At 70.9% G+C, this 87,632-nt stretch carries 87 protein-coding genes, 1 tRNA gene and 1 pseudogene; 42 read left to right on the top strand and 47 right to left on the bottom strand.

Translation table 11 applies throughout. The annotated features are described in order from the left end of the window. On the top strand, positions 1–402 hold a 402-nt coding region (locus ACFQ6N_RS19060; protein WP_380650266.1), incomplete at its 5' end, for a tetratricopeptide repeat protein. A 285-nt stretch (positions 403–687) separates the two neighbouring features. Here the strand turns inward: ACFQ6N_RS19060 and ACFQ6N_RS19055 are convergent. From ACFQ6N_RS19055 to ACFQ6N_RS18950, 22 genes are all read right to left on the bottom strand, one after another. Beyond that, complete coding sequence (locus ACFQ6N_RS19055) at positions 688–1,272, bottom strand: hypothetical protein (RefSeq protein ID WP_380650265.1); 585 nt, start codon at positions 1,270–1,272, stop codon at positions 688–690. Positions 1,273–1,290: 18 nt separating this feature from the next. Beyond that, positions 1,291–1,710, bottom strand: coding sequence for a hypothetical protein (locus ACFQ6N_RS19050; RefSeq protein WP_380650264.1), 420 nt, complete (start codon positions 1,708–1,710; stop codon positions 1,291–1,293). A gap of 20 nt (positions 1,711–1,730) precedes the next feature. After that, the gene (locus ACFQ6N_RS19045; protein ID WP_380650263.1) at positions 1,731–2,621 is read right to left on the bottom strand and encodes an endonuclease/exonuclease/phosphatase family protein; all 891 of its coding nucleotides are present in this window, start codon (positions 2,619–2,621) and stop codon (positions 1,731–1,733) included. 78 nt (positions 2,622–2,699) lie between these two features. Beyond that, a complete protein-coding gene (locus tag ACFQ6N_RS19040) occupies positions 2,700–3,293 on the bottom strand; it encodes a DUF6262 family protein (RefSeq protein ID WP_380650262.1) in 594 nt (197 codons plus the stop codon). Beyond that, positions 3,290–5,923, bottom strand: a complete 2,634-nt coding sequence (locus ACFQ6N_RS19035) for a tyrosine-type recombinase/integrase (protein ID WP_380650261.1) — start codon at positions 5,921–5,923, stop codon at positions 3,290–3,292. The genes ACFQ6N_RS19040 and ACFQ6N_RS19035 overlap by 4 nt, the downstream gene beginning before the upstream one ends. Beyond that, the gene (locus tag ACFQ6N_RS19030) at positions 5,920–6,972 is read right to left on the bottom strand and encodes a tyrosine-type recombinase/integrase (RefSeq protein WP_380650260.1); all 1,053 of its coding nucleotides are present in this window, start codon (positions 6,970–6,972) and stop codon (positions 5,920–5,922) included. The genes ACFQ6N_RS19035 and ACFQ6N_RS19030 overlap by 4 nt, the downstream gene beginning before the upstream one ends. Before the next feature lie 218 nt (positions 6,973–7,190). Beyond that, on the bottom strand, positions 7,191–7,382 hold the full coding sequence (locus tag ACFQ6N_RS19025; protein ID WP_380650259.1) for a hypothetical protein: 192 nt from the start codon (positions 7,380–7,382) through the stop codon (positions 7,191–7,193). Then, positions 7,379–8,281 carry a protein phosphatase 2C domain-containing protein gene (locus tag ACFQ6N_RS19020; protein ID WP_380650258.1) on the bottom strand — a complete coding sequence of 301 codons (903 nt, stop codon included), beginning with the start codon at positions 8,279–8,281 and terminating at the stop codon, positions 7,379–7,381. Before ACFQ6N_RS19020 ends, ACFQ6N_RS19025 begins: the two co-directional genes overlap by 4 nt. Positions 8,282–8,391: 110 nt before the next feature. Next, positions 8,392–9,021 carry a DUF5753 domain-containing protein gene (locus ACFQ6N_RS19015; protein WP_380650257.1) on the bottom strand — a complete coding sequence of 210 codons (630 nt, stop codon included), beginning with the start codon at positions 9,019–9,021 and terminating at the stop codon, positions 8,392–8,394. 55 nt (positions 9,022–9,076) lie between these two features. Beyond that, positions 9,077–11,062, bottom strand: coding sequence for an ABC transporter ATP-binding protein (locus tag ACFQ6N_RS19010; protein WP_380650256.1), 1,986 nt, complete (start codon positions 11,060–11,062; stop codon positions 9,077–9,079). A gap of 129 nt (positions 11,063–11,191) precedes the next feature. Continuing rightward, positions 11,192–11,680, bottom strand: a complete 489-nt coding sequence (locus ACFQ6N_RS19005; RefSeq protein WP_380650255.1) for an NUDIX domain-containing protein — start codon at positions 11,678–11,680, stop codon at positions 11,192–11,194. Positions 11,681–11,745: 65 nt separating this feature from the next. Further along, on the bottom strand, positions 11,746–12,330 hold the full coding sequence (locus ACFQ6N_RS19000) for an AAA family ATPase (protein WP_380650254.1): 585 nt from the start codon (positions 12,328–12,330) through the stop codon (positions 11,746–11,748). Next, positions 12,327–12,767: an NUDIX domain-containing protein gene (locus tag ACFQ6N_RS18995; protein ID WP_380650253.1), complete on the bottom strand. Its 441-nt coding sequence runs from the start codon at positions 12,765–12,767 to the stop codon at positions 12,327–12,329. Before ACFQ6N_RS18995 ends, ACFQ6N_RS19000 begins: the two co-directional genes overlap by 4 nt. Before the next feature lie 286 nt (positions 12,768–13,053). Beyond that, entirely contained in the window at positions 13,054–15,147 is a 2,094-nt protein-coding gene (locus tag ACFQ6N_RS18990) for a hypothetical protein (protein WP_380650252.1), read from the bottom strand. Continuing rightward, complete coding sequence (locus ACFQ6N_RS18985) at positions 15,147–17,042, bottom strand: glycoside hydrolase family 15 protein (RefSeq protein ID WP_380650251.1); 1,896 nt, start codon at positions 17,040–17,042, stop codon at positions 15,147–15,149. The genes ACFQ6N_RS18990 and ACFQ6N_RS18985 overlap by 1 nt, the downstream gene beginning before the upstream one ends. Positions 17,043–17,073: 31 nt before the next feature. Further along, positions 17,074–17,553 (bottom strand): hypothetical protein, encoded by a 480-nt coding sequence (locus ACFQ6N_RS18980; protein ID WP_380650250.1) that lies wholly within the window; start codon positions 17,551–17,553, stop codon positions 17,074–17,076. 109 nt (positions 17,554–17,662) lie between these two features. Next, the gene (locus ACFQ6N_RS18975) at positions 17,663–17,908 is read right to left on the bottom strand and encodes a hypothetical protein (protein ID WP_380650249.1); all 246 of its coding nucleotides are present in this window, start codon (positions 17,906–17,908) and stop codon (positions 17,663–17,665) included. Continuing rightward, positions 17,905–18,423, bottom strand: coding sequence for a LuxR C-terminal-related transcriptional regulator (locus ACFQ6N_RS18970; RefSeq protein WP_380650248.1), 519 nt, complete (start codon positions 18,421–18,423; stop codon positions 17,905–17,907). Before ACFQ6N_RS18970 ends, ACFQ6N_RS18975 begins: the two co-directional genes overlap by 4 nt. Positions 18,424–18,455: 32 nt before the next feature. Beyond that, positions 18,456–19,961: a glutamate ligase domain-containing protein gene (locus ACFQ6N_RS18965; protein WP_380650247.1), complete on the bottom strand. Its 1,506-nt coding sequence runs from the start codon at positions 19,959–19,961 to the stop codon at positions 18,456–18,458. Positions 19,962–20,059: 98 nt separating this feature from the next. Beyond that, complete coding sequence (locus tag ACFQ6N_RS18960; RefSeq protein ID WP_380650246.1) at positions 20,060–21,496, bottom strand: glutamine synthetase family protein; 1,437 nt, start codon at positions 21,494–21,496, stop codon at positions 20,060–20,062. After that, positions 21,493–22,992, bottom strand: coding sequence for an amino acid permease (locus tag ACFQ6N_RS18955; protein WP_380650245.1), 1,500 nt, complete (start codon positions 22,990–22,992; stop codon positions 21,493–21,495). The genes ACFQ6N_RS18960 and ACFQ6N_RS18955 overlap by 4 nt, the downstream gene beginning before the upstream one ends. 51 nt (positions 22,993–23,043) lie before the next feature. Continuing rightward, entirely contained in the window at positions 23,044–24,030 is a 987-nt protein-coding gene (locus ACFQ6N_RS18950) for a hypothetical protein (protein ID WP_380650244.1), read from the bottom strand. Between the two features lie 373 nt (positions 24,031–24,403). Between ACFQ6N_RS18950 and ACFQ6N_RS18945 the strand changes: the two genes are divergently transcribed. Continuing rightward, positions 24,404–25,729 carry a DNA-binding protein gene (locus tag ACFQ6N_RS18945; RefSeq protein ID WP_380650243.1) on the top strand — a complete coding sequence of 442 codons (1,326 nt, stop codon included), beginning with the start codon at positions 24,404–24,406 and terminating at the stop codon, positions 25,727–25,729. 64 nt (positions 25,730–25,793) lie between these two features. On the opposite strand, the gene ACFQ6N_RS18940 is transcribed toward ACFQ6N_RS18945, so the two are convergent. Beyond that, positions 25,794–26,831, bottom strand: a complete 1,038-nt coding sequence (locus tag ACFQ6N_RS18940) for an NAD-dependent epimerase/dehydratase family protein (RefSeq protein WP_380650242.1) — start codon at positions 26,829–26,831, stop codon at positions 25,794–25,796. 253 nt (positions 26,832–27,084) lie between these two features. Here ACFQ6N_RS18940 and ACFQ6N_RS18935 point away from each other — a divergent pair, with 253 nt between their 5' ends. From ACFQ6N_RS18935 to ACFQ6N_RS18910, 6 genes are read left to right on the top strand one after another with little or no spacing between them, the layout of a single operon-like run. After that, a complete protein-coding gene (locus ACFQ6N_RS18935; protein WP_380650241.1) occupies positions 27,085–27,225 on the top strand; it encodes a hypothetical protein in 141 nt (46 codons plus the stop codon). Between the two features lie 13 nt (positions 27,226–27,238). Beyond that, a complete protein-coding gene (locus tag ACFQ6N_RS18930; protein ID WP_380650240.1) occupies positions 27,239–28,429 on the top strand; it encodes a cupin domain-containing protein in 1,191 nt (396 codons plus the stop codon). Beyond that, entirely contained in the window at positions 28,426–29,271 is an 846-nt protein-coding gene (locus ACFQ6N_RS18925) for an aldo/keto reductase (RefSeq protein ID WP_380650239.1), read from the top strand. The genes ACFQ6N_RS18930 and ACFQ6N_RS18925 overlap by 4 nt, the downstream gene beginning before the upstream one ends. After that, positions 29,252–30,100 (top strand): hypothetical protein, encoded by an 849-nt coding sequence (locus ACFQ6N_RS18920; RefSeq protein WP_380650238.1) that lies wholly within the window; start codon positions 29,252–29,254, stop codon positions 30,098–30,100. The genes ACFQ6N_RS18925 and ACFQ6N_RS18920 overlap by 20 nt, the downstream gene beginning before the upstream one ends. 3 nt (positions 30,101–30,103) lie before the next feature. Next, a complete protein-coding gene (locus tag ACFQ6N_RS18915) occupies positions 30,104–30,934 on the top strand; it encodes a hypothetical protein (RefSeq protein WP_380650237.1) in 831 nt (276 codons plus the stop codon). A gap of 41 nt (positions 30,935–30,975) precedes the next feature. Further along, on the top strand, positions 30,976–31,695 hold the full coding sequence (locus ACFQ6N_RS18910; RefSeq protein WP_380650236.1) for a class I SAM-dependent methyltransferase: 720 nt from the start codon (positions 30,976–30,978) through the stop codon (positions 31,693–31,695). 139 nt (positions 31,696–31,834) lie between these two features. Here ACFQ6N_RS18910 and argS read toward each other — a convergent pair whose 3' ends face one another. Beyond that, a complete protein-coding gene (gene argS, locus ACFQ6N_RS18905) occupies positions 31,835–33,595 on the bottom strand; it encodes an arginine--tRNA ligase (RefSeq protein WP_380650235.1) in 1,761 nt (586 codons plus the stop codon). Positions 33,596–33,936: 341 nt separating this feature from the next. Between argS and ACFQ6N_RS18900 the strand changes: the two genes are divergently transcribed. Genes ACFQ6N_RS18900 through ACFQ6N_RS18865 form a run of 8 tightly spaced genes read left to right on the top strand, consistent with a single transcriptional unit; the run spans position 33,937 to position 43,752 of the window. Next, complete coding sequence (locus tag ACFQ6N_RS18900) at positions 33,937–35,736, top strand: hypothetical protein (RefSeq protein WP_380650234.1); 1,800 nt, start codon at positions 33,937–33,939, stop codon at positions 35,734–35,736. 47 nt (positions 35,737–35,783) lie between these two features. After that, positions 35,784–37,799, top strand: coding sequence for a radical SAM protein (locus ACFQ6N_RS18895; RefSeq protein ID WP_380650233.1), 2,016 nt, complete (start codon positions 35,784–35,786; stop codon positions 37,797–37,799). An 11-nt stretch (positions 37,800–37,810) separates the two neighbouring features. Continuing rightward, a complete protein-coding gene (locus ACFQ6N_RS18890) occupies positions 37,811–39,010 on the top strand; it encodes a glycosyltransferase (protein WP_380650232.1) in 1,200 nt (399 codons plus the stop codon). Next, complete coding sequence (locus ACFQ6N_RS18885) at positions 39,007–40,050, top strand: SPASM domain-containing protein (protein WP_380650231.1); 1,044 nt, start codon at positions 39,007–39,009, stop codon at positions 40,048–40,050. The genes ACFQ6N_RS18890 and ACFQ6N_RS18885 overlap by 4 nt, the downstream gene beginning before the upstream one ends. Then, positions 40,043–41,695, top strand: a complete 1,653-nt coding sequence (locus tag ACFQ6N_RS18880) for a pyridoxal phosphate-dependent decarboxylase family protein (protein ID WP_380650230.1) — start codon at positions 40,043–40,045, stop codon at positions 41,693–41,695. Before ACFQ6N_RS18885 ends, ACFQ6N_RS18880 begins: the two co-directional genes overlap by 8 nt. Next, on the top strand, positions 41,689–42,498 hold the full coding sequence (locus ACFQ6N_RS18875) for a hypothetical protein (protein ID WP_380650229.1): 810 nt from the start codon (positions 41,689–41,691) through the stop codon (positions 42,496–42,498). The genes ACFQ6N_RS18880 and ACFQ6N_RS18875 overlap by 7 nt, the downstream gene beginning before the upstream one ends. Continuing rightward, positions 42,491–43,225 carry a sulfotransferase family protein gene (locus ACFQ6N_RS18870; RefSeq protein ID WP_380650228.1) on the top strand — a complete coding sequence of 245 codons (735 nt, stop codon included), beginning with the start codon at positions 42,491–42,493 and terminating at the stop codon, positions 43,223–43,225. The genes ACFQ6N_RS18875 and ACFQ6N_RS18870 overlap by 8 nt, the downstream gene beginning before the upstream one ends. Then, positions 43,222–43,752: an adenylyl-sulfate kinase gene (locus tag ACFQ6N_RS18865; protein ID WP_380650227.1), complete on the top strand. Its 531-nt coding sequence runs from the start codon at positions 43,222–43,224 to the stop codon at positions 43,750–43,752. Before ACFQ6N_RS18870 ends, ACFQ6N_RS18865 begins: the two co-directional genes overlap by 4 nt. A 7-nt stretch (positions 43,753–43,759) precedes the next feature. Here ACFQ6N_RS18865 and ACFQ6N_RS18860 read toward each other — a convergent pair whose 3' ends face one another. Next, positions 43,760–44,617 carry a methyltransferase domain-containing protein gene (locus ACFQ6N_RS18860; RefSeq protein ID WP_380650226.1) on the bottom strand — a complete coding sequence of 286 codons (858 nt, stop codon included), beginning with the start codon at positions 44,615–44,617 and terminating at the stop codon, positions 43,760–43,762. Between the two features lie 451 nt (positions 44,618–45,068). On the opposite strand from ACFQ6N_RS18860, the gene ACFQ6N_RS18855 reads away from it, so the two are divergent. The 3 genes from ACFQ6N_RS18855 to ACFQ6N_RS18845 all read left to right on the top strand — a co-directional run bounded on the left by ACFQ6N_RS18855 (position 45,069) and on the right by ACFQ6N_RS18845 (position 46,416). Beyond that, positions 45,069–45,587, top strand: coding sequence for a GNAT family N-acetyltransferase (locus ACFQ6N_RS18855; protein WP_380650225.1), 519 nt, complete (start codon positions 45,069–45,071; stop codon positions 45,585–45,587). A gap of 18 nt (positions 45,588–45,605) precedes the next feature. Further along, entirely contained in the window at positions 45,606–45,797 is a 192-nt protein-coding gene (locus ACFQ6N_RS18850; RefSeq protein WP_380650224.1) for a hypothetical protein, read from the top strand. Positions 45,798–46,050: 253 nt separating this feature from the next. Then, the gene (locus tag ACFQ6N_RS18845) at positions 46,051–46,416 is read left to right on the top strand and encodes an HIT domain-containing protein (RefSeq protein WP_380650223.1); all 366 of its coding nucleotides are present in this window, start codon (positions 46,051–46,053) and stop codon (positions 46,414–46,416) included. Between the two features lie 17 nt (positions 46,417–46,433). On the opposite strand, the gene ACFQ6N_RS18840 is transcribed toward ACFQ6N_RS18845, so the two are convergent. The 11 genes from ACFQ6N_RS18840 to ACFQ6N_RS18790 form a co-directional block, all read right to left on the bottom strand. Beyond that, positions 46,434–47,528, bottom strand: a complete 1,095-nt coding sequence (locus ACFQ6N_RS18840; protein ID WP_380650222.1) for a glycosyltransferase — start codon at positions 47,526–47,528, stop codon at positions 46,434–46,436. A 217-nt stretch (positions 47,529–47,745) separates the two neighbouring features. After that, positions 47,746–47,820, bottom strand: a tRNA-Thr gene (locus ACFQ6N_RS18835). 144 nt (positions 47,821–47,964) lie between these two features. Continuing rightward, positions 47,965–49,629 carry a proline--tRNA ligase gene (locus ACFQ6N_RS18830; protein WP_380650221.1) on the bottom strand — a complete coding sequence of 555 codons (1,665 nt, stop codon included), beginning with the start codon at positions 49,627–49,629 and terminating at the stop codon, positions 47,965–47,967. Next, on the bottom strand, positions 49,626–50,738 hold the full coding sequence (locus ACFQ6N_RS18825; RefSeq protein WP_380650220.1) for a glycosyltransferase family 4 protein: 1,113 nt from the start codon (positions 50,736–50,738) through the stop codon (positions 49,626–49,628). The genes ACFQ6N_RS18830 and ACFQ6N_RS18825 overlap by 4 nt, the downstream gene beginning before the upstream one ends. Continuing rightward, positions 50,735–51,481 carry a WbqC family protein gene (locus ACFQ6N_RS18820; protein ID WP_380650219.1) on the bottom strand — a complete coding sequence of 249 codons (747 nt, stop codon included), beginning with the start codon at positions 51,479–51,481 and terminating at the stop codon, positions 50,735–50,737. The genes ACFQ6N_RS18825 and ACFQ6N_RS18820 overlap by 4 nt, the downstream gene beginning before the upstream one ends. Further along, positions 51,478–52,176 carry a PIG-L deacetylase family protein gene (locus tag ACFQ6N_RS18815; protein WP_380650218.1) on the bottom strand — a complete coding sequence of 233 codons (699 nt, stop codon included), beginning with the start codon at positions 52,174–52,176 and terminating at the stop codon, positions 51,478–51,480. Before ACFQ6N_RS18815 ends, ACFQ6N_RS18820 begins: the two co-directional genes overlap by 4 nt. Continuing rightward, entirely contained in the window at positions 52,160–52,720 is a 561-nt protein-coding gene (locus ACFQ6N_RS18810) for a dCTP deaminase (protein ID WP_380650217.1), read from the bottom strand. Before ACFQ6N_RS18810 ends, ACFQ6N_RS18815 begins: the two co-directional genes overlap by 17 nt. After that, a complete protein-coding gene (locus ACFQ6N_RS18805; RefSeq protein WP_380650216.1) occupies positions 52,717–53,274 on the bottom strand; it encodes a deoxycytidine deaminase in 558 nt (185 codons plus the stop codon). The genes ACFQ6N_RS18810 and ACFQ6N_RS18805 overlap by 4 nt, the downstream gene beginning before the upstream one ends. Further along, positions 53,271–54,074, bottom strand: a complete 804-nt coding sequence (locus ACFQ6N_RS18800; RefSeq protein WP_380650215.1) for a TauD/TfdA family dioxygenase — start codon at positions 54,072–54,074, stop codon at positions 53,271–53,273. Before ACFQ6N_RS18800 ends, ACFQ6N_RS18805 begins: the two co-directional genes overlap by 4 nt. Then, entirely contained in the window at positions 54,071–55,273 is a 1,203-nt protein-coding gene (locus ACFQ6N_RS18795; protein ID WP_380650214.1) for a metallophosphoesterase, read from the bottom strand. The genes ACFQ6N_RS18800 and ACFQ6N_RS18795 overlap by 4 nt, the downstream gene beginning before the upstream one ends. Before the next feature lie 2 nt (positions 55,274–55,275). Continuing rightward, on the bottom strand, positions 55,276–55,923 hold the full coding sequence (locus ACFQ6N_RS18790) for an rRNA adenine N-6-methyltransferase family protein (protein ID WP_380650213.1): 648 nt from the start codon (positions 55,921–55,923) through the stop codon (positions 55,276–55,278). Between the two features lie 351 nt (positions 55,924–56,274). On the opposite strand from ACFQ6N_RS18790, the gene ACFQ6N_RS18785 reads away from it, so the two are divergent. Further along, a complete protein-coding gene (locus tag ACFQ6N_RS18785) occupies positions 56,275–57,711 on the top strand; it encodes a hypothetical protein (protein WP_380650286.1) in 1,437 nt (478 codons plus the stop codon). Beyond that, positions 57,708–58,208: a GNAT family N-acetyltransferase gene (locus ACFQ6N_RS18780; protein WP_380650212.1), complete on the top strand. Its 501-nt coding sequence runs from the start codon at positions 57,708–57,710 to the stop codon at positions 58,206–58,208. The genes ACFQ6N_RS18785 and ACFQ6N_RS18780 overlap by 4 nt, the downstream gene beginning before the upstream one ends. A 16-nt stretch (positions 58,209–58,224) precedes the next feature. Here the strand turns inward: ACFQ6N_RS18780 and ACFQ6N_RS18775 are convergent, their stop codons facing one another. Both ACFQ6N_RS18775 and ACFQ6N_RS18770 read right to left on the bottom strand, forming a co-directional pair. After that, a complete protein-coding gene (locus tag ACFQ6N_RS18775) occupies positions 58,225–58,809 on the bottom strand; it encodes an HD family hydrolase (RefSeq protein WP_380650211.1) in 585 nt (194 codons plus the stop codon). Between the two features lie 20 nt (positions 58,810–58,829). Then, on the bottom strand, positions 58,830–59,912 hold the full coding sequence (locus tag ACFQ6N_RS18770) for a helix-turn-helix domain-containing protein (RefSeq protein WP_380650210.1): 1,083 nt from the start codon (positions 59,910–59,912) through the stop codon (positions 58,830–58,832). Positions 59,913–60,214: 302 nt separating this feature from the next. Here ACFQ6N_RS18770 and rfbB point away from each other — a divergent pair, with 302 nt between their 5' ends. The 4 genes from rfbB to ACFQ6N_RS18750 are packed head-to-tail and all read left to right on the top strand — an operon-like array spanning position 60,215 to position 63,808. Next, positions 60,215–61,201, top strand: a complete 987-nt coding sequence (gene rfbB / locus ACFQ6N_RS18765) for a dTDP-glucose 4,6-dehydratase (protein ID WP_380650209.1) — start codon at positions 60,215–60,217, stop codon at positions 61,199–61,201. 5 nt (positions 61,202–61,206) lie between these two features. Further along, positions 61,207–62,232, top strand: a complete 1,026-nt coding sequence (locus ACFQ6N_RS18760) for an ATP-grasp domain-containing protein (RefSeq protein ID WP_380650285.1) — start codon at positions 61,207–61,209, stop codon at positions 62,230–62,232. Then, entirely contained in the window at positions 62,229–63,377 is a 1,149-nt protein-coding gene (locus ACFQ6N_RS18755) for a DegT/DnrJ/EryC1/StrS family aminotransferase (protein WP_380650208.1), read from the top strand. The genes ACFQ6N_RS18760 and ACFQ6N_RS18755 overlap by 4 nt, the downstream gene beginning before the upstream one ends. Then, positions 63,374–63,808 carry a low molecular weight phosphotyrosine protein phosphatase gene (locus tag ACFQ6N_RS18750; RefSeq protein ID WP_380650207.1) on the top strand — a complete coding sequence of 145 codons (435 nt, stop codon included), beginning with the start codon at positions 63,374–63,376 and terminating at the stop codon, positions 63,806–63,808. The genes ACFQ6N_RS18755 and ACFQ6N_RS18750 overlap by 4 nt, the downstream gene beginning before the upstream one ends. Before the next feature lie 63 nt (positions 63,809–63,871). Here ACFQ6N_RS18750 and ACFQ6N_RS18745 read toward each other — a convergent pair whose 3' ends face one another. After that, positions 63,872–65,047 carry a glycosyltransferase gene (locus ACFQ6N_RS18745; protein WP_380650206.1) on the bottom strand — a complete coding sequence of 392 codons (1,176 nt, stop codon included), beginning with the start codon at positions 65,045–65,047 and terminating at the stop codon, positions 63,872–63,874. Positions 65,048–65,402: 355 nt separating this feature from the next. Between ACFQ6N_RS18745 and ACFQ6N_RS18740 the strand changes: the two genes are divergently transcribed. Continuing rightward, entirely contained in the window at positions 65,403–66,317 is a 915-nt protein-coding gene (locus ACFQ6N_RS18740) for a hypothetical protein (RefSeq protein ID WP_380650205.1), read from the top strand. A 131-nt stretch (positions 66,318–66,448) separates the two neighbouring features. Here the strand turns inward: ACFQ6N_RS18740 and ACFQ6N_RS18735 are convergent, their stop codons facing one another. The 4 genes from ACFQ6N_RS18735 to ACFQ6N_RS18720 all read right to left on the bottom strand — a co-directional run bounded on the left by ACFQ6N_RS18735 (position 66,449) and on the right by ACFQ6N_RS18720 (position 70,284). Beyond that, positions 66,449–67,633 carry a cytochrome P450 gene (locus ACFQ6N_RS18735; RefSeq protein ID WP_380650204.1) on the bottom strand — a complete coding sequence of 395 codons (1,185 nt, stop codon included), beginning with the start codon at positions 67,631–67,633 and terminating at the stop codon, positions 66,449–66,451. An 8-nt stretch (positions 67,634–67,641) separates the two neighbouring features. Beyond that, on the bottom strand, positions 67,642–68,895 hold the full coding sequence (locus ACFQ6N_RS18730; protein WP_380650203.1) for an MAB_1171c family putative transporter: 1,254 nt from the start codon (positions 68,893–68,895) through the stop codon (positions 67,642–67,644). Positions 68,896–68,920: 25 nt separating this feature from the next. Continuing rightward, a complete protein-coding gene (locus tag ACFQ6N_RS18725; protein WP_380650202.1) occupies positions 68,921–69,409 on the bottom strand; it encodes an ImmA/IrrE family metallo-endopeptidase in 489 nt (162 codons plus the stop codon). A 452-nt stretch (positions 69,410–69,861) separates the two neighbouring features. After that, positions 69,862–70,284: a helix-turn-helix domain-containing protein gene (locus ACFQ6N_RS18720; RefSeq protein WP_380650201.1), complete on the bottom strand. Its 423-nt coding sequence runs from the start codon at positions 70,282–70,284 to the stop codon at positions 69,862–69,864. A 367-nt stretch (positions 70,285–70,651) separates the two neighbouring features. Here ACFQ6N_RS18720 and ACFQ6N_RS18715 point away from each other — a divergent pair, with 367 nt between their 5' ends. The 8 genes from ACFQ6N_RS18715 to ACFQ6N_RS18680 all read left to right on the top strand — a co-directional run bounded on the left by ACFQ6N_RS18715 (position 70,652) and on the right by ACFQ6N_RS18680 (position 77,697). Further along, entirely contained in the window at positions 70,652–70,993 is a 342-nt protein-coding gene (locus tag ACFQ6N_RS18715; protein WP_380650200.1) for a hypothetical protein, read from the top strand. 238 nt (positions 70,994–71,231) lie between these two features. Next, positions 71,232–72,602 carry a transcriptional regulator gene (locus ACFQ6N_RS18710; RefSeq protein WP_380650199.1) on the top strand — a complete coding sequence of 457 codons (1,371 nt, stop codon included), beginning with the start codon at positions 71,232–71,234 and terminating at the stop codon, positions 72,600–72,602. Then, complete coding sequence (locus tag ACFQ6N_RS18705) at positions 72,599–73,267, top strand: DciA family protein (RefSeq protein ID WP_380650198.1); 669 nt, start codon at positions 72,599–72,601, stop codon at positions 73,265–73,267. Before ACFQ6N_RS18710 ends, ACFQ6N_RS18705 begins: the two co-directional genes overlap by 4 nt. Before the next feature lie 93 nt (positions 73,268–73,360). Continuing rightward, positions 73,361–73,891, top strand: a complete 531-nt coding sequence (locus tag ACFQ6N_RS18700) for a WhiB family transcriptional regulator (protein WP_380650197.1) — start codon at positions 73,361–73,363, stop codon at positions 73,889–73,891. Positions 73,892–73,947: 56 nt separating this feature from the next. Then, on the top strand, positions 73,948–75,057 hold the full coding sequence (locus ACFQ6N_RS18695; RefSeq protein ID WP_380650196.1) for a DUF2637 domain-containing protein: 1,110 nt from the start codon (positions 73,948–73,950) through the stop codon (positions 75,055–75,057). Continuing rightward, the gene (locus tag ACFQ6N_RS18690; protein WP_380650195.1) at positions 75,054–75,278 is read left to right on the top strand and encodes a hypothetical protein; all 225 of its coding nucleotides are present in this window, start codon (positions 75,054–75,056) and stop codon (positions 75,276–75,278) included. The genes ACFQ6N_RS18695 and ACFQ6N_RS18690 overlap by 4 nt, the downstream gene beginning before the upstream one ends. Positions 75,279–75,383: 105 nt before the next feature. Then, the gene (locus tag ACFQ6N_RS18685) at positions 75,384–75,974 is read left to right on the top strand and encodes a plasmid mobilization protein (RefSeq protein WP_380650194.1); all 591 of its coding nucleotides are present in this window, start codon (positions 75,384–75,386) and stop codon (positions 75,972–75,974) included. Next, entirely contained in the window at positions 75,955–77,697 is a 1,743-nt protein-coding gene (locus tag ACFQ6N_RS18680) for a relaxase/mobilization nuclease domain-containing protein (protein ID WP_380650193.1), read from the top strand. Before ACFQ6N_RS18685 ends, ACFQ6N_RS18680 begins: the two co-directional genes overlap by 20 nt. A 63-nt stretch (positions 77,698–77,760) precedes the next feature. Here the strand turns inward: ACFQ6N_RS18680 and ACFQ6N_RS18675 are convergent, their stop codons facing one another. Together ACFQ6N_RS18675 and ACFQ6N_RS18670 are read right to left on the bottom strand one after the other, a co-directional pair. Next, on the bottom strand, positions 77,761–78,027 hold the full coding sequence (locus ACFQ6N_RS18675) for a hypothetical protein (protein WP_380650192.1): 267 nt from the start codon (positions 78,025–78,027) through the stop codon (positions 77,761–77,763). Positions 78,028–78,219: 192 nt separating this feature from the next. Beyond that, on the bottom strand, positions 78,220–78,687 hold the full coding sequence (locus ACFQ6N_RS18670; protein ID WP_380650191.1) for a hypothetical protein: 468 nt from the start codon (positions 78,685–78,687) through the stop codon (positions 78,220–78,222). 178 nt (positions 78,688–78,865) lie between these two features. Here ACFQ6N_RS18670 and ACFQ6N_RS18665 point away from each other — a divergent pair, with 178 nt between their 5' ends. The 4 genes from ACFQ6N_RS18665 (at position 78,866) to ACFQ6N_RS18650 (ending at position 83,865) form a co-directional block, all read left to right on the top strand. Beyond that, entirely contained in the window at positions 78,866–80,296 is a 1,431-nt protein-coding gene (locus ACFQ6N_RS18665; RefSeq protein WP_380650190.1) for an MFS transporter, read from the top strand. A 32-nt stretch (positions 80,297–80,328) separates the two neighbouring features. Continuing rightward, a complete protein-coding gene (locus ACFQ6N_RS18660) occupies positions 80,329–81,444 on the top strand; it encodes a GNAT family N-acetyltransferase (RefSeq protein ID WP_380650189.1) in 1,116 nt (371 codons plus the stop codon). 44 nt (positions 81,445–81,488) lie between these two features. Continuing rightward, positions 81,489–82,757 (top strand): ATP-grasp domain-containing protein, encoded by a 1,269-nt coding sequence (locus ACFQ6N_RS18655; RefSeq protein WP_380650188.1) that lies wholly within the window; start codon positions 81,489–81,491, stop codon positions 82,755–82,757. A 118-nt stretch (positions 82,758–82,875) separates the two neighbouring features. Next, on the top strand, positions 82,876–83,865 hold the full coding sequence (locus tag ACFQ6N_RS18650) for a hypothetical protein (RefSeq protein WP_380650187.1): 990 nt from the start codon (positions 82,876–82,878) through the stop codon (positions 83,863–83,865). A 142-nt stretch (positions 83,866–84,007) separates the two neighbouring features. Here ACFQ6N_RS18650 and ACFQ6N_RS18645 read toward each other — a convergent pair whose 3' ends face one another. After that, complete coding sequence (locus tag ACFQ6N_RS18645; protein ID WP_380650186.1) at positions 84,008–84,325, bottom strand: hypothetical protein; 318 nt, start codon at positions 84,323–84,325, stop codon at positions 84,008–84,010. 907 nt (positions 84,326–85,232) lie between these two features. Here ACFQ6N_RS18645 and ACFQ6N_RS18640 point away from each other — a divergent pair. After that, on the top strand, positions 85,233–85,406 hold the full coding sequence (locus ACFQ6N_RS18640; RefSeq protein ID WP_380650185.1) for a hypothetical protein: 174 nt from the start codon (positions 85,233–85,235) through the stop codon (positions 85,404–85,406). Positions 85,407–85,577: 171 nt separating this feature from the next. Further along, positions 85,578–86,009, top strand: coding sequence for a VOC family protein (locus ACFQ6N_RS18635; protein ID WP_363368474.1), 432 nt, complete (start codon positions 85,578–85,580; stop codon positions 86,007–86,009). A gap of 69 nt (positions 86,010–86,078) precedes the next feature. Here the strand turns inward: ACFQ6N_RS18635 and ACFQ6N_RS18630 are convergent. Next, positions 86,079–86,234: pseudogene (locus ACFQ6N_RS18630) on the bottom strand (transposase); the annotation flags it as partial. On the opposite strand from ACFQ6N_RS18630, the gene ACFQ6N_RS18625 reads away from it, so the two are divergent. Together ACFQ6N_RS18625 and ACFQ6N_RS18620 are read left to right on the top strand one after the other, a co-directional pair. Then, positions 86,196–86,771, top strand: coding sequence for a transposase (locus tag ACFQ6N_RS18625; protein ID WP_380650284.1), 576 nt, complete (start codon positions 86,196–86,198; stop codon positions 86,769–86,771). The pseudogene ACFQ6N_RS18630 and the gene ACFQ6N_RS18625 sit on opposite strands and share 39 nt — an antisense overlap. Positions 86,772–87,130: 359 nt before the next feature. Further along, a complete protein-coding gene (locus ACFQ6N_RS18620; RefSeq protein WP_380650184.1) occupies positions 87,131–87,529 on the top strand; it encodes a hypothetical protein in 399 nt (132 codons plus the stop codon). The last annotated feature ends 103 nt before the right edge of the window (positions 87,530–87,632 follow it).

Below are 87,632 nucleotides of genomic sequence, written 5' to 3'. Positions count from 1 at the left end.
CGGGGTGAGGCGGGGGATGCGGTTGGCGCCGCGGCAGCGCTCGAGGAGCTGCTGGCCGACCGGACGCGTGTGCTGGGCCCGGACCACCCCGACACCTTCACGACCCGGCATGATCTCGCCCGGTTCCGGGGTGAGGCGGGGGATGCGGTTGGCGCCGCGGCAGCGCTCGAGGAGCTGCTGGCCGACCGGACGCGTGTGCTGGGCCCGGACCACCCCGACACCCTCACCACCCGGGCTTGGCTCGCCCACTTGCGGGGTGAGGCGGGGGATGCGGTTGGCGCCGCGGCAGCGTACGAGGAGCTGCTGGCCGACCGGACGCGTGTGCTGGGCCCGGACCACCCCGACACCCTCACCACCCGGGCTTGGCTCGCCGAGTGGCGGGACAGAGAGCGCGGCTGTTGATCTATCGACCGATTGATGAGCAAGATCGGTAAGCGCTAGTGTGCGGCCGGATCAACGCCGGATTATGCCCATAAAACAGTGTCAGAAGATTGATGTGCTCAAGAACTTGAGGAGCACCCTTTTCTGTGCGATCTGGCGGGCGCAGCCACTCGAGGACGACGACACGGCCGATCTCCTCGCCCCCGTTCCGGCCGTAGGGATCGGTGGCTTCGACCGCGTAGCTGGCCCGGCAGCCGGTCAACCTATCCGCCTCGAACCACCCAAAGATCGGTTACGGGACAGCCCTTAGCGTCGCTTGCCACCGATCCAGAACAGGGCAATGTCGATGTCTCGTGCTGTCCAGCTCGGCCCGAAGGAACCCTTGTGTGTGAGGAGCTCGTCGAGAAGGTCCATGTAGCGGCCGTATCGTCCTGAGGTGTCGGTGAGTGTCAGCCCAAGCGATTCCAGTCCTCGCTGAGCTCGGCTGTCGTAGACGGCCATGCGATGTGGTGCTGCGGCAGTGAGGACCGCAGATGCCAGTGCGTCACCCTTGCAGAAGCCCGGCAGGGTGATCAGCGCGGCGCGGCCGGCCTGGGCGGCCTTCCCGCGGGACCTGGATGTGTCCCGAACGACTTCCATCGCTTGGCCGGTCGCCGCGCGAACTTGTGTGTCCGGTAGTCCCATCAAGGCAGAGGCCCAGCGGGTGCGGGCGGACAGTCGTTTCCAGACGACGAGTGCGCCTATGTCGAGCTTGCCGAGGCTGCCCGACTCCTCGGCTCGCTGCGCGACTTCCCACAGCACTTCGTCGTAGGTGGTCGACGTCGCAGCGTAGTAGGTCTCATGTGCGGAAATCAGGAGATTCCAGATGCGTTCGGTTTCGGATGTAGGCACTGTCCTTGACTCCTAGGTCTATTCTCGCTCGTTGTTAGCGATAGGTACGCGAGCCAGCGGGTTGATGACGTCGGTGTTGACGCGGTCTGAGTCAGACGTCCGAGCTGGGTGCTTCAGCAGGACCGCGCAGGCGAGCAGACGGTTCAGAGCGTCGGAGGCGGCCCGCATCGCCGACGGCATCCAGGCGCTCCCGGGCAGCGGCACCGTGGTGTGGTCCACGTACCAGTCCGCTCCATCAATGGCGAGATGTGCGTCGACCGTGAGCACCCCGGCCGAGACTCCGAACAGCTGCTGATAACGCTCCTGTTCATCGCCCGGTTTCCCACGCAGCACCACCTGCTGGCCTTGGGCCGCGAGGTGGGCGCTCAGCAGCCGGAACGCCGACTCCTCCTGCGGGCTGGCGGAGAACATATGCCACGGGCTCAGGTCTTGGGCCATGTCGCTCCTTCCGGAATCCTTCAGCGGTAGGCCCAGGGCCTGGTCACGTCGATGGCGTCGGTGTCGATGCGGAACACGAGACCATGGTGATCGCTCGCCTCGGCGGGAGTTGCGAGGACGTGGTAGTTCGAGACGGCGCCGGCCAGCGGGCCGGAGACCCATGCCTGGTCGATCCGGTCATCCGTTCCGGTCGGCGCGAGCAGGACCTCATCCTTCGTCTGCTCGAACAGGTGCCAGGCCACGTCGATGAAACCGTTGTGGGCGAGCTTGCGAGTGACCCGCCGGTCCGGTTCCAGCGCGTCGCCGGGGACGAAGTCGCCACTCGGAAGGAGGGTCCGGGAGCCAACGTTGTAGGGCCTCATCTCACTGAAGTCCGGCTGCGGGCTCCGGACCGAGGCGGGGGCGTAGTTCACGTCGCCGGCCAGGACGGCGAAGGGGCCGTACTTGTAGCCCCGGGTCGCGGCGTAGTTCGCCTCGATCAGGGCCTGCTCGGCGGAGAACGGGGTGAAGTGGACGGGCAGGAAGCTCAGCGGCGCGGGCAGCCCCGGGATTTCGAAGCTGGTGACGGCGAGTCCGTGCAGGGCCTCCTTGCCGAAGTCCGGGTTGTGGCGGGCCCAGGCCCCGAGGGACTCGGGCCGGAACAGCAGGCCGGTCCCGTAGCCGCTGCGCGAGGGCGCCAAAGGTGCGGCATCAAGGCCCAAGTCCTTCTTCGCTCGGGCGAGTTGCTTGTGCCCGTAGAGGTGCCAGCCGACGACCTCGCACAACATCACGACATCGACGTGATCGGCCCCGGCCACCTCGGCGGCGCCCTCAATGCGTTCGGCTAGCTTCGGCCACCTGTCTTCGGGGTTCCCGTCCCCGTCCTTCAGGCCGCCGTGTCCAAGGTTTTGGACGACCACTGTCAGATCCATCTCGTTCCCCTCCCGATTCGGATGTACTGCTGTGCCGCCCGTGCGGCGGTGGGTGGGGCCGGGCCCCACCCACCGGGCCTATCGCTGACGCACTACGCCTTTCGCTTCGATCAGCTCCGCCTCCAGTTCCGAGATCCGTCGATCCGCGAACCTAGAGTTGTCCCGGGCCGCGGCGAGCCGTTCCTGCAGCGAGCGCATCTCGCCGCTCAGTTCCTGGACCTTGCGGGTCAGTCCCGCGTGTTCGGTCATGATGCGGATCACGTCCTGATCCTGCCAGGGCGTGCTCAGGTCACGGACCTGGCCGAGCAGTTCACCGATCTGTCGACGCTGGGCCAGGATCTCGGCTTGGGCGGCTTTGAGGCCCTCTTCGGCGTTGAGCGCGCGTTCCTTCCAGGCCGCGTCGGCCGCTGCCTGCGAGGCCCTGTGGTCCTCGGCACGGCGACCGCTGGCTTTGAGCGCGGCCTGTTCGACCAGCGAGCGGGCTTCCGCCTGCTCGTAGAGGAAGGTGCGCGACACCCCGGCCTCGCGGGCGACCGCGGCCACCGTGATGGCGGTGCGGGACTTCAGCATGCGGACCAGGGCACCCCGGATGTCCTTGATCTTCTCCTGACTGCGCTCCTGGCGGGCCTTGAGGGCCTGGGCGGTGCGGGGAGCCGGCTGCGGGGCGGTCATGCCGGCACCCCCGCGGCCGGCTCCGCGAGAGATGGCTCCTCGCCCGGGGAGTTGAGCGAGGCCAGGTCCGAGGCGCGGAAGGCGGTGGACCACACCCGCTGGAAGTAGTCCTGTGGGCGGCGCAGGTCCAGGGCGAGTGCCTCCTGCAGTAGTCCCAGGCCGGCCAGTGCCCGTTCCAGGCCGTCGATCGCCCGTGCTGTGGGTTCGAAGACCTGGTGCAGGTAGTCGGCGGTCGCGCTGTCGGGTGCGCGCTCGGCAACGGAACGCCACTGGTCCCGCTTGCGGCGCCAGTAGAGCAGGTCGGCGCCGGACATGACGAACCGGTCGCAGCCCTCGCAGTTCAGTTTCCAGGGGCAGGCGCCGCCGTCGATGACCGGCTGGAAGGTGCAGAAGCCGCCCTCGGTCGGTGTACTGCGCCGCGACAGGTCCAGCGCCATGGCCTGGGCCTCAGCCCGGCTGAGCGGCTCGGCCGTGGAGGGCGAGGACAGGGGCCGTCCGGGAACGGCTGAGCCGGGGCCGCCGACCCAGACCGCCTGGAGCACGTCCTCGATCTCGGAGGTGGCGGCCTTCGCGTAGTGCTCGGCCATCCGCATGGAGATCTGTCCCATGTACTGCTTGATGTGGTGCATGCTGGCGCCGCTGCGAAGGAGCTTGGTGGCCAGGGTGTGACGGGCCTGGTGGGGGACGCACTGCCCTTGGATCTCCAGGCCCTGGACCCAGGAGCGGAAGCTGCTCTGGAACCAGCCGTAGGAGATCGAGCGCCGCAGGGCGGCGTTGCGGTTGCCGGACGGGAACAGGGCGATCTCGCGTCGCTCGGCGGTGCTCGGCATCCGGCCGTGCCGGTCCCGGAAGACCTGCAGGGTGAGCCGTTGGCGGTGCTGGATCACCTCGAAGATCCGCTCCGGGATGCGGATGGCCTCGTCCAGGTTGCCGACCTTGGTCTGGTCGTGCCAGAGCAGGGGCAGTCCGCCGTAGCGGCCGATGCAGTCCAGGCGCAGTTCGACGACCTCGTTGGCGCGGCGGCCGGTGAAGACGAGGGTCTCCCAGATGTCCCGCACCCCGCGGTCGTTGGGGTCGTACTCGGTGCGCAGGCGCTGGAGGTTGGTCTCGTCGGCCAGGGCCCGGGCGACGTCGTCGGTGAAGGGTGCGCGGGAGCGTTCGACGGGGCCGCCGCCGGTGGGCATGGCGCAGATGAACTCCCTGGACAGTCCGATCTGGTCCGCGGCCCCCGACTCCAGGGCCGCGCGGAGCATGTAGCGGCTGTAGTTGAAGACCTCGCGGCGTGAGTGTTCCGAGCAGATGCAGGGCTTCTTTTCGCGGTAGCGGTGCAGGCCCAGGGACGGGAGGCGGTCCCGGGCTCTGCGGCGCTGGTCGACAACGAAGGCGTCCATGTGGCCGGCCGTCAGCAGTCGGGGATCGTGACCTGCTTCCGGGGCGGCGATGGCCAGGAATGCGCTGAGTTCGACGGCCGCGCGCCGTGAGGCATCGAAGGGGCTGCCGCTGCGGGCGCCCCTGGGATCGCTCAGGCGTCCGGCGAGGCTGTCCCAGAGCAGATCGCGCAGCCACTTCTGCTTGACTCCGGTCAGGTCCAGGTGGCTGCGACGGTCCCCCTTCAGCCGGATGCCGAAGTGGTCGGTCTCGATGAACCCCGCCTCGCGGGAGTCCTCGCGCGTGAAGTAGACCAGGCGCAGATCGGCGCGGAACTCCTGCACGATCATGCGGGAGGTGTGGTTGCAGGAGTCGATGTCGATGTCGGCAACCGACTTCCATCCCTGCATGCGGCACTGGTGGACCAGGTCCTGCAGCCAGTGCATGGACCAGTAGCCGTAGTCGCGGCGCTGCGAGCGGGCGAACAGGCACCACTGGAACTCGGCTCGCAGCAGGGGCGACAGGCCGGGCAGGTTCAGCTGGCCAGGGCGGTAGGCCGCTCTGGCGTTCTCGCACCAGGCCCGGAACGCCGCTTCGTCGTCGTAGGCGAGCGGTACTGTCTCGCCTCGGTCCGATCGGACCTGCCATCGCTTGATGGCGGGCCGGGCACCGCCGGGCCTGCCCGCCGATGTGTAGCGCAGGTCGTGACTGAGGCACAGGCCCAGCGGACTGTGGGCCCACAGGTGGCAGACGGACACGACGCACCGGCCGAAGCTGGGGAACGGATTCTCCAGCGCGCACCACACCTCGAAGTCCGGGCTCTCTGCCGGTTCCTGTCGGGCGCGCATCCAGCGCCGGTAGTGGCGCTCGCACAGTTCTACCCAGTCGAGCTTGGACGGCCGGTGCCCGCAGACGCGGCAGTCGGGAGGGTCAACGTTCTTGGTCGCCTTCCTGGGTACGGCCGTCTGCTGATAGTCGTAGCGGGTCAGCTCGGGTTCGTTCTTCGCCCGCTTGCGGTACTCGTGCAGGTGCGCGGTGCACATGTCCTTCGCCCCACCGGCGCTGGCGGTCGCCCCCTCACAGCCGGGCACCGAACACCTCCAGCCGTAGACGGGGTGGTCCGGCGGGAACTTCACCAGGTCCTCGGTGAAGTAGCCGTCCACGGTGGGGCCGGCCAGCAGCGCGTTGAGGATCTCCAGCTGGTCGCGCAGCTGCCTGCGGTCCACCGGCTGAACGACGGGCAGCAGCGTCCGCGCGCTCATGCCTCACCCCAGACGCTGTGCAGGGCGGCCTCGAAGACAGGATCGTGGAGGTCGACGTGAGCGTAGATCTCGTCGACGACCTCGATCGAGGCCCAGCCGCCGGCGTCCCGGGCGACCACCAGGTTGCCGTTCGAAGCGTCCAGGACCGCGGTCGCGAAGGAATGCCGGAACATGTGGGGCCGAATCTTGCCGAGTCTCGCCCGGTTCCCGGCCCGGCCGAGCATCTTGCGGGCGCCCTCGGGCGCCAAGGGCATGCCGCGCTGCGGACCATGCAACTGGATCATGAGCATGCCGTGGTCGACGTCGCGTGGGTACTCGCCCGTCATGTAGTCGAAGTACGTGTGGATCATGGCCGGGCTCACCCGCTTGATCAGCCCGCCACGGACCACCCCGTCCTCCAGCACCCACGCGTACTTGGTCTTCGCTCGTGAGCGGTTGGCCAGCCCGTCCCGGTGGCAGACGTGGACGTGCGGGCCGCGGCACTCCCCGCAGGCCGCGTTCGCCCGCAGGTGCAGGTCGCTCAGATGTAGCCCGCACAGCTCGCCGACGCGGAAGCCCCCGTCGCCGAGCCAGTCCACCACCAGCCTGTCCCGGATCGCGTTGACGACCCGAAGCAGACGCTCGCGGGCCCCCTCCGGCAGCATCTTCGGGTGGCGCCGCCGGGTCCGCGGCGGCGCCAGCGGATTCGCGGCCAGGCTGCGGCTCACGTGTCCGAGGAACGCCCGGTTGCGGTCCGCCTTGGTCGGCAGCCGCCGCAGATCCAGGTGTCGCCCCAACTCACGGTTGCAGCCCAGGGCGGCCTGGTGCAGGTAGAAGCCCTTCAAGCACGACGCCGCGCCGACCAGAGCGCTGTTGCCGTACGGGGCCTTGCCGACCCGCCACGGCGACCCGAAGGGCATCGGCACCTCGGCACCCACCGCGCCCATGTACCTTTCAAGATCGCGGAACTGCACCTTTTCGACGGACAGCCCCTCGCTCTCCAGCCACCGCAGGTGGTCCACGAGGTAGTAGGCGTAGGTGCGGTCCGTCCCCTTCCCCTCAAACCTCACCAGGTACCGCTCCGCCACCGTGTGAACAGCCCCGCCTGGCTGGACGATCGTGTGCGACAGCCGCCCATCGCGATGATGGATCTCCTGAACCCGCAGGCGTCCCAGACACAACTTGCGTGCCACATGCCCTCCATACCGACCAACAGCGACATGGCGAACACCACGACGCCGGTCGGCAAACGAGAGCGGGGTGCCCGCGGTCACCGTCACCGCGAACGTCACGGACAGGTCGGCCTACGGCCGGAAAACTGCAGACACAGGACATCCGGGCCGACCTCGCGGATCGCGGTGACCCGGGCACTGAACCCCTTGGTGCCGACGTCGCGGGGGTGCAGCTTGTAGGCGTTGAGGTTCGCGACGGTGACGTGATCGTCGGCGTCCGGCGCGCCAGCGGCCTGCTGCTCGCTCACTTGCTCGCCCGCTCGGCGCCGGGCGTCTCGCTGCTGGTGAGGGGCCACCAGACCAGGGCCTTGTCGTCGCTGACCTTGTAGCGGGGCCAGCGCTGTCCGGCGGGATCCTCGTGCTCAGCGCTGGTGATGGCGTCGGCGACCGCCTGCGGCCCGTCCTCCCGGCACGCCTGGGCGAGTTCCTTCCAGGAGTACAGCCCGTACTCCTCGACGCCGGCCGAGATGCCGTCGGTGGCGATCAGGATCTCTGCCAGGTCGCTGGCTGGCCATGAGGCGGTGACCGCGCTGAGGCCAGCTTCGGGGTCGGCCTCGGCGATCCAATACCCGTCCGGGCTGCGGTTGACCACCGTGCCCTGGAAGTCGCGCAGCTCCTGGAGGATCTGGCGGTGCCGGTCGCCGAAGCCGTGCCCGGCTCGCAGGAGCTCGCGGTACTCCCGTGCCGCAGGCTGGGCGTCGACCAGCCGGGCGAGCCGGTCGTCGCGCACCGCGTGCAGCGTGCCGTCGCGGTCGATGGCGACGACGGGGCTGTCGCCGAGGACGGCCGCCTCAATCCGATCCGCCCGCCATCGCACGACCGCCACGGTGGAGGCCGGCGATGAACCGGGGACGAGCCCGTGGTTGGTGGCCACGGCCTGGATCGCGGCGGCGAGGACCCGGCGCAGGTCCATGTCCGTTTCCCGGGTGATGAGTTCGGCGATGGCCGTGCCGAGGGTGTCGGCGTACCAGCCGCCGCGGGGCTGGTCGTCGGTGACGGTGGAGACGCCGTCCAGGACGATCACGGCCTGGTCGGTGGTGACCACCTGGTCTTCGGTGGGGCGTCCGTGGCCGGCGAGTTCGCCGATACGGACAGTGGAGCCGCCCACCAGGGCCGTACGAGAACCGGCACTGGGATTGGTCTGCATGAAGAACTCCGGTGTGATCTGGACAGGTTCGGACGAATGTCAGTGCTGCGGCACGGTTGGGCCAGCGGGCCGACAGCCCGGGGCCCTCAACGGCCAAGGCCAGGTGGGGATTACCAGCCGTGCAGAGCGTCGGTGATCAGGGCGCGGGCGTCCTGCCCGTAGACGGCGGACTCCTGGAGCAGCCTGAACGCCCGGTGGAAGAGGCCGACGCGCTTGGGGTCGGTGATGGTCTCGCAGCCGCGGTAGCCCTCCACCTCCACGCGAGTGCCGTCGTGGATGCCGAAGCCGTTGCCGGGGTAGACATGCAGGCGGGCTCGGGCCGGGATGATTCCCAGCCGCAGGCCCGGCACGTCGAGGACGCCCAGCAGGTGCTGCAGTTGGGCGCGCATCACCTCGGCGCCGCCGATGCCGGTCAGCAGGGCCTGTTCTCCGAGCAGGACGTGGTCGGTCCGGCCGTCCTGCCCGAGGTAGCGGGCGCGGGCGGTGCGCTCGGCCGCGCCGGCCTGAGAGTCGTCGGGAAGCTGGTGCAGACGGGCGACCATGCACAGGACCTCCTGAGCGTACGCGGGAGTCTGCAGGTTGCCCCAGATCAGGTCGGGGCTGTGCCCGGCGTAGTCGCTGGTGGCGGCGGTGAGTTCGCGGAAGGCGCGCTGGATGTGCTCGGTGCCGCGGGCCAGCAGGTCGTCCCACGAGGCGGCGTCGGACGGCTGCGGCGTTTCAGGTGAGTTCGGTGCGCTCACTGGCTTCTCCCTGCTGGTCGGATCGGCTCGGATCGGGGACTACCGAGTGAGCGTGTCAGGCACTGGCGGTGGTCTGCTGGGGCAGGCGGTCGCCGAGGTCGTACTGGGCGGCTTGGAGGAGATAGCTCTCGCGGTAGCGCGTGGCCGGTTCCTGGGCCATGAGCTCGGAGTGGCTTCCCTGTTCTACGAGGCGGCCGTGGTCGAGGACGAAGATGCGGTCGGCCTTGGCGGTGGCGCCGAGGCGGTGGGTGATGAGGACGACGGTGACGCCGAGGGCCGTGAGCTGGCGGATCTGCTCGAACGCCTCGACCTCGGTTTCCGGGTCCATCGCCGACGTCGGCTCGTCGACCACCACGAGGGCGGGAAGCCGGCCGTGGGCATCCGGCGTGGTCAGACGCAGGCGAGTTCGGGCGAGGGCGACCTTCTGCCACTGGCCGCCCGAGAGGCCGACACCGCCCTCGAAGCCCTTGGCGACGAGGGTGTCCCAGCCGCGCGGCAGCTCCTCAACCACCGGGTGAAGGTCGGCGTAGTCGGCGGCGGCCTCCAGCTGCCGCTGCTCGCACGGGACTTCGGGGCGGCCGAGGAGCAGGTTGGCGCGCAGGGTGAAGGACCAGCGCTGGAAACTCTGGGCGAGCAGGGCGACGCTGCTGAAGAGCTGGTCGCGGTCGGCGGTCGCGGTGTCGATGCCGTCCCACCGGACGCGGCCGTGGTGTGGCTGGTAGACCCCGCAGAGGATGTTGGCCAGGGTGGACTTTCCCGAACCGTTGGCTCCCACCAGGGCGATGACCTTGCCCCGGGGGATGGTGAGGGTGACCTTGTCGAGCGCGGGGGTGTCGCGGCCGTCGTAGGTGAAGGAGACGTCCTCGACGGTGATCGTCTCGGGGCGCTCGGGCAGCGGCGTGCCGCCGGTGGGGATGGCCCGGCGGTGGCCCTCGCGGCGCAGCTGGTCGAGGTCGCGGACGAACAGCGACTCCTCGTACAGCTGGTTGATCTGGGAGACGAGGCCGCCGATGCTGGCCGAGCCGGTGCGGATGGCCACCACGGCGGTCCCGGCGGCGGCCAGCGGGATCGCTCCGTTCATGACGAGCGAGCCCAGCAAGGCGAAGGCGCAGACAGTGGCGGCGCCGGCAAGCGCCGCGGAAAGCAGGTCGGTACGGGCCCGTGCTCCGGCGAGGCGGCCCTGCTCCTGCTCGGCCGCGCGGGCCATCTGCTCGTAGTGGTGGAGGATGAACGGCCCGCAGGCGTGCACCCGAAGCTCGGCCGCGGAGTACGGGCGGATCAGCATGTCCGCCAGAGCGCTGCTGGCCCGGGAGTGCTGGAGCCAGGCCCGCCTGGAAGCGTAGTGGCGGCGGGCGGTGCGGACAGCTCCCCAGCCGCGCGGGGCGGTGATCAGCAGCAGCATGGGCAGCAGGGCGGGGTGGAGGACGGACAGGACACCGGCGGCGGAGACGAGGCCGAAGGTAGCGGTGAGGACGGAGGTGGCCTGGCCGATGATGCGCTGCAGCGACATCGCACCCCAGCGGGCGCTGTCCACCTCGGCGAGGAACTCGGAGTCTTCGATCGCCTCCAGCTCGGAGCGGCCGACGATGCCCAGGAACTCCATCGTGGCCTGGCGGAAGACCGCTGGTTCGAGCCTGCCTCCGGCCCAGCCGGAGGCGGCGGACAGCACCGAGGACAGGCCCGCTACCAATCCGACCATCACGATCGCCGGCGAGGCGGCTCGCAGCACGTCGGCGACATGGCCGGGGGCGAGCAGTGCGGCCAGGGCGTGGTTGGTGGCGATCAGCGCGAAAGCGGCGGCCAGGCCGCGCATCATCTCGGCGCTCACCAGGGTCAGCAGCGCCGCGCGGTCGGCCTGCCACGCCATACCTCCGGCTAGGCGCAGGAAGCGCGGCATCTGCCGGGCGACCGCCCAGAACGTCACCTCGCCGCTGGCCATCTCGTGCTTGGCCCAGCCGTAGTCGTAGCGCATCGGCCCGCCGAACAGCAGCTGCTCGCTGTCCGGCACGGAGTCCGTCGAGGTCTTGGGCGTGCTGGTCACATACTCCCTTTCGCAGAGGGGAACGCAGTGGTCGGGCGCCAGTGCCGTCAGGGTCCGGCGTAGCCGTGGGGCGACCGGTACGGATCGGGCAGGGTTGGACCGGTCTGCACCGTGCCGGGCGGGCGCCGGTCACGCCTCGACGAGCTCCCGCTGTCCGGAGGCGGGGTCGAATCCGTGGGTGGAGAATGCGGGCCCGCCGGCCAGGTACGCCTCCACCGCGGCCTTGGAGGTCGGGAACATCGGGCTGGGCAGGACGGCGGCGGCGGGGTGCCAGCGCACCTCCAGGTGCTTGTCCGGCTCGACGTTGACCAGCTCGCCCGTGAACTCGCTGGTGGCGAAGACGAACAGCACGAACCCGCCGCGCCCGTCCCAGCCCTCCTTGGCCTGGATGGTGTGGACCAGGCGCAGGTCGGACGGCCTGGCGATGAGCCCGGCTTCCTCACGCAGTTCCCGGGCGGCGGCGTCGGGGATCTCCTCCCCGGGGTCGACCTTTCCACCCGGGATCGTCCACGCGGGGCCGGGGGTCCAACTGCGCTGCGCGTAGTGGACGGTGGCGATCCGGTCGGTGCTCAGGTCGTGGGCGATGACGCCGACCGACAGCCTGCTCGTCTCGTGCATCAGGGGCTCCTGGTTAAAGGTTGAGGGGGCGATGGAGGGGAGGCGACGGTCGAGTAACTGCGCTTCTACGTGTCGCGCGGGGGCAACTCCGAGAGCGCGGTCTCGCGCATGATGCGGTCGACCGTGTCGTGGAGCGTGCTGTCGCTGCCGACGACGGTCTCGATGCCGCCGGGCAGAAGGTCACGGTCGCGGTACCAGTCGCGCAGTTCCCGCTCGGTGACGGCCGCCAAGTACTCGCGATCGGCCTTCGAGGCGTGCCGGACCAGCGTCTCGTCGAACGGGACGTCGAGGTAGTAGCAGCGGGTGACGCCGCAGTGGTCGCCCACCAGGCGTTGGAGCATCTCACCGTAGTGATCGGCGTACAGGATGCCTTCGATGACGACGTGGTAGCCGGCGCCCAGCGCGTACCGTGCCACGGTGTCGATCAGGCCGATGTTCGCGCCGCCGGGACGGTCCCGCTCGCGCAGCACGATGCGGCGGAGGTTGTCCTGCGCGACCACGGCCAGGCCCCGACCGAACCGGTCCCGAATCCCCGCCGCCACCGACGACTTGCCCGACGCCGAGTTTCCCCGAACGACCACGAGCCGGGTCTCCGCGCTCCCCGCAGGCGTCCCGGCCGCCGGGAGCCCCGGGCGGCTCGTGGTGCTCATGCCGGCCATCCGACGACGGACAGCGGGCGGCCGGCGGTGATCTGGGCGAGCGCGTCGGCGGTGTAGCCGACGATCGGATCCGGAAGCCCGTCCAGCGGCCAGAAGCGGAGGGCGGCGCACTTGTCCGGTTCGCGGTTGGTGATCTTGCCGGTGTACGCGCGCGGGGTGAAGAAAAGTTGGAGGCGTCCGGCGCCGTCGTCGGCGTCGAGGTGGTGGAGGGTGTGCACCAGGTCGAGGTCCTCCTCCCGGATGGTGATGCCGAGTTCCTCGTCGGCCTCGCGGGCCATGCCGGCCAGGACGGACTCTCCCGCTTCTAGGTGGCCGGCCGGAGTGTGCCAGTGCCCTTCGGCGTAGGTGGTGTTGGCGCGCTGTCCGAGCAGCACCCGGCCGTTCTCGATCAGGACCAGGTGCACTCCGACACCCAGGGTGTGCGGCACTCGACGTCTCCTTCCCAGGGGGTGAGGGAACCGGCGCAGGGAGCGCGGCCGGTTCAGGGCATGGCAAAGCTGCGATCAAACTGGTGATCGTTCGTCGTACGTGAGTGCGTTGGTAGGTGTCCCACCGTAGGCGGCCCGGCGGGGCCGCGTCGGCGTGTCGTGGCATAAGCCACACGATCCGGTGAACGGCCCCAACTCGTCATACTGGTAGGGCGGTTGCGGGTCGGACAGGGCAGTGTGCCACGGGGTACTGACAATCGCGCCGTGCTCGGCGGGGGGCGGGCGTTCACGTCTCCGCCAGGGCGGTGATCCGGCTCCGGAGGCGCTCGGTGTCGCGGGTGCTTCCGAGGATTTCGTACTGCCGGAGGCTCGCGGTGTACCAGTCGCGGGCGGTGTCCGGGAGGCCGGAGCGTTCGGCGGCCTGTCCGAGGAACTCGGTGGCGTAGGCCGTCCAGTGGTCGTGGCCGAGGTCCGTGAACTCCCGGCGGGCCTCGCTGATGGTGGCGACGGCCAAGTCGTACTCGCCTGCCAGGGACTGCGCCTCGCCGAGGAAGACCTTCGCCCGGGCCATGTTCAGTGGGTCGGGCGGGGTGAGGGAGCCGAGGTCGGCGATGGCCTGCCGCAGCAGCGGTATGCCGAAGTCGGTGTTGCCCTGGCGGGCAGTGGCGGAGCCGAGGAGGGTCTTGGCGAGGCCAGCACCGCGCCGGTCGTCGAGGTCGGTGTAGAGCTCGATGGCGCGGGTGAGTTCGGGTTCGGCGGCGGCGTACTGCTCGGCGTCGTAGAGCGTGGCGCCGATTCCGGCGGTGCACTGGGCGATGCCGCGGGGGTCGTGGTCATCGGTGGCGAGTGCGAGGGCCTCTCGGTAGAACCGGCGGGCTTCCTCGGGGTCGCCGGCGCGTTTGTGCGAGATGGCCAGGGTGGTGGTCATCTCCCGGATGGCCATGTGGTGGCCCCAGATCCGGGCGGAGGCCAGGCCCAGCTCGTGGAAGGCGATGCCGAGGTCGGTGCGCCGCAGGCGGTGGAACAAGGGCCACAGGTCATGGGTCAAGACGACCAGGGCCTGGTGCTCGCCGAGTTCACGGGCAGCGGCGAGGGCCGATGGGATGGCGGGGGCGATGGCCTCCAGCCAGTCGAGCGCGGTGCGGTCGTCGGCGATGTGCACCGGTTCGGCGGGGTGGTGGCGGTGTTGGCGCGGCAGGACGAGGTGGTGCGGGGTGAGGCGCCGGACGGTCTCCTGGGCGGTGGCGATCAGGTAGTCGAGGCAGCGCTGCACGATGAGCAGGCGTGTGTCGTCCGAGCTCCGGAACAGCTCCGGGACGCCGGGGCGGATGCGGTAGACGTCACCGCGCACGGGCTGGCGGCCGGCGTGCTCCAAGAGGTGCCGGGCTGCGAGTTCTTCGAGCAGCTGCCGGGTATGGGTCGCGGGGGTGGCGGTGGCGGCGGCCACCGTGAGGGGGTCGAGGTCAGGCGCGGGGATCAACGCGGCGAGCCGGAGAAGGCGTGCTTCGCTTTCGGGCAGCGCTGCGCAGGCGACGGCGATGGCCATCGGAACACCGTCCAGTTCGGGCGCGGCGGTCAGCACGGGGTGGGAGGCGAGCGGGCGAGCGGGGGTGAGGACGGCTTCGCCGGCTGCCAGACCCAGGGCCAGCGGCATACCGTCGCAGGCCCGTGCGAGGGCTTCGGCAGCGGCCGGCTCCGCCCGCATCCGGTCCTCGCCGAGGATGCGGCCGAGCAGTTGGACGGCGTGGGCGGGCGCGAGCGGGCCGAGGTGGTGGTGGTGCGCGCCGCGGGCGGCAAGCGCGGGGATCGGCGAGCGACTGGTGACGACCACCAGGCAGTCGGGCTCCGCCGGCACGAGCGGCATCACCTGGTCGGCGGATGCCGCGTCCTCCAGGAGCACGAGCATCCGCCGCCCGGCGGTCTCGCTGCGCCACATCCCGAGCAGGTCCTGCTCGGCCCAGGGAAGGGGGACGTGTTCGCCCAGCCCGAGCGAGCGCAGCAACGACCGTACGGTCTCGGCAGTCGGCGCCGGAACGCCGGGCGCACCCGTGCGCAGCCGAGCCACCAGCTGCCCGTCCGGGTAGCGCGCGGCGATCCGGTGCCCCCACTTCGCGGCGAGGGAGCGCTTGCCGACGCCCTCCGGGCCGGTCACCACGACGACGGGCGCTGTCTCGACGACCGCGCGGCCGAGGATGCCGTCCAGCGCAAGCAGCACCTCATCCCTGTCGGTGAACACTGGGGGAACCGGGGCGAGTTGGCGCGGCACCGGTCGCGGCGGCGGGCCCGGGTGAAGGTGCACACCACCGGTGATGCTGGCGGCCTGGACAGCCACGTTGACCTTCGATCCGCGGACGGTGTTGCGGACCTCCTTGCCGCCCACTACGCCACCACAGTGGCGGGGAGCGCCTGGTCGACGACGGCGCGTGGCCCGGGGAGCGCCGGGCACTGGGCTTGCAGTCGGGTGGCGAGGCGGATGGCCGCGTCCGTCAGGCTCCAGTGGGAGAAGCCCTGCGGGTAGTTCCCGAGCTGTCGGCGGGCGAGGGGGTCGTACTCCTCGGCGAGGAGCCCGAGATCGCTGCGCAGGGTGAGCAGCCGGTCGAACAGCTCGCGGGCTTCGGCGTGCCGGCCGATGACGGCAAGGCTCTCGGCCAGCCAGAACGAGCAGGCCAGGAAGGCGCCCTCGTGGCCGGCGAGCCCGTCCACGTTGCCGCCGGCATTTTCGCGGGTGGCGTAGCGCAGCACCAGCCCGTGCTCGGTGAGTTCGCGCTGGACAGCTTCGACGGTGCGGATGACGCGCTTGTCGTCCGGCGGCAGGAAGCCGACCAGGGGCAGGAGCAGCAGTGAGGCATCGAGGGCACGGCCGCCGTAGGACTGGGTGAAGGTGCCGGTCTCGGGGTTGAAGCCGCGGGTGCACACGTCGGTGTGGATCTCCGCGCGCAGGCGGGCGAGGCGGACGAGGGCGGCAGGGTCGGTGGCGCTTCGGCGTTCCAGCAGCCGCAGGGTCCGGTCCACGGCGACCCAGCACATGACCTTCGAATGGGTGAAGTGCCGTGCCGGGCCACGGATTTCCCAGATGCCCTCGTCAGGCTCCCTCCAGCGCTGCTCCAGCTGCTCGGCGAGCGCCAAGAGCAGGGCGTCGCACTGCGGGGACGGTGGGAGGCCGGCGTCCTCGGCGAGCAGCAGGGTGTCGGCGAGTTCGCCGTAGACGTCGAGCTGGAGCTGGTCGGCGGCGCCGTTGCCGATGCGCACCGGCCGGGAGCCGTCGTAGCCGGGCAGGTGGTCCAGGACCTCCTCGTCGAGGTCGGCGTCGCCGTTGACGCGGTAGATCGGCTGGAGGCGCTGGGCGTTGACGGTGTCGACCAGCCATCTGCGCCACTGGCGGGCCTCGTCGAGGAAACCGAGCCGCAGCAGCGCGGCGACGGTCAGCGCGCTGTCGCGCAGCCAGACGTAGCGGTAGTCCCAGTTCCGTTCGCCGCCGAGCTGCTCGGGCAGGGAGGTGGTGGGCGCGGCGACGACACCGCCGCCCGGGTGGCAGAGCGCCTTGAGAGTGACGGCGGAGCGCACCACCGCCTCGCGGTCCGGGCCGCGGTAGGTGCACCCGGCTGCCCACTGCTCCCAGAACTCCGCGGTCGCGTCGAGCTCGGAGAAGGCGTCGGGCGGGACGGGCGCGGGACGGTGAGAGGGAGCCCAGACGAGAGTGAGCACGACGATCTGGCCGGCGCGGACGGTGAAGTCGGCCCGGCACACGCCCCGCCCGTTGGCGGTGTGCTGGGGGCCGTCGAGCCAGTACGAGTCCGGGTGGGCGACCACCCACAGCCGCGAGGCTCCGCGGGCGAGCCGCTCGACGCGCGGCCTGATGGCGCCGTAGCCGGGACGGGGGCTGAAGGCGCTGGCGACGCGGACCTCGCCGCTGATGCCTTCGACGATCCGGATGATCCTCGGCTCCGCGCGGTCGCTGACCGTGGGCGCCGGCATGAAGTCGGTGACCGCCACCGTGCCGGCGGGCGTATCCCACTCCTGGCGCAGGACCAGGGAGTTGCCCACGTAGTGGCGGCGGTCGGCCGCCGGGGGCGGTGAGCCGTCGTAGACGGCCGGGCCGACCCGCCACAGGCCATGGTCGGCGTCGCCGAGCAGCGAGGCGAACACCGCAGGCGAGTCGAAGCCGGGCAAGCAGGCCCAGTTGATGGAGCCGTCCGGGCGGACCAGGGCGGCGGACGCGGTGTTGCCGAGGAGAGCGTGGTCCTCGATCCGGGAAGGGACGGTGGTGGTGCGCATGGGGTCCTGACGTGGGCGGGAACGTGGGTGGTCAGCGGCGAGCGGGGGCAGGGGCCGCGAGCGCGGCGAGGGCTGCGGCGACGGTATCGGCGAGCGTGTCGGCCACCGGCAACCACGGCATGAGGTTCGCGAGCAGCACGCGGTTGGCCCGCTGGACGTGGTCGGCCGGGTCGCAGCCGACGACCACCGTCCCGCCGTACGGCGTGAACAGGCCGGCCTCGTAGCAGTCGTGCACGCGCACGTGGCCGATCGGGCTCCAGAACAGGACGACGTCGGTGCGCCGGATATTGCGGTCCTGCCAGCCGAACGGCTGCCACGCGAGGAAGGGGTCGGTGGCCGGGTTGCGTGACGGTCGGGGGTTGAGCACCGTGCCGTCGAAGCCCGCGGTCGCGAACAGGTCGACCGCGTCGCTCTGCCAGTCCGGGCAGCCAACGGTTGCGCCGGCGAGGAACACCGCTGGGCGGCCGTCCCGCTCGTATGGCTCCGGGGCCTCGACGTATCGAAGGTTCACCGGGCGCCGCCGCAGGGGGTAGGTCTGTGGAGGATGATCATCTGCTCTCTGAGGTCGAAGGGGTGCGGCCCCGGCCCGAACGGCCGCCATGGGTACTGCGGGGCGCTGTTCAGCCGGACCGGTGGGGGTCGCCGGGACGATCCGGGTCGTTCGGGGGCGGCGGGCGGTGGCCCACCAAGCGGTCGGCCACGCCGAGAGTGCACAGGGCGACGACGGCGAAGGTGCCCAGGTACAGCGGCTGCCTGAAGGCGGCGCGGTGATCCAGCAGGTAGATGGCGCCGCCTCCGACCAGCACACCGAGCAGGAAGCAGAGCGCGGCGAGACCGATGCGCCCGATGCGTCGGTGAGCACTCATGGGGCCGCCGTGAGGGGTTCAGTGGTGGGAAGAAGCGGTCCGGCGGGCCAGGCGGGGTCGATGCTGTTCAAAGGGACCAGCCGGGCGAGGACGCCGACGACGACGGCCTGGGGCTGGGAGCCGACGTTCAGCTGGCTGAGCAGGCTCCTGGCGTAGGTGCGCATCGTGCTCGGCGCGATGCCGAAGTCGGCGGTCAGCTCGGGCGTGCTGCGCCCGCCCGCCCAGCCGCGCAGGATCTGCAACAACCGGGGGGCGAGTTGGGGGTTGATGGTCAGCGCGCCGCTGGGGTGCACCGGCTGGGTGACGATCCGGTGGGCGGTGGCCCAGGCGGCGAGGTGCAGCACGGTGCGGGTGCCGGTGGTGACGAGCACCGCGTCGATCGCGCTGCGGACGTCGTCCGGTTGCAGCTTCGTGTCGGGGTCGGCGGCGATCTGGTCGTGGCTGGCGCCGGCGGCGGCCAGGACGATCAGCCGGCGCTCGGAGGCGGTGAGGGCGGGCAGGGGGCCGATGGCCACGGCGTCGTCTCCAGCGGGATGGTTCGGGTGGGTCACAGCTGCTGAGGGATTGGCATGCTGGGGGCGGCGAGGTGGAACAGCAGCCTCGGACCGAGCCGCTCGGCCTGGCCGGTGCCGATGACCAGGACGAGGTCGCCCTCGGCGGTCATCTCGAAGATCCGCTGCTCCGGGGCGGGTTCGCACGGCCCGAGGCGGATGCGGTGGACCGCGCCCTGTCCGAGCCTGTGAAGAGCGGCCTGCTCGACGGCCTCCAGCGGATCGGGCCCGGCGTCCTCGGTCAGCGGGGTGCTGACCGGCAGCAGCACCGCGCGATCGGCGTCGCCGACGGCGGCGCCGATTTCGGCGGCGTGTGCACTGGTGCGGGCGACGCCGTCCGGTTCCAGAACGACGACCACCGAGCCCTCGGTGAGCATCCGGGCGGCCGTGACGTCCTGCGCGATCTCGCGCGGGTGCCGGGCACGGGAGTCGACGACGGTGACGCCGGCCTGAGCGCCGAGCACAGCCAGCGACCGGATCACCCCGCGGAAGCCGCCGGCGCGCTGGGCGACGGCCTGCGGGTCCTCCCCGACGACGAGCGCGGTGGCGATGGCTGCGCACACCGCAAGGGCGTGGTGGCGGCCGGCGACCGGCACGGTGAACTGGTGCCGCTCACCCCGGTGATGGAGGGTCAGGAGGTACTCGGTGCCGAGCCAGCGGGGCGGGAGGACCCACACGTCGGCGGTCTCCTCCAGGCCGACCGTGACCACGGCGGGGCCGGGGTGGTCGCTGAGCCGCTCGTGCACGATCTTGGCGCCCTTGTCCCACAGCGGCAGTACCACTGTGGCGGAGGCGCGGGCGAGGGCGGTGGCGGCGTCCAGAGCCTCGATGGTGTCCGTGAAGTGCGGGGCGTTCATCGTGGCGGTGGTGATCAGCGTCACGGTCGGGGCCGCCCTGGGGACGGGCTGCGGGCCGCGCGGGAGGCGGCTCCAGGAGGCGGCCTCGTGCGTGCCGGCGTCCGGGCACAGGTCCACGACCAGGCGGTGGCCGTGGATGCCCTGTCCGGGAACGCCGCCCTGGGTCGCAGCGGTGAGAATCCAGGAGGTGTGGCCGTCGTCGAGGACTGCGGCCAGGGCTGCTGCTGCGGTGGCGGTGTCGTGGCTGCCGTAGACGGCTACCAGCGGCCCCTGTTCCCCGGTCAGCGTGGTGAGCGCGAGCGCGCGCGTGAGCACCGGCAGCCTCAGGGCCTGGGCCTGGTCGAGTTCCGGGAGCGGGCCGCTCGTCGCGCCGGACCACACCACGGCGGTTCGGTCGGCCTGGACGTGCTCGGCGTCGAAGCCAACGACGACCTTCACGCCGGCCGTGCGCAGCCGGGCTGCGGCCGGGCTGTCCTGCTCGGCGTGGGGGATGCTCGCGGTGATGTCCAGTCGGCGCGTGGCCAGCCACAGCGCGAGGCCCTCCATGCCGGGGGCGGTGGCGTCGACCAGGTGGGCCCGGGTCAGCAGTTCGGCCCCGGTGGGCCGCGGGCTCGCATGGGTTGGGGGGTGGGTGGTGGTGTCCATAGGAAGGGCTTCCTCGGCAGGGTCGGGGACAGAGGGGCGGGGTTGGAACCGGGCCGGTCGCGGGTCTCGGGGGTCTGGCGCCGCGACCGGCCCGGGGCTCATGCCTGGGTGAGACCGCGCTCCAGCTCGACATCGCTCACGGCGGCGGCGTGGTGGTCCAGGTCCAGGCGGGCGACGGCGGCCAGGTGGGCGACGACGTGCTCGTCGAGCAGCTCGCCGGCCAGCGGGCTGGTCTCGAACGCAGAAACGGCCTCGGCCAGTGACTGCGGCACGGGATCGGCCTCGCGGTCCAGGTAGGCGTCGCCGCGGGTGACGGCAGGGGGCTTGAGTCCGGCCTCGATGCCGTGCCGGATTCCGGCCAGGACCGCCGCCAACGCCAGGTAGGGGTTGGCGTCGGCACCGGGCAACCGCACCTCCAACCGCAGGCTGCGACCGTGACCGACCACCCGAACCGCGCACGACCTGTTGTCCCGCCCCCAGGTCAGGCGAGTGGGGGCGAAGGAGTGGTCCCGCAGGCGCTTGTAGCTGTTCACGTACGGCGCCCACAGCGGACCGAGAGCGGGAAACGCCGTCAGGAGTCCGGCCACTGCCTGCTCACCCAGCTCCGACAGGCCGCTGCCGTGCTCGGGGCCGGCCAGCAGGACCGGCTGGTCGTCGACGTCGTGCAGCGAGACGTGCAAGTGCATACCGCTTCCGACCCCACCCGGCAGGGCCGCCATGAACGACGCCGTCATGCCCTGTTCGTCCGCGACCGCCTTCGCGGCGTGCTTGAACAGCACGTGCTGCTCGCACGCCGCCGTCACCGGTCCGTAGGGAAAGGTGACTTCGACCTGGCCCGGCGCGCCCTCGCCCTTCACGGCCTCGACGGGAAGGCCGGAGTCGGCGAGGACCTGCCGCAGACGCCTGCTGAACTCCCGTACCGGCAGCGGCTGGTCGAGGGCGTAGTCGCGGTTGTCCCAGACGGCGGGGCGAAGTCTGCGCAAGCCGGCCGCCGCCGCGTCCCGGGCAGCGCCCTCGAAGAGGACGAACTCCGTCTCCACCCCTACCTTCGCCGTCAGCCCGAGGCCGGCGAGGCGCTGCTCCTGCTCGACGAGCACGGTACCCGGAGCGAGCGGGTGCGGCAGGCCCACACTGATCGGCTCCGCGAGCACCAGGGCGGTGGACGGCAGCCAGGGCAGGACGCGGGCGTGCTGGTTGTCGGGCAGCAGCGCGACGTCCCCGAACCCGGACTTCCAGGAGAACGACCCGCTGCGCGGAGCCGTCATCCCCAAGTCGGTACCGAGTACGTACCCGCACATCTCCGGCGAGAGCCCACCCGAGCGCAGCCGTTGCACCAGCGAGGCCGCGTCGAGCTCCTTGCCCTTGAGGCGGCCTTGCGCGTCGACGGCCGCCAGCAGCACCGTCGTGATGCCGAAGACATCTACCAGCCGATGCAGTGGCCCGGTCGGCGAGGCCGCCACCGGCGAGTTGCCGGCGGTACGGTACCGGGCGGCCCTCATCGTCGCCGTACGGCCCGGGCGTCGAAGGCTGGTCACACGACCTCCTCAGTCAGCTCGACCAACTCGGCCGACTGCTGGACCGGAGGCGCGTACGAGCGCCCCGCCTTGAGCCACCATCCCCAGGCCAGCAGCAGCACCACCGCCAAGGCCACCGGCGCGTAGTTGAAGGTGTCGACCGTCACCGGCGAGGACTGCGGCAGGCACACCAGCACGCTCACCACGGCCACCCAGCCGACCGCGATCCACCCGATCACCGGACCCCGGCGACCCAGGTTCCACGGGCCGGGCTTGAAACGGCGGCCCTTGCGCAGCCGGAGGTAGATCGGCACCGCGTACGCCGGCGTCATCCCCACCACGTTGACTGCGGTCACCGCGCCGTACGCGGTCGCGCTGTACAGCGAGGGCAGCGCGAGCACCAGCGCCGCCCCGAGCGACAGCCACACCCCGGCCACCGGCGTCCCGGTGCGCTCCGACACCCGGCTCCACAGAGCCGATCCGGGAAGTGCGCCGTCCCGGGAGAACGCGAACACCATCCTCGACGCCGCCGCCGTCTCCGCGTTGCCGCAGAACACCTGCGCCACGATCACCACGGCCAGGAGCACCTTCGCTCCGGTCGTCCCGAGCGCGTCGATGAAGATCTGCGCGGGCGGCACGCCGGTGGGCGAGCTGAGGACACCGTCGTAGTCCTGGATGGCGAACAACATGCCCGCCAGCAGGACGGCACCGGCGATCCAGCTCACCCAGATCGAGCGGACGATCCCGCGAGGCGCCGACACGGATGCCTTGGTGGTCTCCTCGCTCATGTGCGCGGAGGCGTCGTAGCCCGAGAAGGTGTACTGGGCGAGCAGCAGCCCGACCGCGCTCACGTAGATCGGGTTGCTCCAACCGGTGTTGTTGACGAAGTGCCCGACCACCCAGCTGACGTCCCGGTGCTGGGTGGGCACGATCGCAAGCGCCCCGACGATCAGCACGACGCCACCGATGTGCCACCACACCGAGATGCCGTTGAGCACCGACACCAGCCGCACGCCCCGCAGGTTCAGCACCGCGTGGAGCAGCAGGATCGCGGCGAAGATCCCGAACAGACCGCCCGGCGTCGGCGAGTACCCGAACTGCATGTTGAGGAAGGCGCCGACGAAGCTGGCCGCGCCGTAGTCGATGCCGCAGATGCCGCCCACCAGCCCGAGCAGGTTGAGCCAGCCGGTCATCCAGCCCCACCGGGGGCCGCCGAGCTGGTGGGCCATGAAGTACAGCGCCCCACTGGTCGGGTAGGCGCTGGTGACCTCGGCGAGGGCCAGGCCGACGAACATGACCAGGCCGCCGACGCCGATCCAGCCCCAGATGATCACCGCAGGCCCACCGGTGTTCAGGCCGAACGCGAACATCGTCATGCAGCCGGACAGGATGCTGATGACGGAGAACGCGCTGGCGAAGTTGCCGAACTCGCCCATCCTCCTGCTCAGTTTGGGTTCGTAGCCGAGCTGGCGGAGCCGTTCCTCGTCAGTCGGTGGTGCGGCCTGGGAAGGGGACATCGGGGCAACCTCCGTGCGGAAAGTCGGGATTGGGAACGGGAGCGGCCTGGGTCAGGCAAGCGCGGTCGCGCGGCCGGCGAGAGCCTGGTCCCGGGCGGTCAGCAGCAGGGCTTCCGCCTGGCCCGGGGAGTCGGCGACATGGGCCCACGGCGCCTTGGATGCGAACTGACCCAGCGCGCTGAACACCTCGACGGCGGCGCCCATCTGGGCCGACGCCCACAGCGCATGGGCGAGATAGCTGAGATCGGCGACCGGCCACGGCCCCGGCGCCGCCACGGACCAGCTCTCGAACGCGCGCCGAGCGCGGGAGAAATGGGGCTCCCGGAGCCATTGCCGGAGTACGACCGCGGTGCGCCTCGGCTCGTTCCGGTAGTGGTCGACCGACAGGTACAGCGGCAGAGCGGCAAGCGGCGATCCGGCCGGAGCCTTCGACATGGCGAGGTGAACGAAGTCGGAAGCCGCAGGCCGGTAGACCTGGAGCCAGTAGCGGAGCATGCGGTGGTGAGCCTCCCGGTTGCCGGCATCGCGCATGAGCGCCTCGTCGAGCAGCCCCCACGGGCCGCGCGGCAGCATCGGGTCCGACGAGCGATTCTGGTGCTCGGGGCGGCTCTTGGCGCGATCGAGCACCGCCAGGGCGAGCAAGCACACCCACGGCACAGGGTCCGAGCGAACCGCCTCGGCGGCGGCCCAGCACGACTCGCGGGCCTCGTGCTCCAAGGGCTCGGCCTTCGGCGAGCCGGCCTCGGCTGCGGCCAAGGCGTGCTCGACCAGCACCCTGGTCCGCAGGATGGCGAGCCCGGGGGCGTCCGGCTCCTCGCGCCCCCAGTCGGTGAGCACCGTCGACCGGGCCGCAACCAGCGCCAGCACCTGCGTACGAGAGGTCCGCAGGCCGGCGTTCTGCGTCGAGGCCAGCAGTCGCTGCGTCGACAACCAGCGTCCGGCCCGCAGGTCGTCCACCGCGGTCCGGAGCGCATCGTCGAACCCGGCAGGATGATAAACCGGCCTAGGCTGAGCACCGGCATTGGGCGCGGGTGGCATGACCTGTTCCCCCTTCATGGTCCGCCGGGACTTCAATCCGCCTACTGTCTGCTGGGGCCCGAGCACGTCAGCGTGAAGCTCGGCGGACAGCTTGGCGCAGCCGGCGGTCAGGAAGACGAGCGAGAAGTGACTCGCTCACTTCGCGGACTGCGATTAAGTGATCGGCCACCTACTGTCGCGTCCTGGCCGAAACAGCGCCATGACACCCGGGTGTCATCTGACGCCTTGCGTAGCCATCACCCTGTCATCGGGGTGTCATCTCGTCAGATATGGCGGTGAGAAACGCTCTTGTCGGGTATGGCTGGACCAGGCTCTCCCCGCACAGGCGGCGGCCGGGCCGAGATCGAGACCACAGGGGGCGGAGGCATGCGGCATGGCGAGTAAGACGCTACTGGGTGCTCTGATCGAGAAGGCGGGATGGGAATTCCCGGACTTCCACAGGGAACTCCGACGCGCCGGGAACGAACTGGCGCGAACCCTCAAAGACCCCCGATTTCGCGACCTGGACATGTCGGAGGTGACGTTCAGGCGCTGGACCGCCGGGACGGTGAGCCGACCGACCTCCGTCTTCACCCAGACGATCCAGCACATGTTCGACAGGACGATCGCCGACCTCCTCGCGCCGCCGAGTGAGGGAGATCCTGCAGCAGTTACCCAGCAAGACCTCGAAAGAGAGCTCGCGATGACCGCACGCGAAGCATCCGACCACGCCGCTTCCGTAGCGTCCGCCTTCCTCTCCGACCTGTCCATCGACCAGGTCCAGGACGACGTTCGCCACCTCGCCCGCACCTACAACAACCGGTCACCCTTCGAGGTGCTCCGTGAAGCCCGGCAGCTTCGGACGAACGCCGAAGGTCTTCTGGACCGCACCCACATCCCCGAGCAGAAGCAGCTGCTGCTGATCGCGATCGGCCAGACGACGGCGCTGCTCGCCCTGGCCGCCTTCGGACTCGGCTCCCTTGGCGAGGCCAGTCGGCTCGCCCGTTCCGCGGGCATGTACGCCGAGGTCACCCGCTTCACCCCGCTGGCCGCGTTCGCGGCCGGCACGCTCGGCATGTTCGCCTACTGGGAAGGGCGGCCTGGTGAGGCGATCCGCTTCATCCGGCAGGCGCAGTCGTTCCCCGGCGTCGGTACGGCCGGCCAAGCACGCATCGCTTCGATCGAGGCCAGAGCCTACGGGCACCTCGGCGACCGGCGCAGGGCCGCAGCGGCGGTCGCGCGCTTCCTGGACGTGGACACCGTCGAACGAGACGACCTCCACGACGATGTGGCCGGCGAGTTCCTTCACGGTCCGGAGCGGCTCGCCCGGTCGCACGGCACCACGTTCGTGCTCCTGCGTGATGGCGCCAGCGCGCTGGAGCACACCCGACGGGTGCTGGAGCTGCAAGCCAGCCTGCCTGTTGGGCAGAGGATTCCCCGGATCGACGCCGAGGCCAGGACGGACCTCGCCGCAGCGTTGATCCTCAACGGTGAGGTGGAGGAAGCAGCCGAAGTCCTCAAGCCCATTTCAGACCTTGCACCCGACCGGCGCGCCAAGGGCCTCGTCGAGCGGGTCGTCCACGTCGGCAAACTGCTCACCACCGAGTCCGTCCGGACGTCACCGGTCGCTGCCACCCTTCGAGAGGGACTGGAGGAGTACACCCGAGTCGCGGCCCCGCGACAGTTCGGGGGCGCCACCTCGCGGCTGGCCATCGAGTAGAACAACACAACCGCGACGGACGGGCGACCGTCACCATGGCGGTCGCCCGTCCGTCGCATCCTGCTCAGCGAGGAGACCCGGCAGCCGCCAGAATCGCCCGTTCCCGGTCCGCGTCGATTCCGAGAGCGGCTGCCCGCGGGTGCGGGACCGGGGCATTGCCGGCCTGGAGCCACTCCCAGGTGTCCCGAACCGTCTCCTCCAATGGGCGGCACCGGAACCCGGCCGCGTACGCCGGTTCGGAGTCCACCAGCCAAACGCCCTCACCCGTCCGCCACAGCGGCACTTCCGTCCACTGCCGGACGCCGTGCTCCAGCAGCACCTCATCCGGTACCCACTGAAGCTCTCCCTTGCCGCCTGTCACCGCGAGACAGGCCCCCAGGAAACTGCTCATCGCGTCCCGGCCGATGGGCGCGGTAGCGTTGTAGACGCCCACTCCGGGCCGTTCAGCGAGATCGACGGCGAAGCGCGCGACGTCGCGGACGTCGACCGGTTGGATGGTCTTGCTTGCCGATCCGGGTGCCAGGATCTGACCGCCGCGCTCGGCTCTTCGGAGCCACCACGGGAGCCGGCCGACATACTCGCGGGGCCCGAGGATCACGCCGGGGCGAACCAGGCAGGACCGCTCCGTACCGAAGGTCTCGACCACTGCCCGTTCGGTGCCGGCTTTCTGCCTTCCGTAGTGCAGATTCGGCCCTCGCCAACCCTCGGGGTTCCTGCCGTACTCGCGGTCGGCGTCGGCAGGAGCGTCCAGCACCGGATCGCCCACCTTGAGCGGGTGGTCCGGCCAGCCGGCGTACACCGACACCGTCGAGATGTAGATGTAGCGCGCGGTGGCGCTCTCCAGCGCCCTCGCCCCACCGAGCACCACGTTCGGCGGCTGCTCAGCAGCCGACGTGTCGATCACCGCATCCCACGGACCCTGCGCGGCCAACCGGGCCAGATCCTCGACCGACGTGCGGTCGCCTATGACGTGCCGCACGCCGGGTAGGAGCGTGCCGGATCGCCCTCGGTTGAACGTCGTCACGCCCCAGCCGCGCCCCAGCGCCTCCTCAATTACGGCCGTGCCCAGAAACCAGCCTCCGCCGATCACCAAGATGTCCATGCCCGGAATCCTGCCCAGGACAGGTGCCCGTTGGCCACCCTGTCGTAGTGGCGAAGCCGAGACGCCGCAGCTCGTGGCCGTGATCGTGGTGAAGATGACACCCCGATGACACCTGCGTGCGAGTCAACCCGCGAGATGACAGCCGGACGACATGGCCCTGCCGCGCCCTGCTCGGAACACTGGGGCACTCAGCCGCTGCGACACCTTCCGGTCCCCGGAACGGCCGAGCAGCGCCAGGAGGAGAGGAGATCCGATGGAGAGCATCGCATCCGCGGTCCAGCCGGAGGAGGAGGGCGGCCTGCTGGTCGGCGTCCGCAACATCCAGGCCGCGCGTTCGCGGGCCGACTTGCCGTCCGACAACACGGGCGGCAAGTCCGACCAGAACGACACCTGAGAGACCGCCCACGATGCATGAGACCGCCTCGTGGGCGGTGCGCCTGGGTGGGGACCAGTTCCTCACCCAGGCGCTCCACCGCTCCCACACCGTGATCCCCGCCGGGAGCGCCGACACCGCTCCCCTCTTGTCCTGGGACGATCTGAACACCATCCTCGCCACCCACCGCATCGACCCGCCGCGGCTGCGGCTGTCGATGGACGGGCAGACCGTTCCCGTTGGCCGGTACTCGACCCCGGCGACCAACCGGCGTGGGGTGACCTGGAACCGGCTGCACCCCGCGCAGCTCCACGCGCAGCTCGCCGAGGGCGCCTCGCTCGTGGTGGACGCGATCGACGAGATCCACCCGCGGATCCGCACCGCCGCCGAAGCGTTGGAGCGCTTCATCGGCACGCCCGTGCAGACCAACCTCTACGCCTCCTGGACGGAGAAGGAGGGCTTCGGCCGGCACTGGGACGATCACGACGTGGTCGTCGTCCAGCAGTCCGGGGCGAAGCGCTGGCGGCTTTGGGAGCCGACCCGGCAGGCCCCGACCTTCCGCGACGTGGATTCCCCGGAGGAACCCGAGGGCGAGCCGATCGCGGACGTCGTCCTCCACCCGGGCGACGTCCTGTACCTGCCGCGCGGCTGGTGGCACAGCGTGACTGCTGACCAGGGCAGCGAGTCGCTGCACCTCACCTTCGGACTCGTCGCCCAGACCGGCGCCACGCTCCTGGGCTGGCTGGTGGACGAGCTGCACGAGAGCCCCGCCGTGCGCAAGGACGTGCCGCTCCACGCCGGACCGGACGAGAAGGCCGCCTACCTGGCCGATCTGAGGGCTGCGGTGCTCACCGCGCTGTCGGACCCTGACCTGATCGACCGCTGGGTCACGGCCTCCGGCACCACCCACTTCGGCCGACCGGCCCCGTCCCTGCCCTTCGTGGACACCCTCCCCGCGGACCCGGAGATCAAGGTGCGGATCACCGCCCCTCGCTCCGAACTCACCAGCGACCCAACCGCCCGGACCGTCACCCTGTCCGCCGCCGGAACCGCATGGGACTTCTCCGAGCGGGTCGAGCCCGCCCTGCAAACCCTGCTGACTGGAGAGCCGGTCAGCATCGGGGAACTCGCCGAAGCCGCCGGCCTGGAGGTCAAGGACGTGGCCAGCGTCCTCACCGTCCTCGTCCAGGGCCAGGCCCTCGCCGTGGTCGGGGTCGGCCGGTGAGCCCGGATCTCGGCCTGGGGACCTACCGGGTGCGTGCCGCCGGCGAAGCGGCGCGCACCGCCCTCACGGCCGGGGCGAAATGGATCGACACCGCCCCCAACTACGGTCACGGCCGGGCACACCCCGACCTCGCCCCTGTGCTCGCCGAGCACCCGAACGTCAAGGTGACGACGAAGACCGGCTTCTACCCGGACGGCCACCACAGCATCGCCCCCGCGGACGTCCGCACCCAGACCGAGGAATCGCTCGCCGTCCTCGGTCGTGCCGACATCGTCTTCGTCCACAACCCCGAACGATCCGACCACGACCGGAAGCAGCTGCATCACAACCTCCGCGCCGCGTTCGCCGTGCTGGAGGAGCTCGCGCAGGCCAGCCGCATCGGGGGGTACGGCGTCGCCACCTGGACCGGTTTCACCAACCAGGCGTTCACCATCGCCGAACTGATCGCGCTGGCCGACGAAGCAGCCGGGTCGGCGAACCACCACCTCGCTGGCGTCCAGCTGCCGGTCAGCCTCGTCATGGCCGAGCCCATCGCCCAGGCCCTCGACGGAGCCGGGCCGCTCGTCCACGCGCGCGACGCTGGGATCACGACGTTCGCCTCCGCACCCCTGTACGGCGGTGAACTGCCGAGCCTGATGACACCCGAACTGGTGAACCTCATCCAGCCGGGATCGACCCCGCACACCGCCGCGTTCCAGCTCATCGGTGCCTGCCCCGCGCTGGACGTCGTCCTCACCTCGACCAGCACCCTCCAGCACTGGGAGGATGCCCGGGACGCTCTCGCCCAGCCGATTCCCGACGCACGACTCAGGACGGTGCTCGATGTCCTTTCAGCCGGATGACGACACCCGGCACGACCTGACGGCAGCGCACCAGAAGGCCGCCGGATTCCTCAGACTGGTGTGCACCGGACCGCCGGTCTTCGGTACCTCCGGAACCACTGTCGGCCGCCGGGCCGAGAACGTCTGGCTCCGGGTCTCCAGAAGCAGCCGCCGCAGGGCGCCCCGGCCGACCGGCCAGGGCGCCCTCGGCGCTGAACAGCTCGTCCCTGCCTCCGTCCCGCGCCCCCGGCTCCACGACACCGTTGACTGGACGGAGGCTGGCTGGTTCTACCAGGCCGACATCTTCGACCTGGTAGGTTCCGCGGTCTCGTCAACGCCGGACCTCCGCGATGACCCCGGCCTGGACGATGACTGGTGGACCGGGCTGCGGAACGCGCTCGCCGCCATCGCGGAAGCACCGGGCACGAAGATCACTCTGCGCCAGGCGTGGATCGAAGAGGTCTTCCCGAAGTACCTCGGCATCCCGGCCCCGGCCGACGTCGAGCGGACCACCGGACACGGTGATCTCCAGTGGGCCAACCTGACCGCCGGACCGCTCAAGATCCTCGACTGGGAACGCTGGGGTCTCGTGCCGGTCGGCTACGACCCTGCCGTCCTGTGGGTCAGCAGCCTCCTTGTGCCCGCGGTCGCGGACCGAATCCGCACGGAGTTCGCCGACATCCTCGACACCCCGGCCGGACGCGTCGGTCAGCTCATCGCTATTGCGGAGATGCTCCAGGCCGTTGACCGCGGGTACTACCCGGAACTCGCCCCTCTGCTCGCTGACCAGGCACGTGAGCTCACCGGTGTCACCCCACCGCAGGGCACCGCCGCTGACCTCGTCCGGTAGACCATGGACCTCCGGCAGGAGCCTGTCGATCACGTCCTGGACCAGGTGGAGCAGCGCCTCGGCACGAGGTTGGACCGGCGCAGCGTGGCGCGCAAGCGCCGGACGGTCGGAGCCGGCACCGACCGAGGCAGCTGGGTCAGGGTCGAGCGCCGCCCCTGGGCGCGGGCGCGGGAACAGGGCTGGGGCGGATTCGAAGCCGCAGCGGTGTTGGCCGGCGTGGCGATGCCACGCTGGTACGGGTCGACGACATGGCAGGACCCGGACGACCGGGCGATCTGGCACGTGGACGAGACCTCGCTGCTGCCCGAGCTCCCGGTTGGGGCCGCGGTGGTGACCGTCGACCCGGAGCTGTCCGATGGGTGGTGGTGCTCGCTGAACGCCTCGCTGGCAGTGCTGGCCGCTCAGCACACGGCCCGGGTGGCGGCCCCAGACACCGAGCAGATCACGCAGCGGCTGGTCGACGACATGATCAAGGCCGCCTTCCCAGGAGCGCACGAAACTCGGGTGGGGCAGTGGTGTCCTGCTCACGCCGACCTGAACTGGGCGAACGTCACCGGCCCTGGTGAGTTCTGCATGTTCGACTGGGAGGACTGGGGAATGGCGCCGCGCGGACTCGACTCGGCGTCGTTGCACGCCGCCTCCCTCGCCGTACCGGCGCTCGCGGACCGGGTACGCAGGGAGCGCCGGGCAGACCTTGAGAGCCGCGACGGGATGGTGATGCAGCTGTTCGTGCTGGCGAGGATCGTCGGACCACATGCCGGTCCGAACGACCCGCGAACGGGTCCGGCGCACAGGGAGGCCGCGCGGCTGATCCACGCTCTTCAAGGGGACTAAACGACACCCTGCCAACGTCAGCGAGCTGAGAAGGAGCACACATGGCCCCCAACACGCGCCGTCCGGCTGGCCGCGACGCAGAGGACATCGCGAGCGCGAGGGAGCGAGGCTGGAGCGATCTGGCACCCATCGACGACGCGTACCAGGCGGGCGAGATCACGGCCACCGAGTGGCACGCCGCCGTCCTGGGCGTCATCGAACCGGCCTACCTCAACGGCGACAACCCGCGGGCCCAGTCCGGCCACAGCGGCGACGAGACCCGCTGGCGAGAAGCCCGCAGCCTGCTCGTCGACCTGTTCCCGTCCCACGGTGGGACGTTCCTCGACATCGGATGCGCCAACGGCTACCTGATGGAGAGCCTGACCGACTGGGCGACCGAAGCCGGGATCATCATCGAGCCTTATGGGGTGGAGATCTCCACCGCCCTCGCCGACCTCGCCCGAACCCGCTGCCCACAGTGGGCGCGTCGGATCTGGACCGCCAACGCGATGGGCTGGAAGCCTCCACATCGCTTCGACGCCGTCCGTACCGGCGTGGACTACGTGCCGGCGGACCTGCGTGGAGCGTACGTAGCTCATTTGCTGGACCATGTCGTCGCCCCGGGCGGCCGATTGATCATCGGCGTCTACAACGAGGAACGGGACCAAGTCACAACGGCGGACTTGCTGCGGTCCTGCGGCTACACCCCGGCCGGTGCCACCACAAGAGACCATCCGCACCCCAAGATCCAGTGCAAGGGTCTGTGGTTGACCAACGTTTGACCGAACGCTTCGCTGTCGGCGATAAGGCACACTCCCCCCAAGCGCCCTGATCGGCACTTTGGGCCTTTGGGTCTAACGTCATCGCGCTCTGGTGGATGGCCACCCACGGCCCTTGCGGCTGGCCATCCACGGCGAATGCCTACAGCCGCTCTGGCGTGCCGATTCCGAGCAGATCCATGCCCTGCTGGAGGGTCTGGCCGGTGAGCTGGCAGAGCAGCAGGCGGGTCTCCATGACCTCGGGGCTGGGTGCCTTGAGGACGGGGCAGTGCTCGTAGAAGGCGGTGTACGCCGACGCCAGGTTGTGCAGGTAGGCGCAGAGCCGGTGGGGTTCGAACGTTCCGGTCACCTGGGTGATGGTGGCGCCGAACTCGTCGAGGAGGAGGCCGAGGGCGCGCTCGGCCGGCTCCAGGGCGAGATCCTGGTGGGCGGTCGGGGTGACGCCCTCGGGGGCCTTGCGCAGGATGGACTGGATGCGGGCGTAGGCGTACTGGAGGTATGTGCCGGTGTCGCCGTTGAGGGAGACCATGCGGTCGGCGTCGAAGATGTAGTCGCGGGTGCGGGAGGTCGAGAGGTCGGCGTACTTGACCGCGCCGATGCCGACCTGCTGGGCCCGGTCTTCGAGCTCCTCGCTGGCGAGCTGCGGGCTCTTCTCGGAGACGACGGTGCGGGCCCGGTCCACGGCTTGGTCGAGGAGGTCCATGAGGCGGACTGTCTCGCCGGAGCGGGTCTTGAAGGGCTTGCCGTCCTTGCCGAGGACAGTGCCGAAGCCGAGGTGCAGGGTGCGGAGGTTGTCGGGGAGCCAGCCGGCGCGGCGGGCGGTCTCGAAGACCATTTGGAAGTGGAGGGCCTGGCGGCTGTCGACGACGTAGAGGAGTTGGTTGGCGCCGAGCAGGCCGACGCGGTCGCGGATGGCGGCGAGGTCGGTGGTGGCGTAGCCGTATCCCCCGTCGCTCTTCTGGACGATGAGCGGGGTGGGCTCGCCGTTGGGGCCCTTGATGTCGTCGAAGAAGACGCACAGGGCTCCGTCGGAGCGGACGGCGACGCCGGAGGCTTCGAGGTCGGCGCACACGTCGGCGAGCATCGGGTTGTAGTAGCTCTCGCCGACGGCGTCGGCGTCCTCGAGGAGGACACCGAGGCGGGCGTAGACGGCTTCGAAGTAGACCTTCGACTCGTCGACCATGCCCTGCCAGGACGCGACGGTCTCGGCGTGGCCAGCCTGCAGCTCGACGACGCGCCGGCGGGCCCGGTCGGCGAAGTCGGCGTCGCTGTCGAACTTGGCGCGTGATGCCTTGTAGAGGCGGTTGAGGCGGGACATGGACGGGCCGGTGTCGCCCGCCTCGGTGTCGTCGCCGAGTTCGTCGGGGTGCTCGACGAGGTACTGGATGAGCATGCCGAACTGGGTGCCCCAGTCGCCGAGGTGGTTGCGCCGGATGACCTTCTCGCCCGTGAACTCCAGGGTGCGCACCAGCGCGTCGCCGATGATCGTCGAGCGCAGGTGGCCGACGTGCATCTCCTTGGCGATGTTCGGCTGGCTGTAATCGATCACCGTGACGCCGGGTTCGGCGGTGCTGCCGACACCGAGCCGGGTGTCCGCCGCGCGGGCGGCCAGCTTCTCCAGGATCGCGGCATCGGTGACGGTGACGTTGACGAATCCGGGGCCGGAGATCTCCAGGGTCGCGATCACCTCGTCCGCGGCCAGGTGCTCCAGGACGCGCGTGGCCACCTCACGGGGGTTGGTCCGCAGAGGCTTGGCGAGACTCATGATCCCGTTGGCCTGGAAGTCGGCGCGGTCGCTTCGTCGCAGCTGGGGGTCGCTGTCCGCTGCGTCGGGAAACGCGGTGGAGATCGCCTGAGCGAATCGCTGCTGCACCGCGTCGGCGATGGAGAGGACCGTAGCCATAGAACGAAGGACCACTTCTGTGAGAGGGCGGATCCGCGGACAGGCCGCGGGGGTCGCACAGCAACCGCACCAGGTGGACGGTCGGCGCCGCACGCCGATTATCCCACGCCCTCGCGGCCGAGAGACCGATTAAGTGCAGCCGGAGCGCACACCATGGCTCCCCAACGGTGGCGATGATTAACAGAACTGAATGATCATCAGCACCTGAGAGCCTACCCTCCGCTTTCCGCAGTTCCGTACGGCCTGGAAGTCAGTGGCCGAATCCGCTAATTCGATCGAACACACGGTGACGGAGCGGCTACGGTGGCACATCTGCGTGCGGCACTCGGGAGGGGAGTGGGGTGAGCAGAACAGTGGGAGGTGCGGGTGGGCCGGGGGACCTTGCGGTCTCGGTCCGGCAGGCGTTCGACCTGGGGAGCGGGGGCGTCTCTTTCGGCGACCCCGGCTTCGTCGACGTCGGTGGGCGGTTGCGCCGGTTGCGCCACTGCGGGCGTGACCTGGTGGCGAAGCTCCGTCCGTTTGAGGATGCGCGCTCGGAGCGGGGTCTGGCTGCCGAGTCCGCGCGGCGGCTGAGCGGGTTGATGGTCGACGGGTTCGGAACGGTGGAGGTCTGCGTTCCCGAGCTGGTCTCGCTGCCCGGTCAGGGCGCCGCACTGGTCTCCCCGTACCTGGGCAGGCGTTTGTCGGCCGGGAGCGGGGCGGACGGCCTGTCCGTGCCTGCCATCGCCGGCCTGTTGGTGGCCTTGCTCGACCGAGGGGTCGAGGCGTCGGGGTGTGTGCCGCGGAACATGTTCCGTCAGGGTGGGCGGACGGTTCTGATCGACTGGGAGGACGCGCTCCTGGTGCCCGCCGGAGCTGCCCCCGGCGAGTTGACCGTGATGAAGTGGGACATCGCCTGGTCCGACCTGCTCGGGCGCGACCTCAAGTTGCGGGACCGCATCCCGGCCTCGTCGCCGGGCGGGCAGGTGGAGTTGGACGGCTTCGAGACGGTTCTGGCGGGCTGGCTTCCCTCGACTGCGACCAATGGGGATGTCCGCCGCTACGGGGTAGTGGCGACGCTCGCGAGCGAACTTCCGGTGGAGGAGGGATCGGCAAGCGCCGCCGGGCTGGGTCACCTCGCCGAGGACGTCCTTCCCGCAGGGCTCGGTGTCTTCCATACCCTGCTGACCGGGTACCTGCGCGAGCAGTGCGGTGGGGACGCTTACGCGTCCTTGCTACAGCCGCTGGATACCCTGGCGACGGTCTGCCGGCCCGCTGATTCTGTGACGGATCTGGGCGCACTACGGAGGGCGTGGGTCCTGGCGTTGTTCTCGGCCGCCGAGTCGAATCCTCCTTCCGAAGCCGCGTCTCTTGAGGAACTGGCCGAACGAGTCGACCAGTTGGCCTGCGCGAGCGGCTGGGACGCGGCGCGCGAGCGGGCAGCGGTGGCCGAGGAGATCACCGGTCGCCTCGCCGCAGTCATCCTCACCGTCCTGCAGCTTGAGGAGCTCGACCTGCTGCTGAGGGGCTCGTGCGCCCAGGGGATTCTGGGCCGTAGCAGCGACATCGACTTCGAGCTGAGCTCGGCAGCGTTCCCCGACGGGCACCGGCCGACGGAGGAGCTGATGATCGAGACACTCACCTGCCTCCATCTGGACGCCGAGGGATCCGCTGCCCGCCCGGTCGAGCGCGACCTCATCAGCGCCGACGACAGCACGAGCCGGGACCTTCACGAGTGGTTCGAGCTCCGCCGGCCAGGATCCGCCTTCCACGACCCGGGCTGGGCAGCAGCAGCCCTCACCCCGCCATCTTCCGATGCCATCGGCCGCCCGAGCCAGTACGAAGAGCAGGGCCGCAAGTACTCCGCCAAGTACCTCTGGTTCGAATCCCGGGCCGTGCTGGCGCGCCTGGCGTTCACCGCTGCGGGCGGCTCACGGATACCAGTGACCCTGGAGCGGCAGCTGGCCATCCTCCCGCAGGCGATCGGCGCCGAGGACACCGCGGAGCTGTGCGATCTCCTCCGCGCCACGTTCGCCCTGCGGGAGGTGGCCGACCCCGCCCACCCGGCCGGCGGTCAGGCCGACGCTGAGATCACCCGGCTCGCCGCCCGACTGGACCTGTTCCGCCAGCGCCTGGGACTGCCCGGCCCGCGAAACCCGTGATTTCCGTACCGCCCCGATCCGCACCGTCTCAACCCGAGAGGTCCACCGTGATCAGCGACGCGATTCCACGCTCCACCAGCGACCCCGCACACGTCTCCTTCGCGGACGGCTACGTCTTCCACGTCCGCGGCGGCCAGATCACCGCCCCGGGCGCACCGTGCCCGTGCGGCGAACTGGAGGCGGTCCACCAGATCACGTCCTACCGCGAGGCGTACCCGCAGGCGCAGCTCTCCCTGACCGACCAGTGCAACATGGCCTGCACCTACTGCTCGTTCCGCGACCGGGTCCACGCCGACGGCAAGCCCGTGACCATCCCCCTGGAGACGGTGGTGCAGGGTCTCGCCACCCACCGCGAGCGGCTTGTCGAGGAGGACGCGCGATACAGCCGCGTCGACTTCGGGCTCGCCGGCGAGACGATGCTGGTGCGGCACATGCACGAGGAGGTCCAGGCCCTGGTGGAGGAGGGCCTGGCCGACTCGCCGGTCAGCGTGGTGTGGGCCGGCCCGATGGTCACCAACGCGACGCTGTCGATGACGGCCGAACTCGCCGACCGTCTCGGCCCGCCCCAGGACATCAGCCTCGACGGCCCGAAGGATGTCCACGACCGGGTCCGCTTCTACACGGGCGGGCGCGGAGGCACCTACGACCATGTGCGCCCAGTCTTGGACCGGGTGCTGGCCCGCCACCCCGACATGGGCGTCTCCGCAGTCCTCACCGCGTACTGCACCGACTTCACGGCGATCTTCCGCCACCTCTTCGAGGACGTCGGCGCCCGCAACATCTACATGAAGCCCGTCAACGCCACCCACGACAAGGACTACGCCCTCAACGCCGTGACGCTGCCGGCCTTCCGCCAGGGCTACGCCGACCTCGTCGAGCACATCCTCGCCCAGCCGCCGGAGGGCATCCTCGCCCGGCTGCTCGCCCTGAACTCCGAGGACTTCTTCATGCGGTTCTTCTACCGCGTGAAGGACCGCGCGGCGCAGGTCTACCGGTGCGGGGCGGGCAAGAGCGGCACCTACCTGGACACCAACGGCAACCTCTACCCCTGCGCGCATTTCATCGGGAAGTCCGGCTGGCACATCGGGCACGCCTCCACCGGCGTCGAGGACAGCGACCGCACCCGGTACCTCGACCTGGTGGTCGACCAGCGCGACGGGTGCTCCACCTGCCCGTCCCGGTATGTCTGCGGCGGCGGCTGCTACTACCAGGCCGTGCTGGCGAACGGGGACATCACCAGGCCCGACGAGGTCAAGTGCGACCTGATCCGGTTCATCACCGACCTCGCGGTCCGCCTCGTCATCACGCTCCGCGAGGAGCACCCCGAGGTGCTCGACGCCCTCCCGGCCCCGTACGGGCTCACCGGCGAGGCGCTCGCCGCATCCCCCGAGGCTGACTACCGGCCGGCGGCCCGCCTCCTGGCGGATCCGGGCCACGACGAGGACTCGGCCATCCCGCTGGGCGGTCCTGGCCGGCTGCGGGGCGGCCTGGCGGCTTCGGCTGGTCTGTGCGCCCGGCTCGCGCTCGACGACGACCAGCTGGCGGTCCGCCTCGACCTGGGCGACACCCCCGATGCCGTGCGCACCGTGAGAGTTCGCCTGCAGCCGCTGGGGTCGGGCGCATTTACCCTGCACGACCTCGCCGCCCAGCAGTGGCCGGGCGAGCATCAGTGGCGTGCCACGCGCGACGGCGCCAGGCGGCTCCATGCGCCCACGGATCGCTTCCGCCGTGTCCCACACCCCGATCCCGTCTGGGAGGACGCCGCCGACGTCGACCTCTTCTGGGAAGCGGATCAGGTGCGGCTCCGTTTGCCCCTGCCCGCACACGGCGAGACTGGGGCCGGTCTCGGGGTGAACGTGTTCGTGGACTTCGAGGACGGCGGCTGGACTGCCCTGACCCTGCACGAGCCGTTCGCGGTCCTCGACCGCTCCCGCACCGGAGTGCTGCGACTGTCCGGACCGGAGAACCCCACCGGACCGGAGGCCGCCGGTGTGAACGGGCGGATGCCTGCCGGGCTCACCCCGATCAGCCGCTGGGCCGGTCTCCAGGGCAACACCTGCTGAAGGGCGGAGACTTGCGGATCCTTCTGACCACCCACCGGTTCGCAGACGACGACGCTGGCGGAACGGAGATCCTGGCCGACGACCTCGCCCGGGCACTGACAGCCCGCGGCGTGCACGTCAGCTGGCTCGCGGCCGGCGAGCCACCGCCACCGCACCGTCTCACGGCCGATGAGCACCTGAGCCTGCCCGCTGCCTTCGGCGACGACCACCCCGTCGGCTGGCGTGTCCAGGAGCCGGAACAGGCCCGCCGGGTCGAGCGACTGCTTGCCGCACGTCCTGCCATGGACGTCGTGCATGTCCTGCACTTCAGCCGCATCGGCCTGGATTTCCTCGACATCCCGTCCCTGGCCGGGGTGCCGGTGGTCGCGACGCTGACCGACTACACCGCGGTCTGCCCCGACCACCAGCTCGTCGTTCGGTCCACCGGCACGCAGTGCACGGCGGCCGCGCCCACCCGGTGCTGCCTCGGATGCCTCAATGCCCCCGAGAATGCGCACGGCGACGTGGCCTCTTGGCGGGCGCGGAACATCGCCTGGCTGAACGATCGGGTCCGGGCCTTGTGGACGCAGACGCCGCACCAGGCCGCCGAGTTGGCGAAGGCCGGCGTCGACGTGGGCAAGGTCGTCCGCGACCGGGCCTGCTACGGACTGCCAGCCGTCTGGGCTCCGCTCGCCACCAGCGGAGGCGGCGGACGGTATCTGCTGTTCCTGGGCAGGTGCTCGCCCGAGAAGGGATTGCATCTCCTGCTCGACGCGTTCCGCCGCTGCCGCACCGAACTGCCGCTGGTGATCGCGACCGTGGCGGACGACGCCCCCTATGAGGAGCGGATGCGCGCCGTCGCCGCGGCAGATCGACGGGTGCGCTGGCTTCCCCCGCACTCCCGTGCCGAGGTCGGCTCGGTGCTTGCCGACGCCCGGGCGCTGCTGGTGCCTTCGCAGTGGTGGGAGAACCACCCGTTGGTGGCGCATGAGGCCCGGGCCCTGGGTGTCCCGGTGTGGTCCTCGGCCGTGCCGTCCATGCATCACCTCGCAGGCGACCCCGGCGTCCACCTCGTCGAGGCCTACCGGGATCCGGTCGCCTGGACCCGTGCGATCGACGCGGCATCCGAGCAACTGGCCCCTCGGGTGCCATCGTTCGCCCGCCGGGTGCAGGAGTTCGAGCTGTTCGCCGACGAGACCGTCTCCGTCTACCGGAAGGCGGTGGCCGGGTGATACCCGAACACGCGCCGCAGATTATGGTGCCCGAGCGGTTCCGGAAGTTCCTCGTCACCGACGACTTCGACCGCTACGGCCTGACCCCCGGACAGCCCACCGCCATGCCGCAGTACCTGCAGGTGGAGCTCACCGACCTGTGCAACCTCGCGTGCGCCGGCTGCCTTCGGGCCGTGCACGAGAGCAGTGGTGGGCACCTGCCCCTGGAGGCGTTCGTCGCGCTCCTCGACCAGCTCCCCGACCTCGGCCACGTCTCCTTCGTCGGCGGTGGGGAGGCCCTGATCGTCCGCGACTTCGCCGCCTACGTCCAGGCATGCACCAACCGCTCCGTGTTCACCTCGACGAACACCAACGGCCTGCTGGTGCGCCGCCGTCTCGAACCGGTCCTGGCTGCCGGGCTCGGACTGATCGCCATCAGCGTCGACGGCGCCGACGACGCCACGCTCGGACGGATGCGCTCCGGGCTGCGCCTGACCCAGCTGAGCGCGGCTCTGCGCGAAGCGGTCGCGCTGACCGAGGGACGGGAGACGGGACTGTCTGCGGCCGTGACGCTCTCGGCCGCGAACCTGGAACAGTTCCCGGCGATCGTCGACTTCGTCGCCGACCACGGCCTGGGGCGCGTCAGCGTGGAGAGCCTGCACCACTGGGGCGAGGACAAGAGCCTCAACACCGAGTCCCTGTTCGCCCTCCTCCCGGACGACGTCGTCCCGCACCTGGAGGCCGGCCTCACCCGGGCCGAGGAGCACGACCTGCAGCTATCGATCTTCGACTACTCCCGCCTCACCTCCCCGGCCGCCGCGAACGCCGTGTGTCCGTGGCCGTGGGACGCGAGCTACCTCACCAAGGACGGCGACGTCACGCCGTGCTGTGTCCACATGGAGTCCAGCCCGGGCAACGTGCTCGGCAACATCCACCAGACGCCGATGGCCGAGATCTGGACGGCGTCGCCGTACCGGTCGCTGCGGGACTCCTTCATCGAAGGCCCCGCCTGGTCCTCGTGCGAAGGCTGCGTGTATCGAATGGAGTTCGGACGTGCCTGACCCCCAACCGCCCGCCCTGCTGAGCAACCGTCCCCGGGACGACAGCCGGCGGATGCTGCACCGGGCGGTCGACCTCGGACTCGACTTCGCCTCCGGCGAGCTGCGCGACCACCGCGTCCTGCGGCACGCGACGGTCGGCCAACTCATCGACCGCCTCGCCGGGCCGATCCCCCACGCCGGGACCAGCGACGACCAGCTCATGGACTCCCTGGCCGAGATCGCCAGGTGGTCGATCTCCCAGGCCGACCCGCGCTACCTCGCGTTCCCTGACACCGGCGACAGCATCGCCGCCCTCGCCGCGGACATCGTCGCCACCTTCCTCAACCAGAACCTGATCGCCTTCGACCGCAGCGCGCCCGCCGCCAGCGTGATCGAAGCCCAGCTGATCATCTGGCTGCGGGAACTCATCGGCTACAAGGCCGCACCGCTCACCGCATACCAGGGCCTCGCCTCGCTCGGCGGGATGTGGACCTCCGGCGGCAACATGAGCAACCACATCGCCATCGCCGCCGCCCTCGCCCACACCTACCCCGAAGTCCGCCACAGCGGCCTGCGCGCCATCCCCGAGCAGCCCGTGATCCTCCTCGCCGGCGGCGTCGAGCACTTCTCCTACCTCGCCGCCGCCCAAGCCCTCGGCCTCGGCACGGACGGACTCCTGTGGGCGGACGCCACCCCCGACTTCACCAGCGACCCCGCCTCGATCGCGGGCCTGCTGGCCTCACCGCCGCCCGGCAAGCGGATCTTCATGGTCGTCGGCGTCGCAGGGAACTGCCGCACCACCGGCATCGACGACCTGCAAGCGCTCGCCGACCTCTGCGCCCAGCACGGCGTCTGGTTCCACGTCGACGCCTGCCACGGCGGCAGCCTGCTGTTCTCCGAGAAGCTCAAGGTCCAACTCGCCGGCATCGAACGCGCCGACTCCGTCGCCCTTGACCCGCACAAGGGCCTGTTTGTCTCCTACCCCTCCAGCTACGCGCTCTTCCGCGACCCGACCGTGCTCGGTCCCTTCGCCCGCTACCCGGACCGCGCCGACGATCCCGACTGCTTCGACCTCGGGCTGATCACACCGTTCTACGGCTCCCGCGGATTCGAATCACTCAAGCTGTGGGCCCTGATGACGCACCAGGGCACCGAAGGCATCGGCCGCCTCGTCGAAGCCCGACAGGCCACCTACCAGCGGATGGTCGACCTGCTGGAGCGCACCGGTAGCTTCCGCATACTCGGCACCTCCGACTTCTACCGGTGCGCCTTCGTCTTCCTCCCCGACCAGGTCGCCCAGGCCATCCAAGAGGCGTACAACCGGCCGGAACTCCACCCAGCGGTGCGCGCCCTCGTCTCCCGCTACACGGCGGCCTTCGCCGACCGCCTCTACCGCAGCGGCACCGTCGTCTTCGACCTCTTCGCCCTCCAGGACCTCGCCGACCGCATCGGACTCGGCACCACCGCCAAGTACCAGGTCATGGGCATGTGCGTCGGCCACCCTTACATCCCCGACGACATCGAGCGCGGCATCGAACAGGCCATCCTCGACCACTCCCAGGAACTCACCGCCGCCATGCTGACCGACGCCCACGCACTGCTCACCACCGCAGCCCCGCCCGACGACGGCGCCGCGGCGGACGTGACCGGACCGGCAGGGTGGTGACCACGGTGGCCTACCCGCCCGCGTTCACCATCGCCTACCTCATCCACAGCGATGTCGAACTCCTGCGCCGCACCATCCCCACCACCCTCGACGCCCTGTGCCGAGGCACCCGCCACCCCTACGACCTGGTCCTCGTCGTGGACGGAGCCGAGAGCGCCCCGATCGAAGAGATCACCGAACTCGCGCACTCCACCTGGGGATTTGACGAAGTACGGCTGCGCTGGCATACCCGACACCGGGCCTCCGGCGACCAGGCGAACAACATCCACACCCACTTCGTCAGCGACAAGAGCCGCTTCCTGATCACCATCGAAGGAGACGTCGTCGCCTTCCGCGACCCGAGCTCCACCGACGTCCTCGCCGAGATCGCCGACACCTTCGACCGCTGCCCACAACTCGCCCTCGCCCAGCGCATCGACGACCACGACTGCTGGCAATGGCAACTCGAAGACACCGGCCCCGCCCTCAGCGCCAAGGCCCGCTCGGTCAACCGCGTTTCCTCCCACTTCCTGATCTACGACACCCACCGTGCACGGCCCGTCATGGCCGCAGCCGGCGGCATCCCCGGCGACCGGTTCCACGACGACGGCCAGAGCTGGATGAACTACGAGGACTGGCTCTCCCACACATTCGCCCAGCCCACCGGGCCCGGCATCGGCTACCTGCACCAGCTCCCGCTGCGGATCTTCCACTGCGACGAGAAGACCGCCCCCGGCTCCGCCCACTACCGCCGCGACCTCGAAACCCGCCTGCGCGTCTTCGCCGAACGCGAGCACCAGGTGAAGGAGAAGTTCCGTGCCTGACCAGCGCCTCGTCCCCGCACCCGTCTTCATCCTCTCCCCGATCCGCTCCGGATCGACCCTGCTGCGCTGCCTGCTCGGCTCCCATCCCGACGTCCACGCCCCGCACGAACTCCACCTCGGAGGCCTCACAGTCACCGTCGACGACGAGTTCACCGACCTCGCCATGCGCACCCTCGGCATCGGCCGCGAAGACCTCGAACACCTCCTGTGGGACCGGCTGCTGCACCGCCAACTCACCGAAGCGGGCAAGACCGTGCTCGCCGAGAAGTCCCCCGGCAACGTCTTCATCTGGCGGCGGCTCGTCAACTGCTGGCCCGACGCCCGCTACATCATCCTGCGCCGTCACCCGGCGGCCATCGCCGACTCCATCCGCCGCGCCGGCGACGCCACCGACCTCGCCGAAGCTGCCGTCACCGTCGACAAGTTTGCCGGCGCCCTCGACGAAGCCGCCGCTAACGTACCCACCTCGATCAGCATCACCTACGAGCAGCTGACCGCCGAACCGGAAACCACCTGCAAAGCCCTGTGCGAGTACATCGGCATCCCCTGGGAGCCGGCCATGCTCGACTACGGCCGCCACGACCACGGCCCGTTCGTCTACGGCATCGGCGACTGGTCGCCCCAGATCGCCTCCGGCCGGATCCAGGACGCCACCTCACCACCCACAGACGCGGCGATCCCGCCACTGCTCAAGCACTGGTGCGAGAGGTGGGGCTACCCCGCGTGACCCACCCACCAGCATCCGCAGTCTTCTGGCTCATGGGCCTGCCGGCTTCCGGGAAGACCACCCTCGCCCGCCGACTCCTCGCCCACCTTCAACCCGAGCACCGCGACTGTGTCCTGTACGACGCCGACGAACAGCGGGCCATCGGCTTCCTGCGAGACCTCGGCTGGTCCCCGGAAGACCGCATCGCCACCATCGAGGCGCTCGCCCACGCCGCCCTCCGGCACCCGATCGGCATCGTCACGCTCGTGACCTCCACGCCCGCAGAACGGCGGCTCGCCGCCGACCTCCTCGGCGAACGACTCCACCTCATCCACGTCCGCGCACCCGAACAGCTCCGGCACGCCCGCGACGCCCTCCGACCCTCACCCGCCTACCGCGCCAACCCCGCACCCGACGCCCCCGAGCTCTCCTGGACCGACCCCGAGCACCCGGTACTCACCCTGGACACCACAGCTCCGCTCGGCGTCTCGGAGAAGGCCATCTGCTCGTTCGCCGACAACGTGCTCCGAGGCCGCGCCGTGTCGTAGCCGTCCGTCATGCGGCGGCGGAATGCCCCGACACCCACCGGTCCTCATGCCCGGGCAGGACGCCATCGCGAGCCGCCGGGGCGGTGCCGCCAGCCAGGCGCCCATCGCTCGGGCGCTCGGCGACCGCGATGAAGGCCAGCTCGGAGAAGAAAAACCCGCCTAGGTGATCCGCCTCCTGCACCGCCGCATACCACTTCTCCACCTCAGCCGCACTGACCGTGCCGCGACCATGCTTGTCTGCGGACAACAGCGCCTTTCGGATCTCTCCGATCCGGGCCTCCGCGTGTCCCGACAGTTCGGTCGACCACGTCAACAGCGGTTCGACGCTCACCAGCCTGAGTGCACTCCGTGCGAGGAGCAGCCCCAGCTTGCGGCCGATCCGCCCATCCGCGTGATCCATCCAGCTCTGCACGTCATCCGCGAAAGCGTGACAGACCCGCCGATCAAGGTCCGCATCCGCGCCGGCGATCACCAGAGAATCGAAGTCGACGTGCGCAAGGACCGCCCGCCCGCCTGGCCGAAGAACCCGAGCGACCTCTGCCAGCAGCTGCTCCGGGTCCGGCAGGCACTCGACGGTGTTGTACGACAGGACGACATCTGCGCTTGCGTCCCCGCACGGCAGTAGGGTCCGAAGGTCCGCGGCGACAGCCATGACGGGGCCGCGGTGTCCCTGGAGACCCTGCCGTGCTCGTTGAAGGAATTCGTCAGACCGGTCGATGCCGACCAGCGCGGCCTCGGGGGCCACCCGGCTCAGCGCCAGAAGCGTCGGTCCGGCGCCGCATCCCAGGTCGATGACCCGGCTACTGGCTGTCGGAGCGGCGAGCTCGGCAAGCCGATTGTGGATCGCCTCGGCGCTGTCCGACACGGCACGACCCCTCTCCCGTGACACGCGCTGGAGCCGTGGCGGCAGCGCTAGCGACGCTATTTAGACAATATGTTACAAATCGGATGACGTCCTCTCGAGCAAGAATCGATCCTCGGAGTGCGACAGGGCTCGCATGCATATGGACTGCCTCGGCGATGTGGGCGGCCTCATTTCGGCGGTCGTGCAGGTCATTCGAGCTCTCAGGGCAGCCTGCCCACCCGAGCTGGTCCGGCGGTCAGTGCTGGGAGCGCCAGGGCAGGGCGCCCATGGCGTCCACGAGGAGAGTGTGGAGGGCTGGCAAGATTACGAGACGCTGGCGCCCGCGTGATCCTGGCGACCTGATCGGCACGGACTCGGTGATCAATCATCTCCATCTGACGGCGGCTGGGCGCTGCTGAGTCGCGATGCCCGCCTTGCGAAGGGGCAGGCCCCGGACCGGAAGGACTTCAACATGCTGATCCGAGATGCGGTCGTCGACGACGGTCCAGCGCTGGCCCGAGTGCACCTTGATGCTTGGCTTGTCGGGTATGTCGGTCTCATGCCGCAGGGCCTGCTCGACGCGACGACGCTGGAGCGTCGCACGGCAACGTGGCAACTGACCTTGAGTAGGGACCGTGGCCCCAGAGAGAAGATCTTGGTCGCTGAGGTGAGCGGAACTCCACTGGGCTTCGCGCACGTCGGTCCTGGTCGCGATGCGGACGCGGACGGTGCGGGAGAGCTCTGGGCGCTGAACGTGGCACCGCAACAATGGGGGAACGGCGTGGCATCCAATCTCGTACGAGCAGCTCACGACGTCCTGCGCCGCGACGGGTTCGACAAGGCGACTCTTTGGGTGCTCACCGGCAATGCCCGCGCGCGCAGGCTCTATGAACGGCACGGTTGGTGTACCGACGGCGTCGTCCGCGAAGAAATCATCAGAGGCTTCACCATTCCCGAGCTGCGGTACGCACTCGACCTACGTTCGAGGTGAGTTGTCACATCGCAGGTAGTGGACGCCGAGCGTCGCCGGCGCCGGTGTGCTTGCCCTCACCTGGTCGATGCCGGGCTGGCCGACTACCTCCAGCTGATCGCCCTGCTCTCCTGCGACCTCTACCCGAAGCAGGACCTGCACATCCGTGAGACCGGCCACTACCGGTGGGCAGCCGATGTCCTCAACTCTCAGACCGGTTGGAGGGGCTGAGGGCGTCGCCCGGGGGCGTGGCGTGGCAGCGCCAGCAGCACTGGAACATGAACACGGACCGCGCGGTATGGCGGCACCGCTCGCAGGCTGCGCCGGTGAAATGGTCCAATTGTCGTGGCATTTTGGCAGGGGTGAGTGAGCGTCAGGCTGCGCGGTACCCTGGGTGGCTGGTTGGTCAACTTCAACGGCTGCGGTGACCTCTGGCACTTCCCTGGCCGAGCTGCCACCGCAGAGCCATAGGGACAGGTGCACTGTGACGACTCCGACCGCGCCGACAACGGTTTCGGACTTCTACTGCAACGAGGCGTTGAACGGTCGCACGCCGGTGAAGGTGGTGGAGGATACCGACATGGTGCTCGCGTTCGAGCACACAAGGCCGAGCTACCCGGTGCACATCGTGGTCGTCCCAAAGCGGCACATCCCGTCGCTGGTGGACCTCGGCGACGGCACTGAGGAGGAGCTCGCGGACGTTCTCCGGGTGGTTCGGAAGGTTGCGGCGAAGGTGCGGGCGGAGTACGGCGCGGCGTGCGTAGTGACGAACGAGGGCGCGTACCAGGAATCGAAGCACATGCACTGGCACGTGCTGTTCCGCGGCGGGCTGCCGGAGGGCCTGGCCTGAGGCAGCCCGCCGACAGCTCAGTGGGCGTGACGGCGTCGCCGGCGGGCGAGGCCGATCGTCCTGGCCGCGATGTTCCTCGCGGTGCGGTGGACGGCGTCGGGGTCGGGGTGGCGTCGAGCGCCACCCAGTGCGGTCAGCAGCTGCTCGCAGGCGTGCAGGAGGGGCTCCCCATCGGCCATCTCCTCGTCGGCGACGACGACGCAGGTGGCACGATGCGCGTACGCCTCTGCGTTGTCGAGCTGGTCGCCGCGGCTGACGGAGGCCGGCAGCGGGACCAGCACGGCGGGCTTGGACAGTGCTTCCAGTTCGGCGAGCGTGGTGGCACCGGCCCGGCCGATGACGAGGTCGGCGAGCCAGAGGGCGTCCACCATGTCGTCGTGCAGGTACTCCAGCTGCCAGTAGCCGGTGACTGAGGACAGGGCCGGGTCGAGGTTGCCACGACCGCAGATGTGGACCACGGAGAAGTGCCGGGTGAGGCCGGAGAGTTGGCGGCGGACCGCCTCGTTGACGCGCTGCGATCCGCTGCTCCCGCAGAAGACGAGCAGGACCGGGGGGTTGGCTGGGACGCCGAGGTGGGCGCGGAGGGCCTCGGGCCGGCCGTCTGCGAGGTCGTCGCGCAGCGGCAGCCCGGTGACCACTGCCTTGCGCCGCAGCCACCGCGGTAGGCCGGGGGTGTCCTCGGCGAGGAACACCGTCGTTGCGAAGCGGGCGAGGATCCGGTTCGCCAGGCCGAGGGTGTGGTCGGACTCGTGGATGGCGAGGGGGATGCGGTGCAGCCACGCGGCGATCCCGACCGGTACCGACACGTAACTTCCCTTGGAGAAGACGACGTCGGGCCGCTCTCGCCCCATGGCCCGCCAGGCCGCGAACACCCCGCGGGCGACGGTCAGCGGCATGGTGATGTTGCTCCAGGAGCGGAAGCGCTGCAGTCCGGCGGCCGGGACGGCTGCCAGCCGAATCCCGGCGTTCGTCGCGAGGTCGGCCTCGATGCTGCCGGCGCGGCCGAAATACACGAGTTCGCATTCCGCACGCCGCAGTTCTGCGGCGACCGCCAAAGCGGGAACGACATGGCCGGCGCTCGCGCCTCCGGTGATTCCAATCTTCAGGTTCACGGGGCTCAGCGTAGCAGGATTTCGATTGATTTCACCTAGGGGCAGAAAGCGGCGGTCCGGCACTTCCGCCCGAATTGCCCGGCAGGCTCGGAATGGAATCGAAAATGAAACGCGGACGGCGGCTGTACCCTCGGGGCGGCGGGCGGCCAGGCGCGCCCAGGCCACGGCTCCGGGGCGACGCCCATCGAACAACGGGCGTTGCGAGAGGTGGATGCGGTGGTCGGGCTGGCTGGATTCGAACCAGCTCCTCGGCAACACTTATGCCGCGCTCTTTCCAATGAGCTCCAGCCCGTGGCGTTGAGAACGTTATCGGATTCATGAAGGGCCGGTCAATGCCGAATTTGCAGGCTTGTGGAATTGAATTCGGGCATGGCGAATTCCGGCATCGGGTCCTTCTCGTTCCGATGCCGGAACTCGCCGTATGGTCGCTGTCAGGTCAGACGCTGATCCTCTGCAGGGTGTGGAGGTCGTCGGCCGCGATCGGGCGCTGGCGGCCGGTCCAGCGGTCCACGACCTCCAGCTCGGCGTCGGTGTGCCGGGGGGAGAGCACGAGGGCGAGGGGAATGCCCAGCGCCTGGGCGTAGTGGAATTTCTCTCCGGCGGGTAGAGGGCGGTCGTCGACGAGGAGCCGCAGGCCGAGGCGGTGGAGCTGTTGGGCCGTGCGGGCGGTGCGCTGCTGCTGCTCGGTCAGGTCGGAGCGCAAGACGACGAGGTGGACGTCGGCGGGTCCCACTCCCGTCTTCCAGCGCAGGCCCTTGCCGTCCCGGTGGACGCCGGCCAGCGTCTGGATGCAGCGGGTGAGTCCGATACCGGAGCAGCCCATGAGCGGGGTGTGCGGGGTGCCGTCGTCGCCGGTGAAGTTGAGGCGCATCTTGCGGGAGTACTGGGTGCCGAGTTCGAAGACGTGGGCGACTTCGACGGCTTCGGTGCTGCGGTAGCAGCCGTGGGTGCAGCGCCCGCAGTTGAGGCCGTCTGCGGCGGCGTGAACATCGGCCGGGTTCAGGGTGAGCGGGGGCAGACCGGGGGCGCCGGACCACGACGCGCCGGGGCGCAGGCCGTCCGGGTCGCCTGCGATGGTGAAGCGGTCGAGGGCGCTGACGGAGTGGTCGTGGATGACGGTGACCCTGGGGCAGTCCCAGGGGGTGAGGGTGCCGGCGGCCTTACCGAGGAGGTCGGGCAGCGCGGCGGCGTCGAGGAGTTCGACCTGCTTGCCGGGGCCGAGGGCGACGGTGAGCTTGCGGACGCTGACGGTCAGGTCGGATCGGATGCAGACCGCGATGGGCCGGGTGGTGCCGTCCGGGTGGGTGACGGCGAAGGTGATGACGTTGACGATGGGTTCGCTGCTGGGGGCGGTGTCGGGGAAGGCGGCGCTGAGGACGGCGCCGTCGCCCCGGTGGCCGCAGTGGTCGCAGGCGAGGATGCTGCTCTGCCCGAAGTCGGCGAGCACCAGGTGCTCGGTGGTCGGGCCGGCGGAGATAGCGCCGCCGTCCGCGGGGGTCTGGAAGACGCCGTGGAGGCCGATACCGGTGAGGGCGTCGGTACAGGCCCGGTTGAGCAGGCCGATCGATTCCTGCATGCCGTCGTGGGTGGCGTCGAAGGTGTAGGCGTCGGCCATGGTGAACTCGCGTCCGCGCATGAGGCCGCCTCGGGGTGACACCTCGTCGCGGAACTTGGTGGTGTTGAGGGCCAGGCGCACAGGCAGGTCGCGGTGGGAGCGCAGGTGCTGCCGGACGGTGGCGACGGCCATCTCCTCGGAGGTCGGAGCCAGGCACATGTCGGTGCCGCCGACGCGGGTGGTGATCAGGGCGCCTTCGTCGGTGTAGACCTTCCACCGACCGGATTCCTCCCACAGGCCCCGGCTCTGGAGGGTGGGCAGGGCGACGGTGTTGAAGCCGTGGTGCTCGAAGGCGTTCTGGGTGATGCGGTCGAGTTGGTCGCGCACACGAAGGCCGAGCGGGAGAAGGGTGTGCACGCCAGCGGCGTCGGTCCGGCCGACGAGGCCGAGGTGTTCGAGCAGCTCCGAGGTCGGGGCGGCGGGGTCGATGGTGCGCGGGCGGGGGGCGGGGAACAGGCGTGAGGTGTAGATCGGAGTGGGGCTCATGCGGCGGCTCCGATCGCGGCGCGGGTGACGTTGGTGAGCCGGTGGGCGCTGTGGACGATGTCGTAGCAGGAGGCGTTGGCCAGGCCCGAGGTGCTGAGGCCGGCGCGCAGCGAGTGGTCGGCGGCGAACTTGTCGATCGCCTCGGCGAGCTGGGCGGCGTCGCCAGGGGTGTAGGGCAGGCCGGCGGCTCCGAGGGTCTGGTTCATGCCGGCGACGTCGGAGTAGATGACGGGGAGTCCGTGGGCCTGGGCCTCGATGGCCACCAGGCCGAAGGCTTCGAGGCCGGAGGTGGTGAATAGGAAGCCGTCGAAGTCCGCGAACCGGTCCCACAGCGCTTCGCGGGGCTGGAACGGCGAGAAGCGGACGCGGTCGCTCAGCCCGAGCTCTCGGGTCCGCTGCCGGAGGGCGTCCTGCTCGGGGCCGCTGCCGATGACGGTGAGTTCGTGCCGGTCGCGCGTGAGGGCCATCGCCTCGATGGCGGTGCGGGTGCACTTGTTGGCGTCCAGGCGGCCGGCGTGCAGCAGTCGGAGCGTGTGGGTGTGGGTGGGACGCAGGGGCCTGGCGGCGCGGGCGAGTGGGATGCCCCAGGGGACGAGGGCTGTCTTGTCGCTGTAGCGGTGGCCGGTCAGGTCGCCGATCCTCTCGGCGAGGGCGGTGTTCGGGGCGACGATGGTGGTCGCGCCCGCGACGATCTCGGTGAGGACGTCGCGGGCGAGCGGGTCGGCGTCGGCGGCGATGACGTCGGTGCCGTGGGCGATGGCCACGACCGGAATGCCGTGGGCGGCGCGGACGAAGGCGAGGGCGAGACCGAAGCCGAGGTGCTGGGCGTGGATGGCGTCCGGGCGGGCCTGGTCCAGATGGCGGCGGACCTCGGTGGTGAGGGCGTCGACGTAGGCGTCGAAGCCGGGGCCGTAGGGCGCCTTGGCGGCGGTGGCGAGCACGGTCTCCTCGAAGCCGTGCCGCCAGGTGGGGTCGGCGGGTGGGAGCGCGAGGAACGAGGTGCGGGCGCGGTCGGCCATCTCTCCGTACAGGTCGGAGCAGAAGATCATGGAGCCGCAGGAGGGCTCCAGCGGCAGGTCGATGCCGGTGGTGATCTGCATCCTGTTCATGCGGGCTGTCCTTCCTGTTGGAGGGAGTCGAGGTAGGTGGCGAGGCCGGAGCGCAGCAGGGCGGAGGTCCCGGCCCAGCCGATCGCGCTGGCCGTATCGAGGACGGACAGGTTCGGCGTGAACCCCTGCTGCGGCCATGCCTGCTGGTAGGCCGGGTGACGGGGCAGGTACTCGTTCCAGGTGACGGCGATGCCGGAGGCGGAGAGGTCGGCGGGGTCCAGGTAGCCGCGGGTTCCGGAGCCGGCCCACAGCTCGTCGGCCCCGGCCGCGCGGCAGATCCGGACGATCCGCCCGGTGCGGTCCGCCGTCGGCTCGATCGGGAGACGGGAGGTGAGGGTGAGTTCGGCGGGCGCGCCGAGGGCGGTGGCCAGGCCGGTGGTCAGATCGAGGTTGAGGTCGAGCAGCCACCGGTGCCCTGCGGTGACCGGCGGGGCGAGGACCTGCAGCACCTCGTCGAGGTGGCGGCTGCGGCCGTAGGCCAGCCGCATCCTGCGGAGCATGCCCTGCGGGTCGAAGGTGTCGGCGATCCGCACGTCCTTGATCAGCTGGCCGTTGTGCTTGAGCACCGGGACGGTCAGCCACTGGACGCCGTCAGGGGTCTTGATCCGGTTGCGGTTCTGGAAGCCGCCGTCCTCGAACTGCACGTCGTCGTACAGGGCGACGGTCCGGCACGCGAACAGGGCCTCGCAGAAGCCGAGCCACGGCGCGAACGGCGGCTGCTCGATGTAGAGCCGGTGCTTCACCGGGCCTCCTCGCGGGTGAACAGGGTAATGAGGGAGGTCTCGAACGCCTCGAAGCGGTGACCGTCGGCCGCGCGGGCCGGGGCGAGAGTCCAGCCGGCGTCGGCGGCGCGGTGGCGGGTGTACTCCCCGCCGAGGTACCAGCGGCCGGCCTGGCTCTGGTGCTCCGAGAGGGCCTTGACCTTGTCGGGGAGCAGGTCGGTGATGTCGACCAGCACGGTGGGGTGGAAGTCGCCACGGGGGGCGTGGGGTTGGCCGTGCAGGATCGTGGTGCAGGTGCCGACGCGGGTCGCGGCGTTGACGGCGGCCTGGGCGACGGCGAGGTGGTCCTGGTGGTCGGGGCCGGCGTGCAGGCTGTGGGTGATCAGGACGGTGCAGCCGAGGCGCACGAGTTCCGCCTCGATGCCGGAGACCAACTGGCGGTCGGGCACCAGGGCGCCGTCGGTGAAGCCCAGGAGCAGCAGGTCGATCCCGCTGCCGTCGTAGGAGGCCGCGGATTCGGCCGCCCGTTCCTGGTCGGTGAGGCTGACGCCTCGGTCGCGGTCGGCGAGGGAGACGCCGTTGACTCCGGTGGTGACGACGACGACGGTGACCGCCGCGCCGTGCTCCCGGTAGCGGCGCAGGGTGCCGTAGCACATCAACTCGGCGTCGTCGGGGTGCGCGACCACCGCGACGACGTGCTCACGCGGCGGCGCCACGGGCGTCCTCCTCCTGGAAGTCGCGCCAGATCTGCGACGGTTCGGGCAAAACGCTGCCCTGGTACTTGCCGCGGTACAGCTCCCGGCGGCCGGTGGGCACCCAGAAGGTCACCTGGCCGATGCGCTGGCCGGGGTAGACCCGGACCGGCTGCACGGCGTGGAACTGCAGCGTCAGGCGGCCGAGCGACCCGAGGTCGATCAGGTCGGCGGTGCAGTGGACGAACAGGCCGGTGCGGGCGGTGGAGGAGCGGGCCCGGATGATCGGCACGTAGTGCTCGGATCCGATCGTCTCGGCGGTGGAGGCGAGGTAGATCCGGCCGGGGCGCAGGACCATGCCCTCCTCGGGGATAGTGGAGCGCACGAACCGGTTGGGGCGGCGGCAGTCGAGGGTGCGGCCTCCCCACCAGCGCCGCCGGTACCAGCCGATGTCCGAACTGAGGTGGAAGTCGTAGGAGTTGGGGCTCAGGAGAGCGGTGTCGAAGGGGCTGATGGTGATCCGCCCCTCCTTGACCTCCCCTTCGATCTGGGGGCCGGTGAGGATCACGCGGCGTTCACCTCCGCAGAGGGGCCGGCGGCACCGCCGCCAGCCAGGGCGTGGGGAGCGAACGGGGAGGGGTCGCTGAGGGTGCCGTAGTACCCGGCGTACGGAATGTGGTCGCCGACCGCGTCCCAGAAGGACACCTGGCCGATGACCATGCCCGCGTACACCCTGAGCGGTTGGGTGACGACGATTTCCAGCGTCCACTGGTGGACCGCACCGAGCTGGGCGAGGTCGGCGCTGATCTGGGTGAACAGCCCGAGGCGGCCGACGGAGGAGCGGCCGATCAGGCTGGTGACGTAGTGGTCGGAGCCGATGCGCTCGACGGTGGAGCCGAGGTAGACCCGGCCGGGCCGCAGCCGGTAGCCGCGGGCCGGGATCGTGATGGTCCGGGTCGGCGGGCTGGTGCGGGGGTCGACGGGCGTGCGGGTGAACACCTTGAGGGTGTCCCCGAGCCGGTAGCCGTGGCTGTTGGGGTTCGTGTGCTGCGGCAGGAACGGGGCGATGGTGATGTGGCCGGCCTTCACCGCTTCGGCGATGGCGGGGCCGGTGAGGATCACCGCGTTCCGCCCTGCACATAGGTCTGCCGCAGCAGCCGGCGCTGGCCGGGCTCGATCGCTTCCTGACCTTCGCCGAGCGGCATCCGGCCGTGGGCCCAGCGCAGCTGGTCGAAGACCAGCAGCTGCCCGGGGAGGAGCCTGACCGTGGTGCGGTGGTGCAGCGCGGCGTCGGCCAGCGCGCCGAACGCGGTCGCCGTCTGCTGCCGGGCGGTGTCGGTGCCGTCGACGAGCTCGCCGTTCAGCAGGTGCGGGTGCATCTTGCTGGTGAACCGGACCGGCAGGCCGGGCTCCATCTGCTCGGGCAGGACCGCGAAACGCTCCAGTCCCTGTCCGACGCCGTGCACGCCCTCGTCGGTCCAGTAGGAGAACACCGGCTGCTGGAGCAGCGACCGTTCGGCGTCGCCGAGTTCGGCGGCGGCGGCCCACAGGTCGGCCAGGGCCGAGGCCCCGCCGCCGGCCGGGTCGTCGCGCTCGCAGTACAGCGCGATGTAGCGCGGGATGAGGTCGCGGTCGACGAGGTCGACGTGCAGCCGGTTCTCCCCGGTGCCGTGCGTGCGGCCCGGGTCGGCCTCGGTGCGGACCTTGAGGCTGCTCCAGCAGCCGTCGGCCGGGTAGACGGCCAGGACGGGACCGAGCGCGGACAACAGGGAGAGCGCGAGTTCCTGGTTGAGGCGGTGATCGGCAGGGTCGAACTCGACCAGGACGCGACCGTCGCCCTCGCCGGTGACGTGCTCGGCGAAGCCGTGCGGTGCGACAGGGCCGTCGAGGAACACGGATGCGGGCAGCGACTGCATGGTCATGACCCCTCCTTGACGTAGTCGGTGAGCAGGCCGCGCAAGGTACGCGGCGGGTCGAGCGGGCTGGCCGGCAGGCCGAGACGGTCGGCCAAGTAGCCCGTGGTGGCGACGGCGCCCCTGTCGGGGGTGGCCCCGGCGGTGACAGGGGTCTCGCCCAGGCCCTCGGCCAGGGCGGCGATCTGCCCGGCCGTGTGCGGGCCGTCGAGGACGACCAGCTCGGCATCGAAGGGCGAGGCGGCCACTAGCGCCTGCCGGTCGACGTGCCGGGGCAGCCCGGTGCGCAGGGTGGCGAGGTTGAGCACGAAGGCGTCGGTCCCGGCCGCGCACCGGCCCCGCTCGGCCAGCAGCTCGGCGAGCTGGCGCCGGTCGTCCATCGGGACGGCAAGCTGTCCGATCGCCGTGCTTCCCCAGGCCCGGAACGCGCCGACGGTTTCCCGCACGTAGCCCGGGACCGACCCGCGCGCGACCTCACGGCCGCCCGTGTAGTCGACGGTGAACGAGGGCCCTGCCGGGCCGAGGTCGATCCGCAGCAGGCCGGCACCGCACTCCGGCGGCTTGGCCACGTACCGCGGCGGGAGCGCCCAGTGGCCCATCGGGCTGTGGCAGTGCCCGGCCACCATGATGTCCAGCGGCCCGTCGGAGAGTTGGAGCGCCACGTCGCTCTCGAAGCCGCTGTGGCTCAGCCCGAGCACCACCTCGGCGCCCGCCTCCAGCAGCCGGTCCCGCTCGACGGCCAGCAGGGCGGCGGTCGGCTCCTCGAACACGAACCCGGCGCGCTCGGCGGACGGCACTGCCCGGAACGCCTGGGCCCCGAGCACTCCCACGATCCCGATGCACCGACCGGCCGCTTCCAGGAGCAGGCCCCGCTCCCACCGCCCGGCGAAGGCCGGCGGCGGCATCAGGTTCGCGCACACCACCGGGGGGAAGCGGTCGGGCTCGTCCAGCCGCACCAGGTCGGCCAGGTCGTGGTTGCCGGGTACCACCGCGTCGTAGAGGTCGGCCAGCAGCCGCTCCTCCGTGCGCCCCCGGGAGTACTCGTGGAAGGCACTGCCACCGAAGAAGTCGCCGATGTCCACGACCAGCGCGCCCTGCTCGCGCAGCGCCTGGACGGCGGCGAGCATCCCCGTGCCGTCCGGTACCGCCGAGTGGAAGCAGCCCGTCGCCGCCACCGTCACGGTGTTGAAGGCCAAGTCCCGGTCCACGCTCAGCACCTCGTGATCGACACGACGCGCAGCGGCACGGCCGCCTCGGGCCAGAAGTCGTGGCGCGAGATCCCGTCGACCTCCTGAAGCCGCAGGCCCGCGCAGAACCAGGCCCCGGCGGCGTTGTGGTCGGCCGTGACAGCGGGGAGCACAGCCAGGCCCCGCGCCACGTTGGCGGTCGAGGCGAACACGTGAGCGGTGATCCCGAAGGCCAGCGTCCAGTCGAACGGGAGAATCGACAGGAACACCGTGCCGACGGGCAGCTCGCCGTCGAGGTCGACCTCGCGGACGTCGGACAGCAGCGGCCGGGCCCGGTCGCCGAACGGCTCGAGGGCCGGGCACAGCGCCTCGGCCATCCGCGGGTCCTTCTCGATCGCCCAGATCCGGTGCCCGGCCTTCGCCACCGCAGCGGACAGCGTGCCCAGGCCCGCGCCGACTTCCAGCACCGCGTCGCTGGCGCGCAGGGCCGCCAGGTCCAGCAGCCGCTCTGCGACTGCCGGAGAACGCAGGAAGTGCTGGCCCAGGTCGGCCCGGGTCCGGAAGTCGCTGTCCCGCAGGTCCGCGACGACCGCGCTCTCCGCCAACTGCAGCGTGGCCGCCGAGGTGTCCGCCGCAAGCTCCGGGCTGCGCGTCCTGACAGGGGTTGTCATGGGTCTCCTTCCGCAAGATGTGAGCCGGAGTCCTCGGAGGGCTTGCTCTGCCTGCAGCGGGCCGCGACGGCGGTTGCTCGGCAGGTAGCCCGGTCGGAATCGCTCCGGTGCCAGGTTGGGCTTCTGATGTGCCAACTACGCTAGGAATCAACGAAGTCGGGAAACACTCACCGCGAGTACGGGTTCGTGCTCCTCCCGCGCCGGTGGTGCCGCGCGGATGTACAAGAACACACCCTTGGTCGGTCGGCTGGCAGAGGTGGAGGCCGCGATCGTCGAGAACTTCGCGCGGTCGGTGTGAAAAGCCGCGAATTCGCACACACAGCAGCTTGGTTGACGTACCGTCGCCGGGTGATGACGCTCGGAGACTCCCAGCTAGGGGCCGAGACGGCACCCTCCGGCGCCCGCCCCGGAGCGGTTCTGGTGCAGGCCCTCGGATATGCCAACTGGTCGCCGCGCGAGCTGGTCCGCGAGATCAACGGAAGGCTCGCGGGCCTTGGCGAACGACGACTCGACCTCACCGTCGCCCACGCCTGGGGCCGCGGCTCGGTGCCACGCTCCGAGACGGTCCGCCGCCTGGCCGCCGCGGTGCTGGCGGAGAGGACCGGCCGGCCTTACACCCAGACCATGCTCTGGGGGACTCCCGAGCCGGACGCCTGCAGGGACGAGCGGACCGTCACCGACGACCTGGTCGGGCGTCGCTCGCTGGCTGCCGTGCTGGACACCGCCACCGCCTGGAACGCGACCGACCCCGCGTCCCAGGCGACGCTCCGTCCGTCCGGTGAGCTGTTCACTGCGGTCTGGGACGCCGACCGGCAGCAGCCCCACAGCATCAGCCGCGAAAGCGGTACCGATCACGTCCTGCCGCCGATGATGACGCTGCTGGAATCCCACCTCGCCGATCTGCGCCGTCTCGACGACGCCGCCGGCGGGGGTGCCATCTCCCAGAGGTACGTGCGCATCGCCCTTGATGGCGTGCTGTCGCTGCTGCAGAACAGCCGCTACACGCCGGACATCGGCACCCGGCTCCTGCGCACCGCCGGGGGACTCGCCCAACTCGCCGGGTGGATGGCTTTCGACGCCGACCTCTCGGCCTCGGGCCAGCGCTACCAGCTGGTCGCGATCCGCCTCGCCCGGGCCAGCGCGGACCACGACACCGTCGCCAACGTGCTCGGGATGCTCGCCTACCAGCACGCGGCGGCCGACAACCCCACGGCCGCGATCCGGTTTGCCGAGGCCGCCGTCGAGACAGCCGCCAGGAGTTTGCCCACCGTCCGGGCCCGCGCTCTGGGACGGCTCGCCACGGCCCACGCCGCCGCCGGCGACATCGACGCCTTCCGATCGGCCACCGAGCGCTGCCTCGCGCTCCTCGAGCACCGTTGCGACGACGACCCCCCGGCGCTCTACTACTTCACCGCCGACCAGGTGGCCGCCGAGAGCGGGCAGGGCTTGGTGGACCTGGCCGCCGCCAACCCCGGCGCCAAGGGCCGCCGACTGCTGGACGAGGCGCACAGCCTCCTGTCACCGATCACCGCGCACGGGCCCACCACCGGCTACACCCGCTCCGCCTTCCTGCACGGTGTCCACCTCGCCAGGGCCCACCTCCTCGCCCACGACACCAAGGCCACCCTCGCCACCTTCGGAAGACTCACCGCCCACCTGCCCGAAGTCCAGTCTGTGCGCTGCCGCAACCTGCTTCTCGGGATCCGCCGGCACGCTGGTACCCGGATCAAGTCGGCGAGCGGCAAGGATGCGCTGAACCGAGTGGACAGGGCACTATCGGGCCTATGACGCCGACCGGTCTTGCCCGCCCCGTTGCCGCCGCGCTCTCCGCCGTCCCGTACGACCACCCGGAGGCCCGCCGCCTCACTTCCGCTCTCCACGCCGAGCAGTCCGCCATGTACGGCTTCGCCGACGACCCGGCGGCCACCGAGCCGGTACTCTTCGCGCCGCCGAACGGCTTCTTCCTCATCGCCCGCCCAGACGGCCAAGACGAGGCGCTCGCCTGCGGCGGCTGGCACTTGGTTGCCCCAGCCACGGTCGAGATCAAACGCATGTACGTCACCCCGGCAGCCCGCGGGCTCGCCCTCGGCAGCCGGATCCTGCGCGCCTTGGAACGCCAGGCGTACGAGCTCGGCGCACGGCGCGCCATCCTGGAGACCGGCAGCCGCAACCTGGCTGCGCTCGCCCTGTACGAACACCTCGGCTACCGGCCGATCCCCTCGTACGCCCCCGGCCGCGACCCGCTGGTGAATCGCGCCATGGCCAAGCAGCTCACAGCGGCGTAGGCACTGCCCCGCCCCGTCAGGCCGGTGCGGACTGCCAGTCGGTGGGGTCGAGCGCGAGGGCCGCGTCGGCGATCCGCTGGGCCGACGCGGTCGTGAGGGCAGCACGGCAGCGGTCGATCTTGCCCTGCACGGCAGGAACGCCGGCAGCTCGGTACTCGACTGCGCGCAGCAGGCAGTCGAGTTTGTCAGCGTCACGGGCGCAGCGTGCCTCGGGGGTGGTGCCGTCCTCGAACTCGGCGATCACGTCGGCGAAGAGGGCCTGGACGGCCGGGTGGGCCGCCACAGTCTGGTCGGCCGTGACCTTGCGGGGGTCGGCGGCGGTGACGTACCGGCGGGTGAGCGGGGTGAGGTCGCCGGTACGGGCCTCAGGGACGTCGTGAAGGGTTGCCAGCAGGCTGGTGCGGGCCGGGTCGGCTCCCTCCAGGGCGGCCAGGGTCGCGGCGATCACGGCGGTGCGGTGGCTGTGCTCGGCGACGGTCTCGCTGGCGGACAGCGGAATGCCGTCCTGCCGCCAGCCGGTGCGGGGCAGAGCCCGGAGGGAGCCGGCCTCGAAGAGGAGACGGGCGACGCCCGCTGCCTGGTCACCGTCGAGCTGCACCACAGGGTCCTCCTGATCGCATGTCACCCTTCGTCCCGACCGTAGCGCAGGCGGTCCAGGTCGCGCCGGGACGTCAGGGAGATGAGACTCCCGTCGAGGAGCTCGGCCGTGAACGTGCCGAACGCCTGGGCGGTGTCCGGTGCTGCGTGTGGCAGCCACGGGTGCAGGGTCAGCAGGGTGCTGATCGAGTGGACGTACAGGTCGACGGTGCCGGGCGCGAGGTGGAATGAGGAGACGAGGGCGCGGAAGAGACGGATCGGATCCCAGGACGCCGGGTCCGGGTGGTGCATGAAGCTGTCGTCGGTCTGGTCGGCCGGCATCGCACCCAGCCACAGCGCCCAGTAGGACAGATTCGCTAGCTCGCCCCGCTCGTCCTCCAGCAGCGCGGTGGAGATGAAGTGCCGCAGCTGGTCCGGATCGCCCTGGCGCGCGGCGACGGTGGCGACGGTGCGGGCCTCGATCGAGCGGGTGCTGTAGCCGCGCCGGCCCAGGGCGGGTCGCATGCCGCGCAGGGCCTGCTCCGACCAGGCGGCGGCATCGGCGGCGGTGTCGTAGCTGGCGAGGTAGATGGTCTGACGGTGCAGCAGGCCGCCATGCCCGTCGGCGGTGGCGTGCTCGGCGGTGGTGCGGAGGTTGGCGAAGAAGCGGGCGCGGTCGGGTGCGGGCAGCAGCGGGCCGGGGCGGGCTGGGCCGCGCCGGGGCCGGGAGACGCGGTCGGCCAGCGCCGGCGGCGGGGTGCCGCGAAGCGCCCAGGCGACCAGGAGAGCGGAGTCGCGGGGCTGGACCCACCCGGCCAGCGGGTGGCGGCCGGTCTCGGCAGGCGGGTCGAGGACGGCGGCCAGGACGCGGTCGGCGTCCAGAGCAGCGCCGCTGTGCGCGAGCAGCAGCGGGTCGGCCCCCAACAGGGCCAGGCGTCGGCGCAGGTCCAGGTAGTCGCCGGCGCGGGTGTGGGTCAGCGGGCGACGGCCGGACTCCCAGCCCTGCACGGTGCCGACATCGACGCCCAGATCCTCCGCCAGCCCCTCCTGGGTGCGCGGGATGCTCTCGCGGGCCAGACGCAGCAGGTAGCCGGAGACCAGACCGGCCGACGGCGCTTTCGCGGACACAGGCCCCTCTTTCGCGCGCTCATTCACGGCTTTCACGCCGACGCCACGAAGTTCACGATGCTCGCGGCGTCCACCTCTGTCCGCCGGCGGACAGAGGGTGTGTCCTTGTGCAACCGCGCGGTCCCGCCAGCGCCGAAGGGCGCTACCCGTACTGCCGGTGAGTGTTTCCCACAGTGCCTGATTCCTAGCGTAGTTGGCATCTCAGGGGCTCGGCCGGACAACGCAGCAAACACCACCTGACCGGCCTGCCCCACAGCCGCTGCCCCAGGCCAACTCCGTTGTACGAGAAGGGACGGATCTCGATGAAAGTTCTGGTCACCGGCGGAGCCGGGTTCATCGGCTCGCATTTCGTGGACCGCCTGCTCCGCCGGGACGACGTGGAGCACGTGACGGTGCTCGACGCGCTCACCTACGCGGGCAACCTCGCCAACCTGGAACTCGCCCGCGGCTCGGGCCGCTGCGAGTTCGTGCACGGCAACATTCTCGACGCCCACCTGGTCGGACAGCTGGTCGGCCGCCACGACGCCGTGGTGCACTTCGCGGCCGAGTCGCACGTCGACCGCTCGCTCCTGGACGCCGGACGGTTCATCGCCACCAACGTGGCCGGCACCCACACGCTCCTGGAGGCCGCCCGCCGGGCCGGGGTCTCCCGGTTCGTCCACGTCTCCACCGACGAGGTGTACGGATCGCTGGAGACCGGGGCCGCGACCGAGCAGTGGCCGCTCGCCCCGAGCATCCCCTACGCCGCCTCCAAGGCCGCCGGCGACTTGGTCGCCCGCTCGTTCTTCGAGACGTACGGCGTGCCGGTGTGCATCACCCGCTCGTCCAACAACTACGGTCCCCGCCAGTACCCGGAGAAGGTGATCCCCCGGTTCGTCAGCAGCCTGCTGCAGGGCCGGGTGGTGACCGTGCACGGCGACGGCGGGCACATGCGCAACTGGCTGCACGTCGAGGACAACTGTGCCGGCATCGAACTCGTCCTCGACCAGGGCGTGGTGGGCGAGGTCTACAACATCGGCGGCGGCCACGACCTCACGACCAACCAGCTCGCCACCCTGCTGCTCGGCATCCTCGACTCGGACCGCTCCATGCTGCAGCACGTGCCCGACCGCGCCGCCAACGACCGCCGGTACGCGATGGACTGGTCGAAGATCGCCCACCTCGGCTACCGGCCCGCCCACGACCTCGAACCCGGCCTCGCCGCCACCGTCGCCTGGTACCGCGCCAACCCGGCCTTCTGGCAGCACACCGCCCCGCTCGCCGCCGACCTCGCCCCGGCGGGGGCGTGAGCGCGATGACTCCCACCGGCACCACAGCGGCGGGCGCGGGCGAGGGACGGCGGATCGTCGTCACCGGCGTCGGCGCCAACCCCGGCTTCGACCTCGCCCGCAGCCTCCAGCACCTGGGCCACCACGTCATCGCCACCGACGCCCAGCCCCTCGCCCCTGGCCTGCTCCTGCCCGACGTCACCGCCCGCGTCACCCCGCGCGCCGACGACCCCCGATACGGCGCGGCGCTGCTGCGGCTGTGCCGGGACACCGACGCGGACGCCCTGATTGTCGGCATCGAACCCGACCTGCCGCCCGTGCTGCGCGCCCGCCGTACCCTGGCCGCTGCCGGCGTCCGGGTGTGGCTGCCCACCGCCGAGGCGGTGCACTCCTGCCTCGACAAGGCCGACTTCCACCGCGTGCTGGCCGAGCACGGGGTGCCGACCCCGCGCAGTTGGCTGCCCGACCAACTCGACCAGGTCCCCAAGGGCACGGAGCTGGTGGTCAAGCCGCGCGGCGGCCACGGCGCGCAGCACGTGCACTTCCCCGCCACCGTGGAGCAGGCCCGGGTGCTGTGCGAGCTGGTCCCCGACCCGTTCGTCCAGGAGCGGATCCACGGCGAGGAGTTCACCGCGGACTGCCTCGTCGACCGGGCCGGGCGCGCCTCGATGGTGCTGCGACGCCGCAGCCTGGTGAAGGCCGGGCTCGCGGCCGTCGCGGTCACCTTCCACGACGAGCGGGTGGCCGAGCAGGTCCGCCGCACCCTGGCGGCCGTCGGCGCGGCTGGGCTGAGCTGCGTGCAGGGCTTCATCACCGACCACGGCCCGAGGGCGGTGGTCATCACCGAGGTCAACGTCCGGGTGGCCGGCGGGTTCGCGCTCGCCGAGGCCGCCGGCGCGGACCTGATCGCCGAGGCCGTCAACGGCCTGTTCGGCCAAGCCGTCGACCACGGCCGCCTCGCCTACCGGGACGACGTTTTCCTCACCAAGTACACCGAGACGCTGACCGTCGGCGACGTCTCCACCCTCCGAGCCCTCCAGGAGCAGCAGTGACCCTCGCCCCCACCGCCCCCGCCCGGCCGGGCATCGAGCGCAACGCAACCCCCTACCTGTACGGGACCGAACTCGGCGGGCTCGCCCAGGTCCTGATGAGCGGCCAGTACGGGCACAGCGACGTCACCGAGACCTTCGAGCGGCAGGTCGCCGACTTCCTCGGTGTGCGGGAAGTGGTGGCCGTGTCCTCCGGGACGGCGGCCCTGCACGCGGCGCTGGTCGCCGCCGGCGTCGGCGCGGGTGACGAGGTGCTGGTGCCGTCGATGACGTTCTGCGCCTCCGTGCAGGCGATCCTCGCGGCCGGGGCCGTGCCCCGGTTCGTGGACGTCGACCCGGCCACGATGTGCACCACCCCCGACCTGCTGCGGCAGGCGCTGACCGAGCGCACCACCGCGGTGATGCCCGTGCTGTTCGGCGGCAGGGCCATCGACCTCGCCCCGATCGCCGATCTGCTCGACCAGCGCGGGATCACGGTCGTGGAGGACGCCGCCCACGCCTTCGGCTCCCAGGACGGCGACGGCCGTCTGGTCGGGGCGCACGGTCACCTGACCTGCTTCTCTTTCGGGCCGATCAAGAACCTCACTTGCGGCCAGGGCGGCGCCATCGTCCCCCGCAGCCCCGAGGAGGCCGACAGGCTGCGGACCCTGCGGCTGCTCGGCATGGTGGAATCCGCCGCCGACCGCGCCGCCTCGACCACCTACCAGGTCACCGCCGCCGGGTTCCGCTACCCGATGTCCGCCCTGAACGCCGCGATCGGCACCGCGCAGCTCGCCCACTTCGGCGAGGCCGCTGCCGTGCGCCGCGGGCTGTGGCGCACCTACCGCGACGCGCTGGCGGGCCTGCCCGGCGTCGAGCTGGTCGACGTCGACGTCGAGCGCTCCGTCCCGCACCTGTGCATCGTCACGGTCCCCGACCGCGACCGCATCTGGGCCGAGATGCGCGACGCGGGCATCGGTGTCGGCGTCCACTACCCGCCCAACCACCTCCAGCCTGCCTTCGCCCCCTGGGCCCGGCCGCTGACGGCCACCGAACAGCTCGCCGGGCGCATCCTCACCCTGCCCTTCCACCAGCACCTCACCGAGGACGGCGTCCACCGCACCGTCACCGCGCTGCGCCGGGCCCTGACCACCGGAGAAGCCCGATGACCGGTCCCGCCGCGCCCCGGCGCATCCTCGTCGTCTGCCTCGGCAACTATTGCCGCAGCCCGCTGGGCGGGCGCATCCTCGCCAACCTCGGCGGCGACACGGTCGACGTCCGCTCCGCCGGACTGATCGACAAATGGACTCAGGCCCACCCCGAGATGACCGCCGCCGCCACCACCCTCGGCTACGACCTCACCGAGCACCGCCCCCAGCAGGTCACCCGGGACCTGATCGACTGGGCCGACCTCGTCCTCGCCATGGACCACTCCGTCCTGGAACAGCTCCACGGCATCGCCGGGCCCGACACCACCACCGAGATCCGCCTGTACCTCGACCACGACCGCGACGTCCCCGACCCGATGGGTCGCCCCGCCGCCGAGTTCGCCGCCTGCGCCCTGCTCATCGAAGCGGGAGCCGCACCCCACCTGCGCTGACCGCACATCCGACGGCCCCGGTGCCCGCCCCGTTCAACGGGCGGGCACCGAGGCCAGCACCGTTCAGCGCCCGGCGGCTGCCTCCAGCACCACGTCGACCAGGCGCTCGGCAGCATCCGGGCGACCGTGCTCGCGGGAACGCGCCGCCATCGCTCCGCGCCGCGCCGGGTCGACGAGCAGCGGGGCCAGCGCCTCCCGCAGGCCCTCCGCCGTGACGTCACCGATCAGGGCGACGGCCGCGCCCGCGTCCTGGAGGTGGGTGGCGTTGTGGGCCTGCTCGTTGCCCGCCGAGGTGGGCAGGGGAATGAACACCGCCGCCTTGCCGAGCGCGGTCAGCTCCGCGAGCGTCCCCGCGCCGCTGCGGCTGACCACCACGTCCGCCAGCGCCAGCACGTCCGGCAGCTCCGCCCCCATGTAGCCGGTCAGCAGGTAGCGGGCGGCCAGGTGCGATGGCAGCGCCTCAGCAGGGCCGCGCAGTGCCGCCTCGTTCGCCGGGCCACACTGGTGGATGACGTTGGCGTGCTCCAGCAGCCACGGCAGGACCGCCGACACCAGGGTATTTATCTGCACCGAGCCCTGGGCGCCGCCGGTGACGTACACCGTGGGCAGGAACCGGTCGAAGCCGTCCAGGCCCAGGGCGGTCACCGCCTTGTCGGCCTGCCCGGTGAGCACCGCCGGGCGCACCGGATTCCCGGTCACCACGGCGGTGCGGCGCGCGGACTCCGGCAGCAGCGGCAGGGTCGACTCGGAGGACACCGCGACCCGGGTTGCCGCCCGGGCCAGCACCTTGTTCGCCAGCCCGAGCCGCACCGTCTGCTCGTGCACCACCAACGGCACCCCGCACGAGCGCGCCGCCAGGCCGACCGGCACCGCGACGTACCCGCCCGTCGCCAACACCACGTCCGGTCCGAAGTCCGTGATCAGCGACCGGGCCTGCGCCGCGCCCAGCGGCACCCGGCCCATGTCCCGCACGTTCGCCGGGGAGATCATCTTCAACGGGTTTGAGGAGCGCCTCACCTTGCCGGTGGCGACCTGTTCGAACCGGATGCCCTCTGCCGGAGCGACCCGGGCCTCCAACCCCTCAGCGGTGCCGATCCACAGCACCTCCACCGTCCGTCCGTGTGCCGCGAGCCGGCCCTGCAACGTTTGCACCGCGGTTAGCGCCGGGTAGGTGTGCCCGCCGGTCCCGCCGCCAGTCACGACCAACCGCAGCGGTCCAGCCTGCTCGTTGAGCCCCATGCCCGTCTCCCATCGACCATCGCGTCGCACATGTTGACTGAGACCCCTCAGCCTACGGTGGAACGGACACTGTCCGTTGTGGCTCGGTTCCAAGGCGTACCGCCCTGTTGGTCCGAGAGCCGCACCGTCGTCACCCGGACCACGCCGCGTACGCCCACCTCAACATCGCTGGCAGTAGACGCAGGAGAGCGGGCTGCGCGCACTGTCGTTCTGTGTGATCAAGGTCGCTCGGCGTTGGCTTCACTTGCGGACGGTTCGCGGCTATGGTCCGTCGTTCCTCCGGTCGGGACAGTCCCGACCGAGGAACGAGGAGGTCCCCCTGCGCGTCCACCGCAGCCCGCACCCGTCCCGCTTCGTGATCATCCCGAACGCCATGGCGCAGAACCGCGCGATCTCGTACACCGCGAAGGGTCTGTTCGTCGACCTGATCTCGCGGCCGGAGGAGTGGCGGGAGACCTGCCGGCAGATGGCGGACTCCAGCCCGCAGGGCCGGAAGTCGGTTGAGGACGCGCTCGACGAGCTTCGGGCGTGGGGGTACTACCGGGTGGATGTGGTACGGCTGCCGAACGGCCGACTCCGGTCCGAGGCCCATCTTTTCGACGTGCCGCAGCGGTCGATGCTGCCGGGTGCCGACATACCGGCGTCCGGTGAGCCGGAGTGCGGTGATCCTGACGCCCTTCTTGGAAAGTATCTGGTCAAAGAACCCTCCCTCCCTGTCGCCGAGGAGCCGCAGGCGGAGGAGCCGCGCGGATCGCGGGTCGAGGAGGAGCAAGGAGGGAGGGAGGACGAACTCGACTCCCGAACGACCGCCGACGGCGGGGAGGAGGCCGACGAGGACACCCAGGCGGCGGCTGTGGTCCTTCTTCGGGCGGTCCGGCCCGAGCGCAGACTGCCGCTCGGTGAGACCGAGGCGGCGGCGCTCGCGCCGTTGGTGCGGGCGTGGCTTGACCGAGGCGGCTCCGAGGAGGGGCTGCGCGAGGCGCTGCTGGCCGGTCTGCCCAGCGTGGTCTACTCGCCGGCCAAGGTGCTGCAGAGCCGCCTCGAGCGCAAGATGCCGCCGCCGCAGCGCCTGGACGCGCCGCCGTCGCGCCGCCGAAGCCTCGCTGAGTGCGAGGAGTGCCGCGATCCGCTGCCGGAGCCGGGCCGGTGCCCGGCCTGCTCGGGACCTCGCCGCCAGAGCGGTCCGGACGAGGCGCGGGCACGGGTGACGGCCAGGGGGCTGGCCAAGGTCCGGGCGGCGATGGCCACCGGTGCAGGCGAGGCCGCGTAGGCCCCGCTGTCGAGCGCGTGAGAGAACCGGTGACGCGTGCTGACCTGGGTGAACGCTTGCGGCTCCGTGTGGGGCCGGTGCGGCGCGTGTGCGGGGGCGGGGAGATCGCCCCGCCCCCGCACGGCGCGAGCCTAGAGGTTCACCGGCAGGGCGACGAGCCCGCGGACCAGCCGGGACTGCCGCCAGACGAGCTGGTCGGTCGGGACCGCCAGCTGCAGCCCGGGAAACTGCTGCAGAAGGACCGTGAGGACGATCTCGACCTCCGCACTGGCCAGCGGTGCGCCGAGGCAGCGGTGGATTCCGTGGCCGAAGGCGAGGTGGCTGGCGGCGTTCGGGCGGTCGAGGTCGAGCCGGTCGGGGTCGGGGAACTTCGCCGGGTCGCGGTTGGCCGCGCCCGGGCAGACGAAGACCGGGCTGCCGGCGGCCACCTTCGTCCCGGCGAGGTCCACCTCGTCGGGAGCCCAGCGCCACGTGGCGATGCTGACCGGGGAGTCGTACCGGAGCAGCTCGTCGACGGCACCGGCGATGCAGTGCGGGCTCGTGCGCAGGTGATCCAGGTCGGCGGGGTGCTGGAGCAGCGCCAGCATGGCGTTGCCGATCGCCGCGGTGGTGGTCTCGTGGCCGGCGACCAGGAGCAGCACGGCGAGCGAGAGCAGCTCGTCCTCGCTCAGCCGGTCCTCGTCCTGGTCGTGGACTGCGATCAGGTCGGAGAGCAGCGAGCGGTCCGGGTGGGAGCGCTTGGTGGTGATCAGCTCGGCCATGTAGCCGGCCAGAGCGTGGGAGGCCGCGTCGATACGGGCGTGGTCGCCGGTGGCGAAGAGGTCGGTCGACCAGGAGCGGATCAACGACCGGTCGACCGTCGGCACGCCGAGGAGCTGGCAGATGACGGTGACCGGCAGCGGGCCGGCCAGGTCCTCGACGAGATCGACCTCGGTGCCGGGCTCCCACATCCCGATCAGCTGCTCGGCCAAGGCGCGGATGTAGGGGCGAAGTCCGTCGATCCGGGCCGGGGTGAACGCCTTGGTCACCAGCCGCCGCAGCCGGGTGTGCTCGGGCGGGTCGACGGTGAGCATGGTGCGGGCAACGGCCGGGTGGAGCGAGCGGTCGGAGGGCTTGTCCGCGAAGTAGGCGCCGGCGTCCTTGGACAGCGGAGCAGTGAACGCCTGCCGGGCCTCGTCGTAGCCGGTGACGACGGCCATGGTGGAGGCGCCGCCGTCCAGCGACGCCTGCAGGACCGGTGAGGACGTCCGCAGAGCGGTGTAGGTGGGGTAGCGGTCGGCGTAGAACGCCGGGTCGGTGAAGGGCGAGGATGCCATGGTCGTCCCTAGGCCGCAGTCGCAGTGGGTGCCGCCTGCCGCTGGACGGCCACGGCGGTGCGGACGATGTCGTTGGTCGCGTACTGCTGGGAGACCGAGCGTAGCCAGAGGGCCTCGGCGCGGAGGTCTCCCGCGCGGGCGGACTCGCCGGTGGCCTGGGGAGCGGGGTCGTCCTGGTCCCGGGCACCGGTGCGGGCCGCCTCGATCGCTGCGGCGACGACGGCCGCTTCGACGATGGCGGCGCCGGTCGCGGTGCCGGCCTGCCCTCGGCGTTCGACTGCCTCGGTGGCCATCCGCTGGATGGCGCGGGAGCGATGGTTGTCCAGGTCGAGGATGCCGTCGCAGACCTCCACCACCCTGCGGTGCAGAACGACGTCCGGGTCGGTCTCGATGACGACGGCACGCAGGACGACCTGCGGGCGAACCGCGGTCATGTCCGTCCACAGCGGCAGGAGGTCCTGGGCAGTCTTGCGCTCCCACCGACGGCGCAGCACCTTCGCGGTTGGCCACAGCAGGGCCGGGACCGTTAGGCCGGCGGTGATCAGCAGCACGCCCAGTAGCGGCGCGGTGAAAGAGAACGCACAGCGGTAGGGCGTGACGAGCGTGGTGCAGCGGGGGCCGCCGGGGAACAGCTCGACCCCGGCGATGGACGCGCCGGCGTTGACGACCTTGTAGGCCAGGTAGAGCAGGACGAAGAAGCAACCGATCGCCGCTCCGCGGAGCCCGGCACGGTGGACCCGCCAGGGTGACTTGCCGCTGCGGCGCCAGGTCTGGGCGAGGCAGTCGTACGTGGCATGCCCCATCACCAGCACGTAGGCGAGGGTGTAGACGTGGAGGAGGACGGGGGCCTGGCCCCAGTGGGTGTTTGTGAAGTCGCTGCTCCAACGGCGGTCTGCGGGGACCGAGAAGAAGGCGACTGCCATCACGGCGACCGCGATGCCGAGGAAGACGACTCGGGGGCGGAGGCGTCTGCGGGCCTCGGGCTTGTCGAAGTTGAGGGACATGAGCCAGGAGACGACGCTGACGCTCGCGACGAGCATCAGCACGTTGCTGACCAACTTCGCCAGGTCACGGGTGACGCCGTCCGTGGCGTCCTGCACGCCAGGGTGGAACCCCACGATGGCGACCGCCCAGGCCAGCAGCATCGTGACCGTGCTGCCGGAATGCGCCGGCCGTGCTTGGCCGTCCCGGCGCGGGCGAATCCAGTACAGGGCGGCTGCCACAAGCAGCGCAGGGAGCCCGGGGGTAACAAGGCGAATCATGGCTGACGGTTCTTTCGGTGTCAGGTCAGGTGAACATCGCGTTCCACCGCTCGTCGGCGGCGGCGGGACGCTTTGCGGGCATCACGGTGGCGCGGTACATCCGCTGGACGATGAGGCTGGCCATCAGCTCGGCCTCCTGCTCGTCCTGCTTCTCGTAGGACGTGCGGGCGGAAATGCCGAGGACGGACCAGTCGATCATGTCGGCCAATTCCTCATCCGAGGGGATATCGGCATAACGGATCGAACCCTTGTGTCCGCAGAGGATATGGGCTAGCTCATGGCAGATAATCTGGTTTCGGTGAAGCGGTGAAGTGTTCCTCTCGAAGGAGATGACCTCGCGGTCCGAATACCTTTCACGGAGGCCGCAGGCGAAATTCCCCTTCATGTCACGCGCCTCGACGTAGATCGGGCGGCCGATCAGCGTGGAGACCGCCTGGACCAGCTCTTCCTCGCTGAAGCGATGAGGCAGGAGCGGGAGAAGGTCGCTGAGGCGGTCCTCGCAGGCCGCATGCACAATCCCCTCCTGGAATGATCTTGGGTGGGTCCGTGCTTATGGCAACGGCCTGCACCGTGGTCGCGACGGAGACGATCGTATGCATATCCATGAAGATCGTTCTCATTAATGATCTTCATGCGGCGGATGGGGGCTGGGTGGACCCCTGCGACTTTGTTTCAGGTTGTGACAGAAAGTGCCGGTGTGCATGATGCGGCCGCTCGGGATGTGCGAGATCAGGGGGCGGGAATGAGTGACGAGGCGTTAGTTCATCACCGAAAGTGAGTCAGCGTGCCCACGTCAAAATGCCTCGTGATCTGCGTCTCAGTCTCGCATTTGCCCCTCATTTCGTCCGAAATCCGGGATGGCGTGCCCCGAAAGTCGAAATGCGCACAGACTCGCCGGGCGAGTCTATGCGCATAGATAAGGTTGAAAAATAAAGGTCCCAGCTGGGCCCGGCGGGCCCGGGCGGCTCAGGGCGTGCCGGACTCCTCGGGGTCCAGCCCCTGGGACTTGCGCGCGACGGTGATCATGTCGGCGACGAGCCTGCGGTTCTCCGGGGTCAGGTCCTTGCTGCGCAGGGCGATCGACTCGATGCCGGCATCCCGCATGGCGTTGTGGAGGTCGCGGTCGACCAGTACCTCGTCCAGGGGCTTGTCGGTCACCCAGATGTCCGGCGGCACGTCGAAGAACTTCGCGACCATGACCAGGGTGTTGATCTTGGGGTTGTCGTTGGAGCCGGACTTCATCTGCTTGAGGGTGCTCTCGCTGACGCCCGTGCCCTTGGCGACCTCGGGGATCGAGTAGGGCCCCCGCTCTCGGGGGTGGCGGTGCTCCAGCAGGTAGTTGAAGATGCCGGCGATCCGCGTCGCACCCTCTCTCGCGGCCTCGTTCATCGGCGCTCCCTCGTGTCAGATCGTCCCACGCGGACACTTTAGTGCCCGATGGTGCCCTAGTGCACATCTCGATCGACAGTTAGCTGTCCCCTTGGCCGGTATTTTGGTGTACGTTGATCGCACCCGGTGGACAGTTAACTGTCGATTGCCTGGTCAGGGGGTGTTTCGCTTCGCCCTGGACGAGGTGGCGGCAGGGGGAACCGGCAGCAGATTGCTGCCGAGACCGAGTCCGCGGGCCGTCCTCGGCGGGCGTCCGGAGATTGCAGCTCCTTGATGCCACCCGCCGAGGGCGCGGATCACGTCCGAAGCAGCTCGGCCAGCCTGTTCCACCACGTGGCCGGTCTGCTCCACCGCCCAGGAGTCTCCCATGCCCATCCTCGCGGGTACAGCCGCTCCGCCGTCGCGACCGGCCGCCACCGAGATCGCCACTGCCCCGGCCGCCTTCGTCGAGATCCTCGCCGGCCTCCTCGAGCCGCGCGCCGCCGTCGTGCGGCTGGACGCCGGTACCGGCGGCTTCCCCCGCACCGCCGGCGCGTTCGACGCCGACGGCCAGCCGGTTCCACAGCCCCTCGCCTACCGGCAGGCCGCAGCCCGGTGGATCGTCCAGTGCTTCCCCGGCCTGGATCCCGACCACGCCCACGAGCTGGACCTCGCCACCGGCCGCCTGACGGCAGTGGTCGTCACCGACACGGCCGCCGTGGCCGCCTGACCGGGAAGTCCCCCGACACAGCTCGACCGTCTCCGACCCGCAGGCCCACCGCCGCCACGACGTCGGCTGATCAACCCTGCCCCGGTCCGCGCCGTGAGAGCCCCCGGCTGCCCCTCCCGAGCGAGACAGCCCCTGCCGGTGACACCGCAGGAGAACCTCCACCGCGTACAGCCGCCCGCACCCGCCGCCGCGCCCCGACAGCCCTGGGCGCCAGCCGCCATGCCCAGCGAGGACTTCCGTGCCCAGCACCACCCTGTCCGACCGCGCCGCCGAGGCGCACAGCACGGAGAGGGCGACGAGCGCCTCCGGCCTGCTCGTTCCCGATCCTGCGCAGTGGATATCGACCACCACCGGCCGCATCGCGCCGGACACTTACACCTGGCTGCAGGCCGTCCACTGGGCATCCGACACCCAGGCTCACGCCCCGGCCCGCGCCCACGGCCCGCGGTTCGGCCGCACCACGCTCCGGATCGCCCAGCTCCTCGCTCAGCTCACCCCGTGCAGACCCGGCGTCGGCTACCTCGTGCGGATGCTGAAGGTCTCCGAGCGCACCGTGCAGTACCACCTGTCGATTCTCCGGGAGTCTGGCCTGCTCAGCTACACCACCAAGGGCAGCCGCGTGCGCCAGGTGGGTGGCCGGGCCAGCGAGTTCGTCCGCACCATCCCGCAGCTGTTCGACGAGGCCATCGGCCTGCGGACCGCCGAGTCCGAGACCTTCATCCGCAAGGTCGTCGGCGTCGCCTCGGACGGAGGCCGCCACGCCCTCGCGCAGCTGGGCAAGAAGGCCCGCCGAACGGTCCGCCGAACCAAGCGGCGCAGCCCCGGAAAGGCCGGCAACCGCTCCTCGCCGACCTCCCCTCGTTGCACCCCAATGGGGGTCGGTGCTGTCACGTCTTCTCCTGCAGCACCTACCAACAATCCCTCTGAGAACGACGTCGCGAACGGGAACGACCAGCAGCACCAGGGGGAACGGAAGGGTCGTCGGCAGCTGAACCGGGTCGGTCGCCGCCACCAGCTCGGACTCGAACTCGTCCGCCAGGTCACCTGGCTCAGCGGCAGCCCCGTGCCGCGGGTCGCCTGGGCCGTGCGCCACCTCGCCGACGCCGGGTGGACCGTCCACCAGGTCATCGCCGTACTCGCTCAGCGGACCCCGGCCACCCGGATCCACCGCCCGGTCGGATTCCTCACCGCTCGCCTGGCCGGAGCCGAGCTGCTGTACGACACCGAGGCCAAGCGCGAGGCGATCGTCGCCTGGTGGCGCGACTCGCCGCAGGCGGCTCGGGATCGGCACGCCGAGTGGGCCGGCACCTGGCAGGCGCCGCGCAGCTCCGCGGTCCAGAGCCTCTTCCGGAACGCCTGGGCGAGAGCACGGGAGACCGGCCGCCCGTCGCTGGCCGTCCTCGACGAGCAGCCCACCAGCGAGGAACACCGCGAAGCCCGCACCACGGCGTGGCGCCAGTACCTCAGCGGCAGACCCGCCCTGGTCACCTCCGCCCTGGGCATCGCCGGCCGGGAGCAGGCGGAGCAGATCTACGGGCCCGACCTCGTCTCGCGTGTCCTCCGCCTCCGCGCCACCTCCAGCCACCTCCGAACAGGAGCAGCACGATGAACGACCACCAGCCCGCTACCGGGATCGACCTCGCCCGGCTCGCCCTCCGCCGAGCCCGCGCCGACGCCGCCAAGCGCCCCGACAGCATGGTGAAGACCCGGACCGCCGGGTCGACGGCCGGGCCCCGGCGCGGCCGGGTCGACCCGGTGGGCCTCGGCGCGGCCCTGTCCGACCTGATGGTCCAGCACGCCTGGCAGGAGCCGCTGGCTGGCGGCGGGCTGCTCGACCTGTGGCCGGCCGCCGTCGGCGAACTCGCCGACCACGTCACCGCAGTGAGTTTCGACCACCAGACGGGCCGCCTTGACGTCCGAGCCGAGTCCCCGGCGTACGCGACGCACGTCCGCACCCTCGCCCCTGCGCTCGTCGCAACGCTCAACCAGGCCAACGGAGAAACGATCCTGCGCAGCATCCGAGTGCTGGGCACCCACCGGGCCCACGCCGCAGCGGAAACCCGACCGACCGCCCGCAACGCAGCCCCCGCGCCGGAACCCAAGATCAAGACCCGGGAGGACGCCTCGCCCGGCTACCTGCGGGCCCTGGCCCAGCTCCAGGCCAGCCGCCCGAGCGCACCCGCGGACTCCAGGACGAGCCCGGCGGTCGACCGGCGGATCAGAACGCTGGCCAGAGAGACGGCGCCCCGTCTCTCCGGCACCCGCCCGCGCTAGCCACCGACAGGCCGGCGCGACCGCCCCCGGTCGCGCCGACCCGCCCCCGAACCTCCGCGCCCCGCCCGCGGACCCACCCGGAGACCCAACCCCGTGTCCACCATCACCTCGATCGCCACCCGCCGCGACCACACCTGGGTGCAGCGCGCCGCCTGCGCCGGCACCGACACCCCTGACCGCTTCTACCCCCTGCCCGACCAGGCCGAGGAGACCCGGGCCGCCAAGGCCCTGTGCGGCAACTGCCCCGTCAGCGACGAGTGCCTCACCGAAGCACTGGAGACCAACGACCGCTACGGCATCCGGGGCGGACTCGTCGAGAGCGAGCGGATCGTGCTGCACCGCCTCAGCACCGTCGGCCGCTGGGAGGAGGACCGCGTCGTCGCCGCGCTCAACGGCCGCGCGGTCCACCTCTCCCGGCAGGAGAAGCACAGCGTCTGCGTGGTCGCCGCCATCCTCGACCTCGACCTGCGGATCTGGGCACCGGTGCTCGGCATCGGCCGCAAGCGAGCCCTCACCCGAGTGCGTGAGGCCCGCGCCCAGCTCGACGCGCAGCCCGTCCTGCTCCGGCGCGAGCAGCGCATCGCCGCTGCGTTCAGCCCGGAGGCCACGGCGGTGGCGGCGTGAGCGAGACCAACGAGCCGAGTCGGATGTCTCGGTGGGACAAAGCGGCAATCGGCGTGATGGGCGCAGTCGGCGGAACCCTGAGCTACGACGCGCTGCAGCAGATGGCCGTCGCCATGCACGTGCGCCCCGAATTGTCGTATATATTCCCAGTCGCGATCGACGGGTTCATCGCCTACGGCGTGCGGGCGCTGGTGGTACTGAAGGAGGCCCCGCTCCGCGCCCGCGCCTATACCTGGTCGGTGTTCGGCGGAGCCACAGCCACCAGCGTCTGGGCAAACTGGACCCACGCCGTCCGCCTGAACGAGACGACTGCCGGCCAGGGATTCCACCTGAACAACGCCGCAGTCGGCGCGCTCAGCACCATCGCCCCGCTGGTCCTCGGCGGCGCAACCCACCTGTACATCGTCATGTCGCGGCACACCTCCTCTGCTGCGCAGTCCAGCGAGCCGGTCGACGCGGAGACCGAGAAGAACGGGACGGCTCGGGCCGGCCAGGGCGACTCCGCCGAACCGGCCACGGTCCGGTCCTGGTGGCGCTCCCGCTTCCGCCGCACCCGCCCTGACGCTCAGGAACTCGATCACCCCCAGGTACTCGCCGAACAACCGCGTCTCCGGCTGATCAGCGGTCCGTCCGGTCCGGTGCCCGTGCCGGGTCCGTCCGGTCCGGTGCCCGCGTCGGGTCCGTCCGGTCCGGTGCCCGCGTCGGGTCCGTCCGGTCCGGTGCCCGCGTCGGGTCCGTCCGGTCCGGTGCCCGTGCCGGGTCCGTCCGGTCCGGTGCCCGTGCCGGGCTCGTCCGGTCCGGTGCCCGTGCCGGGTCCGTCCGGTCCGGTGCCCGTGCCGGGTCCGTCCGGTCCGGTGCCCGTGCCGGGTCCGTCCGGTCCGGCCCCGACAACCGGACGGGCCCGGGTGAAGCTCGAGGTGCTGGTGCCTGTCGCCAGGCAGGCCGCCGCGCGGGCCGGCCGGACCAACCGGGAGGTCGTGGCCGCCGGGCTCCGGGAGGAGGGCTACTCCATCAGCAACGAGCGCATGGGCAAGTTGCTGCGGATGATCGAGGACACCGACGCCAAACCTCCGCCGACCTCCCCAACCGGCTCCGCGCGCCCGGCGCACTCCGTCGCACAGCAACCCCACCCCACGCCCAACTCGCTTCCGAGGAAACGCCCATGACCAGTACCATCACGCCGAAGACCACCCCCGATGCCCTGATGAGCCTCCTCCTGGAGCAGCGCCTCGTCCGCACCGCCACCGCCGCCACCGACGGCAGCTGGCTCGTCCGCCGGACCGCTCACGGGCCCAAGGTCGTCCTGGAGGGCCCGATCGAGGTCATGGACTACGGGCTCGGGCTGCTCCTCGACGCCAAGATCGAACTGGAGGAATCCGCCGCCTGATATGGCCAAAGTGCTTGCCCAGTACAGCAGTTCGGTGCCTGGCCGCTTGGCCCCTACGGCGCAGCAAGCTATCGCGAAAGCCGGGCTTACGCCCGGTTTTCGCACTTGCCCTCGCCCCCAGGAGGGGCGAGGGAGACCGAGGACGAGTCGAGCGGGGGCGCTCGACTCGTCCTCGGTCTCCCGGCACCAGGGGGTGCCGGGAAGGAGAAGGAGAAGGAGGAGGAGGAGACGATCGAGCTGCTGAACGACGCTACCGAGCCGACCGCTGAGCCGACTGCCGACGCGCCGCCCGCGCGTCGCCCGCGCCGTCGCCACCGCGACCCCAAGAGCCGCTCGTGCAAGCTGACCGTGCGTCTGAACATTGAAGAGAAAACCGAGATCGACACTGCCGCCGCTGCCCGCGCCGTCACCGTCGGTCGCTTCCTCGCGACCAGCGCCATCAGCGCCGCCCGCGGAACATCCGCTGACCGCGACCCCCAAGATCGACTCGACCGCGCCGTCGACGAGCTTGCCGCTTCCCGTGCGCAGCTCGCCCGCGTTGGCAACAACCTGAACCAGATGGTCTTCGGTCTCAACGCCGCCGGCTACGTCCAGCCGGCGGAGCTTGCCCCGACGCTCGGAGCCGTCCGCACCGCGGTCGCCGCGGTCGACGATGCCGCCGCCCAGCTGGTCGCCGGTGGACCAATTGGTCCCTGATATCAGCCGCGGCAGCAAGACGTACGGCCTGTTGGCCTACCTCTACGGTCCCGGCAAGCACGACGAACACTTCGACCCACACCTGGTGGCGAGCTGGGACGGCTTCGCGCCCGACCCCGGCCGCGACCCCACAGCGAACCTGAAGCAGCTGGAGCAGGTCCTGGACCTGCGGGTCAACCAGCTCGGACCGAGGCGGCCGAAGAAGCACGTCTGGCACTGCCCCGTCAGCGCCGACCCCGACGACCGGCTGCTCACCGATGAGGAGTGGGCCGAGGTCGCCCGTCGCGTTGTCGCCGCCGCCGGCATCGCCGAGCCCGGCGACCCGGACGGATGCCGCTGGATCGCGGTCCGCCACGACCCGCGCCACATCCACATCATGGCCACCGTCGTACGCGGCGACGGGCGCCAAGCCCGCCTCAACGGTGACGCCCAGCGCGCCCAGGACGAGTGCCGGCAGATCGAGAAGGACCTCGGCCTCAAGCAGCTCAATCCCGGCGACAAGACCGCCGCCAAGCGCCCGACCAGCGCGGAAACCCACAAAGCCGAGCGGCTCGGGCGACCGGAACCCGTCCGCCTCCAGCTGCGGGACCAAGTGCGCCGCGCCGTCGCGGGCTGTGCGAGCGAAGCCGAGTTCTTCGACCGCCTCGCCGCCGCCGGCCTGCTGGTGCAGCGGCGCATCGGACCCTCCGGAGACACCCTTGGGTACTCGGTCGCTGACCCGGACGACCGCAACGGCAAGGGCGACCCGGTCTACTTCCCCGGCTCGAAGCTGGCCCCCGACCTCTCCCTCCCGCGCATCCGCAAGCGGCTGAGCGGCGGCGTCCGGGCCGCCGGGGCGAGCACCGCCGAGCCGGGCGACCCGGCCACCGGCACGGCCCGCGTGCCCGGCTCCAAGGCCGCCCGCGCCCGCCGGGATGCCGCAGCCGCGGTCGACGACGCCACCCGGACCATAGAGGAAGGGAGTGAAGAGGACGCAGCGGGGCAGCTGGTCGGCGCGATCGAGATCATCGACGTGCTGGCCGTCCGCGCTCCGGTCGACACCAGGGCCCAACTCATCGCGGCAGCAAGGGCATTCGAGCGGGCATCACGCTCCCACGTGCGCGCCGAGCGGGCCGACAACCGGGCAGTGCGAGCAGCTGCCCGCGAGATGCTCAGCAGCGGCTACACCGGGAACCGTGGCGAGGACGGCGGCGTGACCGCCATGCTGCTGTCGGCCCTGATCCTGCTGGCCATCGCCTCCGCCCGGTGGCACTCCGCGCGCTCGCACGCTCAGCAGGCCGCCGCCGCCAGCGCCGCGGCGGAGCAACTGCGGGCGGCGTACGCCACGGTGGCCGCCCGCCCGATGGCCGCCATGGCCGCGCGGGGGCGCTCCCTGCCGTCACCGGTGCGTGAGCGCCAGGACGCGGTGATCCGGGCGAAGCTGCCCGAAGCCGTAGCCGGCGAGCACGGCGGGAGCGACTGGGACGCGCTCGCGGCCACTCTCGCGGAGGCGGAGGCGGCCGGCCATGACCCGGCCGCGCTCCTGGAGAAGGCCAGGAACCGCCGCGAACTCGACACCGCGGACTCCGTCACCGCCGTCATGGTCTGGCGGGTCCGCCGGATCGCGAAGCTGTCTGCCGCGCCCTCGGCCAGTCCCGAGGGGCCCGGCGTCCGCGCCCGGACCGACGGGCCGGCGGCTCCGGCATCCGTCCAGGGGCGTCAGGCCCGCAACAGCCGGCGCTGAACCTCCCGGGGTTGCTCCTCGCGCAGACCTGCGTGGGGAGCGACCCCGGCGAAGCCGCAGCAGCTACTCCTCCCAGCTGCCCCAGCTGCCGTAGCTGTCCGGGCCGTCCCCGTCGCGGAACATGAAGTCGGCGAGCATCGGCTCGGCGCAGTAGCACTCCCCGTTGATGCAGTCCCGAGTCCCGGCGCACCTGCCCCACTCGGGGAGCGGGGGGAGCGGGGGGAGCGGCTGGGGCGGGGTGGGCCGCTGGATCCGGACGATAGCTGGGACCACCTCCCCGGCTACCCAGACCCCCGTCGCCAGGAGCTCGTAGTCATCGGGCTGGTCCATGTCGGCACCGTCGATCGTCAAGGTCTACCTCCAGTTCTGCCGACCGCGTGGTCGGCGCAGTGGCCGCGGAAGTGATCAGTAAAGGAGGGGCAGCGTCCGCGGGCGCTGCCCCTGTGCCGTGCGTGGCCATCGGCGGCCTGGCCGGGCCGCGACCCGTCCGGTGGTCCGAAACCCCGGTGGCAGCGGAGCTGGCTACAGCCGTACGAGCAGCACGGCCGAGATGATCAAGGCCGTTCGGTGCAGGGCCTGGTCTGCCAGGTGCACCCCGTTGAGCCCGCCGGAGCGCAGTTCCGCGAAGCCCGCCGAGCCGAGCCGGCGGAGAATCCACCGGACAGGCCAGCGACGGTCCAAGATCGCGTGTGTGGCGAACGACCAGGCCAACGCCGCCGTCGCGCCGAGCAAGGTGGCGGGCAGCGGTACGACGAGCCGGAGCGTGCCGTACAGGCTGACCATGACGAGGTGGTAGCTCAGGCAGTGGGCGAGGCAGGCTCCCCAGCCGCGGCGGGGGCTGACGCCGGCAGCGACCTCCTCCGGCCTCGGGGCACCCTTGTGCGCGGCCTGCCAGTCGGTTTGGCCCAACACGTAGTCGGCCAGCACGTGGCCGACGCCGAGCACGGCAGCGACCGCGCCGAACGCTTCCGCGAGGTTGTGGTGTTCCAACGAATCCTCCGTCTTGTGGCGGTGGCCGGGCGCTTGTCGCACGGCCGCAGAAATGCGTGAAGGGGGCTGGCACCGAAGTGCCGGCCCCCTTCACGTGGGGTGAGGAGGTGGTCCCGACCGGGAGTCGACTCAAGTCGTCTGTGGTGGTGGCGAGGCGCGATACCACAAGATCGGCGCGATGCGTCGGGCCAGCGAGCGCGGAGTCTGGCTGTCCGCCCGCCGACGGATGCGCTCGACGCTTCGTCGGCGGGCGCACCACCGAGCCGTCGACGCCAGCAGGAGCAGCATGTCCGTCTTCCCGTTCACGGAGTCCGGCGACCACGCCGAGCGTGCCCTGCGGCGGACACCGCAGAGCGACCGGGACTGGCTGCTGCGCTGCTACGTGCTGCGCGGCACCGACGCCCTCGCGGGTTCGGTGATCACCTACGCCGTGCCGCTGCTGGTCCTCACCCTCACCCACTCGGTGATGTGGACCGGCGCCGCGTTCCTACTGGACTGGATGCCCCGGCTCGCCGCGATCGTGCTCGGCGGCCCGCTGGTCGACCGGCACAGCCCGCAGACCGCCGTCCTGGCAACCAGCCTGGCGCGCGGCGGCGCCGCCCTGCTGACTCTGGCGGGGATGAGCCTGGGGCTCGGCGTGCCGATCGTGCTCGGCTTCGGCGTCGTCGCCGGGATGCTCGCCGAAGGCAGCTTCCTGGCGGTCGAGTCGCTCGGGTCGGAGGCGAGCCGACGCGCAGGTGTCCAGGCGCACCGAGTGCAGTCGCGGTTCACCGCGATCGACCAGAGCTCGGCGCTGCTGGGCCCGCTGATCGGCGGCGCCCTGCTGCTCGCCGGTCCGGCCCTCCTGCTGGCCACCATGGCGATCCTGTCCGCCGTCACCCTCACCATGGCGCTGATCATGCACACTCCGCGCGTTCGCCTGCGCCTGGTCGCCGAGCACCCCCGCGAGCGCGCCCGTGACGCCCTGGCCGGCGGCCTGAAGGGAGTTCTCGGCACCCCGGCCCTCGCCTGGCTGGTCGCCACGCTGGCCGCCGCGAACCTGCTGTCCGGACTCCTGCAGGTCTCCACCCCGATCACCGTCACCCGGGACCTCCACCACAGCACCGCCGCCACCGGCCTGGTGTGGAGCGTCGCGGCCGTGGCCTCCCTGCTGGCCGTCCTCGCCGCCAAGCCGGCCATCGATCGCCACGGCCTGTTCCCCGTGATCCTCACCTCCTCCGCCGTCACCTGCGCAGCCGCCGCCGGTGCAGCCCTGGCCCCCAACCTGGTCACCTACGCCGCCGCGGTCGCCACCCTGATGGCCGCCGAGGGCGCCGCGACGGTCGCCCTGCGCACCGCCCGCGCCCGCCTGATCCCCGCCCGGTGCTTCGGCGCGACGCTGTCGGTCTGCGTCCTGCTCGTCCTGGCCCCCCTGCCGCTGGCCGGTCTGCTGGTCGCCGTCGTCCCCGCCGACGGCGTCCGGGCCCTGTTGTTCGCCGGAGCAGTCGCCGTCACGGGCGCCACCGCCTTCTGCCTGACCGGCCTCCACCGGCACCGGCACACCTACGAGCAGCCGGCCGCCGAGCACGCCGACCATGACCAGCCCGCCATCCAGGCCGAAGCTGCCTGAGCCTCCCCCCAACCCTTGGAGACCGCCACCGCATGACCCTGCCCCACTCCGCCGTACCCCAGGCCAACGCCCGCGCGTACGACAAACTCGACGACGCCCCGGCCGACACCCGGCGGGCGCCGCACCCCTCCCGCACCCGGGCCTGGGCGAGCGCCTGGTCGACGCTGACCACCGAACGGATCCTGGACCACCACCACCTCCACCTGACCGACCCCGACGGGGACGCCGAGACCGTCTCCTTCTTCCTCACCGACGCCGACGGCTCCCCGTACTGGACGAGCCAGGAGACCGACGCCGGCGTCCCGCCGGTGTGGCCCGGCCGAGTTCTGTACGCCGGGAGCCCGCACGCCGAGTACGGCGGAGCCGGCACCGCGACCGCCACGCTGGCCTCCGCCACCACCCGGGCCGGCCTCGACCTCGCCTCCCGGCTCGGCGCCAGCGCCCTCGTCCACCCCGGCCTCGACCAGGCCCAGGCCGACCGGCTGACCACCGCCGCCCGCGCGGGAACGGTCCTTGACCTGGCCACCGACGTCGCCTGGACCCGCACACTCGGACCGACCCTCGACCAGTGGTGGCAGGGCATGCCCTCGCGCCAACGCCGGGACATACGCCGCCGCTGGCGCCGCGGCACCGAAGCCGGCCTCGTCCTCGACCCGCACACCAGCGCCCGCGACATCCTCGACGCCGTACCCGCCTTCGCGCCGCTGGCCGCCGGCACCGCCGACCGCCACGGCACCCGGCTCTACGGCCCCGACATGTTCGAGCAGCTTGTCACCGTCCCCGGCACCGTCCTGCTCGCCGCCCGCCACGACGGCCACCTCGTTGGCGGGATCTACGGCTGGCTGTACGACGGCTGCCTCTACCTCTGGGCCTCCGGCCTCGACTACGAGAACCCCCTCGCCCCGCTCGTCTACACCTGGCTGATGTGCGAGTCCGCCCGCTGGGCACTCGACCAGGGCGCGACCCTCATCGACGCGGGCCGCGCCAACCACCTGGCGAAGGCGCGCCTCGGCTACCGGCCGCGCATCCTGCGCACCGTCGTCCACCTGACCGGCCACCAGCCCGCCACCGAGCACGCACTGCGACGGCTGTCGAAGCGCCTCGGTAGCCAGGCCGCCCCGCACCTGCCGACGAGGGCCCGCTGGTGAACCCCACCGTGCCCTCCGCCCTGCCCCGTACCGGAAGGACCAGCATGACCACCGTCAACGCCCCGACGAACGACACCCGTGACGAAGGGGTGCTTCTGGTCCTGGGCTCGGGAGACCCGGCCTATCGCTCCCACTGTCTCGCCTCCGCCGCCGGGCGCAGCCCGCTGGTCCTGGTGAACGCCACCGAACCGACCTGGCAGCTGGATCACGTCCGCGACCACGAAGTGGCCCACCTCACCGACCTGGAGCAGCTGCGCTGGGCGGTCGCCCGCCTCGCCGAGCGGCACGACATCAAGGGTGTCGTGACCTGGGACGAATACGCGCTGGTGCCGGCCGCGCACGTCGCCGCCGACCTCGGCGTACCCGGGCAGTCCTCGGCCACCGCCGCGGCCTGCCGGAACAAGGCCGCCTCGCGGGCGGTGTGGGCCTCGGAAGGCGTGCCGTCCGCCCGGTCGATCCGGGTCACCTCCCTGGTGACCGCCGCCCGAGCGGCCCGCCGCATCGGCTACCCCGTGGTCCTCAAGCCCGCCGCCCACGCGGGCAGCATCGGCGTGATCAAGGTGGAGAAGCCCGACGACCTGCCGGGCGCGTTCGCCTACGCCGGCGCCCGGGCCGAGGACCAGGGCGAGGAGGGCAGCGGCGTCCTGGTCGAGGAGTACCTGGACGGCCCCGAGATCTCGGTCGAGTGCGTCACCCGCCGCGGCATCACCACCGCCGTCGCCGTCACCCGCAAGGAACTCGGACCGGAACCCCACTTCGAGGAGGTCGGCCACGTCGTGGTCGCCGGCGACCCGCTGCTCGCCCAGGTCGGCCCGGTCGCCGAGGCCGCCCTGGACGCCCTCGGCATGAACAGCGGCATCTCCCACGTCGAGATGCGCCTGACCGCCGACGGCCCGCGGCTGATCGAGGTCAACGGGCGCATCGGCGGCGACCTGATCGGACACCTGGTCCGTCTCGCCACCGGCATCGACCTCGCCGCCGCAGCGGCCGACATCGCCCTCGGCCGCGAACCCGACCTCACCCCCACCCGCTCCGGTGCCGCCGGCGTCCGCTTCCTCTACCCGGCCACCTCCGGAACCGTCCGCACCGCCCGGCCCCGACCCGAACTGGGCACCCCCGACTGGCTGGAGCGCCTCGTGTGGGAGTGCCACCCGGGCGAGCAGGTCCTCCTGCCCCCGGCCGGCGACCTCGGCACCGCACGCCTGGGGCACCTGGTGGTCACCGGCGCCGACGCCGCCCAGGTCCACGAGCACCTCGCCCACGCCGAGGGCCTGCTCGACATCGCGGTCGACCCCGCCCCGGCCGAGGACTGACCCACCGAGCTGACGGCGGGCTCGGCGCACTGCTCGCGCCGGGCCCGCCCCGCGACCGTAGCCGCTCGCCCGCACCGACGAAACCCCCAGGCCCGAGCCGACAACCGAGAACAGGACCGTGGACCTACCCTCCTACGCAACCGCCCTCGCCGCCCGCCTGCCCGGCACCTGGACAGCCGAGCACCACCTGGACCTCGACGCGAACATGGCCGACATCGTCTCGCTGCTCGCGCTCGGCCCCATCCGGTGCGCCGACTTCCGCAACGCCTCCGTCCTAACCGACCCCGCCCGGCCGATCGGCCTACTCGTCACCGAGGATCAGCACACCACCGGGCTCGGCTACACGATCCGCTCGATCGCCCTGACCGACGGACACGCCTACACCCAGCAGGCCGCCGCCGACGACCAGCTCCAACTCGCAGTCCCCGCAGACCCGGAGACCGCAGCCGCCGACATCGAGCACATCCTGCTGCCGTGCCACGACCGGCTCCTCGCCCGCCACCGGCTGGCCGTCCTCGAAGAAGCCCTCCAAGGAGCCCAACTGGCCCTCGACCACTGGGACTCGATCTCCGACGGCCTCTGCGACGAAGACGGCTGGCCGCTGGACGATCAGCTCTACGACGACGGCAAAGTCCGCCGCGACGCCGACACACTCGCCCACCTCCAGCGGGTCTTGCCCCACGCCGACGCCCTCCTCCAAGACGGCCACGCCGCCCACCAGCTCCTGCCCCCTGGGCAGGAAGCCGACCGGGCCGGCTACTACCTGCGCACCCTTGCCGGAACCTTCGCGGGAGCCAACCAGATCCTCGACGAATGGAACGCCACCCTGCGCCGCCACACCCGGGCGGACGGGACACCGATCGAGCCCGGCCACACCGCCACGGTGGAGGAGCGCAACGCAGAGATGTGGTCGAACATCGATACCTGGCTCAGCACCGGGCCGGCCCTCGCCGCCCTCCTGCACGGTGCTGCCACCTCCACCGAGCCGCCGGCCCGCGCCGCCGCCGCGGAGGCACGCTCACCTCGACTCCACAAGGCGGCCTCCGCCCTTGTCGTCCAGGTTCTGCGAGCCGAACAGGCCACCCCCCGACCCGCCCCGAGCAGGTGAAGTCCCTGTCCTGCCCGAGAAGTCCGGCAGGCCGACCTGGCCACGGGACGACGGACTCCAGCCTCGCCTGGCCAAGCGCCCCAGACCCGGCCGCCCGATGCAGGACTCGTACCGGCTGGAGGCGCTGGCCGCCGGGAGTCGGTCACGGTACCGGGCCGCCGGACGAGGGACCGTTGCGCCTCCGGTGGTTGTGGTCAAGCTCCTTGCCCGCCCGCCGTTGTCGCCGACGGCGCTCGCGGCGGTCCGTTCGGCGGCGCCAACGGTCGTGGTAGTTGATCTGCCACTGCTCGATCAGCACCTTGCGGTCAGCTGACTCACTCGGCCAGATGGTGGTGATCACTTGCGACCCGCCCAGCACGACGATCGCAAGCACCACCACGACGAGGAAGCCCCACCACGGCAGCACGGCGAACGACGCGGCAGCGGCCACCAGCCCTGTCAATCCCTTAACAAACTGCATGTCAACCTCGGAAGCCAAGAGGCGACACGCGGTACGGCTACGCCGCGAGGACCAGCCCGCCACGGCCCAGCCCTGACCGGTGCCCCCACAAGCGGACGTCGGACAGGGACACGGCAGAGGGCCCGCGAGGAACGAGCGGAGCGGCCAAGCGCTTCGGGCCGCACGCACAAGCCCACGTTGGCGGGACGTAACCGAGCGGCGGCGGGCTGACTCGGAGGGCGAGCACCAGGCGGCCGGATACGACCAAGGCCGCCAGCGTCAGGACGGACAAAGCAGCCGACACCCATTCGGCGTCGTCTCCCGTGCCCGGCGGGAGCGGAAGATTGTCAACCAAGCTCGGCGGTGAGCAGCACGTGCGGCTGGCCTCGCAGCTGCGGGCGAAGAGAATCGTCGGCAGGTTCGGCCTGGGCGGGGCTTCTGTCAGCGGCGTCGGCACGTGCTCGATGAGATCGCGCAGGCCCTCCTCAAGATCGGAAAGGTCTGATCGGGCCGGGCTGTGCCGGTCGAGATGCCGGATCTCTTGTAGGAGGGACAACCGCTCCCGCAGCGCTCGCTGCCACTTGCTGATTTGGGGGGTATCCGCCCGCCTCGCGGCGAGGACCAGCCACGCGACTGTGTTCGACTTGCCGCTGCCAGTCGTGTGCCAGACCACACTTCGCCCACGTGCCGAGGCGGCACTGTCGGTGGCGGGGTTACTCCTGGACACGCCAGCAGTGTAGGAGACCACACCGACAACGGTGTGATTGAGCCCCTGCTATGGCCTGTCAGACGCCGGGGGTTGGCCCGCGACGGCAGCGGCCGATGCTCTCGCCGCCCACAGCCGGTAAGTGCGCTGATGTCGGTGCCCTGGTTCACACTTGGCGGGTGGCATAGGTGATCGATGTCCGCCACGGCCAAGGAGAGCTGGATGCAGGCAGCTGAGAAGATGCAGGTCGGCGAGCGGGCGGAAGAGGAGGCGGAGGCCGCCCTCGCCGCAGCGGGCTGGGAAGTGATCAACCTGAACAGGCTCGCGAAGAACTTTCGTTTCGCTGATCTCCTGGCAAAACGCGGAGCCGCTCGGCTCCTAAGGGTTGTCCCGTAACTGATCTTTGGCAGCATGAGAGTGGCTGGCCAGGATCGCATCCCAGGTTCCCTTTGGGAGGCGCTGACCTCGGTTCACCCCTGCGACCGCACGACATGGCAGCGGGTAGCAGGTGCCTCCACGGACCTCCCGACCTGGGGAGATGGGCAGGGCCCCTGTTATTGTGCGCCGATGTCAACGATCAAACAGTTCCAAGTGACCTTCGACTGCGCGGAGCCTGTCCGCCTCGCCGCCTTCTGGTGCGAGGTGCTGGGGTACGTCGTACCGACGGTCCCGGAGGGCTTTGCCACCTGGGAGGAGTACCAGCGATCGCTGCCGCCCGAGGATGAGGTCTACTTCGCGTGCACTGATCCCTCGGGTGTGGCCCCGCGTTTGCTCTTCCAGCGAGTTCCCGAGGGCAAGGTCGTCAAGAACCGGGTGCATCTCGATGTTCGGGCCGGCGCCGGGCTCGTGGGTGAGGAGCGTCTGGCCACACTTGAGGCCGAATGCGCACGGCTGATGGCGCTCGGCGCGAAACACGTGCTGACGCAGCGCGCCGATGGCGTCAACGAGTCGTGCATCACGATGCAGGACATCGAGGGCAACGAGTTCTGCCTCGCCTGATTCTCCTCCGAGACTGCGAGGTGGGGAGCCGTCTCCCGGGGACCTCTCAGGTCCCGCATGCGGCGGGAGTCATCCCGCGAGAGCGAGGTTGTGTAGGCGGGCAACGCCGTGCATCGCGTGGCGCACACCGTCGCCTCTCAGACGGCAGTCACGCAGGATCTTCCAGGTCTTCATCCGGGCGAAGGCGTGCTCGACGCGGGCGCGAACCCGTTTGTGGTCGTGGTTTGCTGGCAGGAGGGCTGCACCGACAGCGGTCGGCTGTTCCGTGAGCTCCGGGAGCGCGGCTACCGGGGCAGCAGCCGCAGCGTCCGGCGCTGGCTCGAACCTCTCCGCTCGGCCGAAACTCCGACGCCCAAGAAGTCCGAAGCGCCCACCATCCGGCAGGTCGTCGGCTGGCTCACCCGCCACCCCGACAACCTCAGCTCCGGCCAGGAGCTCCGCCTCAAGCGGATCCTGGCCAGCTGCCCCGAACTCGCGGACCTCCGCCAGCACATCAGCGACTTCGCCAAGATGATGAAGAACCTCGACGGCCACCTCCTGCCACGCTGGATCAAGGCAGCCGAGGGCAGCGAACTGCCGCCCCTGCACAGCTTCGCCCGCAACCTCCACAAGGACTTCGACGCCGTAACCGCCGGTCTGACCATGCCCTACTCCAGTGGCATGGTCGAGGGGCACGTAAACCGGGTCAAATTCCTCAAACGCCAAGGCTACGGCCGCGCCGGCTTCGAACTCCTCCGGCGGCGCGTACTGCTCACCCCGTGACGATCACCCTCGGTCATCCCGAAATGTTGATCAGAGCCATCTCAACTGGCCACTAACAGTCGTCCGCTTCGGCACCGCAGAGATCTCAGACGATCGCATCGCCAACTATCGCGGCACGCTCCGCTACCACCTCTTCATCTCCGACTTCGAGCACTCAGCGGCTGACCTCGACGAGATCGTCTGCTGACCCTTCTGGCCAAGACCGACGCTCAGCAGGCTAACTCGCGCCCACAGGCCAAGTGGAGTGCTCAATCATTCCAGCACTGGAGAAGTCACAGCTGGATAACGAACTGCCGGTTTCGGGAATAAAATCGGCATGCGCCCGGTTAACCCCGGCATCGCTAACGAAAGGGCTGTACTTGTCGGATTCGCCGAGACCTCACGACGGCCACAACGACCCGCTCGAGCCGGCTGACTTCCCGCCGCTCGATCACATTGAGCTCTCGATCCCCGACTTCCCCACGCTCTCGCCGGCCAAGCCCGTGATCCGCGCGGTCCCGCACCACGACGAGCTGAACCCCCGCGGCACCGTGATCACCTGCGGCGAGTGCAACGCGGCCCGCGACTGGCTGCTCCTCAACGTCCGCGCGCACGTCTTCGTCCGCTGCCGCTGCGGCCACGAGTGGCTGGAGGGCGATCTGACGGTCGAGTACTTCGAGCAGCACTTCTCGGCGCCCGAGACCGCCTGGGACGACTTCGAGACGGCCATGGCCTCGACGGGCTATGACGGTGCCTGGGCCGGGATGTACCTCAACTGAGCCGCTGGCCCGCAGCCAGCGGCGGCGGGTGGCCGACACGTGGCCAGGCTTCGGTGGACTCCGCGAAACGACGACGGGGCGGCACCGCGATCTCTCGCGGTGC

It is taken from the genome of Kitasatospora sp. NPDC056446 (genome assembly GCF_042796115.1).
In the GTDB taxonomy this organism is placed as follows: Bacteria; Actinomycetota; Actinomycetes; order Streptomycetales; family Streptomycetaceae; genus Kitasatospora.
The sequence above is the reverse complement of the archived record's forward strand: the minus strand, read 5'-3'. Positions and strand labels throughout refer to the sequence as shown.

Bases quoted from the DNA above. Each gene is read 5' to 3' on its own strand.
- ACFQ6N_RS19050 (WP_380650264.1), bottom strand. From the start codon at position 1,710: ATGGCCCAAGACCTGAGCCCGTGGCATATGTTCTCCGCCAGCCCGCAG.
- ACFQ6N_RS19045 (WP_380650263.1), bottom strand. From the start codon at position 2,621: ATGGATCTGACAGTGGTCGTCCAAAACCTTGGACACGGCGGCCTGAAG.
- ACFQ6N_RS19040 (WP_380650262.1), bottom strand. From the start codon at position 3,293: ATGACCGCCCCGCAGCCGGCTCCCCGCACCGCCCAGGCCCTCAAGGCC.
- ACFQ6N_RS19035 (WP_380650261.1), bottom strand. From the start codon at position 5,923: ATGAGCGCGCGGACGCTGCTGCCCGTCGTTCAGCCGGTGGACCGCAGG.
- ACFQ6N_RS19020 (WP_380650258.1), bottom strand. From the start codon at position 8,281: ATGCAGACCAATCCCAGTGCCGGTTCTCGTACGGCCCTGGTGGGCGGC.
- ACFQ6N_RS19005 (WP_380650255.1), bottom strand. From the start codon at position 11,680: ATGCACGAGACGAGCAGGCTGTCGGTCGGCGTCATCGCCCACGACCTG.
- ACFQ6N_RS19000 (WP_380650254.1), bottom strand. From the start codon at position 12,330: ATGAGCACCACGAGCCGCCCGGGGCTCCCGGCGGCCGGGACGCCTGCG.
- ACFQ6N_RS18985 (WP_380650251.1), bottom strand. From the start codon at position 17,042: ATGCGCACCACCACCGTCCCTTCCCGGATCGAGGACCACGCTCTCCTC.
- ACFQ6N_RS18975 (WP_380650249.1), bottom strand. From the start codon at position 17,908: ATGAGTGCTCACCGACGCATCGGGCGCATCGGTCTCGCCGCGCTCTGC.
- ACFQ6N_RS18965 (WP_380650247.1), bottom strand. From the start codon at position 19,961: ATGGACACCACCACCCACCCCCCAACCCATGCGAGCCCGCGGCCCACC.
- ACFQ6N_RS18955 (WP_380650245.1), bottom strand. From the start codon at position 22,992: ATGTCCCCTTCCCAGGCCGCACCACCGACTGACGAGGAACGGCTCCGC.
- ACFQ6N_RS18950 (WP_380650244.1), bottom strand. From the start codon at position 24,030: ATGCCACCCGCGCCCAATGCCGGTGCTCAGCCTAGGCCGGTTTATCAT.
- ACFQ6N_RS18945 (WP_380650243.1), top strand. From the start codon at position 24,404: ATGGCGAGTAAGACGCTACTGGGTGCTCTGATCGAGAAGGCGGGATGG.
- ACFQ6N_RS18940 (WP_380650242.1), bottom strand. From the start codon at position 26,831: ATGGACATCTTGGTGATCGGCGGAGGCTGGTTTCTGGGCACGGCCGTA.
- ACFQ6N_RS18935 (WP_380650241.1), top strand. From the start codon at position 27,085: ATGGAGAGCATCGCATCCGCGGTCCAGCCGGAGGAGGAGGGCGGCCTG.
- ACFQ6N_RS18930 (WP_380650240.1), top strand. From the start codon at position 27,239: ATGCATGAGACCGCCTCGTGGGCGGTGCGCCTGGGTGGGGACCAGTTC.
- ACFQ6N_RS18920 (WP_380650238.1), top strand. From the start codon at position 29,252: ATGTCCTTTCAGCCGGATGACGACACCCGGCACGACCTGACGGCAGCG.
- ACFQ6N_RS18915 (WP_380650237.1), top strand. From the start codon at position 30,104: ATGGACCTCCGGCAGGAGCCTGTCGATCACGTCCTGGACCAGGTGGAG.
- ACFQ6N_RS18910 (WP_380650236.1), top strand. From the start codon at position 30,976: ATGGCCCCCAACACGCGCCGTCCGGCTGGCCGCGACGCAGAGGACATC.
- argS (WP_380650235.1), bottom strand. From the start codon at position 33,595: ATGGCTACGGTCCTCTCCATCGCCGACGCGGTGCAGCAGCGATTCGCT.
- ACFQ6N_RS18855 (WP_380650225.1), top strand. From the start codon at position 45,069: ATGCTGATCCGAGATGCGGTCGTCGACGACGGTCCAGCGCTGGCCCGA.
- ACFQ6N_RS18830 (WP_380650221.1), bottom strand. From the start codon at position 49,629: ATGAGCCCCACTCCGATCTACACCTCACGCCTGTTCCCCGCCCCCCGC.
- ACFQ6N_RS18825 (WP_380650220.1), bottom strand. From the start codon at position 50,738: ATGAACAGGATGCAGATCACCACCGGCATCGACCTGCCGCTGGAGCCC.
- ACFQ6N_RS18800 (WP_380650215.1), bottom strand. From the start codon at position 54,074: ATGACCATGCAGTCGCTGCCCGCATCCGTGTTCCTCGACGGCCCTGTC.
- ACFQ6N_RS18790 (WP_380650213.1), bottom strand. From the start codon at position 55,923: ATGACAACCCCTGTCAGGACGCGCAGCCCGGAGCTTGCGGCGGACACC.
- ACFQ6N_RS18785 (WP_380650286.1), top strand. From the start codon at position 56,275: ATGACGCTCGGAGACTCCCAGCTAGGGGCCGAGACGGCACCCTCCGGC.
- ACFQ6N_RS18780 (WP_380650212.1), top strand. From the start codon at position 57,708: ATGACGCCGACCGGTCTTGCCCGCCCCGTTGCCGCCGCGCTCTCCGCC.
- rfbB (WP_380650209.1), top strand. From the start codon at position 60,215: ATGAAAGTTCTGGTCACCGGCGGAGCCGGGTTCATCGGCTCGCATTTC.
- ACFQ6N_RS18760 (WP_380650285.1), top strand. From the start codon at position 61,207: ATGACTCCCACCGGCACCACAGCGGCGGGCGCGGGCGAGGGACGGCGG.
- ACFQ6N_RS18750 (WP_380650207.1), top strand. From the start codon at position 63,374: ATGACCGGTCCCGCCGCGCCCCGGCGCATCCTCGTCGTCTGCCTCGGC.
- ACFQ6N_RS18745 (WP_380650206.1), bottom strand. From the start codon at position 65,047: ATGGGGCTCAACGAGCAGGCTGGACCGCTGCGGTTGGTCGTGACTGGC.
- ACFQ6N_RS18735 (WP_380650204.1), bottom strand. From the start codon at position 67,633: ATGGCATCCTCGCCCTTCACCGACCCGGCGTTCTACGCCGACCGCTAC.
- ACFQ6N_RS18730 (WP_380650203.1), bottom strand. From the start codon at position 68,895: ATGATTCGCCTTGTTACCCCCGGGCTCCCTGCGCTGCTTGTGGCAGCC.
- ACFQ6N_RS18720 (WP_380650201.1), bottom strand. From the start codon at position 70,284: ATGAACGAGGCCGCGAGAGAGGGTGCGACGCGGATCGCCGGCATCTTC.
- ACFQ6N_RS18715 (WP_380650200.1), top strand. From the start codon at position 70,652: ATGCCCATCCTCGCGGGTACAGCCGCTCCGCCGTCGCGACCGGCCGCC.
- ACFQ6N_RS18705 (WP_380650198.1), top strand. From the start codon at position 72,599: ATGAACGACCACCAGCCCGCTACCGGGATCGACCTCGCCCGGCTCGCC.
- ACFQ6N_RS18695 (WP_380650196.1), top strand. From the start codon at position 73,948: ATGGGCGCAGTCGGCGGAACCCTGAGCTACGACGCGCTGCAGCAGATG.
- ACFQ6N_RS18690 (WP_380650195.1), top strand. From the start codon at position 75,054: ATGACCAGTACCATCACGCCGAAGACCACCCCCGATGCCCTGATGAGC.
- ACFQ6N_RS18675 (WP_380650192.1), bottom strand. From the start codon at position 78,027: ATGGACCAGCCCGATGACTACGAGCTCCTGGCGACGGGGGTCTGGGTA.
- ACFQ6N_RS18665 (WP_380650190.1), top strand. From the start codon at position 78,866: ATGCGTCGGGCCAGCGAGCGCGGAGTCTGGCTGTCCGCCCGCCGACGG.
- ACFQ6N_RS18660 (WP_380650189.1), top strand. From the start codon at position 80,329: ATGACCCTGCCCCACTCCGCCGTACCCCAGGCCAACGCCCGCGCGTAC.
- ACFQ6N_RS18655 (WP_380650188.1), top strand. From the start codon at position 81,489: ATGACCACCGTCAACGCCCCGACGAACGACACCCGTGACGAAGGGGTG.
- ACFQ6N_RS18645 (WP_380650186.1), bottom strand. From the start codon at position 84,325: ATGCAGTTTGTTAAGGGATTGACAGGGCTGGTGGCCGCTGCCGCGTCG.
- ACFQ6N_RS18640 (WP_380650185.1), top strand. From the start codon at position 85,233: ATGCAGGCAGCTGAGAAGATGCAGGTCGGCGAGCGGGCGGAAGAGGAG.
- ACFQ6N_RS18635 (WP_363368474.1), top strand. From the start codon at position 85,578: ATGTCAACGATCAAACAGTTCCAAGTGACCTTCGACTGCGCGGAGCCT.